At 66.1% G+C, this 113,206-nt stretch carries 101 protein-coding genes and 1 pseudogene (2 of these 102 only partly in view); 58 read left to right on the top strand and 44 right to left on the bottom strand.

The window, feature by feature from the left end; all coding sequences use genetic code 11:
* The 7 genes in view from ACQR1H_RS15675 to ACQR1H_RS15705 are tightly spaced (at most 39 nt apart) and all read left to right on the top strand, a layout consistent with a single transcriptional unit that may run on beyond the window.
* Window positions 1-778: the 3' portion of a xanthine dehydrogenase family protein molybdopterin-binding subunit gene (locus ACQR1H_RS15675; protein WP_434907805.1), read on the top strand. The gene continues 245 nt to the left of window position 1, outside the view; 778 of the gene's 1,023 nt are visible here — the last part of the coding sequence; its start codon lies off the left edge, out of view; the stop codon is at window positions 776-778.
* Between the two features lie 6 nt (window positions 779-784).
* Complete coding sequence (locus ACQR1H_RS15680) at window positions 785-1,666, top strand: AAA family ATPase (protein WP_434887623.1); 882 nt, start codon at window positions 785-787, stop codon at window positions 1,664-1,666.
* The gene (locus tag ACQR1H_RS15685) at window positions 1,663-2,781 is read left to right on the top strand and encodes a VWA domain-containing protein (RefSeq protein WP_434907806.1); all 1,119 of its coding nucleotides are present in this window, start codon (window positions 1,663-1,665) and stop codon (window positions 2,779-2,781) included. The genes ACQR1H_RS15680 and ACQR1H_RS15685 overlap by 4 nt, the downstream gene beginning before the upstream one ends.
* Complete coding sequence (locus ACQR1H_RS15690; protein ID WP_434907807.1) at window positions 2,778-3,665, top strand: amidohydrolase family protein; 888 nt, start codon at window positions 2,778-2,780, stop codon at window positions 3,663-3,665. The genes ACQR1H_RS15685 and ACQR1H_RS15690 overlap by 4 nt, the downstream gene beginning before the upstream one ends.
* Before the next feature lie 39 nt (window positions 3,666-3,704).
* Window positions 3,705-4,553 carry an MBL fold metallo-hydrolase gene (locus tag ACQR1H_RS15695; protein ID WP_315802962.1) on the top strand — a complete coding sequence of 283 codons (849 nt, stop codon included), beginning with the start codon at window positions 3,705-3,707 and terminating at the stop codon, window positions 4,551-4,553.
* Window positions 4,554-4,571: 18 nt separating this feature from the next.
* Complete coding sequence (locus ACQR1H_RS15700) at window positions 4,572-6,146, top strand: isochorismatase family protein (protein WP_434907808.1); 1,575 nt, start codon at window positions 4,572-4,574, stop codon at window positions 6,144-6,146.
* Window positions 6,147-6,149: 3 nt separating this feature from the next.
* Window positions 6,150-6,776 carry an FMN-dependent NADH-azoreductase gene (locus ACQR1H_RS15705; RefSeq protein WP_315802964.1) on the top strand — a complete coding sequence of 209 codons (627 nt, stop codon included), beginning with the start codon at window positions 6,150-6,152 and terminating at the stop codon, window positions 6,774-6,776.
* 46 nt (window positions 6,777-6,822) lie between these two features.
* On the opposite strand, the gene ACQR1H_RS15710 is transcribed toward ACQR1H_RS15705, so the two are convergent.
* The 7 genes from ACQR1H_RS15710 to ACQR1H_RS15740 are packed head-to-tail and all read right to left on the bottom strand — an operon-like array spanning window position 6,823 to window position 15,747.
* Window positions 6,823-7,821 (bottom strand): FAD:protein FMN transferase, encoded by a 999-nt coding sequence (locus ACQR1H_RS15710; RefSeq protein WP_434873049.1) that lies wholly within the window; start codon window positions 7,819-7,821, stop codon window positions 6,823-6,825.
* Window positions 7,818-8,375, bottom strand: a complete 558-nt coding sequence (locus ACQR1H_RS15715; RefSeq protein ID WP_434887627.1) for a nitrous oxide reductase accessory protein NosL — start codon at window positions 8,373-8,375, stop codon at window positions 7,818-7,820. The genes ACQR1H_RS15710 and ACQR1H_RS15715 overlap by 4 nt, the downstream gene beginning before the upstream one ends.
* Window positions 8,372-9,202: an ABC transporter permease subunit gene (locus ACQR1H_RS15720; RefSeq protein ID WP_315802967.1), complete on the bottom strand. Its 831-nt coding sequence runs from the start codon at window positions 9,200-9,202 to the stop codon at window positions 8,372-8,374. The genes ACQR1H_RS15715 and ACQR1H_RS15720 overlap by 4 nt, the downstream gene beginning before the upstream one ends.
* On the bottom strand, window positions 9,199-10,119 hold the full coding sequence (locus ACQR1H_RS15725; protein WP_434887628.1) for an ATP-binding cassette domain-containing protein: 921 nt from the start codon (window positions 10,117-10,119) through the stop codon (window positions 9,199-9,201). Before ACQR1H_RS15725 ends, ACQR1H_RS15720 begins: the two co-directional genes overlap by 4 nt.
* Window positions 10,116-11,507: a nitrous oxide reductase family maturation protein NosD gene (locus ACQR1H_RS15730; protein ID WP_316180586.1), complete on the bottom strand. Its 1,392-nt coding sequence runs from the start codon at window positions 11,505-11,507 to the stop codon at window positions 10,116-10,118. The genes ACQR1H_RS15725 and ACQR1H_RS15730 overlap by 4 nt, the downstream gene beginning before the upstream one ends.
* A gap of 3 nt (window positions 11,508-11,510) precedes the next feature.
* A complete protein-coding gene (gene nosZ, locus ACQR1H_RS15735; protein WP_316216182.1) occupies window positions 11,511-13,436 on the bottom strand; it encodes a TAT-dependent nitrous-oxide reductase in 1,926 nt (641 codons plus the stop codon).
* 10 nt (window positions 13,437-13,446) lie between these two features.
* Complete coding sequence (locus tag ACQR1H_RS15740) at window positions 13,447-15,747, bottom strand: 4Fe-4S binding protein (RefSeq protein WP_434907809.1); 2,301 nt, start codon at window positions 15,745-15,747, stop codon at window positions 13,447-13,449.
* Between the two features lie 205 nt (window positions 15,748-15,952).
* On the opposite strand from ACQR1H_RS15740, the gene ACQR1H_RS15745 reads away from it, so the two are divergent.
* Complete coding sequence (locus ACQR1H_RS15745; protein ID WP_434907810.1) at window positions 15,953-16,822, top strand: ferritin-like domain-containing protein; 870 nt, start codon at window positions 15,953-15,955, stop codon at window positions 16,820-16,822.
* 73 nt (window positions 16,823-16,895) lie between these two features.
* On the opposite strand, the gene ACQR1H_RS15750 is transcribed toward ACQR1H_RS15745, so the two are convergent.
* From ACQR1H_RS15750 to gspD, 4 genes are all read right to left on the bottom strand, one after another.
* Entirely contained in the window at window positions 16,896-18,014 is a 1,119-nt protein-coding gene (locus tag ACQR1H_RS15750; protein WP_434907811.1) for a hypothetical protein, read from the bottom strand.
* Between the two features lie 243 nt (window positions 18,015-18,257).
* Complete coding sequence (locus ACQR1H_RS15755; protein ID WP_434907812.1) at window positions 18,258-20,132, bottom strand: alkaline phosphatase family protein; 1,875 nt, start codon at window positions 20,130-20,132, stop codon at window positions 18,258-18,260.
* Between the two features lie 242 nt (window positions 20,133-20,374).
* The gene (locus ACQR1H_RS15760) at window positions 20,375-20,923 is read right to left on the bottom strand and encodes a tetratricopeptide repeat protein (RefSeq protein ID WP_434907813.1); all 549 of its coding nucleotides are present in this window, start codon (window positions 20,921-20,923) and stop codon (window positions 20,375-20,377) included.
* Window positions 20,895-23,198 carry a type II secretion system secretin GspD gene (gene gspD / locus ACQR1H_RS15765; protein WP_434907814.1) on the bottom strand — a complete coding sequence of 768 codons (2,304 nt, stop codon included), beginning with the start codon at window positions 23,196-23,198 and terminating at the stop codon, window positions 20,895-20,897. The genes ACQR1H_RS15760 and gspD overlap by 29 nt, the downstream gene beginning before the upstream one ends.
* Before the next feature lie 255 nt (window positions 23,199-23,453).
* On the opposite strand from gspD, the gene ACQR1H_RS15770 reads away from it, so the two are divergent.
* Genes ACQR1H_RS15770 through ACQR1H_RS15815 form a run of 10 tightly spaced genes read left to right on the top strand, consistent with a single transcriptional unit; the run spans window position 23,454 to window position 31,611 of the window.
* The gene (locus tag ACQR1H_RS15770) at window positions 23,454-25,109 is read left to right on the top strand and encodes a GspE/PulE family protein (protein ID WP_434907815.1); all 1,656 of its coding nucleotides are present in this window, start codon (window positions 23,454-23,456) and stop codon (window positions 25,107-25,109) included.
* A gap of 8 nt (window positions 25,110-25,117) precedes the next feature.
* Window positions 25,118-26,329 (top strand): type II secretion system F family protein, encoded by a 1,212-nt coding sequence (locus ACQR1H_RS15775; protein ID WP_434907816.1) that lies wholly within the window; start codon window positions 25,118-25,120, stop codon window positions 26,327-26,329.
* Window positions 26,330-26,349: 20 nt separating this feature from the next.
* Window positions 26,350-26,832: a type II secretion system major pseudopilin GspG gene (gene gspG, locus ACQR1H_RS15780; protein ID WP_316216190.1), complete on the top strand. Its 483-nt coding sequence runs from the start codon at window positions 26,350-26,352 to the stop codon at window positions 26,830-26,832.
* The gene (locus tag ACQR1H_RS15785; RefSeq protein ID WP_434881146.1) at window positions 26,825-27,289 is read left to right on the top strand and encodes a prepilin-type N-terminal cleavage/methylation domain-containing protein; all 465 of its coding nucleotides are present in this window, start codon (window positions 26,825-26,827) and stop codon (window positions 27,287-27,289) included. The genes gspG and ACQR1H_RS15785 overlap by 8 nt, the downstream gene beginning before the upstream one ends.
* On the top strand, window positions 27,282-27,680 hold the full coding sequence (locus ACQR1H_RS15790; RefSeq protein WP_434907817.1) for a PulJ/GspJ family protein: 399 nt from the start codon (window positions 27,282-27,284) through the stop codon (window positions 27,678-27,680). The genes ACQR1H_RS15785 and ACQR1H_RS15790 overlap by 8 nt, the downstream gene beginning before the upstream one ends.
* Entirely contained in the window at window positions 27,680-28,402 is a 723-nt protein-coding gene (locus ACQR1H_RS15795) for a PulJ/GspJ family protein (RefSeq protein ID WP_316180605.1), read from the top strand. Before ACQR1H_RS15790 ends, ACQR1H_RS15795 begins: the two co-directional genes overlap by 1 nt.
* On the top strand, window positions 28,402-29,346 hold the full coding sequence (locus ACQR1H_RS15800) for a general secretion pathway protein GspK (protein ID WP_315802983.1): 945 nt from the start codon (window positions 28,402-28,404) through the stop codon (window positions 29,344-29,346). The genes ACQR1H_RS15795 and ACQR1H_RS15800 overlap by 1 nt, the downstream gene beginning before the upstream one ends.
* Window positions 29,343-30,413, top strand: coding sequence for a PilN domain-containing protein (locus tag ACQR1H_RS15805; RefSeq protein WP_316216193.1), 1,071 nt, complete (start codon window positions 29,343-29,345; stop codon window positions 30,411-30,413). Before ACQR1H_RS15800 ends, ACQR1H_RS15805 begins: the two co-directional genes overlap by 4 nt.
* Complete coding sequence (gspM, locus tag ACQR1H_RS15810) at window positions 30,410-30,973, top strand: type II secretion system protein GspM (protein WP_434907818.1); 564 nt, start codon at window positions 30,410-30,412, stop codon at window positions 30,971-30,973. The genes ACQR1H_RS15805 and gspM overlap by 4 nt, the downstream gene beginning before the upstream one ends.
* Window positions 30,973-31,611: a hypothetical protein gene (locus tag ACQR1H_RS15815; RefSeq protein WP_315802986.1), complete on the top strand. Its 639-nt coding sequence runs from the start codon at window positions 30,973-30,975 to the stop codon at window positions 31,609-31,611. The genes gspM and ACQR1H_RS15815 overlap by 1 nt, the downstream gene beginning before the upstream one ends.
* A gap of 10 nt (window positions 31,612-31,621) precedes the next feature.
* Here ACQR1H_RS15815 and ACQR1H_RS15820 read toward each other — a convergent pair whose 3' ends face one another.
* The 5 genes from ACQR1H_RS15820 to ACQR1H_RS15840 are packed head-to-tail and all read right to left on the bottom strand — an operon-like array spanning window position 31,622 to window position 35,276.
* Window positions 31,622-32,122: a prepilin peptidase gene (locus ACQR1H_RS15820; protein ID WP_434907819.1), complete on the bottom strand. Its 501-nt coding sequence runs from the start codon at window positions 32,120-32,122 to the stop codon at window positions 31,622-31,624.
* 46 nt (window positions 32,123-32,168) lie between these two features.
* A complete protein-coding gene (locus ACQR1H_RS15825) occupies window positions 32,169-32,789 on the bottom strand; it encodes a HupE/UreJ family protein (RefSeq protein WP_315802988.1) in 621 nt (206 codons plus the stop codon).
* Window positions 32,786-33,397 carry a HupE/UreJ family protein gene (locus ACQR1H_RS15830; RefSeq protein ID WP_315802989.1) on the bottom strand — a complete coding sequence of 204 codons (612 nt, stop codon included), beginning with the start codon at window positions 33,395-33,397 and terminating at the stop codon, window positions 32,786-32,788. The genes ACQR1H_RS15825 and ACQR1H_RS15830 overlap by 4 nt, the downstream gene beginning before the upstream one ends.
* Window positions 33,398-33,414: 17 nt before the next feature.
* Entirely contained in the window at window positions 33,415-34,395 is a 981-nt protein-coding gene (locus ACQR1H_RS15835; RefSeq protein ID WP_434895533.1) for a HupE/UreJ family protein, read from the bottom strand.
* Entirely contained in the window at window positions 34,392-35,276 is an 885-nt protein-coding gene (locus ACQR1H_RS15840) for a peptidylprolyl isomerase (RefSeq protein WP_315803165.1), read from the bottom strand. The genes ACQR1H_RS15835 and ACQR1H_RS15840 overlap by 4 nt, the downstream gene beginning before the upstream one ends.
* A gap of 281 nt (window positions 35,277-35,557) precedes the next feature.
* On the opposite strand from ACQR1H_RS15840, the gene ACQR1H_RS15845 reads away from it, so the two are divergent.
* From ACQR1H_RS15845 to ACQR1H_RS15855, 3 genes are all read left to right on the top strand, one after another.
* Entirely contained in the window at window positions 35,558-37,582 is a 2,025-nt protein-coding gene (locus ACQR1H_RS15845; RefSeq protein WP_434907820.1) for a hypothetical protein, read from the top strand.
* Window positions 37,583-37,703: 121 nt separating this feature from the next.
* Complete coding sequence (locus ACQR1H_RS15850) at window positions 37,704-38,033, top strand: hypothetical protein (RefSeq protein WP_315802992.1); 330 nt, start codon at window positions 37,704-37,706, stop codon at window positions 38,031-38,033.
* A gap of 92 nt (window positions 38,034-38,125) precedes the next feature.
* Window positions 38,126-38,749: a 2OG-Fe(II) oxygenase family protein gene (locus ACQR1H_RS15855; RefSeq protein WP_315802993.1), complete on the top strand. Its 624-nt coding sequence runs from the start codon at window positions 38,126-38,128 to the stop codon at window positions 38,747-38,749.
* A gap of 4 nt (window positions 38,750-38,753) precedes the next feature.
* Here ACQR1H_RS15855 and ACQR1H_RS15860 read toward each other — a convergent pair whose 3' ends face one another.
* From ACQR1H_RS15860 to ACQR1H_RS15870, 3 genes are all read right to left on the bottom strand, one after another.
* Entirely contained in the window at window positions 38,754-41,171 is a 2,418-nt protein-coding gene (locus ACQR1H_RS15860; protein WP_434907821.1) for a spermidine synthase, read from the bottom strand.
* 456 nt (window positions 41,172-41,627) lie between these two features.
* Window positions 41,628-42,923 carry a transcriptional regulator CadC gene (locus ACQR1H_RS15865; protein ID WP_434873032.1) on the bottom strand — a complete coding sequence of 432 codons (1,296 nt, stop codon included), beginning with the start codon at window positions 42,921-42,923 and terminating at the stop codon, window positions 41,628-41,630.
* A 359-nt stretch (window positions 42,924-43,282) separates the two neighbouring features.
* On the bottom strand, window positions 43,283-44,185 hold the full coding sequence (locus tag ACQR1H_RS15870; RefSeq protein WP_316216200.1) for a LysR substrate-binding domain-containing protein: 903 nt from the start codon (window positions 44,183-44,185) through the stop codon (window positions 43,283-43,285).
* A gap of 108 nt (window positions 44,186-44,293) precedes the next feature.
* Here ACQR1H_RS15870 and ACQR1H_RS15875 point away from each other — a divergent pair, with 108 nt between their 5' ends.
* The 6 genes from ACQR1H_RS15875 to dusA all read left to right on the top strand — a co-directional run bounded on the left by ACQR1H_RS15875 (window position 44,294) and on the right by dusA (window position 51,186).
* Window positions 44,294-45,043, top strand: a complete 750-nt coding sequence (locus ACQR1H_RS15875; RefSeq protein WP_315802997.1) for an SDR family NAD(P)-dependent oxidoreductase — start codon at window positions 44,294-44,296, stop codon at window positions 45,041-45,043.
* A 15-nt stretch (window positions 45,044-45,058) separates the two neighbouring features.
* Window positions 45,059-45,907 carry a transketolase gene (locus ACQR1H_RS15880; protein WP_434873031.1) on the top strand — a complete coding sequence of 283 codons (849 nt, stop codon included), beginning with the start codon at window positions 45,059-45,061 and terminating at the stop codon, window positions 45,905-45,907.
* On the top strand, window positions 45,907-46,920 hold the full coding sequence (locus ACQR1H_RS15885; RefSeq protein WP_316237885.1) for a transketolase family protein: 1,014 nt from the start codon (window positions 45,907-45,909) through the stop codon (window positions 46,918-46,920). The genes ACQR1H_RS15880 and ACQR1H_RS15885 overlap by 1 nt, the downstream gene beginning before the upstream one ends.
* Window positions 46,921-46,998: 78 nt before the next feature.
* On the top strand, window positions 46,999-48,015 hold the full coding sequence (locus tag ACQR1H_RS15890) for a TRAP transporter substrate-binding protein (protein WP_434848323.1): 1,017 nt from the start codon (window positions 46,999-47,001) through the stop codon (window positions 48,013-48,015).
* Window positions 48,012-49,871 (top strand): TRAP transporter large permease, encoded by a 1,860-nt coding sequence (locus tag ACQR1H_RS15895; protein WP_434907822.1) that lies wholly within the window; start codon window positions 48,012-48,014, stop codon window positions 49,869-49,871. The genes ACQR1H_RS15890 and ACQR1H_RS15895 overlap by 4 nt, the downstream gene beginning before the upstream one ends.
* A gap of 295 nt (window positions 49,872-50,166) precedes the next feature.
* Window positions 50,167-51,186 (top strand): tRNA dihydrouridine(20/20a) synthase DusA, encoded by a 1,020-nt coding sequence (dusA, locus tag ACQR1H_RS15900; RefSeq protein WP_434838962.1) that lies wholly within the window; start codon window positions 50,167-50,169, stop codon window positions 51,184-51,186.
* A gap of 75 nt (window positions 51,187-51,261) precedes the next feature.
* Here the strand turns inward: dusA and ACQR1H_RS15905 are convergent, their stop codons facing one another.
* The 6 genes from ACQR1H_RS15905 to ACQR1H_RS15930 form a co-directional block, all read right to left on the bottom strand.
* Complete coding sequence (locus ACQR1H_RS15905) at window positions 51,262-51,798, bottom strand: TIGR02281 family clan AA aspartic protease (RefSeq protein ID WP_315717625.1); 537 nt, start codon at window positions 51,796-51,798, stop codon at window positions 51,262-51,264.
* Window positions 51,799-51,826: 28 nt separating this feature from the next.
* Window positions 51,827-52,024 (bottom strand): DUF1289 domain-containing protein, encoded by a 198-nt coding sequence (locus tag ACQR1H_RS15910; protein ID WP_315803053.1) that lies wholly within the window; start codon window positions 52,022-52,024, stop codon window positions 51,827-51,829.
* Between the two features lie 47 nt (window positions 52,025-52,071).
* Window positions 52,072-53,667, bottom strand: a complete 1,596-nt coding sequence (locus ACQR1H_RS15915; protein ID WP_434907823.1) for a sensor histidine kinase — start codon at window positions 53,665-53,667, stop codon at window positions 52,072-52,074.
* Window positions 53,668-53,804: 137 nt separating this feature from the next.
* The gene (locus tag ACQR1H_RS15920) at window positions 53,805-55,235 is read right to left on the bottom strand and encodes a PepSY domain-containing protein (protein ID WP_434907824.1); all 1,431 of its coding nucleotides are present in this window, start codon (window positions 55,233-55,235) and stop codon (window positions 53,805-53,807) included.
* Window positions 55,236-55,242: 7 nt separating this feature from the next.
* The gene (locus tag ACQR1H_RS15925) at window positions 55,243-57,633 is read right to left on the bottom strand and encodes a TonB-dependent receptor domain-containing protein (protein ID WP_434907825.1); all 2,391 of its coding nucleotides are present in this window, start codon (window positions 57,631-57,633) and stop codon (window positions 55,243-55,245) included.
* Between the two features lie 339 nt (window positions 57,634-57,972).
* On the bottom strand, window positions 57,973-58,842 hold the full coding sequence (locus ACQR1H_RS15930; protein ID WP_315803057.1) for an NAD(P)-dependent oxidoreductase: 870 nt from the start codon (window positions 58,840-58,842) through the stop codon (window positions 57,973-57,975).
* Between the two features lie 259 nt (window positions 58,843-59,101).
* Between ACQR1H_RS15930 and ACQR1H_RS15935 the strand changes: the two genes are divergently transcribed.
* From ACQR1H_RS15935 to ACQR1H_RS15950, 4 genes are all read left to right on the top strand, one after another.
* Window positions 59,102-59,548: a VOC family protein gene (locus ACQR1H_RS15935; RefSeq protein ID WP_315803058.1), complete on the top strand. Its 447-nt coding sequence runs from the start codon at window positions 59,102-59,104 to the stop codon at window positions 59,546-59,548.
* 132 nt (window positions 59,549-59,680) lie between these two features.
* Complete coding sequence (locus tag ACQR1H_RS15940; protein WP_316180639.1) at window positions 59,681-60,805, top strand: Mrp/NBP35 family ATP-binding protein; 1,125 nt, start codon at window positions 59,681-59,683, stop codon at window positions 60,803-60,805.
* Between the two features lie 179 nt (window positions 60,806-60,984).
* Window positions 60,985-62,079 (top strand): TRAP transporter substrate-binding protein, encoded by a 1,095-nt coding sequence (locus ACQR1H_RS15945; RefSeq protein WP_315803060.1) that lies wholly within the window; start codon window positions 60,985-60,987, stop codon window positions 62,077-62,079.
* 176 nt (window positions 62,080-62,255) lie between these two features.
* Window positions 62,256-63,344: a TRAP transporter substrate-binding protein gene (locus ACQR1H_RS15950; protein ID WP_434863912.1), complete on the top strand. Its 1,089-nt coding sequence runs from the start codon at window positions 62,256-62,258 to the stop codon at window positions 63,342-63,344.
* Between the two features lie 98 nt (window positions 63,345-63,442).
* Here ACQR1H_RS15950 and ACQR1H_RS15955 read toward each other — a convergent pair whose 3' ends face one another.
* The 4 genes from ACQR1H_RS15955 to ACQR1H_RS15970 form a co-directional block, all read right to left on the bottom strand.
* Window positions 63,443-65,119, bottom strand: coding sequence for a TRAP transporter large permease (locus tag ACQR1H_RS15955; protein WP_434863913.1), 1,677 nt, complete (start codon window positions 65,117-65,119; stop codon window positions 63,443-63,445).
* 23 nt (window positions 65,120-65,142) lie between these two features.
* Window positions 65,143-65,724 carry a TRAP transporter small permease subunit gene (locus ACQR1H_RS15960; RefSeq protein WP_315803063.1) on the bottom strand — a complete coding sequence of 194 codons (582 nt, stop codon included), beginning with the start codon at window positions 65,722-65,724 and terminating at the stop codon, window positions 65,143-65,145.
* Between the two features lie 318 nt (window positions 65,725-66,042).
* Window positions 66,043-66,933 (bottom strand): cation diffusion facilitator family transporter, encoded by an 891-nt coding sequence (locus tag ACQR1H_RS15965; protein WP_315803064.1) that lies wholly within the window; start codon window positions 66,931-66,933, stop codon window positions 66,043-66,045.
* Window positions 66,934-67,168: 235 nt separating this feature from the next.
* Window positions 67,169-67,441, bottom strand: a complete 273-nt coding sequence (locus ACQR1H_RS15970) for a hypothetical protein (protein ID WP_316180645.1) — start codon at window positions 67,439-67,441, stop codon at window positions 67,169-67,171.
* A 486-nt stretch (window positions 67,442-67,927) separates the two neighbouring features.
* Between ACQR1H_RS15970 and ACQR1H_RS15975 the strand changes: the two genes are divergently transcribed.
* Window positions 67,928-69,697 (top strand): tannase/feruloyl esterase family alpha/beta hydrolase, encoded by a 1,770-nt coding sequence (locus tag ACQR1H_RS15975; RefSeq protein ID WP_434863914.1) that lies wholly within the window; start codon window positions 67,928-67,930, stop codon window positions 69,695-69,697.
* 124 nt (window positions 69,698-69,821) lie between these two features.
* Here the strand turns inward: ACQR1H_RS15975 and ACQR1H_RS15980 are convergent, their stop codons facing one another.
* From ACQR1H_RS15980 to ACQR1H_RS16015, 8 genes are all read right to left on the bottom strand, one after another.
* Window positions 69,822-72,083 (bottom strand): DUF2235 domain-containing protein, encoded by a 2,262-nt coding sequence (locus ACQR1H_RS15980; protein WP_434863915.1) that lies wholly within the window; start codon window positions 72,081-72,083, stop codon window positions 69,822-69,824.
* A 218-nt stretch (window positions 72,084-72,301) separates the two neighbouring features.
* Complete coding sequence (locus ACQR1H_RS15985; protein ID WP_315803067.1) at window positions 72,302-72,688, bottom strand: nuclear transport factor 2 family protein; 387 nt, start codon at window positions 72,686-72,688, stop codon at window positions 72,302-72,304.
* 228 nt (window positions 72,689-72,916) lie between these two features.
* A complete protein-coding gene (locus ACQR1H_RS15990) occupies window positions 72,917-73,594 on the bottom strand; it encodes a spermidine synthase (protein WP_434907826.1) in 678 nt (225 codons plus the stop codon).
* Between the two features lie 136 nt (window positions 73,595-73,730).
* Entirely contained in the window at window positions 73,731-74,552 is an 822-nt protein-coding gene (locus ACQR1H_RS15995; protein ID WP_315803069.1) for a DUF2182 domain-containing protein, read from the bottom strand.
* 36 nt (window positions 74,553-74,588) lie between these two features.
* Window positions 74,589-75,221 (bottom strand): DUF1326 domain-containing protein, encoded by a 633-nt coding sequence (locus ACQR1H_RS16000; protein ID WP_315803070.1) that lies wholly within the window; start codon window positions 75,219-75,221, stop codon window positions 74,589-74,591.
* A 181-nt stretch (window positions 75,222-75,402) separates the two neighbouring features.
* Complete coding sequence (gene moaA / locus ACQR1H_RS16005) at window positions 75,403-76,434, bottom strand: GTP 3',8-cyclase MoaA (protein ID WP_434907827.1); 1,032 nt, start codon at window positions 76,432-76,434, stop codon at window positions 75,403-75,405.
* A gap of 198 nt (window positions 76,435-76,632) precedes the next feature.
* A complete protein-coding gene (locus ACQR1H_RS16010) occupies window positions 76,633-77,025 on the bottom strand; it encodes a hypothetical protein (protein ID WP_316237942.1) in 393 nt (130 codons plus the stop codon).
* 265 nt (window positions 77,026-77,290) lie between these two features.
* Window positions 77,291-77,977, bottom strand: a complete 687-nt coding sequence (locus ACQR1H_RS16015) for an HAD-IA family hydrolase (RefSeq protein ID WP_434907828.1) — start codon at window positions 77,975-77,977, stop codon at window positions 77,291-77,293.
* Between the two features lie 173 nt (window positions 77,978-78,150).
* Here ACQR1H_RS16015 and rpiA point away from each other — a divergent pair, with 173 nt between their 5' ends.
* From rpiA to ACQR1H_RS16040, 5 genes are all read left to right on the top strand, one after another.
* Window positions 78,151-78,843 (top strand): ribose-5-phosphate isomerase RpiA, encoded by a 693-nt coding sequence (gene rpiA / locus ACQR1H_RS16020; protein ID WP_434839087.1) that lies wholly within the window; start codon window positions 78,151-78,153, stop codon window positions 78,841-78,843.
* Between the two features lie 48 nt (window positions 78,844-78,891).
* Window positions 78,892-79,413, top strand: coding sequence for a DUF2059 domain-containing protein (locus ACQR1H_RS16025; protein ID WP_316216219.1), 522 nt, complete (start codon window positions 78,892-78,894; stop codon window positions 79,411-79,413).
* Window positions 79,414-79,460: 47 nt separating this feature from the next.
* Window positions 79,461-80,846, top strand: a complete 1,386-nt coding sequence (gorA, locus tag ACQR1H_RS16030; protein ID WP_434907829.1) for a glutathione-disulfide reductase — start codon at window positions 79,461-79,463, stop codon at window positions 80,844-80,846.
* 153 nt (window positions 80,847-80,999) lie between these two features.
* A complete protein-coding gene (locus tag ACQR1H_RS16035) occupies window positions 81,000-81,794 on the top strand; it encodes a DUF4336 domain-containing protein (RefSeq protein ID WP_316216221.1) in 795 nt (264 codons plus the stop codon).
* A gap of 68 nt (window positions 81,795-81,862) precedes the next feature.
* Window positions 81,863-83,086, top strand: a complete 1,224-nt coding sequence (locus ACQR1H_RS16040; protein ID WP_434907830.1) for a caspase family protein — start codon at window positions 81,863-81,865, stop codon at window positions 83,084-83,086.
* Between the two features lie 85 nt (window positions 83,087-83,171).
* Here ACQR1H_RS16040 and ACQR1H_RS16045 read toward each other — a convergent pair whose 3' ends face one another.
* From ACQR1H_RS16045 to ACQR1H_RS16060, 4 genes are all read right to left on the bottom strand, one after another.
* On the bottom strand, window positions 83,172-83,390 hold the full coding sequence (locus tag ACQR1H_RS16045; protein ID WP_316180663.1) for a hypothetical protein: 219 nt from the start codon (window positions 83,388-83,390) through the stop codon (window positions 83,172-83,174).
* A 40-nt stretch (window positions 83,391-83,430) separates the two neighbouring features.
* Window positions 83,431-83,841 carry an SRPBCC family protein gene (locus tag ACQR1H_RS16050; RefSeq protein WP_315803078.1) on the bottom strand — a complete coding sequence of 137 codons (411 nt, stop codon included), beginning with the start codon at window positions 83,839-83,841 and terminating at the stop codon, window positions 83,431-83,433.
* A complete protein-coding gene (locus tag ACQR1H_RS16055) occupies window positions 83,838-84,161 on the bottom strand; it encodes an ArsR/SmtB family transcription factor (RefSeq protein ID WP_434884380.1) in 324 nt (107 codons plus the stop codon). The genes ACQR1H_RS16050 and ACQR1H_RS16055 overlap by 4 nt, the downstream gene beginning before the upstream one ends.
* Before the next feature lie 194 nt (window positions 84,162-84,355).
* Window positions 84,356-86,068 carry a jacalin-like lectin gene (locus ACQR1H_RS16060; RefSeq protein ID WP_434907831.1) on the bottom strand — a complete coding sequence of 571 codons (1,713 nt, stop codon included), beginning with the start codon at window positions 86,066-86,068 and terminating at the stop codon, window positions 84,356-84,358.
* A gap of 328 nt (window positions 86,069-86,396) precedes the next feature.
* On the opposite strand from ACQR1H_RS16060, the gene ACQR1H_RS16065 reads away from it, so the two are divergent.
* The 5 genes from ACQR1H_RS16065 to ACQR1H_RS16085 all read left to right on the top strand — a co-directional run bounded on the left by ACQR1H_RS16065 (window position 86,397) and on the right by ACQR1H_RS16085 (window position 91,325).
* Window positions 86,397-86,588: a hypothetical protein gene (locus ACQR1H_RS16065; protein ID WP_316216225.1), complete on the top strand. Its 192-nt coding sequence runs from the start codon at window positions 86,397-86,399 to the stop codon at window positions 86,586-86,588.
* 42 nt (window positions 86,589-86,630) lie between these two features.
* Window positions 86,631-87,359: a sulfite exporter TauE/SafE family protein gene (locus tag ACQR1H_RS16070; RefSeq protein ID WP_316216226.1), complete on the top strand. Its 729-nt coding sequence runs from the start codon at window positions 86,631-86,633 to the stop codon at window positions 87,357-87,359.
* Between the two features lie 793 nt (window positions 87,360-88,152).
* Complete coding sequence (locus ACQR1H_RS16075) at window positions 88,153-89,541, top strand: class II 3-deoxy-7-phosphoheptulonate synthase (RefSeq protein WP_315803084.1); 1,389 nt, start codon at window positions 88,153-88,155, stop codon at window positions 89,539-89,541.
* Window positions 89,541-89,894: a diacylglycerol kinase gene (locus ACQR1H_RS16080; RefSeq protein ID WP_434881172.1), complete on the top strand. Its 354-nt coding sequence runs from the start codon at window positions 89,541-89,543 to the stop codon at window positions 89,892-89,894. Before ACQR1H_RS16075 ends, ACQR1H_RS16080 begins: the two co-directional genes overlap by 1 nt.
* A 12-nt stretch (window positions 89,895-89,906) precedes the next feature.
* A complete protein-coding gene (locus ACQR1H_RS16085; protein WP_434884383.1) occupies window positions 89,907-91,325 on the top strand; it encodes a nitrilase-related carbon-nitrogen hydrolase in 1,419 nt (472 codons plus the stop codon).
* 26 nt (window positions 91,326-91,351) lie between these two features.
* Here ACQR1H_RS16085 and ACQR1H_RS16090 read toward each other — a convergent pair whose 3' ends face one another.
* Entirely contained in the window at window positions 91,352-92,515 is a 1,164-nt protein-coding gene (locus ACQR1H_RS16090) for a DUF2865 domain-containing protein (RefSeq protein WP_315803087.1), read from the bottom strand.
* 153 nt (window positions 92,516-92,668) lie between these two features.
* A complete protein-coding gene (locus ACQR1H_RS16095) occupies window positions 92,669-92,977 on the bottom strand; it encodes a hypothetical protein (protein WP_316180680.1) in 309 nt (102 codons plus the stop codon).
* 390 nt (window positions 92,978-93,367) lie between these two features.
* Here ACQR1H_RS16095 and cysS point away from each other — a divergent pair, with 390 nt between their 5' ends.
* The 4 genes from cysS to ACQR1H_RS16115 all read left to right on the top strand — a co-directional run bounded on the left by cysS (window position 93,368) and on the right by ACQR1H_RS16115 (window position 97,497).
* Window positions 93,368-94,777: a cysteine--tRNA ligase gene (gene cysS, locus ACQR1H_RS16100; RefSeq protein WP_434907832.1), complete on the top strand. Its 1,410-nt coding sequence runs from the start codon at window positions 93,368-93,370 to the stop codon at window positions 94,775-94,777.
* A 113-nt stretch (window positions 94,778-94,890) separates the two neighbouring features.
* Entirely contained in the window at window positions 94,891-95,394 is a 504-nt protein-coding gene (locus tag ACQR1H_RS16105; protein ID WP_315803090.1) for a GNAT family N-acetyltransferase, read from the top strand.
* Window positions 95,391-97,004 carry a citramalate synthase gene (cimA, locus tag ACQR1H_RS16110; protein ID WP_434907833.1) on the top strand — a complete coding sequence of 538 codons (1,614 nt, stop codon included), beginning with the start codon at window positions 95,391-95,393 and terminating at the stop codon, window positions 97,002-97,004. The genes ACQR1H_RS16105 and cimA overlap by 4 nt, the downstream gene beginning before the upstream one ends.
* Window positions 97,005-97,119: 115 nt before the next feature.
* A complete protein-coding gene (locus ACQR1H_RS16115; RefSeq protein ID WP_315803092.1) occupies window positions 97,120-97,497 on the top strand; it encodes a VOC family protein in 378 nt (125 codons plus the stop codon).
* A 3-nt stretch (window positions 97,498-97,500) separates the two neighbouring features.
* On the opposite strand, the gene ACQR1H_RS16120 is transcribed toward ACQR1H_RS16115, so the two are convergent.
* A complete protein-coding gene (locus tag ACQR1H_RS16120; protein ID WP_434846597.1) occupies window positions 97,501-98,103 on the bottom strand; it encodes a TIGR00730 family Rossman fold protein in 603 nt (200 codons plus the stop codon).
* Between the two features lie 245 nt (window positions 98,104-98,348).
* Here ACQR1H_RS16120 and ACQR1H_RS16125 point away from each other — a divergent pair, with 245 nt between their 5' ends.
* From ACQR1H_RS16125 to ACQR1H_RS16180, 12 genes and pseudogenes are all read left to right on the top strand, one after another.
* Window positions 98,349-100,322 carry an ABCB family ABC transporter ATP-binding protein/permease gene (locus tag ACQR1H_RS16125; RefSeq protein WP_434881178.1) on the top strand — a complete coding sequence of 658 codons (1,974 nt, stop codon included), beginning with the start codon at window positions 98,349-98,351 and terminating at the stop codon, window positions 100,320-100,322.
* A 124-nt stretch (window positions 100,323-100,446) separates the two neighbouring features.
* A pseudogene (locus tag ACQR1H_RS16130) lies at window positions 100,447-101,151 on the top strand (phosphatidylserine decarboxylase); the annotation flags it as partial.
* A gap of 87 nt (window positions 101,152-101,238) precedes the next feature.
* Window positions 101,239-102,129 carry a CDP-alcohol phosphatidyltransferase family protein gene (locus tag ACQR1H_RS16135; RefSeq protein ID WP_315803095.1) on the top strand — a complete coding sequence of 297 codons (891 nt, stop codon included), beginning with the start codon at window positions 101,239-101,241 and terminating at the stop codon, window positions 102,127-102,129.
* Between the two features lie 110 nt (window positions 102,130-102,239).
* On the top strand, window positions 102,240-102,959 hold the full coding sequence (locus ACQR1H_RS16140; RefSeq protein ID WP_315803096.1) for an RraA family protein: 720 nt from the start codon (window positions 102,240-102,242) through the stop codon (window positions 102,957-102,959).
* A gap of 289 nt (window positions 102,960-103,248) precedes the next feature.
* A complete protein-coding gene (locus ACQR1H_RS16145; RefSeq protein ID WP_434907834.1) occupies window positions 103,249-105,438 on the top strand; it encodes an ATP-binding protein in 2,190 nt (729 codons plus the stop codon).
* Window positions 105,435-105,797 (top strand): Hpt domain-containing protein, encoded by a 363-nt coding sequence (locus tag ACQR1H_RS16150; RefSeq protein ID WP_315803098.1) that lies wholly within the window; start codon window positions 105,435-105,437, stop codon window positions 105,795-105,797. Before ACQR1H_RS16145 ends, ACQR1H_RS16150 begins: the two co-directional genes overlap by 4 nt.
* Window positions 105,798-105,961: 164 nt before the next feature.
* Window positions 105,962-106,735 carry a motility protein A gene (locus ACQR1H_RS16155; protein ID WP_315714499.1) on the top strand — a complete coding sequence of 258 codons (774 nt, stop codon included), beginning with the start codon at window positions 105,962-105,964 and terminating at the stop codon, window positions 106,733-106,735.
* A gap of 36 nt (window positions 106,736-106,771) precedes the next feature.
* Complete coding sequence (locus ACQR1H_RS16160; RefSeq protein WP_315803099.1) at window positions 106,772-107,602, top strand: flagellar motor protein MotB; 831 nt, start codon at window positions 106,772-106,774, stop codon at window positions 107,600-107,602.
* A 280-nt stretch (window positions 107,603-107,882) separates the two neighbouring features.
* Complete coding sequence (locus tag ACQR1H_RS16165; protein ID WP_315803100.1) at window positions 107,883-109,781, top strand: potassium transporter Kup; 1,899 nt, start codon at window positions 107,883-107,885, stop codon at window positions 109,779-109,781.
* Between the two features lie 151 nt (window positions 109,782-109,932).
* On the top strand, window positions 109,933-111,855 hold the full coding sequence (locus ACQR1H_RS16170; protein WP_434884387.1) for a potassium transporter Kup: 1,923 nt from the start codon (window positions 109,933-109,935) through the stop codon (window positions 111,853-111,855).
* 108 nt (window positions 111,856-111,963) lie between these two features.
* Window positions 111,964-112,293, top strand: a complete 330-nt coding sequence (locus tag ACQR1H_RS16175) for a rhodanese-like domain-containing protein (RefSeq protein WP_434907835.1) — start codon at window positions 111,964-111,966, stop codon at window positions 112,291-112,293.
* 9 nt (window positions 112,294-112,302) lie between these two features.
* A protein-coding gene (locus tag ACQR1H_RS16180; protein WP_434907836.1) for an aminotransferase crosses the window boundary here: on the top strand, window positions 112,303-113,206 show its 5' portion. It continues 260 nt past the right edge of the window; 904 of the gene's 1,164 nt are visible here — the first part of the coding sequence; the start codon lies at window positions 112,303-112,305; its stop codon lies beyond the right edge, outside the window.

A 113,206-nucleotide genomic window follows, 5' to 3' on the forward strand; every position in this document is an offset into this window, starting at 1 on the left:
CATGGGCTCGTTCGCCTCGCGCGGCACGCATCGCGTCGGCAATGCCGTGATGGCTGCCGCCAAGGAGGCGCGCGGCGTCATGATGGAGGCGGCGGCCGAGGAGCTCGAGGTCAACGCCAGCGATCTCGAGACCGATGGCCGCGGCAACATTCACGTCAAGGGCGCGCCGCATCGCTCGATCTCGGTGAAGGACGTCGCCATCGCCGCGCAGTTCCGTCAGGGCAAGACGATCTCCGGCCGTGGCATCTTCCTGGTGCCGCTGTCGGAGGTGGATCCCGAGACCGGCGAAATGTCCCCGGCGACCTGCTACGCGCATGCGTGTCTCGTTGCCGAGGTCGAGGTCGATGACGAGACCGGCGAGGTCGGTGTGGTCAGGATGGACAGTGCCTATGAGCTGGGACGCGCGCTCAATCCCCGCCTCGTCGAGCAGCAGCTGGTCGGCGGCGCCTGGATGGGCATGAGCCACGCGCTCTACGAGACGACGGAGCCGTATTACCCGGACCCGAAGCAAGGACCGCGCGACTTCGTCGAATACCTGATGCCGGGACCTGGCGACATCTGTCCGCACGACATCGCCGTGCTGGAGCGGCCGGCGCCCGACGGGCCGTTCGGCGGCAAGGGCCCTGGCGAAATGTGCGCCAATCCGGTGCTCCCTGCCATCGCGAATGCGATCTTCAACGCTGTCGGCGTGCGCATCGACGAGCTGCCGATCACGCCGGAGAAGGTGCTGCGCGCGATCAGGGCCCAGGGTGGCGCCCGGCCACAGACGCGGCGGTGACGCAGCATGGTGGTCCGCAGCAACATCGTCGGCATCGACTCGCCGCAGGCGCTGGAAAAGGCACTGCGGGCGGCCTACTATCTCGCCGATGACGGGCTCTCGACCGCGGCCTATCTCGCCCTCGCGCTGGGCAAGCCGCTGCTCTTGGAAGGCGCACCCGGCGTCGGAAAAACCGAGGCGGCGAAGGCGATCGCTGCAGTGCTCGGCCGCAAGCTGATCCGGCTGCAATGCTACGAAGGCATCGACGCCGCGGCGGCGCTCTACGAGTGGAACTATCCGCGCCAGATGCTCGCGATCCGCCAGGCCGGCGAGGAGAGCATCGACATCTATGGTGAGACGTTCCTGATCGAGCGGCCGATGCTGGCCTGCCTGCGTGCGCCCGACTCGACGGTGCTGCTGATCGATGAGATCGATCGCGCCGACCAGGAGTTCGAGGCGTTCCTGCTCGAATTCCTCTCCGACTTCCAGATCTCGATTCCAGAGCGCGGCACGATCCGTGCCGCCGAGCGGCCGATCGTGGTGCTGACCTCGAATCGGACTCGTGACCTGCACGAAGCGCTGCGCCGCCGCTGTGTCTATCATTGGATCGACTATCCCGATGCGGAGCGCGAGGCGCGGATCGTGATGATGCGGGCCTCCAGTGTTGCCGAGGCGACCGCGCGGGCCGTGGTGGCTGCAGTGGCGAAGCTCAGGCGCGAGCCGCTGAGCAAGGCGCCGGGGATCGCCGAGGCCGTCGACTGGGCCGAGGCCGCGACCTTGCTCAACCAGACCGGCGCGCGCTGGCCGGATGCGTTCAGGCGATCGATCGGCGTGGCGCTGAAGGACGAGGAGGATCTGTCCTTCATCGCGCCGCGGCTCGACGCGATGCTCGCGGAGGCGATGACATGAGCGAGTCCCGCCTGCCGCAGGCGACTGAGATCTTCGTGACGTTCGCTGCGCTGCTGCGGCGGAACGGCTTCGCGATCGCACCCGAGCAGACCACCGCCTTTCTCGCTGCGATCGAACTGCTGGGGCCGACCAGCCTCGACGATATCCGGCGGGCCGGGACGGCGACCCTGGCGCCGCCGCCCGAGCGGCTTGCGACCTACAATCTGCTGTTCGACATCCATTTCGGCGTTGCCGAGGCGACGGCCTTCGGCGAGAGCGACAGGCAGGATGATGTCGTGCGTCTCCAGGAGGAAGGGAGCGGCGCTGTCGATCCCGATATCGCCGAGGAGCAGAACGAGTCCGGTCTGGCGGCCACGCGTGCCGAGGCGCTGGTCGCGCGCCGCCTGGCTGCGACCACAGGCGGCAACGTCCTGCAGCGTCTCGCGCGCCAGGCGCGTGCCAAGCTGCCGAAGCGGCGCGGCCATCGGCGCATGCGCGCGCGGCGCGGCAGTTTCGTCGACCTGCGACGGACCCTGCGTGAGAGCGTAAGGCGCGAGGGTGAGGTGCTGTCGCTGCGGCGGCTGAAGCGACGGCCTCGATTGCGACGATTGCTGCTGTTGATCGACGTCTCCGGCTCGATGAAGGCGCGGACCGAGGACAACATGCGGCTCGCCCACGTGCTGGTGCAGGCCGTACCCCAGGCCGAGGTGTTCACGCTTGGGACACGGCTGACACGTGTGACGCGGCCCTTGCGGCTCAAGCGGCGCGAGCAGGCGCTGCTCGCTGCCTCTCATCTCGTCAGCGACTGGGACGGCGGCACGCGTATCGGCGAGGCGCTGCAGGCCTTCCTCGCGGTGCCGCGGTTCTCGACCTACGCGCGGGGCGCCGCCGTGCTGGTCATCTCGGATGGGCTCGAGCGTGGTGACCATCACGTGCTCCGTGACGCCGTGTGGAAGCTGTCGCTGCGCGCCTGGCGCCTGAGCTGGCTGACGCCGCTCGCGACGGGGCCAGGCTTCAAGCCTCAAACCGAGGCGCTGCAGGCGGTCGCGCCATTCGTCGACGACATCGCAGCCGGCGGGTCGGACGAGGCCATCGTCGCGCATGTGCTGTCGCTGGCACAGAGGAGGGCGGCATGACCGGATACGTCGATGCACATCATCACATCTGGCGGCAGGCCGATCTGCCATGGCTGGTCGGGCCGATGCAGCCGCGGATTTTTGGCCCCTACGAGCCGATCCGGCGCGACTACGCGATCGGGGAATATCTCGACGACACCGCCGGCAGCGGCGTCAGGAAGTCGGTCTATGTGCAGACCAACTGGACCAAGGACGGCTTCGAGGACGAGGCCGCCTGGGTGCAGCGAACTTCTGAGCAGCACGGCTTTCCGCATGCGATCGTCGCCTATGCCGATCTGAGCGTCGACGATGCGCGGCCGCAGTTCGACCGGTTGGCGCGCTACCCGCTGCTCCGCGGGGTCCGGATGCAGCTCCACTGGCATGAGAACCCGCTCTATCGTTTCGCTTCGTCCCCGGACCTTTGCAGCGATACCCATATCCGCGCCAACATCGCGCGGCTCGCCGACTACGGCTGGTCCTTCGACCTGCAGGTTTTCGCGCCGCAGATGGCTGGCGCCGCGGCGCTTGCCGAGAGCTGTCCGTCCGTGACTTTCATCCTTCAGCACGCCGGCATGCCGGAGGACCTGTCCGCACATGGTCGCGATCAATGGCGAGCCGGAATGCAGCGGCTGGCGAACTGCAGCAACGTCGTCAGCAAGCTCTCGGGCCTCGGCACCTTCATTCGCCGCAACGATCCGGCGCATGTTGTCGAGGTGGTGCGGGAGACGATCGGAATGTTCGGGCCCGAGCGCTGCCTGTTCGGTTCGAATTTTCCGATCGAGAAGCTCTGGACCGACTATCGCGCACTGGTGGGAGCCTATGAGGCTGCCATCCAAGACCTCGACGAGCATGCACGCGCGCAGGTCATGGGAGGGACGGCGCAGCGCGTCTATCGGCTGGGATGATACCGCCTGCAACGACAACAAAAGCAACAGGGAACGCTCATGGCGCTGGAAATCAAGATTCTCGACTATGGTGACATCGAGCTCGAATCGAGCTTCCTCGTGCTCGGTCGTGATTGCGGCCGCACCCGCCGGGTGCTGACGCTCGGCTTCCTGATCCTGGGCGGGCCGTATCCGGTCGTGGTCGATACCGGCTATCGCTCCAACCAGATCATGGAGACGCTGGGCATGCGCGGGCTGCAGTACCATGAGAACATGATCGAGAACCAATTGGCGCGCCACGGCGTCCGCATGGGCGACGTCCGCTATGTCTGCCACACCCATCTGCACATCGATCACGCCGGCAAGGACGACCTGTTCCCGATGAACACGACGGTCGTGCTCAACCGCCGCGAGCTCGAATACTCCGTCTCCGGCCTGATGCATCCGCAATATCCGGCGCCGGACATCAAGCATCTCATCGACCGGCTGCACACCAAGAGCGCGCTGCGCTTCCTCGACCTCGAGCTCACCGGCCCGGTCGAGCTGATGCCGGGCGTCTATTGCGATGCTGCGAACGCCCATACCGAGGGCTCGATGAACATCCACGTCCACACCGCCGACGGCATCGCCACCATCTGCGGCGACGTCATCTACGATTTCAACGACCAGATCGTGACGCCGTTCAACGAGATCCAGGATGGCGAGCCGCGCACCACCGGCAATCACGGCACCACCAAGCGTGCCGAGAAGGCGGCGATCAAGAAGCTGTTGTCGAGCTCGCGCTATCTGCTGCCGGTGCATGATCGTCCCGCCAAGATCGAAGGCGGCGTCGTAACGGGGCGGCTGCATGACCAGGTGCCGGGTCCGATCGTGCAGTCGCTGCCGCAGCGGCACTGGTTCCCGGCGTGATCCGCACGAGGCACAACGATGACACACGTGACCTTGCGCCCTGAGTTCGAGACCCTGGTCGACCCCTACGCGCCGGTGGCGCAGGTGGCGACCGGCTTCGAGTTCACGGAGGGGCCGATCTGGCATCCCGTCGAGCAGTTCCTGCTGTTCTCCGACATGCCGGCTGATGTCCGCCGCCGCTGGGATGCGAAGCGCGGCGTGGTCGAGATGCGGCGGCCCTCGAACAAGTGCAACGGCATGACCTATGATGCCGAGCTCAACCTGATCGTCTGCGAACACGCGACGTCGTCGCTGGTGCGCGAGCGTCCCGACGGCCGCCGCGAGATCCTGGCGTCGCATTTCGAGAACCAGGAACTCAACAGCCCCAACGACGTGTGCGTCCACTCGAGCGGGGCGATCTACTTCTCCGATCCGTGGTATGGCCGCATGCCGGTCTATGGCGTGGAACGGCAGCGCCAGCTCGGCTTCCAGGGCGTGTACCGGGTGGCGCCGGGCGGCGGGCCGCCGCGGCTGCTCGTTGACCGCCATCTGTTCGACCAGCCCAACGGGCTGTGCTTTTCGCCGGACGAGAAACTGCTTTACGTCAACGACACGGTGCAGGCGGTGATCCGCGTGTTCGACGTCGGCGGCGATGGTGCGCTGTCGAACGGACGCATCTTTGCAAGCGGCATCCGTTCCGAGCTCGAGCCCGGCGTGCCCGACGGCATGAAGTGCGATCAGCGCGGCAATGTCTGGGTCACCGCTCCCGGCGGCGTCTGGGTCTACGCGCCCGGCGGCGAGCTGCTCGGCAAGGTCCGCGTGCCGGAGCTCGTCGCCAACCTCGCCTGGGGCGGGGCTGATTTCCGCACGCTCTATCTGACCGCGACGCATTCGGTCTACGCGATCGCAACCAAGATCGGTCCGCGCCACGAGACGTATATGAGCGGGCGGACTGGCAGCAACGCCGCGCCGGCCACCGCGTCTTCGGCCCCGCAGCTCGCTGCTGGCGACATGCAGCTCGACCCGCGCCGCTGCGCCATGATCATCCAGGACCTGCAGAACGACGTCATCATGGACGGCGGCGCCTTTGCCGAGTCCGGAGCGCCGGGGCACGCCAGGCAGCAGCGTGTTATCGACAATGTCCGGCGGCTCGCTGAGGCCGCCCGCGCGCGCGGCGTCGTCATCATTCACGTCTGGTTCGTGGTCGAGCCCGGCGCCCCCGGCGTGACCCTGAACGCGCCGTTGTTCGAGGGTTTGGTCGACAGCAGGGCGATGGTGCGCGGCAGCTGGGGGGCCGCGCCGGTCGCGGGGCTGGAGCCGCGGAGCGGGGACTTCGTCGTCGAGAAGATGCGGATGAGCGCCTGGGAGGGCACGCGGCTCGAGACCATTCTCAAGGCCACCGGGCGCGACGTCATCATCAACACCGGCGCCTGGACCAACATGTCGGTCGAGCACACCGCGCGGACCGGGGCGGACAAGGGCTACTTCATGGTGGTGCCGGAGGATTGCTGCTCGACCATGAACGCGGACTGGCACAATGCGTCGATCAACTTCGCCATGCAGAATGTTGCTGTCGTGACCACGGCCGACGCGGTGATCAGGGCACTTGGGTGAGGCATGCCAAAGCTGTTGCATCTCGTCGCCTCGCCGCGGGCGGATTCGGAATCCAGCGCCGGCGCGCGCGCCTTCCTGGACCGCTTCAGGCAGGCGCGGCCGGGATGGGACGTCGACGAGATGAATCTGTGGCGCGAGAATCTGCCGGAGTTCGACGGTGAGATTTTGCAGGCGAAGTATGCCCGCATGGGCGGCCGCGCCTTCACCGACGGCCAGCGCGGGGCGTTCGCGGCGGCCGAACGCATGGCGGTGCGGCTCGATCTGGCCGAGCGCGTCGTGATCTCGACGCCGATGTGGAATTTCGGCATTCCCTACAAACTCAAGCACTGGCTCGACATCATCAATCAGCCGGGCCTCACCTTTCACTTCGATCCGTCGCGTGGCTACCTGCCGCTCCTGAAGGATCGTCCGACGCTGGTGATCCTCGCCAGCGGCGGCGACTTCACCACCGGCATCAGCCGGGGGCGGACCGACCTCGCGACGCCCTATTTGCGCGAGGCGCTGCGCTTCATGGGTCTTCGCGACCTCCACTTCGTGGCGATCGGGCCGACCAGCGGACCGGCCACGCACACCGCCGCCGCACGTGAGCGGGCGCACAGGCGGCTCGCCGAGATGGCCGCACGATTCTAGCTGATGCGACGTTCCCGATTGCGATCCGACGGCAGACGAGACGGACTCAGCCGACGAGGTCGACTGCGGCTCCAGCCGCGTCGATCAGGTGAACACGTTCGATCTCGGTGCGGGGCAGCAGTGCACGGATCTCGGGCTCCGACATCAGGCTGAACGCGGTCGAGAGCGCGTCCGCCGCCGTTGCATTGCCGGCGACCGTGGTCACGCTGCGATAGCGCTGCGCGCAGCCGCCGCTGTGCGGATCGAACAGATGATTGAAGCGGCCTTGTGGATCGAAGCGGAGGCCATAGGCGCCTGACGTCGATACGGCCCGATCGATGATCGGTAGCATCGCGGCGATCCGATCGGGATTGTCAGGGTCGGCGATCCCGACCTCCCAGGGCCGCGCGTCCGGCCGTGCGCCGATGGCGCGGGCTTCGCCCATGTCGACCAGGCTGTGCTGTACACCCTCGCCGCGCAGCAGCTCGACGATCCTGTCCGTGACATAGCCCTGCGCGATGCCATTGAGGGTGAGCGCCATGCCGCGCGGCATGACGATGCGATCGCGACTGACGCCGAGCCGCTGATGGCCGACCCGCGTCAGCGCCTCTTGCACGGCCGCCTGCGGCGGGCCGTCGGGATTGGCATCCGGGCGCGAAAAATGATCGGCGTAGAGCGTCCACAGCGGCTGCACGGTCGGGTCGAAGCGGCCGTCGGTCATCGCGGCGTAGCGCTGCGAGCGTGTGAGGATGTCGACCAGCTCGGGCGCGGGGTCCACCAGCACGCCGGTGCGGTTCAGCGTCACCAGCGCCGATTGCTCCAGATACAGGCTGAACAGGCGCTCGAGCCGCCGGGCTTCGCCGATCGAGACCGTGATCAGCCGTTCGGCTTCTTGCCGGTCGCGGTGATGAAGCTTGATCGTGGCGACGGCGCCGAGCAGCGTGCCGCGCCATTCGACCAGTCCGCTTGTGCTGTCGGCCGCATGCGCCCTGGAAGGAGCGACCGCGAGGCCCGCCAATGCGGCGCTGATGCGGATGAAGCGCCGACGCGAGAGCTGATTTGTCATCGTTGCACCTCAGGCGTGTCCTTGTGGCCCGGCTGGATCGTAACGGCGTTGTCGTCGGGCGAGCTCAGCACATAGTCGCGCGGCACCCCGGTGAAGCCGACGATGCGGCCGCCGTGCTCGGCAGCGAATCGCTCGGCCGCGCTCCGATCCGAGAACGGCACCGCCTCGTCGCTGCCCATGCCGCTCCTGACCCGGCTGCCGATCACGAACACCGCCTTGCGCGCCTCGACCCAATTGTCGGCGCCCGGATTGTCCCAGCTCGCGGCTTTGCCCATGTCGGAGACGTAGATCGCCTGGATTTCCTTGGGCTCGTCGGGCAGCATCGTGAAGGCGATGGCGTCGCGCGCGGAGGAGAACCACACCGGCTCGATCAGGCTGGCGGCGAAGATCTGTCCCTTGGGGCCGGAATGCTCGAGCAGGTTCATTCCGCAATAATGCCCGATCGCCTCCGCCGTCAGCTTGACCGGCGGCGGCGGCGCGGCGGCCTGCTTGTCGTTGCAGGCGGCGAGCGCAAAGGCGACGATGAGCGCGCCGGCGTAAGCGAGGCGTTTCATAGCTCTCTCCGGGAGAAGGCCAGCGCGGCGCCTGCGAGCGGCACCAACGTCCACAGCACCAACGCGGTGAGCAGCACCTCAACCGACAGCGTACTGCTGCCGGCGAGCCCGGCCATGCCGGAGAACAGGCTGACATTGGCGAAGCCGGTCAGGTTGAACAGCCGGTAGGCGTCGGTCGGGTTGAGCAGCAGCAGCGCGCTGAGCAGGCCGCCGGAGACGTTGCGGCCCTGGTCGATGACCAGAAGGCCGAGCAGCGCCATGTCGTAGATCAGGACGAGCGCGAGCCACAGGCCAATGCAGACACCCGCTGCGGTGCCGCGGTCGCGCACGACTGCGCTGACCAGATAGCCGATCGCGACGAACACCGCGCCAAGCAGAACGGAGGAGCCGATCATCGCGGCGAAGGCCGTGAGCCCGTCGCTGTCGAAGTGGCTGCCGGCGATCAGCAGCGCCACCGCGGCTGCGCTATAGCCGAGGCAGGTCGCGAAGGCGAGCACGGCAAGATGTCCGAGGAACTTCCCGAGCAGCACCTGCCAGCGCGCCACGGGATAGCTGAGCAGCAGCAGCATGGTGCCGCGCTCCATGTCGCCGACGATGGCGTCGTGCGAGATCAAAAGCGCGATCAACGGGATCAGGAAGATGGTCAGGCTCGACAGGCTGACGATGACGACGTCGAGTGCGCGCGCGCCCACGGTGCCAGTCGGTGCGCTGCCGAGAAAGGTCAGCGACAGCGCGAGCCCTGCCAGCAGCAGGGTCGACGCCAGCACCCAGCGGTTGCGGATCGCCTGCTGGATTTCCTTCGCGGCGATGGTGATCACGGCATTCATTGCGAACGCTCCGCGTGGCGCAGGAAATGCGCGTAGAGCTCGTCGAGATTGGGCGGGATGAGCTCGAGATCCTGCACGGCGGTGCCCTCGGCCGTCGCACGGCGCAGCAGAGCGATCTTCTCGTCCGGCGCCGCGTCGATCTCGACAATGTGGCCGTTGATCCGACGATAGGAGGTCGCCTCCGGCAGCCACGAGGGCCGGCCGGATAGCGGCAGGTCAGCGACCTTGACCCGGATCCGAGTCGGCAGTCGCGCGAGGCGGCGCAGTTCGTCGAGCGTGCCGTCGGCGACCTTGAGTCCCTTGTTCATGATGATGACACGGCCGGCCCTCTCCTCCAGCTCGGTCAGCGCATGCGATGACAGCAGCACCGTCGTGCCCTCGGCGGCGAGCTTCTGGATCACCTCGTAGAACGTCTGGCGCAGTTCGGGATCGAGACCGGTGGTCGGCTCGTCCAGCAGCAGCACGCGTGGCCGGCCGATCAGCGCCTGCGCCAGGCCAAGCCGCTGGCGCATGCCCTTCGAGTAGGTATTGACGCGGCGCCCGGCAGCGTCGCCCAGCCCGACGACATCGAGCAGCGCCAGTGCGCCGCTCGCCGGCTCGCGTTTGAGGCGGGCGTAGAAGGTTTGCGTCTCGCGGCCGGTGAGCGCGGCATCGAAGGCGACGTTCTCCGGCAGATAGCCGAGCCGACGCCGCGAGGAGAACTCGCCGGCGGCCGGGTTTTCGCCGAGCAGCGCGATCGTGCCCTTGGTCGGCCGGATCAGGCCGAGCATCATCTTCATCAGCGTGGTCTTGCCGGCGCCGTTGTGGCCGATCAGGGCCACCATCTCTCCGGCCGCGAGATCGAACGACACGCCCTTGACGGCTTCGACCTTGCCGTAATGCTTGATCACGTCGGCGATATGGACGGTCGCGCTCATCGGGCGCTGCTCCCGGCGGCAGTGCGGCGCGCCGGCGGTGGCGACATCAGCGGATGGCTATCGACCACCCCGCCGGGCAGGATCGCCGGAAACTGCGCCTGCGCCCAGCGGATGACCTGCACGGCCGGGCTGTTGATCAGGACTTTGGCGGCCGGCGCCGTCCACAGCACGCGGTCGATCAGATCGTTCGGCCGGTAGGCGGTGTCGGCAACGCCGTCGCCGTTGAGGTCGAAGCCGGGATTGTCGCTCCAGTAATTGCCGCGGCCGTTCTTCGACCAGTCGAGATGGCGGGTGCCGACATATTTGATCTGGCTGGCGTTGTTGACGAAGGCATTGCCCCGGATGTCGTTGCCTTCGGAGCCGGCGGTGAAGTGCACGCCGATCTCGCAGCCCTCGAACCAGTTATTGGTGATACGATTGTTGTTCGTGTTGTAGATGAACACGCATTTCTCGGGGCCGGGACGGACGCCGCCGCTCGGTGTGAACACGCTCTTGTCGGTCAGCGGCACGCCTTCGTCGGTGCCGCGGTTCTCGGCGGTCGCCCAGCGCTCCGCCGGCTGCAAGCCGCCGATCACGCTGTTGCCGGAGATTTGCGAGCCGTTGGTCGCGTTGAACAGCATGCCGCGATCGCGGTCGTGGTCTGAGACGTTGTCCTTCACGACCAGGTTCTTCGAGAACATCATCGCGTAGCCGATGATGTTGCCGACCGAGACGTTGCCGGTGATCTCGCCGTCATTGGCGTACATGTAGTGGACGGCAAAGCGCAGCTCGCTGAAGCGGTTGTGGCTGAACGTGTTGTTGCGGCTGGTAATGGCGAACACGCCATCGCGGCCATAGCGGATGTCGTTGTCGATCACCTTGGCGCCCGGCGCGTTCCAGACCGAAACGCCATTGCCGGTGCCGCCGGGCAGCGTCGCGCGCAGGCCGATGATGCTGTTGTGGCGGACCATGGCATTGGCTGATCCGTGCAGATAGACGCCGAACAGATTGCCTTCGATCCGGTTGTTCTCGATCAGCGTGTCGTGCGCGCCCTGGTCGACGAAGATGCCGGAATCCATCTTCTCGAGCGAGCGGCCGGATCCTTTGAGGACGAAGCCTCGAATGACGGTACCCGGTGCCGTGACGGTAATGACGCTCCCATGCCCATCGCCGGTGATCACCGCGCCGTGCGCGCCCGTCAGTGTCAGGCGATGGGTGATCCGCAGCGGCCCGCGATAGGTGCCTGCGGCCAGCGCGATCTCATCGCCGTCGGCGGCGCGATCGAGGACGCCCTGCAAGTCGGCAATATCGGCCGCGATCTGTCGTGTCGCCGCTGTTGCGCGGAAGGGCAGGCCGGCGACGACGAGCGCCGCCAGCCCCAGAGTCTTGATATGGCGCATGCGCCGCATCGCTCACGCGTTCTGCGGCGAGACCAGCATGCGTCCGCGCATTTCCATGTGCATGGCGTGACAGAACCATGTGCAGAAATACCAGTACACGCCGGGCTTGTCGGCGATGAACGTCACCGACGAGGTCTGCTGCGGATCGATCTCCATGTTGACGCCGTAGTTCACGATGCAGAAGCCGTGCACCAGATCCTCGACGTCGTCGATGTTGGTGACATAGACGGTCACCTCGTCACCCTGCTTGACCTCGAACTTCTCGAGCGCATAGGCGGGCGCGCTAGACCACATATAGACGCGCACCTTGTTGCCGTCGCGGATCACCTTGGCGTCGCTCTCCAGTGTGACGCCGTCGGCTGCGGCCTGCTTGCGGGCGTCGGCGAAGAACGGGTCGTCGCGCTTCCAGATCGAGGTCACGCGGCCCTCGAGCTTGGAGCGGTGCACGATGACGGCGTCGTGCGGCTCGGCGAAGCTCGGGCCGTCGTGCACCAGCTCCATCTTGTCGCCGGTGATGTCGATCAGCTGGTCGTTTTCCGGCTTCAGCGGCCCGACATTCAGGAAGCGGTCCTTGGAGAACTTGTTCAAGGACAGCAGCCATTTGCCGTCGGCTTCCTTGGTCTCGCCCATCGAGGCGTGGTTGTGGCCCGGCTGATAGTGGACGTCGAGCTTCTGGATGATGGGGTTGACCTTCTCGCCCTTGAAGGCTCGCTTGGCGAGATCGATGCTCCATTTGCAGACCTGGCTGTCGAGGAACAGCGTAGTGTAGGCATTGCCCCGGCCGTCGAAGGCGGTGTGCAGCGGCCCGAGGCCGAGCTCCGGCTCGGCCACGACGACGTCGCGCGGCTTGATCTTGTCGTCGAACAGGTTGTCGATCAGGCGGACGTCGATCACCGTGACCGTCGGCGCCAGCTTGCCATTGGCGACGACATGGATGCCGTCGGGGGCGGTGTTGAGGCCGTGCGGGCTGTTCGAGACCGGAACGTAGCGCGTGTAGGGCGAGCCCTTGCGGCCGTCGATGACGGGAACGCCGTTCATCTCCTTGAAGTCGCCCTTCTTGACGGCTTCCTCGATGCGCTTGATGTTGAATATCGTCACCCAGTCCTGCTCGCTTGCCGTCATCTCGGCCAAGGTAACGCCCTTTTCCGAGTTGTAGCAGGTGGAGAAGGCATATTTGCCCTGGTAGTCGCAATCGGTGTTGTCGAGATTGCCGTCGACGATCACCTGCCAGGCAACCTTCATGGTATCGCCGTCGACGGCCGAGAACATCGACCAGTATTTCGACTTGTCGTCGAGCACCTTGCCGTCATTCGGTAGCGGCACCTCATATTCGCCGTTGCAGAACACGTAGCCGGTGCGCGGGAACTTCTGCGGCCGCATGCCGTGGATGGTGTACTGGTTCGGCAGCTCGATGATCTTGTCGCATTTCATCACGTCGGTGCGAATGCGGGCGAGGCGGGTGTTGGCCTTGTCGTTGATAAAGATGTAGCGGCCGTCATATGTGCCATTGGTGAACGACATGTGCGGATGGTGGCAGTCGCCGTTCATCCAGATGCCGAGCCTGTCCTTGAGCCGCTCGCGCGTCTCCGGCAGCAGCCCCTCGGTCATGATCTTGCGGCTCTCGTTGGTCTGGCCCCAGCCGGTGGCGCTGCACCGGTTGAAGACGGGGATGCGCATCAGCTCGCGCATCGACGGCATGCCGATGATCCGCAGCTCGCCGGTCTGGCCGCTGGAGAAGAACACGTAGTATTCGTCGAGCTCGCCGGGGGCGACCTCCGCCTTGCCGGCGCCCTGGGCCGAACGTGGTTGCGCGGCGGCCGGCGCGGTCTCGACGCTCTTGCCAAGTCCAATGCTGCCGGCTACGCCGGCCGCGCCCAGTGCGGCGGTGCCGACGATCTGCCGGCGGCTGATTTTTGTCTGGTCGTCGTCTTGCGCCATCGTCGTCTCCTTATGATGGATGGGTGAGATCGTTGGAGGGGGCCGTCGCCGCCATCGGCTGGCCGGCATGGGTGATCACGGTCTTCGGACCGGATTTCGCGGCGCGCATCGACGGCGATGACATCGCCTCGAATTTCTCGCGCTTGAGCCGGACCTGGATCATGTGCGGGCAGCGCTGATCGTCGTAGTAGAGCTCCTGGCAATGCATGCAGTAGATGCATTCATTGACGTTGATGTGTCCCTCGGGATGGATCGACTGCACCGGGCATTCCTTGGCGCAGCGCTGGCAGGGCGAGCCGCACTCCTTCCAGCGACGCAGCCATTCGAAGGTGCGGATGCGTCCGGGAATCGCCAGTGCCGCGCCCAGCGGGCAGAGATAGCGGCAGAAGAAGCGTTCGATGAACAGGCCGATGCCCAGCAGCGCCGCGGCATACAGCACGAACGGCCAGCTGCGCGAGAATTTCAGGATGATCGCGGTCTTGAACGGCTCGACCTCCGCGACCTGTTCGGCGAGCGCGACCGAATAAAGCGACAGGCCGAACAGGCCGAGGAAGATGATGTATTTGATCGGCCAGAGACGCTCATGCAGACCCCAGGGCACCGTGATCTGCGGCACCTTGAGCCATTTTGCCACTGTGTTGGTGAGCTCCTGCAGCGCGCCGAACGGACAGAGCCAGCCGCAGAACGGCCCGCGGCCCCAGAACAGCAGTCCAGCCGCCGTTGCCGCCCACAGGATGAAGATCAAGGGCGCCGCGAGGAAGAACTCCCAATGGAAGCCGGTCAGCAGCGCGTTGACGAAGGTGACGACGTTGACGACCGAGAGCTGGGCGTTGGCGTACCAGCCGAGCCAGACCAGCACGAACAGGAGATAGGCGCGGCGGACCCAGGTGTAGAGCCGGGGACGGCGCACCAGAACGTTCTGGAAGAAGAAGATCCCCGTGAGCACGGCCAGCGCCAGCGCGGTGATGCCGATGGCGACCATCTGCGAGCGCCAGATGCGCATCCATAACGGCTCTTCGGTGTCGTCGGCGACCGGTTGCGCCGTGGCCGGGGCGGGACGTGCGGTCGTCGCCTTCGCTGCCGGCACAGCGGGGCGCGTCTGCTGCTTCAAGTAGGCGTCGGGCACCGTGTAGTCGATATCGAAAGTCAGGAACGCCTTGTCGTGGCTGCCTGTGCTTCGTTGCACCAGGAGCTGGAGCTGCCATGGCTCGGTCGGGTCGAGCGTGAATTCGGGCGGCGTGACGAACAGTCCGATCTCGCGCAGGGCAGGGGCGCCGGCCGCGGCCAGCGCACCGAGGCGCATGTGGTTCTTGTCGCGGAACCGTGTGCTTCCGCCCTCCTGCAGCACCTCGATGCGGTCGAAGATGCCGCCTCGGACATAAGCGGAGCCCTTGAACGAGTAGATGCCGTCGCCGGCGACGACGATCGCCTGCTGTCCGGGCTGCAATCGCTGCTTGAGTCGCTGATAGCCCTCATCGCCGAGCAGGCTGCGGCCGATGGTGGGCACGCTGACCATGGCCACATATAGATCGATGAAGGTGTCGCCGGCATCGCCGGGCTCCGGACTTTGCGCGGCCGCCGCATTGCCCGACTTGGCGAACGCGTCGTTGACGTCGCCGATGCTGAGATGCAGGCGCCGCACCGAGCCGTCGCCGAGCAGGCTGCTCCAGTCGCGGATCTCGCTCTTGTCGGGATCGACCATCCTGGCCACGCCCGGCTGTGCTGCGGCGGCGCTCGCCGCAGCGCCGGCACCGATGCGGCCGCTGCGGATCAGGCGCGTGGCCGCGCGCACGATGCTGTCGTGCATCACTAGCACGGTGACCGTGGCACCTGAGACGATGTCGGCCTGCGGCGCGTGTTCTGCGCCTTGCGCAATCGGCATCATGTCCTTGCCGAGCAGGCCGTTGAGTGCGGCAACGATGCGTGGCTCGGGAATGCCGATCAGCACGATCGGCTCCTTGTGATCGACCAGCTTCAGCCCGGTGATGACGCCCTTGGGATCGATGCCGACGAGGATGTGGATCGGCTTGCCCGAATAGCCGACGGAATTGGCGAAATCGGAGTTGAGATAGACGTAACCCTTGAGCTGATCGCCGCGATACACCGGCATGATCGGCGGCTCGCCTTGCGGCACGCCGAAACGGTCCGCATTGGGGAAGAGATCGCCCGGCGTGATCTTCGAGAGGTAGGTTGCGAGATCGCCGGCCGCATGTGCTGCGCGCGGGGCCGCGATGGCGCAGAGCCCGATGAGGATTGCTACCAAGATAGCAGGCATGCGCCACCGATTGGTGGCGACATCACTCGCAACCATGATCACCTCAAGCGGAACGGCCGGCCCACGAAGGAGCCGTATTCCAGTCAGGACTGTTTCGGGAAGGAAGGATCGTCGCCATTGACAATCCCTGAGATAGAGTCAGGCTAAATTGACTCCTTATCGTGCCGGTTGTCTAGTGGGTCGCAATCCGACGGACGTTGCGCTGGATCAAACAGGCCCGGACAATCAGGCGGACTATTATATGTTGTTGTCACGCACGCTCTCGCTCAAGTCGGAACCGGCCGGGAACCTGCATTCGATCGACGAGCTGTTCGCGCTCGCGAATGCGATGGAGCAGGAGGCGGCCGATCGCTACGACGAGCTGTCCGGAGAGATGCAGCGTCAAGGCCGGCTCGATCTGGCCGACGTCTTCGCGAGGCTGGCCGCGGCCGAGCGCGAGCATGTCGACAGTGTCGCGCAATGGTCGCAAGCGCGTACGGGGCGCGCCCCCGATGCGTCGCTGGTGCGCTGGCAGCCGCCGGAGACCTTTGAGCCCGGCGCGGCGCGCGAAATTCAGGATTCGCGGTTGATGACTCCTTACCGCGCGCTGTCGATGGCGGTGCGCAACGAGGAACGGGCCTTCGCGTTCTGGTCCTATCTCGCCGCATTTAACGATGTTCCCGAGGTCAAGAGGGCGTCCGAGGCCATGGCGCGGGAGGAGCTCGGTCATGTCGCGACGCTGCGCAAGGAGCGGCGCCGTGCCTATCATCTTGAGACCGACGCCAGGCGCGCGGCGTCAGTGGCGTCGGACGCCTGCACGATCGACGCCGGCCGGCTGGAGCGTCGACTCGCCGAGCTGCTCGACGCGATGGCGGCGCGCGCCGCAGGCCGCCCGGCAGATCGCGTGGGCGAGCTTGCGCGCGAAGCCGCGGCAATGGCATCGGACGTTGCGGGCCTGTTGCGCCTGCCGGCTGGGCTCGCGCAAGCCGATGCAGCCGTGCTGGCGGAAGCGTTCGCGGACGCGTATCTGGAGCATGCGGAGCGAGCGACCGAATCGGACCGGCTCGGTCTCATGCAGCGGCTGGCGTCGCAGGCGATCGCGCGGCTGGCCTGGCTGCGGTCGCTCGGTTGAGTCCGACTGCAGCGCTGCTCGGCGAAAGACAAGGGTCGCCCAGCCAGGCTGGACGACCCGGTCATCATGAGGCTCAGTTGCGGGTCGGCGCCGGCACGGCGGTGCGGTTCGCCGGCACCGTGACGGGCTGGAAGGAGAACACGTCGCGACTGCGCGGATCGACGGTCACCTTGAGCCAGCGCACGTCGTTGTTGCCATTGCCCTGATTGTCGCCGAACGTTTCGACGCGAACGAAGTTCTCAAGCCGCTGGCCGGCAGCGTTGAGGAACGGCTGGTCGATCCGGAAGTAGTGGGAATCGCCGTGGACGTAGGCGACCGGCTTGCGGAACGCCTCGACCTCGGTGCGCAGCGCAGTCAGGAAGCTGACGAAGCCATCGGGCTGCCCGTCGGTTTCGGCGAGCGTCTTGGGATCGCGCAGCGGCGCACGCGTCGGGTCGGCTTGGTCCCAGCCCGGGTTGCCCTGGGTGATGAACATCACCGCAGCGGAATTGCGCCTCTTGGCTTCAGCGAAGGTCTGCTGCATCCACAGAATCACGGCCGTATTGCGCGCATTGTATTCGTCCGGATCGGGGTTGGTGTCGCAGAGATTGTTGCAGGATCCCTGGATGTTGAGCGTCGCATAGGTCACGCGGCCGAGGGTCCAGCGGCGATTCTCGACGCAACCGACCTTGGTGCCATTGGCGCTGAGGCACAGCGGATCGGTCTGCACCTCCTGGCGCAGCTTGCGCTGGCCGAGCGAGAACGGTGTCGAGAAGAATATCTTGCGCTCGTAGTCGAGCCGGTCGCGCGAGTTGAAGCCGCCGTTCGACGGGCGATCGCAATCGACCCAGTCGTTGTCGCCCGGCGTGAACATGGCCGGTGCCTCCAGGCTGTTGAAGAAGGCGAGCGCCTGGGCGTAGAGGCCGGCATCGCAGGCGGAATTGGAGCCCTGCTTCAGGTCGCCGTCATGCGCCGTGAACTTCAGCCGGTGGGCGTTCATGTCCGCGATCAGGTTCGGGACGCCGACGGTGGCCTGCAGCGTGGAGTAGGGTAGGTCGCCCCAAAGGCCGATGGCGTAGCTGTCGTCATCGTCGTCGAAGCCGTGGTCGTGCGCGAGGCTTGGCGCGGCAGCGGCGAACGCGAGCAACGACACCGTGATCGACAATGTGAGCAGTTCGTGAAAGGCAGATTTGAATGATGATCGAAGTGACATTCTGCAAGATCCCCCAAGACCTCGGTTGTATCGCGCCGCTTCACTCAAGCGGCGGCGGGACGATGCGGAGGGTCGATAACGGGGGCGTGACGATCAGCTGACAATCCGCTGACGGATTCACGATGTTGCGGATCGGTGCGTCACTGAGAGATTGTCGCAGCTGGCGACGCAAAAAGGCCCGCCGCATCGTCTGCGGCGGGCTGTTTTTCACGGCAATGATGTCAGCCGTGGACGCTCGGTCGATCAGCGATCGTCGCCGGAGTGTCCGTCGTGGTCGTGGTGGTGCCAGCCGCCGTCATGATCGTGGTCACCATCGTCGTCGCTGAAGGCGAACAGGTTCATCAGGTCGCCGATCGCCGGACGGTTCTTCGGCACATAGCGGTGGTCATCCCGGTCATGGATCGGGTTGGGCAGCCGGTCGCGGCTGACGGCGGAGATCGTGGGCAGCCGCCAGTTGCGCTCGATGAATTTCAGCAGCGACACGTGATCGTAATAGGTGTGGTCGACATGGCCCTTCTTGGCCAGCGGCGAGACCAGGATGAAGGGGATCCGGGTGCCGTCGCCGAGAAAGTCGACCGGCTGGATATAGCCGGAGTCGTAGTAGCCGCCGCCTTCGTCGGTCGTGATGAAGATCGCAGTCTTGGCCCAGAGCTGAGGATTGGCCTTGACCCGATTGATCAGCGCCTCGAGGAATTTCTCGTAGAGATCCGCGGTCGAATCGGCGGGATGACCGGCGAGCGCCTCGAACGGACGCACGAACGACACCGCCGGCAGCGTGTTGTTCTGCACGTCCTTCACGAAGGCGCCGTAGTTCTGCAGCTTGGCTTCCTCCGCCGGGGTCTTCATGATCTTGTTGAAGCCGGTGAGCGGGTCGCAGATGCCGCAATAGGAGTGGAACAGCAGCGGCACGCCGTCGACGCTGCTGGCGAAGGTGGTGGTGTCGTCACCGCGGTCGGCGCTGTAGTACTTCCAAGAGACGCCTTTCGCCGTCATCACGTCGGCGATGGTCGGCGCGCTCTGCGGCGGCAGCACGAACTTGTCCGAGCCGAGCGCGTTCGGCTTGGCGCTGGTCTGGTTCCAGAACATGCTATAGTTGTTGACGAGGTAATAGTGGTTCGGCGCGCAGTTGTTGCTGGTGACGCCGTTCTTGAACAGCTGCTCGTTGACGGCGGCAACGCCGGGCGCGCTTGGGTCGGAGCAGTTGACGTAGGATCCGCCGCTGTATCCGTCCTGCTTGTAGTAGTTGTTGGTGCCGGGGACGGGATCGGGATTCTCGATCTGGTTGGCGTAGGGCACGGCGGGGGTGCCGTTCAGCGTCTCGGGATTGGTGAAGAACGCAGCGTGGCCGGTGACGAGGGCCTGGAAGTTGGCTCCGGTGCCGCCCATGATCGCTTGGTGATAGTTGTCGCTGATCGCGTACTCGTCGGCGAGCTGCTTGAAGAACGGCGCGTCACCCGGCTGGGCCTTGCCGGAGGCGTCGGTGAACGGGTTCATGTTGTAGAACCCCATCGAGATGGCGCCTTCCATCGGGTTGAACCCGCCGGACGGATAAGGCTGCCCGTTCGACCCGGTGCCGATGGTCTGTTCGACCCACACGAACTTGTCGTGCTTGCCGCCGTCGATGTCCTGCCACATCTGGAAGAAGCGGTGTACCGGATCTCCAGTATAAGCGGCGTATGAGACGTATTTCGAAATCTGGTACGGCCCATTGGGAAGATTGGCCGGGAAGCGGGTGTCGAGGACGTTCTGCGGCAGGCCGATTCCATAGGTGGTGTAGGGTTGCGGCAGCGTCGCATAGGCGCCCGTGGACGCGGTCTCGGCAGTATAGCGAACCTCGTCGCGGCCGATCCGCTGCTCTGCCTTCTTGAAGTGCCGGCCCGGCGTGCCGTCTTCGTTGACGATTCCCTTGCTGAGCAGATTGTCGATCGTCTGCCCCGGCATTGGCTTGTACGTGCCGAACAGATTGTCGAACGTGTGGTTCTCGCCGACGATGATGATGACGTGCTCGATCGGTGTGCTCGTCGCCGCTCCGGCGAAGGCTGGCGCGACGCTGGTCGCGGTGAATACGGCGGTGGTCGCAAGGGCGAGCGCCTTGGATCGTGTGACTGTTCTGGTCATGAGATCTCCAGACGGAGGAGGGTGGTGGCGCGCGCATGCTGATGGACGCTTGCCTGCGACGATCTATCGCGGCAACAAATTGCAACGTGGTGTCGGTCTTGCTTCGGTTTTGTGAAATGCGCCGAGCAGCGCGAATGCAGGAGACAATGCGCCCCACCGCGCCAGCCATCGCGTGCCGCGCCGTCTTCACTCCATTGCTGCAGGGAGCCCGCCTTCGCCGAGCCATGAACCGGCAATGCCGGTCAGAGCTGGCCCGGGACCCAGTCCAGCGCGAGGGCCTGGCCCTGGGCGATCTGGCTGGCCGACATCTTCGAGGCCACGGCGTTGCGAAGCCGCAGGAAGTAGCTGCGCTGTGTCGACTTGGCGTGCCCGGCGGCGAGGTTGAGCCATTTGTAGGCGAGCACGACGTCCTGTGGAACGCCATGTCCCTTGTCATACATCAGGCCAAGCATCGCTTGGCCGAATGGATTGCCGGCGGCGGCGGCCTGGCAATAGAGATCGCTGGCGACCTCATAGGCCTGCGGGGTCCCAAAGCCGTTCTCATACATGAAGCCGAGCATGGCCTGCGCGCGCGGATCGCCGCGCAGCGCCAGCGGCGTCAGCACGCGCACGGCGCGGACGAAGTCGCCGCGCGCATAGGCACTGCGTGCGGCACTAACCGAATCGGCGTGCGCGGGCGATGTGATTGCGCCGAGCAGCAGGCCGGCTGCGGTGCAGACGACGGCGAGGCACCGCATCGTCGGCCGGGTCATTGGGCGGGGATCAGCGGGTGGTGCGGACACGCAAATCATCCGTGATGCTGGCTCCAACCGATCCGCGGAGCTTGGAGCGGAGTTCTTCGGCCACCTGATGGGCATCGCTGCCGTCGCGAATGATCTGCGGCCGGATGAAGATGATCAGCTCTGTGCGCGTGCCCTTCTTGTCCTGATGCGAGAACGCGTCGCCAAGCACCGGGATCTCGTCGAAACCCGGAATGCCGTTGCGATTGCCGTTCTGCTGTTCGCTGATCAGGCCGGCCAGCAGCACGGTCTGGCCGTTGGCGACGGAGATCGCGCTCTTGACCTTGCGCTGCGACACCGTCGGCGTCAGGCTCGCTGCCGTCTGCGCGGCGACGTTGCTGATCTCCTGCTCGATCTCGAGCCGGACGTTGCCGTTGGCGGCGATCCGCGGCACGACGCGCAGGATGATGCCGGTGTTGCGATAGTCGATGGTGTTGACCACCGTGTTGCTCGACGACAGCACGGTGGCGCTGCCAGTCGAGACCGGCACGACGTCGCCGACCTGCAAGGTGGCGCTTTGGTTGTTGATCACGACCAGCGAGGGATTCGAGAGCACCTTCACGCTCGTCACGGTGTGAAGCGCATCGAGGATCATGTTGGGCGACGCTTCATTGCCGATCAGGAAGTTGAATCCGGGCAAAGCGCGGTTGATCAGCGCCGTCGTCGCGGCTGAGGCCGTGGCCGTCGCGACCGAAGTCGCCTGCGTGTTGCTGATGGAGCCCCGATCGGTGCCGAGCCCGAGGAATTTGCTCGAAAGATATGATTGCACGCCGTAGGAGAGTTCGTTGGTGAGCGTCACCTCGGCGATGGTCGCGTCGATGCCGACCTGCAACACCGGCTGATCGAGCTGCTGCAGCGTGCCGGAGATGATGCGGTAGCTCTCGCGGTCGGCGTAGATCAGCAGCGAGTTGTTCACCGTGTCCGGCGTGATGCGCACGTTCGGCATCAGGGACTGCCCGCCACTGCCGCCAGCGCGGGGTTCCAGTCCGGTCGAAGTCGGCGTGCTGCTGGATGATGACGTGCTCGACGCCTGCATGCCGGACAGGCCGCCTGCGCCCTGGGTCCGGCTCGACGGATTGGCACTGGCGCTCGAGGATCCCGTCGCATTGGCGTTGAAGGACAGCCGGTCGGCAACGGAGGTCGTGGTGCCGTCGGAGCCCGGCGCGGCCTGGCCGTCGGCGCTGTCGGTGGAGGACGAGCCGGCGCCGCCGAACATGTCGGTGAGCACCTTGGCGAGCTGGCGCGCGTCGCCGTAGCGGACCCGGTAGACGTGGACGCTGGTGCGCCCGGAGTCGGCCTGATCGAGCCGGCGGATCCAGGTCGCCGCGCTCTGCAGCAGCGCCGGCTTGCGCGTCACGACCATGATCGCGTTCAGGCGATTGACGACCTGCAGCTTGACGAGATTCTGGCTCAATCCGTTCTCACCAGAGTCCATGATCTTTTCCAGCTCCGCCATCAACGGCTCTGGCGCCGAATTGCTGACCGGGAAGATGCCGACGGACTGGCCGCGCATCCAGTCGACGTCGAAGCTCATCACGGTTTCGATCGCGGAGCGTCGCTCAGCTCCTGTGCCCTGGATCAGAAGCAGGTTCCGGGTGGTGTCGGCGCGCACGCTGCCGGCGCGGGTCGCGAAGCTGTCCATCAGCTTGAGGATCGTCTGCGCACCGACATATTGCAGCGGCACGACGGAGACGCCGTAGCCGGGCTCGGCGCGGCCGGCTTCGCCGTCGACGCGTCCGGCTCCGATGGCGTCGCCGAGCGGGGTCAGCTTGTAGCCACCGCCTTCGCGGACCAGCACGACGCCGGACAGGCGCAGCGCGCTCTCCAGCACGAACAGGATGTCTGATTTCGGCACCGGCCGCGCCGACACCAGGCTGACGCTGCCCTGCACGCGGGGATCGATCGCGTAGCCCGCGCCGAGGATGTCGCCGATCACGACCTTCGCGACCACTGCGATCGGCGTGTTCTCGAAATTGAGATCATAGCCCTTGCCGTCCGCCGCCGGCAGCGGTCTGACCTCGGCGACCTCCTGAACCGTGGTCCCTTGATAGGTCCGCGCGCTCGCGCGCTCGACCTCGGGGCGTCCCTGGATCGATGCGACCGGTGCATTGTCGCGCGGCAGGATGTCGAGCGAGCGCACCTTGTCGATGACATCGACATCGGCAGGCGCGCTGGCCAGGGAATTGAGCGTTGCCATGTTGCAGGAGGCGAGCAGCACCGCGATCGCCAGCAACGAGGCATGTCTGACAACCGCAGCGGACTGGCTTCGATTGCCGATACCAAACATGGACTTACCGATCTACTCGTGTTGACCGGCCGAAACGGGGCAGCGCCTCGGTTTGACCGCGCAGCCTGCATAACGGTCCAATATGACACTTATGTATAATTGGCGGCTGCCGTCCGACCTTTGCGCCGCGTGTGTGTCGGAAATGTCGGCGCCTCCGGCATTCGTACGGCCGTCATGTTCGCGATCAATAACGTGGGTCACCAGTAGCGGCGTGCCGAGACGATGGGCCGGCACGGGCGCCACCCGGATCACGCCATGAGCGGTACACTGTCGACCCAATTCCATGCCTATCTTCGCGAGCGCCATCCCCAGGCGGCGGGCGAAGGCGGAGCTGCGGCCGAAACGCAGATCGCGCTCTGGGACAGGTTCGGCCTGACCGCCGACGTTTTCGCGGAGGAGGTCGCCGGCTTCACCGGATTGGAGCGCGTCGCACTGCGCGAACTGCTGGCGGCACTGCCCGCGGTGAGCGAGTTCTCCGACCGCTTCCTCCGCGAGGTGCTCGGCTATCCCTACAAGGATTCTGACGGCGCCGCCGTGTTCGCGATGGCCGATCCGACCGATCAGGCCGTGCGCCGGGCCGCGGAGCTGGTGCTCGGCCCGCAGACTCTCTTCAAGGTCGCCTCGCATGAGGATATCGCCGTTGTCCTGGACCAGCGGTTAGAGGATTCCGGCGAGCCCGACATCTCGCCGGCGCAGGAGCTGCGCGACGACGACATCGAGAGTCTCCGCGATCTCGCCAGCGGCGCGCCGGTCGTCCGCGCGGTGAACGATCTGATCGAGAAGGCCGTGGAGATGCGCGCCAGCGACATCCACATCGAGCCGTTCTCGACCGGGCTCGTGGTCAGGCTGCGCGTCGACGGCCTGTTGCGTCCGATCGCGGCGCCCGCGGGCGTGTTGCCGCAGGCGGTGATCTCGCGCATCAAGATCGTTGCCGGCCTCAACATTGCCGAGCGGCGGCTGCCGCAGGACGGCGCCGCGCGCATCCGCGCCGGCCGCGCCGAGATCGACGTTCGCGTTGCGATCATGCCGACCCAGCACGGCGAATCGGCGGTGCTGCGCATCCTGCCGAAGGATCGCTCGCAGCTCGTCGCGAGCCGTCTCGGTCTCGCCACCCAGGACGACGCCGCACTCCGGCGCCTGATCACGCTACCCCACGGCATGATCGTGATCACGGGGCCGACCGGCAGCGGCAAGACCACGACCCTGGCGACGATCCTATCGCTGCTCAACACGCCGGAGCGCAAGATCCTCACCGTCGAGGATCCGGTGGAGTACGAGATTCCCGGCATCAACCAGTCGCAGATCAAGCCGGCGATCGGGCTGACTTTCGCGAGCGCGCTGCGTTCCTTCGTGCGTCAGGACCCCGACGTCATCATGGTCGGCGAGATCAGAGACAGCGAGACGGCGCATGTCGCGGTCCATGCCGCGCTGACCGGCCATCTCGTGTTGACCACGCTGCACACCGAAACCGCGGCCGCGGCGGTGCCGCGCCTGCTCGATCTTGGTGTCGAAGGCTTCTTGTTGCGCTCGACCTTGCGCGCGGTGATCGCGCAGCGGCTGGTGCGTCAGCTCTGCGATCATTGCAAGGCGCCGGAGGCGCTCGATGAAGAGACATGCCGCCAGGATCCTCGTCTTGGTCATCTCGGCCTCGTCCCCGGCGACATCACCTGGCACCCGAGGGGATGCGAGCGATGCGGCCAGAGCGGCTATCGCGGCCGGGTCGGCGTGTTCGAGCTGCTCGAGCTGACCAACAGCCTGCGCGAGCTGATCGCGGACAGTGCCGACGGCCTCGCGATCGATCGGCTGGCGATCCGGGAAGGCATGACGACGATGCTCGACGACGGCGTCGCCAAGTGCCGCGCCGGCGTCACCTCGGCCTCCGAGCTGCTTCGTGTCCTCGTGGCGCGGTGAGGTGGATCGTGCCGAGCTACCGCTATCGCGCTCTGACGCAGTCCGGTGAAATCGTCGTCGGATCTCTCGTCGCGCCGTCGCGCAGCGAGGTCGAACGGCGCATCTCGTATCTGCAACTTCTGCCGATCGAAACCGTGGAGGAGAAAAAGGAGCGGACCGGCGCTGCGTCCGGGCTCTCGTTCGGCGCTCCGTCCGCGACTGAAGTGACCACGTTCACGCGCGACCTGGCCCTGCTTCTCAAGGCCGGCGCGCGGCTCGACGACGCGCTCGATCTGTTGTCCGGCGATTCCGATATCGGCCGCCTCCGTCCCGTGGTGGCGCGGCTGCGTGCGGCGATCATGGCCGGTGAAAGCTTCGCCGATGCGGCGGCCGCCCAGCCGCAGTTGTTCTCGCCGATGTATGTCGCGCTGATGCGCGTCGGCGAATCGTCGGGAACACTCGATCACGTGCTGACCGCGCTGGCCGGCGAACGCGAGCGGTCGGAGGCGACGCGCCGCAAATTGACCGACGCGATGCAATATCCTGCCTTCGTGTTCCTCGCGGCGATCGGCGTGATGCTGTTCTTTCTCGTGGCCGTGCTGCCGAATTTCTCGGCCGTGCTGCGTGACTTCGGTGGCCGTGCCGATACGGCGCTCGGCTTCTTCATGACGCTGTCGGATCTGCTGCGCGCCAATGCAGCCGCGATCTCACTCGGCTGTGCGGCGCTGCTCGCGGCAGGCTGGTGGCTGTTGCGTCAGCCCGCGGTTCGCACCGGCCTGGCCAGCGTCGTGGCCGTCATGCCCGGCATCGGCAGCCTGCTGCTGTTCTATCGGACCAGCCTGTTCTGCCGCAATCTCGGCCTGCTGCTCGGCTGCGGCGTCAATCTGAGCGCGGCCCTTCGCATTCTCGTCGATGTGATGGCCGTGACGTCGTCGCGTGCGCCTTGGTCGGCAGCCGCGGATCGCGTCCGTCACGGCGGCAAGCTGTCCCAGGCATTGTCGGTCGACAACATGCTGCCGCCGATGGCGCTGCGCATGCTGCGGCTCGGCGAGGAGACCGGCCAGTTGCCGACGCTGTCGACACGGATCGCTGAGTTCTACGAAGCCAAGCTGCAGCGCGGCCTGGATCGCGTCGTCGGCATCGTCGGCCCCGCCGCCATTCTGCTCATCAGCGTGGTTGTCGGCGGCCTGATCGTCTCGATCATGACGGCTTTGCTTTCTGTGACGCAACTGGTCGGCTGATGGCTACCAAGGAGAATGACATGAGATCGGACACGCAGAGCAAGCCGGCCAAGAGTGCCGACCGTGAACACGAGCGCGGCTTCACGCTGGTCGAGATGCTGGTCGTGATCACGATCATCGGGCTGATCATGGGTCTCATCGGCCCGCGCGTGTTGAACTATCTCAGCGAGTCCAAGACCAAGGCGGCGCGGATCCAGTTGCAGAGCTTCTCGGCGGCGCTCGACCTGTTCTATCTCGATGCCGGCCGCTACCCCTCGACCTCGGAAGGCCTCGGGGCGCTGGCGCAACGGCCGGCCGGGTTGAGCGCCTGGAACGGCCCCTATCTCAAGGGCGGGGCGGTGCCGAAGGATCCGTGGAATACGGCCTATGTCTACCGCGCACCGGGCGATCACGGCCCGTACGACATCCTGTCCTACGGTGCCGATGGCCAGGAAGGCGGCAGCGGGACGGCGGCGGACATCGTGCTGGGAACGCCGACGCAGACGAGCGCGCGCAGTGAATGACGGCGGCCAGCGCGGCTTTACGCTGCTCGAGATGGTCTGCGTGCTCGCGATCGTCGCGCTGCTGGCGTCCGTCGCGCTGCCTTATCTGCCGCGGCAGACGTCGCGGCCGCGGCTGCAGGCCTACGCGTTGCAGGCGGCGACACTGCTGAAGTCGGACCGTGCCTCATCGATGCGGACCGGCGCGCGCGTCGACACGGAGATCGACACGTCGCGCCGCTTGATCCGCTCCGGCAGCAGCGCGGCTGCGCTGAAGCTGCCCGACGACGTCGCATTCCTGGCGACGTTGCCGCGTAGTTGCCAGCATCGGCCAGTGCTGGCGACGATTACCTTCTTTCCTGACGGCCTGTCCTGCGGGGGGGCGATCACCTTGTCGCGCGCCGATCTGAGCCTGGAGATCAGGGTGAACTGGCTGACGGGGAGGATCGACATTGTCTCGCGCGCGCTCGCCAATGGTTGAGATCGACCGCCGGAGTGAAGCCGGCTTCACGTTGATCGAGGTACTCGTCGCGCTTGCCATCGTGAGCGTGTCGATCATCGCCATCGGCGCCGTGGTGTCGCGCAACGCGGCCATCGTTCGCAAGCTCGAACAGCATGTCACTCTGGTCACCGACATGAGGCTGGCGTTGGCAACGATGCTGGCCGATCGCGGCCGGCTGCAGCCGGGCAGCATCGATCAGCGCTCCGGCTCCGGGTCGGTGGTGCTGCAGGTCAGGCCGCTCGGCGGCGATTGGAATGAGCCGGCGGGACAGACCGGCTGGATCCCGGAGGCGGTGACCTTGCGCGTCAAGACCGGCTCGGGCGCGGTCGCCGATGTGCAGACGGTTCGCCTGGCGCGAGGAGCGCGATGATGACCGCCCGATCCGATCGATCCCGAGAGCAGGGCTTCGCACTGATCGAGGCACTCGGCGCGCTCGCGATCGCCGGCATCGTGTTGTCGGCGCTTGCCGCGGTGACGTCGCAATGGCTGCCGGCGTGGAAGCGCGGATTGGATCGCGTCCAGCGCGCCGAGATGGTGGCCGCTGCGCTGCGGCGGGTCGGCGATGATCTCGCTGCCGTGCAGTTCGTCTCGGCCAATCGCGAGCAGAAGGGACCGTTGTTCGTGGGCGACGAGGTCTCGGCGATGTTCGTGCGCGCCGAACTCGGCCCCAATGCCGGACATGGTCTCGACATCGTGCGCATCGGCGAGGAAGGGAGCAGGGGCGAACGCGCTCTGCGGCGATCGCGTGCCATGTTCGAGCCCGTGCCGGTCGGCCAGCCCGTGACCGAGCATTTCCGGTTCCGCGATCCCGTGGTGCTGCTGTCGGCGCCGTTCCGGATGTCGTTCGCCTACGCCGACGGGACGATGGCGTGGACGTCGGAGTGGCGCGATGCGACCAAGCTACCATCCGCCGTGCGCATGACGGTTTATGACGACAGCCGTGGCGGTGCCGCCGTTCTCGTCAGCGCAGTCCGTATTCACGTCGATGCGCCGGGCGGCGGCTTTGCGGATCCCGGAGCGGCAGGTACCGCGAATCCGTCGGCGGGTGCGGGCGAGCCGCCGCAGCTGAACAAGAGCGAGCCGATCGACTAATGCTGGTTCGCTCCTTTACCAGAGGTTCTGCCCAGAGGCGCGGCGCGCAGGATGGCTTCATCCTGATCGCGGCGCTGTGGATGCTTGCGGCGTTGGCGGCCCTGGTCGTTGTCGTCTCGCAGCAACTCGGCAGCTCGGCGCGGTTGCTGCGGCTCGAGGACGAGGCGGTCGAGGCCGATGCGCTGGTCTCGGCGGCCATCGAACTGTCGGCGTATCGTCTGCTGCTGTCCAAGGACGAGGAGCGGCCGAGGCAGGGCGGTTTCCGCCTGGCGCTTGCAGGCAACGACATTGCGGTCTCGTTCGTCAACGAAGCGGCGCGGATCGATCTCAATACCGCGTCCAAGGACATGCTCGAAAATCTCTTCGTCACGCTGGGCGTCGAGCGCGATGCTGCCAAGGATCATGCCGAGCGGATCGTTGCGTGGCGCTCCAAGCCGTCCGACACCGCCAAGGCGCAGGCGGAGGAGGCGCGCTATGCGGCGGCCGGTCTCAAGCGGGTGCCGCGCCTGGCGCCATTCGCGCATGTCGGCGAGCTGTCGCTCGTCCTCGGCCTTCCCGCATCGCTGGTTGATCGGGTGCTTCCGCTGGTCACCGTCTTCAACGGTTCTCCGGGAATCGATCCGACGATCGCGGCGCCGGAGGTCGTTGCCGCATTGCCGGGAATGACGCCGCTGATCCTGAAGGATTTCCTCAACGCACGGGCGTCGTTGTCACAGGATGCCGATACGCTCGCCAAGATGTTGGGGCCTGCTGCGAAGGACGCCGCCAAGGGCAAAAGCAAGGCTTATCGGCTGCGCATCGTCGTTGGTCCGGCGGGCGGGCTTCGTCACACTGCGACGGCGGTGATCGTTCCCGGCGAAGGCGAGGAGCCCTATCGGCTGCTGGCGCGCCAGGACGAGGGACCGCAGCCGAGGGGAGCGCTTCAGGCGCGGAGGATGCCATGAAGCTGACCGAAGCGATCGAGCGCGGACTGACGGTGTGGACGGAAAGCGTCGCTACAGCGATCGAGGCCGTCGCCGATCGGCAGCTCAGACGCCCGCGAGTCGTGATCCGCTACGATCAGCCAGAAGCGATCGTCATGACGGTACAGACGCCGCCGAAGGCGAGACCGATGCTGGCGGCGGCACGGCTGAATCCGGCTTTGGGAGCGGCGCAGGTCGGGCTCTCGCCGGAGTGGCTGCGAACCTTGCGCGGTGCTGTCCTGGACATCCATCTGGCCGCCGAGAACGTTCTGATCCGGCCGCTCGACTTTCCCAAGCAGGCGGAGCCTTTTCTGGACGGCATGATCCGGACCCAGATCGGCAGGTTGACGCCGTGGAATCTCGGACAGGTCCTCTACGGCTACAGCGCCCCGCGCGCAGCCAGTGATCGGATCGCGTTGACGCTCGCGGCAACGCCGCGCGCTCTGGTCCAGCCCTTGCTCGCCTTTGCCGATCAGGTCGGCATTGCCAAGCTCGTCATCACCGCCGACGTCGGCCCAACCGATGGCGGTCCGATCCAGATCTTCAAGACGTCGCTGCGTTCGTCGCTTGCCGGCGGCCGTGATCTCGGGCGCGTGCTCAAGCTCAGCTGGCTGTCGGTCGCTGCGACCACGGCGGTGCTGCTGATCGCGACGACGCTGATCGGTGGATATCTCGATGGCGAGATCGAGGACGCACAGGCGCAGGTCACGCGGCTGCGTGCGGCGCTGCGGCCCGCGATGGGCGCCACCGCTGCCGACGGGCTGCTCGCCAAGCGCAAGCAGACCAGCCCCGCCAGCGTGATCGTGCTCGACACGTTGTCGAAGATCCTCCCCGACGGGACGTATGTCGTCGAGATGCATGTCGAGAACGATCGGCTGCAGATATCCGGCCTGACCCAGGATGCACCCGCGCTGATCCGGCTGATCGAGCAGTCGCCGCAGTTCAGCCGCGCCACCTTCTACGCGCCGACGACGCGCACCGCCGGCGAAGCGGGCGAGCGCTTCCACATCGAGGCGCGCATCAACGCCTATTTCGGAGACCGGGCATGAACTGGTCGACATCGCTGCGCCGCATGTTCGTGAACTCACCGGCCGTTTCTGCGATCCTCTATGCGGCGACCATTGTCGCACTGCTCTGGCTTGGTGCCGCTGGGGTCGTCGATCTCGTCGCCAGGCGCGACCAGCTCAATGACACCAACGCGCAACTGGCGCAGTTTTCCGGACGCAAACGGCCAGCCGGCAATTCCGCCGCAGGCAGCGCGACGGCTCCGGGTGGATCGGTGTTCGTGGAGGGACGAACGGTCACCATCGCGGGCGCGGCGCTGGTCCAGCGCCTCACGGAGGCGATCAGCAAGGTCGGCGGCAGCGTGCTGTCGACCCAGGTCGAGCTGCCGGCGGCGCGCGCCAACACCAACCTGATCAGCGTGGTGGCGAGCTGTGAGCTCGAACAGCCGGCGCTACAGCAACTGCTCTATGATCTCGAGGTTGGATTGCCGTTTATCTTCGTCGATCAGCTCCATGTGCAGCAGCCGCTGGCCGCCGCAGCCGGCGGCGTGGGACGATTGACCGTGCTGGTCACCGTGTCGGGTCAATGGCAAGGAAAATCGTGATGCGATCGTTCGTAGGCTCGGGCCTCGTCACCTTTGCCACCGTGTGCGTGCTTGCAGCTTCGCTCAGCCGTGCCTGGAGCGAGACGGCGGATGGTCTCGAGCCGGCCACGCCCGTCCAGGCCGCGCCCGCGCCCGGCGCCTCCGAACCGCCGGCCGCCATGTCAGAAGCTCCCAGCGCAGAAGCTCCGGGGGGCAGGAGTGCCAACCCGCTGTGGGATGTTCCGATCAGTACCCTTTCGGCGACACGTGATCGTCCGATCTTCTCGGCGTCGCGGCGGCCGCCGCCGGTTGCCGCACCCGTCACGGTGATGCGGGCGCCGCCGCCTGCGCCGCCGAGGGAGCCGGAACGGCCAAACCTGCAGCTCGTCGGCACGGTGATCGGCGACGAGGAGAGCTTCGGCATCTTCGTCGACGCGGCGTCGCAGGCATCGCTGCGCTTGCGGGTCGGCGCTTCGCATGAGGGATGGGTGCTGCAGTCGCTGCGACCGCGTGAAGCCTCGCTGCTGAAGGCGCCGGAGACCGTCACTCTGCAAATGCCGCAGCTCGGCACAGCCGGCAGCGGCGACGTGCAGGCGGGACCGATGACCCCGCCGGCGCCGCAGGCCGGACGCGAGCGGATGGCGCGGCGGGCGCGCTGAGGTCAGTGGCTTACGGCAATCCGAAGGTCACGAGCAATTCGCGGCCGGTGGCCTGCAGGGCGAGTACGGCCAGCAGGCCGAGGACGAGGAACGGGCCGAACGGCAGCGCCGTCTGGCCCGTCAGCCGTCGCCCCATGACGAAGAGAGCGAGCGCCGCAGCGAGTGCCGTCGTCGTGGCGATGAGCAGCAGGATCGGCAGATTTGGCAGGCCGGCCCAAAGCGTTGCAGCCATCAGAAACTTGACGTCGCCGAGGCCCAGTCCCTGGCGGCCGCGGGCCATTGCGTAGAGCAGCCGCAGCAGCAGCAGCGCCAAGCCGATCGCGAGGGCTGCGGCGCAATTCCACAGCGCCTCGGGCAGGTCGACGAGCGTCGCCAGTCTTGCGAAGCCGCTGGCGGCGACCAGCGCATTCATCCAGTCGGGCAGCAGCCCGCTGCGCAGATCCGTCCAGATCAGGCCGGCGCAGGTCAGGAGCAGCACGGCAATGGCTGCGATATTGATGGCGTCGGTCACGCGAGGCGGGGATTGGCGGTGTCGGATCGCCCGAGCATAGGCCTGCTCAGGACGCGAGCGATAGTCCCGCCATCATCAGGCCGATCGCGGCGACCCAGCCACCGACCGCGCGCACGGCGATTCCGCGCCAGCTCGATACCGGCTCGGTTTCAGGACGCCGGAAGGTGAGCGCGAGCGCCATCACGAGGGTGATGGCGACATAGCCTGCACTGGCGAGCCCGGCGGCGTACAGGAGACGGTCGGTCTGCGGCACGAGCTCGCCGGCATTCGCTGCGCCGCGCATCAGCCCGAGCATGAATGCGATCGCGCTCAGCAATGTCACGGGAATGCGCAAGGCCGCGGCCAGCAGCAGCCCGAGAATGAGAATGGTCGCGGCGTCGACGAGCGGGGAAGCCGGGGCGAGCCCCGACCCGGCGGCGAGCGCCAGCCCCGCGCACAGGCCGAGCGGAAACACCACGACCAGCCAGCGTCCGCTCGCCGCACCGAGCGAGCCGGCCAGCAATCCCAGCGCGACCCAGACCACGACGTCCTGCAGGGTGAGCAGCGGATGCAGGGCGCCGGCGTAGAAGTCACCGAGCCGGGCCGATACGATATGCGCATCGGCGAGCTGCGCTTGCGCCAGCAGCAGCACGGATGCGAGCAGGGCGGTCCGGTGGTACGTCCTCATGCCGCGACTCCGAGGCTCGCGATCAGGAAGTAGCCGCCGAGCGCGGCGATGGCTGCGCCGACGCCCTGGATGATACGCTCGCCGCCGGGCCAGCGCGCGAGCGCGCCGATGGTGATGCCGCAGGCGTGGAGAAGACCGGTCGCGACCACGAAGCCGCAGCCATAGGCCAGGGGATTCGCCGCCGTCGGGAGCTCGATGCCGTGCGCGTGGCCATGAAAGATGGCGAAGATCGCAACAATGATAGCCGCAATCGCGAACGGGACACGGACGCGCAGGGCGACAGCGAGGCCAAGGACCAGCGCTGACAGCGCGATGATGAGCTCCGGGACGGGCAGACCGATCTTGAGGATTCCCAGGACGGCTCCGAACGCCATCACCAACGGGAAGACGACCGGCAGGATCCAGATCGCCGCGCCGCCGAGCTGCGCGCCCCAGATGCCGACTGCGACCATTGCGACCAGATGATCCAGCCCGGTCAAGGGATGCAGCAGACCACTGGCGAGGCCGCCGCCGACGCCGGTCTGCTCATGGGCAAAGCCAGGATTCGCAGTCAGCAGCGAGAGCAAAGCCGCACCCAACACGGCGTGCAGGAGTTTGCGCGCGATCATGTTCGTCCCATTCATCATCATGCGGCCGCCAGAACCCGCACCAGGCGGCCCAGGAACCAGAACATCGAGACCGAGCCGATCGCATAGGCCGGCAGCTCGGCGCCCCAGCGCGGCAGCGCCGCGCCGAGCCGGCGATGCGCCCAGATCAGTGCCAGCACCAGCAGCACGAACAGGATCTGCCCGACTTCGACGCCGACATTGAAGAAGAGCAGCGCCGCGGGCAGGATTCGCCGCTCCAGGCCGAGGCCCGCGAGCGCGCTGGCGAAGCCGATGCCGTGGACGAGACCGAAGCTGAAGGCGACGGCCCAGGGGTAGCGGGCGGTCAGCCCGATCTCGCCGCGCTGCTGCTTGATGATCTCGACGCCGACGAACACGATGCTGAGCGCGATGCAGGCGTTGAGCGGGCCTTCGGGAACGCCGATCAAGCCGAACGCCGTTGCAGCCAGCGAGGCGCTGTGGCCGATCGTGAAGGCCGTGATCGTCTTGAGCAGGCGCCAGCCGCCCTGGACGATCCAGATCAGCCCGAGCACGAACAGCAGGTGATCGGCGCCGAGCAGGATGTGGTCGATGCCGAGGTTGACGTAGGTCTTGGCAAGCTCGAGCCAGGTCTCGAGCGTCGGCGCATCGGTGCCCAGCACCGTCACGACCGGATTGGCCGCTGAGATCGTGTAGCTGCGCGTCTCTCCAGCGAGCGACGTCACGCGGATGATGGCAGCCGACATGTCCTCGCCGAGATTGCCGATCGTCATCTGTCCGACGAGGCCCTTGTCGCCGCAATTGAGTTCCGGCAGGCGCAGGTAGCAATGCGGCGGCATCTTGAGCTCGATGCGGTTGACGCCATCCTTCGGCAAGGTCGTCCATCGCCCGATATACGCGCCGGGCCGCATCTCGCGAAATTCGAGCACGGCGATCGTCGCCTGATGCGCAGCCGCCGGCCGCCCAGGCAGCAGCGCTGCGAACGCGAGCACGATGGCGATCAGGGCGCGCGCGCCGGTCACGGCTCGTACCTGATCGTGTAGTTGGCCTTGAGCCGGCTCACCGCCTCCCAGGCCCGTTTCCGTGTCTCTTCAGTGTGCCAGATCTTGGCTGCCTCGGCGCGGATGTCCTCGAGTTTCGCAGGCGCGCCCGGCGTCCGGGCGTCGAGACGAACCACGTGCCACCCGTCTTTCGACTGCAGCAGGATCCATTCCTGGAGGGGCGCCTTGAGCAGGCCTTCGCTGAAGCCGTCGCCGAAGCCGGCGGCCAGGCTCGGCACCGGCCGGTCGAGAACCGCGCGCGTCTGATCGCGCAGCTCCTCCGATTCGCGCTGCTCGCGAATGTCGTCCAGATAGCGCCGCGCCGTCGGTTCGTCGCTGGGTGGCGTCATGAAGAAGCTGACACGCTCGGGCTCGTCGAACCGCGCATGATTGTCGGCGAACCAGGCGCGCAACTGCTCGTCGCTTGGCTGCGGCACGCGCACCTGATCGAAGATCAGATATTGCAGCTTGAACGCGACACGGTCGCGGATCATCTCGTCACCGCGGTCGACGCCGAGCGTCTTGCCTTCCCGATAGAGGATTTCGCTGGCGACCCAGGCCTCGACCATCTTCTGCAGCTCGGCCTCGCTCGGGGTCCGCTGCTTGTCCTCGTCGAACGTGTCGATGAAGGACTGGCGCAGCGCCTTGGTCACGGTGATGACCTTCTCGTCCTTCGCTGGCGGATGGATGATGGCGTCGGCCGCGAAGATCAGTCCGCCCAGAACAAGGAAGTGCAGGAGCGGCTCCCTGCCGAGCCCACGCAGGGCGGTCACGAATGATATTCGCGCTGGGGAAGAGCTGTTGCCATCTTGCTGATTGGAGCGTGCAGAGGCGCTCTCAAAGGTCTGCGCCGCATTCGACATGGCAGGGGCTGACATACGTTCTTTACAACTCGGGCTGCGCTCGTTGCGCGGCGCGTATATGCAACGGCACAGTTGCCGTTGTCACCGGGCAAACGTCAGTGTCACAAAAATTTCGCAACGATTGCGGATCGCGATGGCCGTGGAGATGGCACCAGCAAAAATAAATCCTTCAACAAACTGTCTCCGAGTTTTGGTTTGGTCGCGCCGCGAATGACGACGGCGCATCGGTCGCGTTGTCATCTCGGTTTGGAGATCGATCGAATTCTTTAGGGGCGACGATAATGGTTCCATCTACCAAGAAAATCCTGCTGACAGCGGCCTCGGTCTCGCTGGCTCTGTCACAAAGCGCCGACGCCGGGGAGCGTTGGGGGGAAACGAGCAAGAACAATCCGTATGTCGCGGGCGACATGCACAACCACAACACCTGCACCGACGGCTCGGTCGCAGCCGGCTATGCGATCGACCGCTCGGTCGGCAAGGGCACCGCGGCTGCTGGCGGCAATAATTTCGATCTCGACTGGTTCACGCTGGGCAACCACGGCGGTTCGGGTAACCGCGATTGCCGCTTCAGCGATGCGAGCGCCAACATCCCGGGCGACAACACCACGACGTATTGGAGCCAGACGCTCGGCAAGACCATCGACGGCATCACGATCACCAGCCTGAAGGGCACGCCGAACGGCACCGACACCAACGCCAAGATGTGGCGCTGGCAGTCGATCAAGGAAGTCGAGTATCCGACCATCGTCAATCGCACCGCGACCTACAACAAGGTGCTGGTCGAAGGCCTCGAGTGGATCCTGCCCGGTCACGAGCATGGCGACGTCGCCGTGATCGCCGGCCAGAACCCGCGTGGCTACGGCAATGCCGACAAGATGGCCGAGTTCGAATATCGTTTCGACCGCGGGGACACTGACGCGATCGGTCCGGTCGATGCCAGCAACAACTCGGTCTGGGCCGGCAAGGACAATGTCAACAATTCCGGCACGGCCGGTCACCAGAAGGCCGTTGCCGGCATCGCCTGGCTGCAGGCGAACCATCCGCTGCAATCCTACGCGGTGCCGACCCATACCGAGCGGCAGGGACCGTTCAACCCGAACGGCTCGGCCGGCTACAACATCGAGCACTTCCGTGACTTCAACAATGCCGGCCCGACGGTCGCGTTCGGTATCGAAGCCCCGGGTCACATGGCCGAGGGCGGCGTGAACGGCGGCTCGGGCTCCTATGGCTCGGGCGCGGTCGGCGGCGGCACCTACGGCATGCAGGGCGTCTACACCGCCAAGGTTGGCGGGCTCTGGGACGGTCTGCTCGGCGAAGGCCGCAACTTCTTCCTGTTCCAGAGTTCGGACTGGCACAGCCGCGGCGTCTATGGCGCGCGCGATCCGGGTACGACGGCGGACTTCATCCCCGGCGAGTACACCAGGCTGTACGTGCCGAACGAGCGGCGCTTCTCCCAGCAGTCCATCATCGACGGCATGCGCTCGGGCAACTCCTATTCGGTCAACGCCGACATCATCGACTCCGACATGGAGTTTCGTGCGAAGGGTGAATGGGACTACGACTGGAAGACGATGGGCGAGACGCTGGTCGTGCGTCCCGGCGAGAAGGTCACGCTCGAGATGGAGATGACCGTTCCGGCGTCCAACAACAGCCCGTACAGCTTCAACAATCCGCTGCTGCTGCCGGTCGGCATCAAGCAGCCGTTGAACAAGCCCTCGCTCGACCACGTCGATCTGATCACCGGTGACATCACCGGCCCGATCGCGCCGGGCGCCCCGGGCTATGCCGTGGCCAATGCGAGCGGCGTCGCCGGTGCGGCCATCGTCTACAACCCCTCGGCCAAGATCGCGAAGCAGATCCAGGCGACCAAGATGCAGAGCCGCAAGCTGCGCGACGGTTCGGTCCGGCTCAGCTTCAGGACCACCTTCATCGCGGGCAAGACTCCCTTCTACATCCGCGCCCGCGGCACCAACATCCCGCCGGCCACGCCGAACGTGTCCGACAGCGCCGGCAATCCGCTGCTCGATGCCAACAACGCCACCGTCAGCTGCACGGATCCGGCATGTCCGTCGCACCTCGGCACGGTCGGCGGCGTGAAGAAGGTGACCAACGACGTGCAGGCCTGGTCGAACGTCTGGTTCTATGCGAACCCGATCTTCGTCCGTCCGTACGGTGCGCCCGAACTGCTGGTCGAGAAGAACAAGGAGCTGGCACGCAAGCTGGCTCACGATCATCACCACTGGCACGACTGGGATCATTGGGGCCATTGGGGCCACTGGGGTCGCTGGGCCTTCAACCGCGACTGATTGATCGGCATCGATCCGGCGGGACGATAGAGTCCCGCCGGATCCAGCTTCCTCGGAGCGCCGGTTTGCGAACCGGCGCTTCGTCTTTGCAACCTGCTTTGCCCTGGGGTTCCTCGACGTGATGCCTCGCTTGTCCGCTGTGATTCTCGCCATCCTGGCTCTCACGACCGTTGTCGCATCGGCGCATGACGAGGAACCGACGCAGGAGGCATGCGATGCCGCGGTGGCCGAGGCACGCGCACAGGCGGCGACCTTGCCGGCGGACGACGTGTCGCGCTATTTCGCCGAGCGGGACATTCAGCAGGCGCTGGTCGAGGCCGGCAATGGCGAGTTCGATGACTGCGTCGAGAAGGCCGAGCGGGCCGTGCTGGAAGTACGCGACCGGCCCCACAGCCTGAAGCCCGGCGAGCGGCTCAATATTCTTCGTGCCGACGAAATGCCGACGCGCTGACGGGCGGCACCGCGTCTCGCCTCTCGTCATCCGGCTGTCATGCAAGTCGGCAATTTGTCGGTCCTGTTGCGGCGCATGCAAGGCCTTGAGACATGGACCAGATCGAAGCTCTTTTTCCGATACCGTTGTTGCGTTCGCCCGGGCTGTTGAGCGTCGAGCTCAAGGACGCGGCGGTGGCTGCCATCCGCAATTCGAAGATCGAGAACAATCTGCGATCCGGACAGCTGTTCCACACCGAGGTCGCCGATCCCCGCGCCAACAATCTGTTTCAGACCATCGCCGAGCTCGCGGTGCCCAAGCTGGTCGATTTCGGCGAGCTGCTGTTCGGCGAGAAGCTGCGCTGGACGGTCAAGGAGATGTGGACGAACATGCTGGAGACCGGCGGCAACCAGACCCTGCACGCCCACGCCAACAGCTTCATCTCCGGCATCTTCTATCTGACGCCGTCGCATCCTGGTAGCCGCACCGTGTTCGTGCGGCCGCCGGGCGGCAGCGACTTCTCGTTCCGCCACCATACCCGCAGTGCCGCCGTCGGCCCGTTCAATGCCGGCAAATATGTGCTGCCCGAGGCGGAGCCCGGCGATCTCGTGCTGTTCCCGAGCTATCTCTACCATGAGGTGCCGCGCAATCAGGGCGACCAGCGCATCACGATCGCCTTCAACGCGATTCCTGATCATCTGGATTGCTGGGGCTACCGCGTCAGCTTCGCGTCCTGACGCGCTATCGTTCGAACTCGCGCGACCGCAGGTCGCGCGCCTCGCGTCGCGACGGCGCGGCGGCATCGATCGCCCGAAGCAGGCGTTCTGCAGCCGCGCGATCCGATCCGAGCAGCGCTTTCACCATGCTCATCAGCGGCGCATAGGCCGGCTCGAACTCGGCGCTGGCGCGAATGGAATCCAGGAGGCCGGGCGCGGCGGCTGCAATGAGCGCCGGTCCGCGCGGTTCGCCGGTCAGCGCCGCGCCGGCCTGGATGAATCGGTTGCGAGCCTGCCAATAAGCGCCGAGCCGCTGCTCCCAGCTTCCACGCTTCGAGTCGCCCAGCAGTTCGCCCGCGTCCGTCTTTGTCTGATTGAGGACCGTCAGCAGCAACTGCCATGGGGCCGCGGACAGAGCGTGGACGTTGCTGCGCGCGTCGAACGTGACGAACGGGAAATCGTCGGTGTTGTGCGGTCCCGGACCGGCGAAGCTCGCGAGTGCTTTCGCGCCGGCGACATACTGGCCGAGAAGGTCGATCGGCTGATCGAAGCCGAGCGGTTGAATGATCGGGTGAAGCTTCCGGTCGGAAAACCGTGCGGCGAGGAGCTCGGGATCGATCGGGTCCGGGGCCGCTGATCCGATCAGGGCCAGCATCGGCGTGCGCACGCTGTAATGGTTCAGCCAGGCTGACCCGTGTGGGAAGACCGCGAGAAAGCTTCTGATGATCGCCCGCAGCGACGGTGCATCGAGCTGATAGAGCGGCAGCCACTGGCAGAACACGCCCTCGGCCGCCAGCCTCCGCTTGACGGCCGCGAAATGTTCGACCGTGTACAGCGCGCCGCTGCCATCCAGCGCCGGGTGGAACAGGTCGGCCACGATCACGTCGTAGCGTCCGTCGTCGGCGACGATGAAGCGCCGGGCGTCGGCAACGGCGATCGGCGGTCTTTCCTTCTCGGCCGCGGGGTTGTCGAACCAGGACAGCAGCGCGACGACCTCGGAGGAGAGTTCGACCGCGCGCACGTCGAGATCCGGCATCTGCGCTGCGCCGAGCACGGTCGCGCCGGTGCCGACACCGAGGAAGAGCGCGCTGCGCGGCGCCGGATGCAAGAGCAGCGGCAGCATGGCCTGGCGGAAATCGGACCGCACAGAGCTGGTACCGCCCATGCGGAAGTGGCCGTTCACTTCGAGATAGCGTGCCCCCGAGGCGTCGTCGACGACGCTTGCCGTCGCCATCGGTCCCTCGCGCACGGCGAGAAGCTTGCCGCCCGGCGGGACCTTGATGAGCAGGGGGGCGGGAAGGCACAACAGCGCGAGCGCAAGCAGAGCGGGCGCCGCGGCCCACCGCAGCACGACGCGTTGCGGCTGCAGCAACAGCAGATATCCGACGGCAACGAGGATCAATGCCCTCCAGATACCGAAAGCGGGAATCAGCAGCTGTGCTGCGGCCAGCGGTGCAATGGCTGCGCCGACGCTGTTGATGCCGACGGCCCAGCCGACCGATCCCCGGCCGTCACGGACCTCCTGCATGAGCTGGCCGAACAAGGCACCCATCGCCATCGCGGGCAGTAGCAGCAGCGCCAGCGCGATGCCGAGCTCGCCGGCGACGCCGAGGCTCGCCGCGCTATCGGCGAAGCCGCCAAGCAAGGGCGTCATGATCGCCGTGCCGAGGCCAACGAGTGCGGTGAGGCTGATCAGAACGGTTCTGCCGCGTGCAACCGTGGGCCCCAAACGCTGCCAGATCATGCCGCCGATCGCGGTGCCCAGCAGATAGGCCGCGAGCAGACAGGCGAAGCTATAGACCGTATCCTGCATCATCTGCGCGGCCAGGCGCACGACCAGCACTTCGAACACGATCCCGAGCAGGCCGGTGACGAACAGAGTTGCCGTCAGGCGGAGGCCGGTGACAGCATGCCTGCTATCGTCACGCGCGCGAGCGTCGGCCTGCACGGCTCGGCCGAGGCGAAGCGCTGCGAGCGCGCAGGCCGCGTTGACGGCTGCCAGGCAAAGCAGCGTCGTCGACAATCCAAGCGCGGGGATCAGCACGAAGGTGGACAGCAGCGTGCCGGCGACGGCGCCGGCGGTGTTCGCGCCATAGACGCCGGCGCTGACGGACCGCGTGCCGTGCGCTGCGGACGTCATGCGTTCCAGCGCGGTCAGCGTGCCGCCCATTGCCACCGTGGCCGGCAACAGCACCAGCGTCGGCAGCAGGAAGCTCGCGCTCCACAACAGGAGGGGGGAGGGAGCCGTGCCGAGCAGCGGCGCCAGGGCGCGCGCGCTCGCCGGAAGCAACCAGATCGCACATAGCCCCCACAGGCCGATGACCGCTTCGAGGACGGCATAGAGCCGGTGCGGATTGGCGACGCGGCGGATCCGGCCATCGAGGACGAAGGCGCCCACCGCGAGCCCAGCAAAAAATCCGGCGATGGCGCCGAGCACGGCCATCATCTCCGTGCCCAGGGCGAGGGCGAGCTGGCGCGTCCAGACGATCTCATAGCCGAGCCCGGCGAGGCCGGATGCCGCAATCAGCAGCTTCAGCGCCCCCAGCCGGGCCGTGCTCTGGCGGGCGACGAGATCGACGCCGGATGACCTGGCACCTTGCTTCTCCGCGACCAGATCATTGTCGCGCGGGTCTGCGTGGCGTGCCTCGGTCAAGGTTTGGTACCTGCAATTCCCGTGATCGGTCTTCGGATGCAGCGCGCCGTGCGGAGTACTGGTCCGAGCGCTGGATCAAGCTCGGCGGCACGGGCCGCCAAGGTCGAGATCGTTTCCTTGTGTTCGTGTTTCGTGACGGTGGTTTGACAGAGGCCGCGGGAGCACTAGCGTCGTCTGAACGATTCCAGGGGCAATGATTTTTGGTGAGACTGCCACGCGTGCGGATCGTGGATCGGGCTGGTCGCCCTATTGGGCCGGCAGGCCCGCGTCGACCATGAGCTGAACGATCCTGGCCGCGGCCTCGCGATACACCGGACTGGTGTTCTTCATCGGCGGCGCAACGTTGAGCGCGGTCGTGCCGGGCCGCAGCTTCAGTCCCTTCTGGATCGCGGCTCTCGCTTCATCGATCTGTCCGGCCCTCTGATAGGCGGCCGCCAGCAGCATATAAGGACGCCCGGACGCGGCCGTGATGGCGATCGAGCGCTGCAGCCACGGCAGGGCTTCCTCCGCGCGATCCATCATCATGTGCGCCCACCCGACGCCCAGGAGCCATGTCCAGCGTGAGACCGCCGGCGTGTCATAGCGGTCGGCCTGCTGGAAGGTCGCCAGCGCATCCTCGAAGCGGCCGAGATTGAGCTGCCCGAGGCCGACCAGATACAGCGCGAGGCCGTCCCATGGATCGAGACTCAGCGTTCTGGCGCAGATGACCAGGCTTTCGACGAAATGATTGGTTGCGCTGAGGAAGCGGCAATAGGTCTCGAGCACCGCGATCGAGTTCGGCTTGGCGCGCAGGGCGCGCTCCAGGTTCGCGGCCGCCTGAGCCTCGGCCGCCGCGGCGGCAGCCGGACTGTACCAGACCATCTGGATGCCGCGCATCTGCAGCGCCGCAAGCGCAACCGCCGCGTCGACATTGTCGGGCTGGTCGGCGAGCGCATTCTGCAACATCGTCTGCGCCATGCTGAAGCGCTCTTGCGTCACGCTGTTGATCGACGCGGTCGCCTGCTCGATGGCGGCGCGGGCGCCGCCGGCCGTGACGCCGCCGTCCGCGGAAGACGTTCCGGTTTCGATGAGCTCGTTGAGACGGCGTGCCAGCACGTCGCCCACGCCCGCGGCGAGACGCGTCTGTTGCAGCAGCGGATCGCGTTCATCGGCGTCGACGGAGACGGCTGCGACCGCTTCAACCTTGCCGGAGGTGGTCTGGATCAAGCGGGCACGCAATGTCCATGACGGTCCGCTGCGCTGCAGCTCACCGCGGATCTCGAAATCCGGCGGCGCAGCCAGCGACGCAGCCAGCTCCGGCTGCGGTGCCGTCGATCGCGGCGCGATCACGCTGATGGTGTTGATCCTGGCGAGCCCGTCGGTCAGGCGTCCCGCGATCTCCGTTGCCATCACCGCGCCAGGCGGATCACCGCTCGCGTCGGCCATCGCCATCACCGCGACCACAGGGGGCGAACGCTTGAAGATCAGGTTCGATCTCAACAGCGGCGCAGCCGCCGCAAGCCCGACGATGGCGCAAAGCGCTGCGGCGGCCGTGATCGCCATTGCGTCCGCCGAGGGCCGACAACCATGACGATCTCGCCGGCCCGGTCGTCGCCTCAGCGGCGGAGGCGGCGGCGACGTCGAGCACGGTGGTCGGGGCGGGGGAGGGAAGGTCCACCTCGGGCGAAGAGACCTTGATCTCTGCCTCCGACGCGATGTCCGCGGTAAAGACGTATCCCCCCATTGGCCGCGCAGGACACGCTGCCCGAACAGTTGATCAAACGACGGCCGAGTAATGATGTGAAAGATCAACCTGGGCTGCTTGGCCTGCCTCAAGGTGAGCGTTTCAGCCTCGGGACGCAATGCGTTCCGAGAGCCCCAATCAGCGAGCTCGGTCGAAAGAAAGCAGGGACGGCGCGAGATCAATCGAACGATCGTCGCCCTCCGCGTTCCGGACTGAGCTCGGATGTGATCCAGTCGGCAAAGGCGCGGACAGCCGTGCGTTGGTGAGCATTGCGGGGAAATACCAGGCGATGGCCGACGTAGCGGACGTCGGTCGCGCGGCCGGCTAGCGGCGCCACCAGCCGGCCGGATGCCAGCTCACGCTCGGCCAGCAGGGTGGATTCAAGGGCAACGCCGAGACCTTCGGTCGCGGTCGCAAGCGCCAGGAAGCTGCGGTCGAAGCGCATGCCATGAAGAGCGGGAGGCTCGAGACCGTTGGCGGCGAACCATTGATGCCACTGGATCTGCTTGACATCGGAGCGGATCAGCGTTCGTTCCAGCAGGTCGGCAGGCCGCTTGATCGTGGCCGCCAGTGCCGGCGAGCAGAGCGGCGTCACCGTTTCCTCGGCCAGCGGAACGATTTCGACACCTTCCGCATGCGGCTGGCCATAGACGATATCGATGTCGAAATCGTCGTTCTTGAATCGCGCATAGTCGGTGTTCGCCGCAAGCCGCACCTCGAGCTTGGGGTGGGCGGCGAGAAATCGCGCCAATCGCGGCGTCAGCCACTGCGCAGCGAAGCTCGGCGCCGAATGGACGCGGACCAATTGGGGACCGCGCGCGGCGACCTCCTCCAGGCCGCGGCGCAACTGGTCGAAGGCGGCGCCGGCATGGCGCATCAGGTTCTCGCCGGCAGGTGTCAGCCGCACCGAGCGGGCGGTGCGCTCGAACAGCACCGTGCGCAGGGTCGTCTCCAGCTTGCGGATGGCGTGGCTGACTGCGCTCGGGGTCAGGTGAAGCTCATTCGCTGCATCGCGAAACGAGCCAGTCCGTGCAGCGGCCTCAAACGCTTTGATTGACGAAATCGGGACGTTGGATAGCATCGGATGAGTGAACCAGATTCATCTATCCGTGACAACTGCGCGTTTGTCCCCGCCGGTCCGGCCCGCCATGGTCAAGCCCAACACAACGACACTTTGGGAGGACCAAGGATGCTGCTCAGCGGCAAGACGGCGATCATCTCGGGCGCAGCTTCCAGGCGCGGTATTGGGCTGGCCACTGCGCGACGGTTCGCCGCCGAAGGGGCGCGCGTCGCCATCCTCGACCTCGATGCGGCGGCGGCCGCCGACGCGGCGGCCACGCTCGGCCACCAGCATCTCGGGATCGGCTGCAACGTCGCCGACAACAACTCCTGCAACGACGCCGTCGCGCAAGTCATCGCCACATTCGGCGTCATCGACATCCTCATCAACAACGCCGGCATCACCCAGCCGGTCAAGCTGCTCGACATCACGCCCAACGACTGGGATCGCATCCAGGACGTCAATCTCAAGGGCGTGCTGTTCCTGTCGCAAGCGGTGATCCCCCACATGCGCGCGCGCAAGCAGGGCTCTATCGCCTGCATGTCGTCGGTTTCGGCGCAGCGCGGCGGCGGCATCTTCGGCGGGCCGCATTATTCCGCGGCCAAGGCCGGCGTTCTCGGTCTCGCCAAGGCGATGGCGCGCGAATTCGGCATCGACGGCATTCGCGTCAACTGCGTCACGCCGGGCTTGATCGGCACCGACATCACGGCCGGCAAGCTGACCGACGAGATGAAGGCCAAGATCCTTGAGGGCATTCCGCTCAACCGGCTCGGCACCGCCGACGACGTCGCCGGCATCTACACCTTTCTGGCGTCGGACCTCTCCGCCTATGTCACGGGCGCGGTCATCGACGTCAATGGCGGCATGCTGATCCACTAACCAAGGTCTCAAGAGATGGACACCGCAACCAGCCGGCTCGCCAACGCGCCGACATTGGCGCAGCGCGCCTACAACATCCGGCGCAACGCGCTTCGCATGGGCGAGGTGCAAGGGCAGGGCTACATCGCCCAGGCTCTCGACATCTCCGACTTGCTGGCAGTCGCCTACTTCCACGCCATGCGCTACCGGCCCGAGGATCCCAACTGGGAGGAGCGCGACCGTTTCCTGCTGTCGAATGGACACTATGCGATCGCCCTGTACGCCGCGCTGATCGAGGCCGGCATCGTTCCCGAGGCCGAGCTGGAAACCTATGGCAGCGACGACAGCCGGTTGCCGATGTCCGGCATGGCGTCCTACACGCCGGGCATGGAGATGTCGGGCGGCTCGCTCGGCCTCGGCCTCAGCATCGCCGTCGGCATGGGCCTCGGACTGAAGCGCAAGACGTCGAGCTCTCGCGTCTACACGCTGTTCTCCGACGGCGAGCTCGACGAGGGCTCGGTGTGGGAGGCGATCTCGTCCGCCAGCCACCACAAGCTCGACAACCTCATCGGCATCGTCGACGTCAACAATCAGCAGGCCGATGGCCCTTCGACCCAGGTCATGGGCTTCGAGCCTTTGGTGGATCGGCTGGAAGCGTTCGGCTGGTTCGTGCAGCGCGTCGACGGCAACGACCTCGACGCCGTGGTCGCCGCCTTCGATGCCGCCAAGACCCACGCGGCGCCGAAGCCGCGCATGATCGTGGCGGACACGCTGATGGGCAAGGGCGTGCCCTTCCTCGAACAGCGCGAGAAGAACCACTTCATTCGCGTCGAGCCGCACGAGTGGCAGCTCGCGATTGCCGCACTCGACGCCGGGAGGCCGTGATGAAATCGACGAGACCCGCACCGGATCTGAGCAAGCCGCGCCTGACGACCTCGGCGATGATCGCCTCGATCGCTTCCGAGGGCCAGCGCACCAGGCCGGCGCCGTTCGGCCACGCGCTGGTCGCGCTGGCGCGCAGCCGGCCGGAGGTGGTCGGCATGACCGCCGATCTCGGCAAGTACACCGACCTGCACATCTTCGCGAAGGAATTCCCCGAGCGCACCTACCAGATGGGCATGGCCGAGCAGCTGCTATTCGGCGCCGCATCCGGCATGGCGGCCGAAGGCTTCATGCCGTTCACCACGACCTATGCCGTGTTCGCCTCGCGCCGCGCCTACGACTTCATCCACCAGACCATCGCCGAGGAAGATCGCGACGTGAAGATCGCCTGCGCGCTGCCCGGCCTGACCTCCGGCTACGGCCCGAGCCACCAGGCGGCCGAGGATCTCGCGCTGATGCGCGCGATGCCGAACATGACGGTGATCGACCCCTGCGATGCGCATGAGATCGAGCAGGTCGTGCCGGCGATGGCCGCCCATCAAGGCCCGGTCTACATGCGGCTGCTGCGCGGTCAGGTGCCGCTGGTGCTCGACGAGTACGACTACACATTCGAGCTCGGCAAGGCCAAGCTGCTGCGCGACGGCCGGGACGTGCTGATGATCTCGTCCGGGCTGATGACGATGCGCGCGCTCGAGGCCGCCAAGGCGCTGTCCGATGATCGCGTCGACGTCGGCGTGCTGCACGTGCCGACGATCAAGCCGCTCGATGCCGAGACCATCGTGCGCGAATCCGGCCGCTCCGGCCGTCTCGTCGTCGTCGCCGAGAACCATACGGTGATCGGCGGACTGGGGGAGGCGGTCGCCGGGGTGCTGATGCGCGCAGGCGTGCACGTACCGTTCCGGCAGATCGGCTTGCCCGACGAATTCCTCGACGCCGGCGCGCTGCCGACCTTGCACGATCGCTACGGCATCTCGTTGTCGGAAGTCGTCAAGCAGGTCAAGGGCTGGCTCAAATAGCGGACCAGCCGCTGACATGACCCGCCGGCGCGCGGACGCGCCGGACCATAACAACAATTTCATACTGGAGGGACGGGAATGCGCAAGGCAATGACGCGTCGGCGATTCATGGCAGGAGCAATGGTGGGGGCTGCGGTGCTGCCGTTCACCGGGCGATTCGCCAAGGCAGCGGAGTTCACGATGAAGCTCGCGACCGGACAGGATCCGTCGCATCCGGTCAACAAGCGGGCGCAGCAGGCGGCCGATCGCATCAAGGAGGCGAGCGGCGGCCGGCTCGAGATCAATCTGTATCCAGCGAACCAGCTCGGCTCCGACACCGATCTGATCTCGCAGGTCCGCGTCGGCGCCGTCGATGCGATCAACATCGCGAGCTCCGTGCTTGCCACCCGCGTGCCGCTCGCCGGCATCGTCAACACCGGCTTCGCCTTCACGTCCTACGACCAGGTCTGGAAGGCGATGGACGGCAGCCTTGGTGATCACATCCGCAAGGACATCGAGAAGACCGGCGCCATCGCGCTCTCCAAGCCCTGGGACAACGGATTTCGCCAGGTCACGTCCTCGACCCGCGAGATCAAGACGCCGGACGATCTCAAGAGCTTCAAGATCCGCGTGCCGGCCGCGCCGATCCTGACCAGCCTGTTCCAGGCGCTCGGTGCCGGTCCGACACCGATCAACTTCAATGAGGTCTATACGTCGCTGCAGACCAAGGTGGTCGAGGGCCAGGAGAACCCGCTGCCGATCATCGCCACCGCCAAGCTCTACGAGGTCCAGAAATACTGCTCGCTGACCAGCCACGTCTGGGATGCCTACTGGATTCTTGGCAACCGCGCTGCATTTAGCAAACTGCCGTCCGACCTGCAGACGCTCGTCACGAAGGAATTCAACAAGTCGGCGGATGACGAGCGATCCGACATTGCCGCGCTCAGCCAGAGCCTGCGCGCCGATCTCGCCGCCAAGGGCTTCACCTTCGTGGATGTCGACAAGGAGGCGTTCCGTGGCGCGCTCGGCAAGAGCAGCTTCTACAAGGACTGGCGCGGCAAGTTCGGCGAGGAAGCCTGGAAGATTCTGCAGTCGAATGTGGGAGAGCTCGGATGAACTCGGTCGACGCGTCTCTGGCAGCCTCCACGAAGCACGGCGTCGTCGAAAGCCTCGAGCGGGCGCTGACGAAGCTGATCGAGATTCCCGCGATCGTCGCGCTGGTCGCGGAAGTCGGAATCCTCTTCACCGGTGTGACGGCGCGCTTCGCCTTCAACCGGCCGCTGACCTGGGCTGACGAGCTCGCGTCGATCACCTTTCTCTGGCTCGCGATGCTGGGCGCCGTGCTCGCGCTCAGCCGCGGCGAGCACATGCGGATGACCGCGCTGATCGACCGCGTCGCACCGCGCATCCGCGCGGTGCTGGAGAGCGCGGCGCTGATGGCGCCGGCGCTGTTCCTGGCGATCCTGCTGCATCCTGCGATCGACTATGCGAGCGGACAGGCGTTCGCGGAGACGCCGGCGCTCGGCCTGCCCGACAGCGTGCGGGCCGGCGCGGTGCCGGTCGGCATTGGCCTCATGCTGGCCACCGCCCTGCTGCGCATGGCGCGCCACGGCTCGCGCGACATCGCGATCACGCTGGTGATCCTGGCGGCCACGGCGCTCGTGTTGTGGGGCGCGGCGCCGGCGCTCAAGGCGCTCGGCAACTGGAATCTGATCGTCTTCTTCGCGATCCTGCTCGGCGCGGCCGTGCTCGCCGGCGTCCCGATCGCATTCTGCTTCGGGCTCGCCACGGTGGCTTATCTCCTCACGGTCACCTCGGCGCCGCTCGAAGTCGTCACCAGCCGCATTGACGAGGGCGTCTCATCCCTCGTTTTGCTCGCGATTCCCTTGTTCATTCTGCTCGGCCATCTCATCGTCATGACCGGCATGGCGGCAGCGATGGTCGGCTTCCTGGTGTCGCTGGTTGGCCATGTCAGAGGCGGCCTGTCCTACGTGCTGCTCGGCGCGATCCTGCTGGTCTCGGGCATTTCCGGCGCCAAGACGGCCGACATGGCGGCGGTCGCGCCGGTGCTGTTTCCGGACATGAAGCGCCGCGGCATTCATGACGGCGAGCTGGTGTCGCTGCTCGCAGCCTCGGGCGCGATGGCCGAGACCATTCCGCCCTCGATCGTGCTGATCATTATCGGCTCCGTCGCCGGCGTCTCGATTTCGGCCTTGTTCACCGGCGGCATCCTGCCCGGCCTGGTGCTGGCCGCCGCGCTGGCGGTGGTCGCCAAGCGCCGCATGGTCGAGCCGGAGGGCGTGATCCGACCGCGGCCGACCTGGGCCACCATTCGCTCGGCGCTCATCACGGCGCTGCCGGCACTGCTGCTGCCGGTGCTGATCCGCACCGCGGTCACCGAGGGCGTCGCCACCGCGACCGAAGTCTCGACCGTCGGCATCGCCTACACGATCCTGGTCGGACTGCTCGTCTATCGCCGCTTCGACTGGCGCAGGCTCTATCCGGCGCTGGTGCATACTGCCGCTTTGTCGGGGGCGATCCTGTTCATCATCGGTGCGGCCACCGCGATGGCCTGGGCGCTGACGCAGTCGAACTTCTCGCATGCGCTCGCGGCGATGATGGTTTCGGTGCCCGGTGGCAAATACGGCTTCCTGCTGATCTCGATCGCCGTGTTCATCCTGCTCGGCAGCATCCTCGAAGGCCTGCCGGCCATGGTGCTGTTCGGCCCGCTGCTGTTTCCGGCGGCCAAGCTGCTCGGCGTGCACGAGGTGCACTACGCGATGGTGATCATCCTCGCGATGGGCATCGGCCTGTTCGCGCCGCCCTTCGGCCTTGGGTACTACGCGGCGTGCTCGATCGGACAGATCCATCCCAACGCCGGACTGACCCGCATCTGGCCCTATCTCGGCGCGCTCGTGCTCGGCCTGCTGCTGGTTGCCTTCGTGCCGTGGCTGTCGATCGGCTTTCTCTGACCCCCCGGGTCGGCTGAAAACGTGAGGACCGAGATGCCAGTCGCGAGCTCGAGGCCCAGGACATCGAAAAGAGCTTCGGTGCACCCACGTCCTGCGCGGCGCCAACCTGCGGATTCGTTCCGGCGAGATCCACGCTCTGCTGGGCGGCAATGGATCTCCCGCAGCGGCACCAATCGACGGCTGCCTGATCGATCTCCGGTACAACATTGTTTTACCGGGAGACCAAAAATGGGTCGAAATCAGCGGAAATCGGCGTAAATGGACGCTGATGGGATGCTTCCGGCGCGACTTCTGAATGACTGATATCTCAAATAAAATTGCAAAATCAAACGCTTGGCGTTTCTCCGTCGCCCCCATGATGGACTGGACCGATCGGCACTGCCGGGTGTTCCATCGGCTGCTGTCGCGCCGGGCGTTGCTCTATACCGAGATGGTCACGACCGGCGCCGTCATTCATGGCGACCGGCAGCGGCTGCTCGGCTTCGATGCCAGCGAGCATCCGGTGGCGCTGCAGCTCGGCGGCTCCGACCCCGGCGATCTCGCGACGTCGGCCAGGATCGGCGAGGATTTCGGCTACGATGAGATCAACCTCAATGTCGGCTGTCCGTCGGACCGGGTGAAGGACGGCCGCTTCGGCGCCTGTTTGATGGCCGAGCCCGCGCTCGTGGCCGCCTGCGTCGCCGCGATGAAGCACGCCGTTCGCATTCCCGTCACCGTGAAGTGCCGCATCGGCATCGACGATCAGGATCCGGAGGTCGCGCTCGATGCGCTGGCGGACGCGGTCGTCGATAGCGGCGCCGACGCGTTGATCGTGCACGCGCGCAAGGCGTGGCTGAACGGCTTGTCGCCAAAGGAGAACCGTGACGTTCCGCCGCTCGACTACGACAGGGTGTACCGGTTGAAGGCGAGGCTGCCGCACGTGCCCGTCATCATCAATGGCGGCATCGGCAGCATCGAAGCTGCGCAAGGTCATCTCGCGCATGTCGATGGCGTGATGCTTGGGCGAGCGGCCTATCAGGAGCCGTGGCGGCTGCTCGATGTCGATCCCGTCCTGTTCGGCGAGGTCGCGCCGCATCGGACCATGAAGGATGCGTTGGCGGCGCTCGAGCCCTACATCGTGCGCCAGCTCGGGCAGGGCGCGCGGCTGCACGCGATCACGCGGCATCTCGTCGGCGCCTATCACGCGGTGCCCGGCGCACGCGCATTCCGCCGCCATCTCGCCGAGCGTGGCGTCAAGCCAGACGCCGGCATCGAGGTACTGCGCGAGGCGGTCGCGATGGTCGAGGAGCGCCCAGCGGTTGCTGCGCTGGCCTGAGCGGCTCAGGCCAGCGGCAGTTCGGCGACGGCCTGGCGCGCGATCTCTCTGCTGGCTGCGACGAGGCCCAGCTCCTCAGCTGCGGTCGGGAAAGCCGTGCAGCATCAGCCGGTCGGAGCGCACTTCCCAGCGCTCCAGCCGGTCGAGGAAGCTCATGCCGAGCAGGTTGGTCTTCATCTGGCCGTGCGGCACCACCAGCGCCGGCACCGAGCGCTCCACCAGTTTGCCGATCGCGAGCCGGTCCAACGTCAGCCGCGCCGCCTTGGTATGGCCACCGGCAGTTTCGACGTCGACGTCGTAGGCGAGCAGTTCGAGCGGCAGGCCTGCGGCCTTGGCGGTCTCGTAGGTCAGCACCACCGATGTGGCGCCGGTGTCGACCACCATCGGCGCGGTGACGCCGTTGATCTTGGCGCGCAATGCGAACTCGCCGCCTCTGGTGCGCTCGATCTCGACCGCGTTGGTCGGAGGGCTCGCCTTGGCGCGGAGCGCGCGGCTGCGCAGAACCTCCGACACGGTGTCGCTTGCGAGCGCTGCCTGCTCGGGGTCCTTGTAGACGATCACGGCGCCCGCGGTGAGCACCATGGTGACGAAAACGAGCACGACCTTGTTCATGCCGCGCCTCCCGTCGGCACCGAGGCGCTCAGTCGCGCCGACGCGCCAGCGCGGGCAGGCCGGCGTCGTGCATGCGGGACGGCAGCCCGTCCATCAGCGCCAGCCGCTCGTCGGTCGACATGCGGCCCCAGCGGGCGATCTCCGGCAGCGTGCGTCCGCAGCCGAAGCAGAGCTTCGTCTTCGGGTCGATCATGCAGACGGCGATGCAGGGCGTCTCCTGGCTCATGGCGCGAGTTTGAAAGGTTCTGCCACTGTCGTGCAAGTGCAATCATCTCACAGTCCCGTTCCGGCATTCATGATCGGCTTGCGGACCCGACGCTTCTCCTGAGCGGGGGCGATCGCGTATTCCGGCTGCAATGGCGGTGCCTCGTCCGACAGCGGAGCGAGCGCCGACATCACCCGCTCCGGCGGGAAGGTGACGATCACCTCGGTGCCGATGCGGACCTTCGATTTCAGCGTGAACGTGCCGCCATGCATCTCGATCAGGTTCTTGGCGATGGGCAGACCTAATCCTGCGCCCTGTTCGGCCGACTTGATCGAGTTGGAGCCCTGGCCGAACGAGGCGAGCACGATCGGAATCTCGTTCTCGGGGATGCCCGAGCCGGTGTCCTTGACGCTGAGATATTGTCCGCCCGAGGCCGTCCAGCCGGCCTTCAGCCAGATGTCGCCGCCCTGCGGCGTGAACTTGATGGCGTTGGACAGCAGGTTGAGCACCACCTGGCGGATCGCGCGCTCGTCGGCCCACAGCCGCGGCATCTTCTGCTCGAACACCTCGTGAATGGTGATGCCGCGGCTCGTGGCGCGCAGCTTCAGCAAATGGTGGCAGTCGGCGATCACGTGCACCAGCGCCACGGCTTCCTCGTTCAGCTCGTAGCGGCCGGCCTCGATGCGCGAGAGATCGAGGATCTCGTTGATGAGGTTGAGCAGGTGGACGCCCGAATTGTGGATGTCGGCCGAATATTCCTTGTAGACCGGCACCGCATGCACGCCGAAGATCTCGCTCTTCATCACCTCGGAAAAGCCGAGGATGGCGTTCAGCGGCGTTCGCAGCTCGTGGCTCATCTGCGCGAGGAATCGCGACTTCGCGACGTTGGCGGCCTCCGCACGGTAGCGCGCCTCGTCGGAGATCGCCTTCGCCTGCTCGAGCTCGCCGATCAGGGCGTCCTTCTCGGCGCGTGCTTCGAGCGTGGCGAGCGTCGTCGCGTGCAGCTGATGGGCGAGCAGCACGAAATAGCCTTCGGCCGCGACGGCGAACCCGGCGAGCAGGTAGTTGTCGAACGTGCCCGACAGCGCGAGGCTCAGCGTGATCGCGACCGTCACCGGCGCGGTGACGGCGACGGCTGCGATCGGCAGGTTGGCGGCGAGCATGCTGGAGACCGCGATCACCAGCAGCATCAGGAACATCATCAGCGTGCCCGACACCGCCGCGAGCGCCGGATGGATCAGGATCGCCATCCAGCACACGCCGTAGAGCAGGTCGAGCAGCACGAAGCGCGTGCGCCAGCGCCGCGTCGCCGCCAGCGACGGCTGGTCGGCGAGGAAGTTCGAGCAGTTGCGCACGATCGCCGCATGAATGCAGAGCACGCCGAGCGTCCAGGCGCCGGCCGCGATCGTATGCAGCCACACGCTGAGCATCAGGCCGGTTGCCACCACCAGCAGCACGACGATGTAGGAGGCGGAGATGCGGGTCTGCGCGTATTGGCGCAGCAGCTCGCGGTCGAAGGCCGGACGCGTTCCCGATGTCGACGTTAACCGGTCGCGCGCCTCGCGCACCCGCTGCTGCGCGGCCCGGCGCTGGCTTGCTGGTGCAAGCGCCGGCGGATCTGCCGGAAGCTCGACGACCTCAGGCTTTTCAGCGGGTTTACTCATCAAACAACACAAATCCTGCCCGCGAGGTACGGGCTGCTTTCTGCATTGTCTATAACTGGGCCCAAATCCTTAAGACGGATTATAGACAACGAAAAATTTGCGTTAACCGCGCGTTAAATTAACCATTGTGGCGAGGCTCAGCGGAGCTGCATGCGCAGGCGGCGCCAGCCGATCACCACGCCGGTGATGCTGAAGACGAGGCCGATCGCGCAGAGGCCGACGATGAGAAACGTGCGCAGCGCCGCCTGCGCAAGCAGGGCCGGAAAGTCGAGCGTGTGCAGCGCCTGATAGAGCCACCGATAGGCGCGCCGGGATGGGTCGAGCTTCTCGAGCACTGCGCCGGAGGCGGCGTCGACCTGATACCAGGTGTCGCCGCAGATCACGCGATGGACCGGCGCGCCCGGCACATCGGAAACAAACGGATAGTCGTCGCCCGGCTCGACTTCGGACGAGCGCGCGCAGTCGCCGCGCAGGCGGGACGCCGCGGCATTGACGTCGGCCGGCTGCAGGAAGCGGCCGACGATGCGTGCCGATGCGCCGTCCAGCAGCGAAATCTGCTGCTGACTCGGCGCGCGCCGGATGCGCTGATAGAGGCGGCCGCCGAAGGCGAACCACTCGATCTCGCGGACCCCGCCATGCACCGCCGCGAGCGCGCCCGCGGTCGCGTCGGTCCAATTCGGCGCGCCGACGAGAATGGCTTGCTCGGACGGCGTCAGACGGCCGGTCGCAAACAGCCTGCCATGGTCCATCGACAGCCAGCCGCTGACCATCCACGTCAGCACGAACTGCATGCAGATCAGGCCGGCCCAATGATGCCACAGGTGCCAGCCGCGGTAGCGCGAGCACAGCCGCGCCTCATGATATCTCAGCCGCATCGGGCCGAGCAGGGCGCCGCTCACGGCGGCGACGACCGCCGCGAGCGACAGCCACCACACGGCAGCGTTCCAGGCCGCCCAGTCCTTGCGCAGGATGGTCGGATAGATCCAATGAACGACGCTGCCGACGTAGTTCCAGGCGCGTTCGAACCGAGTCGTGTCGAGCACGACCTCGCCGGTGCGCGAGGAGACATAGAGCTCGGTGCCGACGGGATCGTTGAGCGCGATCCGGTGCAACGGACGATGCACGTCGAACCGGTTCGGCACCGTCCATTGGTCGTAGTCGTCCAGAGCTGCAACGGCGGCGCCGTCGGCTTCGAGCCCGCGCCGCTGCGCTGCCGCGCGTGCGATCGACAGGGCGATGTCGGGGGCGCTCACCTCGGCTGTGGCCAGCGTGTCGGCATGAATGGCCGTGCTGCGGCCGGCGGTCGAGATGACATAGACCGGGCCATCCATGCGCTGCACCAGGCGGATGCGGTCTGGATGGTCGATTCCAGCTTTGGCGAGGGCCTCCGCGGGACCGTGCAGCGACATGGCGACGTCGAGCACGGGCAGCGCGGCGAAGCGCTCGCTCTCGGTCTGCGCCGGGAATGGCACGTAGTGCATCACGATCCCAGTCGCGAACCACAGCACGAGCAGCGGACCGAGCGGGATGCTCAGCCAGCGGTGCGTGAGGATCAGCGCCCGGATCATGCGGCCATCAGAACTTGAACGAGGCTTCGACCTCGTAGGTGCGGGGCGCGCCGAGGAAGATCTGGTCGGGATAGAACGGATCGCTCCAGGCCGCGTAGCGCCGGTCGGTGACGTTGCGGACCCGGAAGGCGAGCCGCGTGCTGGTCGCGGTGGCGAACAGCGGCACCTTCGGCAGGTCGATGAAGGCGAACAGGTCGGCCGTGGTGTAGGCGAGCAGTTTCACCGTGTTGGCATCGGTGCTCCAGCGGTCGCCCACGTGGCGGACGGAGAAACCGAGCTCGACCGGCCACCAGCCGGGATTGAGGAAGCGGTAGGAGCCGCCGCCATTGACGATGACGGCGGGGATGTTGGGCGGCGTGTTGCCCGAGAACGAGCCGCCGCCGGCGAGATCATAATCGGCATAGCAGGCGCGGACATAGGCGAAATTGCCCCAGAGCCTGCTCTCCGGCGTCGGCCGCACCGCAGCCGACAGCTCGATGCCTTGCGATTTGACCTTGCCGGCAAGGTTGAGCTGCTGGCCGGCCTGGGCGCTGTAGACGTTGTTGCGCTCGATGTCGAAGGCCGAGAAGGTCCATTCCGCGCGGCCGTTCCATGCGAGCTGCTTGACGCCGGTCTCGTAGCTGCGCGAATCCGACAGCGTCAGGTTTTGCGTCGGAGTGAGGATGAAGATGCTGTCGGCCGAGATGTCGGTTGCCGTCGCATATTGGCTGTAGAACATCGTGCCCGGCAGCGCCTCCCAGGTATAGCCGATGCGTCCCGTGACCGGTTGCCAGCTCTTGGAATAGGGGAAGCCGGGCCGCTCGGCGCCATTGCGGATCCAATTGCGGTCGAGCGTGAACGGGTTGTAGCGCAGCCCTCCGACCAGCGCGAAGCTGTTGGTCAGCCTCAAGCGGTCTTCGAGATTGAGCGCGACGCTGTCGATCGTGGCGGTCTGAAGCTGTGTCCTCAGCTCACCATAGGTGCCGCGATCGAAGCCGATCAGCGGGACTGACTCGCCGGGAAAATTGGCCGCGCCGGGTCGCGTGAAGTCGGTATGCGAGCTCTCGACCGAGGTGACGAGCCGGTTGGCGAGACCGAAGATGCTGCCGTTCCATATCACGTCGGTGATGTTGCCGACCATGTTGTGGTTGTGATGGACGAAGAAGCGCTCGCGATCGACCAGATTGGTGTTCGCGTTGAAGGCCGAGACCTCGTTGTTGTACCAGTCGCGGCTGGCGTTGTAGTTGTAGATCTGGCTCCGCAGCGTGACTGCGTTGTTCAGGTCCCATTCGAAGCCGCTGCGGACCCAGGATTCCTTGATGGTCTTGTGGCCGTCGACCACGTTGTAGTTGGTCGACAGCGTGCGGCCGTCGATCGTGACGGCGCCGAGATCGCTGCCGTTGTAGGCGGAGATCTTGGAGCCCGAGACGATGCCGCTGGTTGCGTTCGCGCCGCTATAGGCCACCGGCACCAGCGGCGTGCCCTCATAGGGCTTGGCCTTGTAGTCCTTGAACTCGGCGGCAAAGAAGGTCTTGAAGCTCCCGGACAGCCGGTAGTCGAGCTGGCCCGAGACATGGACATTCTTGAACTCGGTGTCGTCGATGAAGCCGACCTCCTTGGTCCGGCTGATGTCGAAACGATAGTCCAGGCCCTTGACGGTCGTGCTGCCGCCGGAGCCGAAGCCGCTGCGGAATGTGCCGCGCTGGTCGAAGCCGACGAAGGCCTCGCTCTCGACCGGGCCGCTGTGCGGGGTCTTGGTGACGAAATTGATGGTGCCGCCGACCGCCCCCTGGCCTGAGATCAGCGAGGAGGGGCCCTTGAGAAACTCGACGCGGTCGAGGTTGAAGGTCTCCATCGTCAGCGCGGTGAATCCGGTCGGCCCGATGTTGATGCCGTTATAGAGGACGTTGACCTGGTTGCCCTGGAAGCCGCGCATCGCAAAGCCGACGTCGTTCGGCGCATCGCCGGCGCTGACGCCGGTGGCGCCTTTCACCGCGTCGACGGTCGTGTAGTAGCCCTGCTCGCGCAGCGTCTCGGCGCCGATCACCTCGACCGTCGCCGGCACCTCGCGCGCGGCCAGGCCGAGCCGGCTGCCGGCTGCCGGGATGGCGTTGCCGTTGAGCGGGGTCGCGGTCGCGTTGGTGGCCTGTGAGGGAACGGATGGCGCTGCCTGCGCTGGCGCGGTCCCGCGTTGCTGGATGGGACGGGTGGTCAGGTCCGCCGTTCGGCCACGCGATTGCGTCCGGTCGGACACTGGCCGCTGCCGCGGTGCGTCGACCGTTACATCCGGAAGCAACGTGTTGGCCGCCGGTGTTACGGCGGGGCTTGCCGTTTGCTGCGCGTGAGCCATGTGGCCGGCTGACCACCCGGCCACAAGTCCCGCCAACGATATCGACCCCCAGATCGTCCGCACGCTCATTCTGATCCCCACCGCAGGTCCGGACTGAGCCGGCGCCTGCGCCCGTAACGTTCACGATGCCCGGACGAGAGTTAGCTTAAACCTCCGGAAATGAAATGTTATAACATTTCAAACGGGCGATTCCGGCTGAAGGGCGTCTCGATCTGGCAACACATGCGAACGATTAGCGATTGCAACGGGTATCAGCGAGTCGCAGGGGGCGCAATGGAGCGTTCCGATGCCATTCAGAGCATCTGGCGTCGACGACAGGGCGGGTCCGGCTCGCATACCGAGTCCAATGCAAAACGGCCGCCCGTCGAACCGAGGGCGGCCGCTTGATGGTGTCGACAAGCCCCGGGACTACTTCTCCAGACGGGCCAGCAGGCTCGACGTGTCCCAGCGCTTGCCGCCGAGCTTCTCGACCTCGGAATAGAACTGGTCGACCAGCGCGGTCACCGGCAGATGGGCGCCGTTGCGGCGCGCTTCGCTGAGGCAGATCGACAGGTCCTTGCGCATCCATTCCACCGCAAAACCAAAGTCATATTTGCCATCGTTCATGGTCTTGTAGCGGTTCTCCATCTGCCACGACTGCGCGGCGCCCTTGGAGATGGTCTCGATGACAGCGGGAACGTCGAGGCCGGACTTCTTCGCGAAATGGATACCCTCGGACAGGCCCTGCACGAGGCCGGCGATGCAGATCTGGTTGACCATCTTGGTCAGCTGGCCGGAGCCCGCCGGCCCGAGCAGCTTGCACATCCGGGCATAGGCCGCGATCACCGGCTCGGCGCCGGCATAGGCGTCGGCGGTGCCGCCGCACATCACCGTCAGCACGCCGTTCTCGGCGCCGGCCTGGCCGCCGGACACCGGCGCATCGATGAATTTGAAGCCGGCCTTGGTGGCTGCGGCGTCGAGCTCACGTGCCACTTCAGCCGAGGCGGTGGTGTGGTCGACGAAGGTCGCGCCCTTGGCCATGCCGGCGAAGGCGCCGTCCGGGCCGATCGTGACCGAGCGCAGGTCGTTATCATTGCCGACGCAGCACATCACGAACTCCTGGCCTTCGGCGGCCTGCTTCGGCGTCGGTGCTGCCTTGCCGCCGAACCTGTCGGCCCATTCCTTCGCCTTGGCCGCGGTGCGGTTGTAGACCGTGACCTCGTGACCGCCCTTCTTCACGAGGTGTCCTGCCATGGGGAAACCCATGACGCCGAGACCGATGAAAGCGACTTTAGCCATATGAGCTACCTTGACCTTGGGGTTCTGCCGGCGGCCTTGAGAGGGCCGGGCTGTTCTTGAAAGGAACACATCAGCACCCGGCGCGGTCGCGGCGGTGCTGGACGCCGCACCATACCGGCTTGCGAGGCGGGGGCAACGGCTTCGTGACGGATGCGAAAGCGCCGCCGCGTGCTAAAGAGGCATCATCATGACGGCTTGCAAAGCCGCCATCCGGCAACGAAATCCAGTCAACCAACGAACCAGCCAGGGAGTGTCTCGCATGGGCGTCAGCGTCGGCGTGCTCGATCATTTCAACATCCGGACCCGCAACCTCGCCGAGACCGTGCGCTTCTATGAAGACGTGCTCGGGCTCGAGAACGGCGCCCGTCCGGACTTCGCCTTTCCCGGCGCCTGGATGTACAGCGAGGGCCGCCCGGTGGTGCACCTGGTCGACATCTCGCCGACCTCCGAGGCACAGAAGCCGGACTCCGGCGTCGTCCACCATGTCGCCTTCGTCAGCCGCGGCTTCGCCGGCATGAAGGCCCGGCTCGCCGAGAAGGGCATGCCGTTCGAAGCGCGGCAGGTGCCGGGCGGGGAGCTGTGGCAGATCTTCGTGCGCGACCCCAACGGCGTGATGATCGAGCTCAATTACGAGGCAGCGAAAGAGCGGGCTGAGGATGCGCCGGTGGAGACCGCCTCCGACATCGGAACCATGGTGGCGTTTTGAGCCGGTCGGCTTTATGAAGCGGCGCAACGCAGGGCCGGAGCGGTGCCGTCGCAGACGACGGAAGATCATGTCCGGCCAACAGGATAGGGCGCGACGATGTGGCGCGTTCTGAGCTATTTCAGGAGACGCGCCGTGAGCGTGACGCAGCAGCAGGTTATCGAGGCACTCAAGCGGGTCCGCTCGCCACGTGGCGTGGCGCTGCCGGACGCCGGCGTGCTGTCGCCGATCACGGCCAATGACGGCAAGGTGTTCTTCTCGATCAATGTCGAGGCCAGCGAGGCTCGCGCCTGGGAAGACACCCGGGCGCAAGCCGAAGCCGCCGTGCGCGCCATTCCCGGCGTGACCATGGCGATGATCGCGCTGACCGCCGAGCGCAAGGCGGGCGCTGCCGCCCCGCCGCCGCGGCAAGGCGGGGTGCAGCCGGTCTCGGCGCATCGTCCGCACCAGCATCCGGCGGACTCGCCGATGTCCCGGCAGGCCGCGATTCCGGGTATCGCGGCCGTCATCGCCGTGGCCTCGGGCAAGGGCGGTGTCGGCAAGTCGACCACCGCGATCAATCTCGCGCTGGGCTTGCGCGATCTCGGCCTCAAGGTCGGGCTGCTCGACGCCGACATCTACGGCCCGTCGGTGCCGCGGCTGACCGGGCTGCAGGAAAAGCCCAAGCTCACCGACGACAAGAAGATGATTCCGCTGTCGCGCTTCGGCCTGTCGATCATGTCCATCGGCTTTCTCGTCGACGAGGACAGCCCGATGATCTGGCGCGGCCCGATGGTGATGTCGGCGATCAACCAGATGCTGCGCGACGTCGCGTGGGGCACGCTCGACGTGCTCGTCGTCGACATGCCGCCGGGCACCGGCGATGCCCAGCTGACGCTGGCGCAGAACGTGCCGCTGAAGGGCGCGGTGATCGTGTCGACGCCGCAGGACCTGTCGCTGATCGACGCCCGCCGCGGGCTTGCGATGTTCCGCAAGGTCAACGTGCCCGTGCTCGGCATCATCGAGAACATGAGCTACTTCCAGTGCCCGCAATGCGGCACCCGGTCCGACATCTTCGGTCATGGCGGCGCGCGCCACGAGGCCGAGCGGCTCGGCGTGCCGTTCCTCGGCGAAATCCCGCTGCACATGGACATCCGCTCGACGTCGGACGCCGGCAACCCGGTGGTCGAGAGCGAGCCGAAGGGTCCGCATGCCGCGATCTACAGGACCATCGCCGCGTCGGTGCGGGATCAGCTCAAGGACGCCATCGCCGCTGCTTGATGCACTGCAGCGAAGCGCGTGCGACTATTGGACCGTTTGTCATTCCAACGTCGCGTTTTCGCTTAACCGGTTCCGTGCTAAAGCCCGGCCCGGATCGCCTTCGACCGTGTGCGGCCAATCGCATCGGCGGATAAATGCTTTTTCAACGGGAAACGCCCCCAACAAGGAGATGCCTTAATATGAAGCGTCGTGATTTTCTGAAGGTTTCGGCCGCCGGTGCCGCGGCGACGGCTGCGGTGGCCTCGCCGGCGATCGCGCAGTCGATGCCGGAAATCAAGTGGCGGTTGACCTCGAGCTTCCCGAAGTCGCTCGACACGATCTATGGCGGCGCCGAGTACCTGGCGAAGCAGGTCGCCGAGATGACCGACAACAAGTTCCAGATCCAGGTCTTCCAGGCCGGTGAGCTGGTTCCGGGTCTGCAGGCGCTCGACGCGACCTCCAAGAACACCGTCGAGATGTGCCATACGGTGTCGTATTATTACGTCGGCAAGGACCCGACCTTCGCGATCTTCGCGTCGGTGCCGTTCGGCCTCAACGCCCGGCAGCAGAACTCCTGGCTGTATCAGGGCGGCGGCAACGAGCTCGCCAACGAGTTCTTCAAGAAGTCGGCCAACGTGATCGGCTTCCCCTGCGGCAATACCGGCACCCAGATGGGCGGCTGGTTCCGCAAGGAGATCAAGACCGTCGCCGACCTCTCGGGCCTGAAGTTCCGCATCGGCGGCATCGCCGGCCAGGTGCTGCAGAAGCTCGGCGTCGTGCCGCAGCAGCTCGCGGGTGGCGACATCTACCCGTCACTGGAGAAGGGCACCATCGACGCGGCCGAGTGGGTCGGTCCGTATGACGACGAGAAGCTCGGCTTCCAGAAGGTCGCCAAGTACTACTACTATCCGGGCTTCTGGGAAGGCGGTCCGACCGTCCACGCATTCGCCAACCTCGACAAGTATAACGAGCTGCCGAAGCACTATCAGTCGATCCTCGCCAACGCGACGGTCAACGCCAATACCTGGATGGCCGCGCGCTACGACCAGGTGAACCCGGCGGCGCTGAAGCGCCTGGTCGCCGGGGGCACGCAGCTGCGTCCGTTCACCAACGAGGTGCTCGAAGCCTGTCTCAAGGCGACCAACGAGCTGTGGGGCGAGATCTCGGCCAAGAACGCCGACTTCAAGAAGGTCATCGACGCGATGCAGGCCTACCGCTCGGACGAGTATCTGTGGTGGCAGGTCGCCGAGTACACCTATGACAGCTTCATGATCCGCTCGCGTACCCGCGGCTGATCGTAGCTTCAATCGGCGGATCGACTTGAGCCCGGCCTCGTGAGAGGCCGGGCTTTTGCGTTGCGGCAACGTTTCGCAATGGCACTCCGACGCACTTTGATCCACACTGGAACTGAAGCCTCACAAAGAAGGCTGCTCAGGAAACGAACACAATGACCCCCAGGGAGGGAAGAACTATGAAGCGGAGAGACTTCATCAAGGTGACTGGGCTTGGCGCCGCTGGCGCGGCCGCGATCGCGGCGCCGGCCATCGCGCAATCGATGCCGGAGCTTAAATGGCGCATGCCGACGAGCTGGCCGAAATCGCTCGACACCTTGTATGGCGGCGCCGAGATCATGGCCAAGGTGGTCGGCGAGGCCACCGACAACAAATTCCAGATCCAGCCGTTCGCGGCCGGCGAAATCGTGCCCGGCCTGCAGGTCCTCGACGCCGTGCAGAACGGCACCGTCGAAATCGGCCACACCGCGTCGTACTACTACTTCGGCAAGGATCCGACGTTCACCTTCGGCTCGTCGGTCCCGTTCGGGCCGAACATGCGCATCAACCAGGCCTGGTACATGCTCGGCGGAGGACGCGAGATCCTCAACGAGTTCTACACGAAGTACAATGTCGTCTCGCTGCTTGCCGGCAACACCGGTTGTCAGATGGGCGGCTGGTTCCGCAAGGAGCTCACCGGCGTCAACGATCTCAAGGGACTGAAATTCCGCGTCGGTGGCTTTGCCGGCCGCGTGCTGCAGAAGCTCGGCGCGGTGCCGCAGCAGATCGCCGGCGGCGACATCTATCCTGCGCTGGAGAAGGGCACGATCGACGCGGCCGAGTGGGTCGGTCCGTATGACGACGAGAAGCTCGGCTTCGTCAAGGTCGCGCCGCACTACTACTATCCGGGGTGGTGGGAGGGCGGGCCGATGCTGCTCTCCTTCGTCAACCAGGATCGCTGGAATGCGTTGCCCAAGAACTATCAGAAGATCCTCGAGCACGCCGGCCATTATGCCAACAACTGGATGATGGCGAAGTACGACCAGAGCAATCCGGCGGCGCTGCGCCGGCTGCTCGCCGCCGGTGCCAAGCTGCATGCGTTCTCGCCGGAGATCATGCAGGCCTGCCTGAAGGCCGCCCGCGAGCTGCACAGCGAGGTCGCGGCCACCAACCCCGACTTCAAGAAGACCTATGAGTCGCTGACGGCCTTCGCCGGCAATGGCTACTCCTGGTTCCAGGTCGCCGAGATCGGCTACGACGCCTTCATGGCGCGCAACTCGCAGAGCTGAGGCCGGCGCCGTATCGCGTCAGGAGGCAGCGACAAAACAAAACCCCGGCGCGTTGCGCCGGGGTTTTTCGTGGGCGGAGCGATTGCGCGCCGCGGCTATCACTGCTTCGGCGGTCCGACATCGATCTGCGGCGGGCCGAAGTCGAGCGGCGGCGCATCGATCTGCGGAATCTCGATCTTGATCGAGTTCGGATCGACGGTCGAGGCCGCGCCCTTGTAGTGCATGACCATCGAGGGGAACAGGATCACCAGCATCACCATGACCAACTGAATCACGACGAACGGCACGGCGCCCCAGTAGATCTGGCCGGTCGTCACCGGCTCCATCCGCTTGCCGGTGACGCGGTCGAGATAGGACTCCTTCGGCGCCACCGAGCGCAGATAGAACAGCGCGAAGCCGAACGGCGGATGCATGAACGAGGTCTGCATGTTGACGCCGAGGATGACGCCGAACCAGATCAGGTCGATGCCGAGCTTTTCGGCCGCGGGCCCCAGCAGCGGAATGATGATGAAGGCCAGCTCGAAGAAGTCGAGGAAGAACGCCAGCACGAACACGAAGGCGTTGACGAAGATCAGGAAGCCGATCTGGCCGCCGGGCAGTGACGTCAATAGGTGCTCGACCCAGACATGGCCGTTGACGCCGTAGAAGGTCAGCGAGAACACGCGCGCACCGACCAGGATGAAGACCACGAAGGCCGACAGTTTTGCGGTGGACTCGACGGCCTGGCGGACCAGGTCGAAGCTGAGCCGCCGCTTGATCGCGCCGAGGATGATCGCGCCGGCAGCGCCCATCGCGCCGCCCTCGGTCGGCGTCGCGAGCCCGATGAAGATCGTGCCGAGCACCAGGAAGATCAGGAACAGCGGCGGCACCATCACGAAGGTGGTCTGCTGCGCCATGCGGGACAGGAAGCGGTATCCGGTGGTGCGCTCCAGCACCCAGTTCACGACTGCGACGGCGAAGGCAAACACGATGCCGTAGAACATGCTCAGCACGACGAAGTCGGCGCCGTGATATTCCGAGCCGCGCATCATGAACCAGCCGAACACGCAGCTCGCCAGAAACAGCACGCCCAGCGATTTCAGGCCGCGGTCGCCCGAGTCCTCGCGAAAGCCGATCGCATCGGCCGGCAGGCCGGGCGCCGATTTCGGAAAGATCATGCTGGTCAGGAAGGCGTAGAGCGCATAGATCGCGGACAGCACGAGGCCGGGGATGAAGGCGCCCTCGTACATGTCGCCGACGGACTTGCCGAGCTGGTCGGCCATGACGATCAGGACCAGCGACGGCGGGATGATCTGCGCCAAGGTCCCGGAGGCGGCGATGATGCCGCTGGCAAGCCGGCGGTCGTAGCCGTAGCGCAGCATGATCGGCAGCGAGATCAGGCCCATCGAGATCACGGAGGCGGCGACCACGCCAGTGGTGGCCGCGAGCAGCGCGCCGACGAACACGACCGCATAGGCGAGGCCGCCGCGGATGGTGCCGAACAGCTGGCCGATGGTGTCCAGCAGGTCCTCGGCCATGCCGGATCTTTCCAGCACCAGGCCCATGAAAGTGAAGAACGGAATCGCCAGCAGCGTGTCGTTGTTCATCACGCCGTAGACGCGTTCCGGTAGCGCCTGCAGGAAGTCCGGCCGGAATTCGCCGAGCTCGATACCGACGAGGGCGTAGAACAGGCCGACGGCGCCGAGCGAGAAGGCTGCCGGATAGCCGAGCAGCAGCATCACGACCAGCGAGCCGAACATGATCGGCGCCATGTTGGCGATCAGAAAAGCTGTCATTGAAGTATCCCCCAGCCCGCCGCTTACTTCTTTTCGATCGCTTCGACGAGGTGCTCGACCTCGGCCTCGATCCCGTGGGATTTCGCAGCGTGGGGATCAGGGATGAGCCCGCGCATCACGGCGATGCGCTTGATCAGCTCGGAGATGGCCTGCGCCAGCAGGAACACGAAGCCGATCATGATGAGCGATTTCGCCGGCCATTGCGGCAGGCCGCCGGCATTGCTCGACTGTTCGTTGATTTCGAACGAGCGCAGGAAGAACGGCACGCTGGTGATGATCATCACGACGCAGAGCGGAATCAGGAAGAGCACGTGGCCGACGACGTCGATGGTGTCACGCAGCCATTTGGGCATCATGGCGTTGACGATGTCGATGCGGATGTGCTCGTTGTCGAGCAGCGTCCACGGCGAGCACAGCAGGAAGACCGCTGAGAACAGCACCCACTGTAGCTCGAGCCAGGAGTTCGACGAGGTGTCGAGCGTCTTGCGGACGATGGCGTTGATCGTGGAAATGATGACGGCGAGCAGGATCAGCCACGCCAGCCGCTTGCCGGTCCAGGTCGTGAACGCATCGATCCCACGGCTCAATTTCAGCAACGCTTGCAACGCAATCCTCCCCCAAATGTCTTGCGACGTCCCATGGCCCGTTCTGGCTGCGCAGCACATGGCGCAACGGCCTATCCGGCCCGGCAGGCTCAAAAAACGAGGGCACCATTTCAGCGCCTCGTGTTGCCGTCAATCGGAAAAATGGGCAAAAAGGGGCGTTGCCGCAACATGTTGCGGGAGTGGCGACGCCGCGCCACAGCCGTCTCCGGTTGCCGGAGCCGGGCGATCGGCGGCCGGTGCCGGGAGCTGAACGGGCGGCGTCCGAGGGCGGAGGGCGCGCGAATGCGGCCGACCGAGCGCGTCCTGCGCGAGGCGGTCTTACAGCACCACCACGCCGGAATGCTTGGCTTTGTTTTCGGGTTCGACGTGGATGGTGATCCAGCTGTGCTCGTCGTCCTCGCGCAAGGCCGCCTCGATCCGGTCGCAGATCTCGTGCGCCTGGTTGACCGACATCTCTCCGGGCACCACGAGGTGGAACTCGATGAAGGTCAGCTTGCCGGCATGGCGGGTCCGGACGTCGTGCGCCTCCAGCGCCCCGTCGGCATGCGCGCTGATGATCTGGCGGATGCGCGCAAGCGTGGTGTCGGAGACCGCCTCATCCATCAGCCCGCTGGTGGATTCCTTCAGCACCTGCCATCCCGACCACAGGATGTTCACCGCGACCAGCACCGCCAGCGCCGGATCGAGGATCGGCAACTGCAACATCACCGCGAGGCCGAGGCCGACCACGACGCCGCCCGAGGACACGACGTCCGTCAGCAGGTGCCGGCCGTCCGCCACCAGCGCCGGCGATCGCAGCCGCTTGCCGCGCGTGATCAACAGCCAGCACCAGACCGCATTGATCGCGCTCGCCAGCGCGTTCACCGCGAGGCCTTCCGCAGGCGCCGAAAACGCGCGCGCATTGAAGAAATTCCCGTAGGCCTCATGGATGATGAGCAGCGCCGCCACGACGATCATGACGCCCTCGATCACCGCGCTGAAGTACTCGACCTTGTGGTGGCCGAACGGATGGTTGGCATCCGCGGGCTTGGCGGCGATGCGCACCGCGCCGAGCGCGACCACGGCGGTGACGACGTTGACGATGCTCTCGACGGCATCGGAGTAGAGCGCGACCGAGCCGGTGATCCAATAGGCAAGATATTTCAGGCCGAGCACGATCGTTCCGACCACGAGGCTGCCGATGGCGAGCTTGAGCGATTGCGAGGCCATGATGTCCTGATCCGATCCCGCGCTGGGGTACTCAACGCTGCGGCGGAACGCAACCAGGGTGGAAGCGGTTCGGTGTCGGGAAGGAGCTGATGCCCCCGGTTTTTATGGCCGTCGAGACCGCCTATAGCGGCGGTGTCGCTCCGATGGAGAAGTGATCTGTGGAAAACAGAAAGGTCGCGCCCACGGACATGGGCGCGACCTTGTCGGCAAACGCCAACAAGAATGACGCCGCCGACTACTTCTCTTTGATGACCGTGGTGGTGCTGGTGGAGCTGCCGACCGTGCCCTCGTCCTCGCAGACCTTGGTCTGGCGGATGCGGTCCTCGGCTTCCACGCGGCTGGTGAACGCCATCGGTCCGATCTGCGTGACGACCTCGCGGTCGGCGGGGCGTGTGGTGGTGATGGTGCAGCGATGGCTCGGTCCCTGCACGATGTAGTATTCGTCAGCAAGCGCCGGAGCGACCGATCCGATGATCACTGCGCCGGCAAGAAGAAGGGGTGCTTTCATCGTCGCCTCTCTTTTCCAAGAACAGCCAAAAGGGGAGCGAGGGGGCGATGAGGAGATCTTGTCCTCTTCGTTCGACGCTCTCCGCGTTTGCAACTCGGTCGACTGGTCGGGGTTCCGGCACGCCAGACGCAGCCTGTGTTGATGCGATGCAGTGTCGGCAACGATGGACGCGAGATTTCGTCAGGGCGCAGCGACGCCAGCGCAGGCCCGCGGTGGCTCGCTGGTCGATGTCGGCTGCGACGCGGACGATCGCGCAAAGTCTCCGCGGCGGGATCCCTGACATGCCGGTGGCGAAGCTGAGCGAACGGTCTGTGCTCGGCCGATCCGCACATCGTTTCCCAAAACGCGGGCACGCGACGCGAAGATATTTGCAGACCGGCTCGGCTTGCGGTGACGTTCTTCCGGGCTTCACATTCTGATGCGACCTTATGTTGTGGGGCGGCCCACATGCGCCGTCGGCTCAGACGGGGAAGCGGGGACTCGGACATGCTTGGGTTGCGTCTTTTCGGCTTGATCCTGGGAGGCCTGACCGCGATCGCGGCGATCGCGACGCCGTGTGCGGCAACACCGTGCAGCAACCTGCAGACGCTCGCGCTCGAGCATACCACCATCACGCTGGCGACCGACATCACGAGCGGCGTCTTCACCGTTCCCGGGAGCAATCCGGCGCAAGACATCACGGGCCTGCCGGCGTTCTGCCGCGTCGCCGCGACGATCGCGCCGACCGTGGATTCGGCGATCAAGATCGAGGTCTGGCTGCCGGCGTCGACGTGGAGCGGGCGGTTTCTCGGCCTCGGCAGTGGCGGATTCGGCGGCTACTACGACTATGGCGGCCTCGCGTTCCGCCTCAAGGCCGGTTACGCTGTTGCCTACACCGGTCTGGGAACCGGGACCTCCGGATGCACCGTTCACTACTGCGGATCGGACGGCAACAAGGGCAACGCGCTCGCGATCGCTCTCGGCGACAAGGCGACCCCGAGCCTCGGGCTCTACGGGCATCCCGAGCGGATCACGGATTTCGGCCATCGCGCGGTCCACCTGATGACGCTGCGGGCCAAGGAGATCGTACAAGCATACTATCAGCAGAGCGCGACCAGGGCCTATTTCTTCGGCTGCTCCACCGGAGGCCACAGCGGACTGATGGAGGCGCAACGCTATCCCGAGGACTATGACGGCATCCTGGTCGGCGCGCCGGCCTACAATCGCACACACCTGTATGCGACGACGCCGCTCGGATGGCGCAACACGCATGCGACGCCGGGGCGGCAGATGCAAGCCGGTCAGATGTCGCTGATCAACAAGGCCGTCCTGGCGCAATGCGCTGGGCGGGATGGCGGAGTCGCAACGGACCAGTTCCTGAACAATCCGCGGCGCTGCCGGTTCGATCCTAAAGTCCTGCAATGCACCGGCGGCGACGTGCCACCGGCATGCCTGACCGAGGAACAGGTCACGACGATGCAGAACTATTATGCCGGCACGGTCGACCCGGTGACCGGTGAAAGGATCGTTCCGGGCTTTGCACCGGGCAGCGAGACCGAGGATCTCTCGGTGAAGGGGATTATGCTCAAGCAGCAGCTTCCGGAGCCGCTGTTTGATGGTCCCCTGTATTGGGTCTACGGTCCGACCTTCGGTCAGCCCAGCAGCGCCGTCAACTACACGAATTTCGAGATTCACCGTGACCTGCCGGCCGTGGAGGCCTTGCTGGCCGAGCCGCTGAACGCCACCAGCCCGGATCTCACGGCCTTCCGGGAACGCGGCGGCCGGCTCATCATGTATCAGGGGTGGGCCGATGAGCTTGTGATGCCGCAGAACACGATCGACTACTTCAACTCGCTTGTGAAATTCGACAGCCCGTCCTTCGCGACGCGGCGAGGAGACGAAGCGCAGGTCGGCGCTGACGTCGCGGAAGATCGGTTCGGCGGCGATCACGTGCGAGCCGGGCTGCAGCGAACCCTGAGCTACGCCCGCCTGTACATGGTGCCGGGCATGTATCACTGCGGCGGCGGACCTGGCCCCAACGCGTTCGTCTTCCTTCCGGCGCTCCAAGACTGGGTCGAGAACGGCACGCCGCCGGGGTCCGTCGTCGCGACCAAGTACGTCAACGACACGGCGCCCGATGTGCAGATGACGCGGCCGCTCTGTGTGTTCCCGAAGATCGCGCGATACAACGGCCGCGGCAGCACCGACGACGCGGCGAGCTTCTCTTGCGTCGAGGGTGGGCACCGTCATGACCACGGTCCGCACGACGAGCAGTGAGGCAGGTGTTTGAACACAGCGAAGCGGCTCGCCGACAATCGATGATGACCTCGTCCCTGCATCAGAGAACCGCGATCGACGTCGCGATGTCGATACGCCGGTCCACACCGTCGGCGATGGTGATTCACAGCAGCCTGACGCTCACCTTCGCCTTGCCGGTGTTGTTCGGATAGAATGCATCGTACATCCAGGGCAGCCCGATCACCGCGTCGTTGACATAGAGGAACAGCTCGCCGCCGCGGTCGGCCTTGAACCTCGCCTTGTAGGCTTGAGGTGTCGTGTTGGGCGCGGGAACGGGGTCGAGGAAATATTCGTCGACGCCGGTCTCGCCGACCCTGGCGATCAGCCGATACCACGGCCGGAACAGAACGCGGCGCAGCAGGATGCCTGCGTAGAACTTCAAGCGGGCGTAGCCCTGGACCGTCGAGGTGCGATAGCCGGCGGGCGTGACCGGCCGCCCGGCGTCCTCCCACGGATCGGTCATTGTGACGATGATCTCGTAGGAGAAGCCGGGACGGACGCTCAAGCCGGTGGGCGCGCAGACCGCGTCGGTCGAGAAATCCCGGGCATCCTGCGGAATGCCCTTGTCGACCGCGACGAGCTCGCGCGCGGGCGTACCATGGCAGAAGGCGCCCATCGAGTCCGCGGCGTTGAACAGGAAATGGCTGATCAGCGTGGCCGCAAGCCAGACGGTGCCGACAGCGAGGAAGAACGGGCCGACATGCCGCTTGCCGTTCCTGATGACGAACTGATAGGCGCGATTGGTCCGGAGCGCGTAGATGGTCCGATGCACCAGGCCGGACGGCATCGGGGGTGATGCCCGTTCGCGCCAGATTACGCGCATCCGGTCGCCGATGCGGTCGCTGAGGCCTGTCCCGAGCGCGGTCAGCACGACCAGGATGATGATCCCGAGGGCGAACCATTCGGGATTGGCGGCGTACCAGTCCGTCCACCAGTGCAGGGAGTTCGGCAGGAACGATTCGACCAGCCGGACCGCTTCGGAGACCATCCTGATGGGAGAGTCGTATTCGTGCGTGCGATTGAGGTCGTGGAACAGCCAGAAGGCCGCGAGGTGGAGGGAGGCCGCCAGCGTTGCGAAATAGGCGAGGCGCCTGAACCACACCAGATTCCACAGCTTCTCCTGGGCCGCGAACCGGGCGGCCGCGCCGGCCGGCGTCTCGAACGTGGTCGGCCCGAGCGGCGTCAGCGTGCCGTCGTAGCGGACGATCAGGTAGTTGTCGGGCAGCCCGATGGGCGCGTAGGCGTTGCAGCCGCTGTCGATGCGGTCGAAGACGCTTTCGTGAATCTTCGGCATCGGCACCTGCACGCCCGCGGCTGGGTCGTTGCAGAGGTCCGACACCTTGCGCGGGCCGTAGCGATAGTAGGAGCCGAGCCCGGAGCGCGAGTTGTACAGGCGTCCGTCCTTGTCCTGGGACGTGACGATCGACCTGATCGCATCCGGATCGGCCTCGGGCGCGGTCTTGAAGATCAGGCCGCGCTTGATGGCCTCGCCGACCAGCCAGGTCAGCGGGACGTAGGAGACGGAATCGTCCGGATAGCCGCCGCCGACATTGCCGTGCATGCCGACGAACCAGACCTGAACCAGCCGTTCGTCATCGATCGTCCTGGCATCCTGCGGCTTGGTCTCGCCGGCCTCGGTCCAGAGCACCGGATGGAATGTCGTTCTCTCGTCGTCGAGCGCGAGCGCGTGGCGCGCGCATGTCACCCGCGGGTTGAGCACGCGATTGGGCAGCTCGAGCGGCCACACCCAGTTGGAGATGCCTCGCGTCATCTCGTCGATCGGCAGTCCGTAGGCGGCGACGGTGTCCCACAGCCCGATGAACTCGATCGCCGGGAGGCGTTTTCGCTCGAGGAGGTCGAGAGATTTGCGGCCCATGATGCGGTCGATCACCGGCACCAGCACATGATCGCGAAGCCAGCGGAACGGCACCTCGATCCGCCAGATCGAATGGTAGCCCTTGGCGCGATAGGCGCGATAGGCCTTCACGGCGCCATCGTGCAGCTCGGCCTCGGTGCCGGCAACGATCAGGCCCTGGTCGAGCATCAGCGCGGCCAGCACCCGCACGGTGAAGGCGCCGCGGCTGAAGCCGAACAGATAGATCTTCGAGCCATGCTCGTGGTCGTAGTTGCGACAGACGAACTTGTAGGCGTCGAGGATGTTGCGCTTGAGACCGAAGCCGAACGCGCCGCCGAGCAGGGCGAGAGGGACGAACGACGATGTGCCGACGCCGTCGTCGTACTTGGCCGCCTGGGCATTGCTCTGCAGGTCGAGCGCCTGGAACATGCGCCAGACGTTGGTCCGCCACACGCTCGACGCGGCGTTGCCGGTCCCGTCGGACAGGATGATGATCTTGGGACTCGCCATGCAAAGGACCCCGCTCGACATTCCCCCGGTCGAGAGCCGGGAGCGTAATACGGACGATCGGGAAAGCAACCTGAGATGGTGTGAGGCTTTCGGCGGCGTGGCCGGAGGATGCGGGACGCCGCTGCAGCGACGCGGCGACCCGAGGACGAAAATGCACTGCGCTGCCACCGAAATGCCGACATCACCGAAATGCGGTTGCCGTCGCCGTTCATCGCCCTTCAGGCGGGGTTGATGTGCTCGACGAGATGTGCGCGCGAGGGCGCTCGGTCGAAGGGATCGCTGAAATATTGCGTCTCATGCACCACTTTGCCGTCGCGGAATTCCATGATGCTCACCACGTAGGAGGGCACGCCGTCATAGGTCAGGACCAGTTCAGTGACCCAGAGATCGCCGCCGCCGATGATCCGCTGCACTGTGAAGCGCTTGTGGTTGGGCTGGACGAAGCGGCTTTCCTGAATGTTGCGCCGGCTGCGGATACGCTCGCCCGATTGCGGATAATCGAGCACGGCATCGTCGCGATAGATGGCGTGCTCGGCGTCGAAATCGTTGGCGTCCGATGCATCCCAATGGTGCTGCAGGGCAGCGCGCGTGGCGCGGTCGTCCATGGCAATCTCCCATTCAGGCACGCGCTCTCGTTGCAGAGCGTCCGTCGACACGCCAGAGAACGGCGCATCCTCGCGGCGTTCGCGCGTTGATGCGGGCATCCGCCGGCTTCGCAGCCGTGATGCATCATAGGACGATGGCTGGCGCCTCACCACTCCGATGCGAACGGCGGGAGATGCGAAGGAACGAGCTCTCCGCCTGAGTGGCTCCCCGCAACAACGCTGCCGCCGTCACGCCGGCCGCGTCGCGATCCAGATCACGTGGCGGGCGCCGCCGCCGCGGCCGGTGGCGCGGATGTTGATCTCCTCGGCGGCAAAGCCTGCTTTGCGCAGCCGCGGCGTAAAGCGCTCGTCCGGGTGTGACGACCACACCGCCAGCACGCCGCCGCGGCGCAGGGCGGTGAAGGCGGTGCGCAAGCCCGAGGAATCATACAGCGCGTCGTTGGATTGCCGCGTCAGGCCCTGGGGGCCGTTGTCGACATCGAGCAGGATCGCATCATAGGCGCTGCGCCCCGCGGTGATCAGCTTCACGACGTCGCCCTCGTGGATGTCGACGCGCGGATCGGCGAGGCTCGCGCCGGACAACTCGGCCATCGGGCCGCGGGCCCAGGCGATCACCGCGGGCACCAGCTCGGCGACGGTGACGCGGGCCTGCGGACCCAGCACCTTCAGCGCGGCCCGCAAGGTGAAGCCCATGCCGAGGCCGCCGATCAGCAGCCGCGGAGCGGGCTCGGCCTTGATGCGGGCGCAGCTCAGGGTCGCCAGCGCCTCTTCGGATCCGTGCAGCCGGCTGTTCATCAGCTCGTTCGCGCCGAGCTTGATCGAGAACTCCTTGCCGCGCTGCATCAGCCGCAGCGGCTCGCCGCCGCCGGGGACGTCAGCGGTGTCGATCAGCTTCCAGGGAATCACGGGCGTCTCGCGTCATTTGGATTACGCTATGTCAGGCGGCAGAGTCGCCGCGCTGGGCCGCTGCTTACCACATTGCCTGCATCCAGCACCAAGGGCGACGCCACTGTTGCGACGGCCTGCATGGCGCCGTCGCGCATCATTGCGGTGGCGACACCAGCATCCAGACGCCCGCGGCACTGAAGGCGATCCCGGCCGCGCGCGCGACCCATCGTCCGAACGGAGCGACTTTCTCAAACAGCACGAGCAGGGTCAGGAGGGCGATCCACGTTACGTTCATGACGCCACCGACGAATAGCAGCGCCATCAGAGCCCAGCAGCAGCCGACGCAATAGCCGCCGTGCCGGAGGCCCAATAGCAGGCACCCGCGCAGGTCGCCGCGAAAGCCGCCGTGGCGCATCAGGAACAGGAGCGGCGACTGGCATTGGACGAGGCAGGCGCCCTTCAGCGGTGTCCACTGATAGACGCCCGCGGCGATCAGCACGGTGGCGCCGAGCACGTGGCTGTCGATCGCCATCCGCGAATCCAGCAGGGCCGTCCGCTCCACACCCCATTGCAGCACGGTCGCCAGCAGCGAAAAGCCGCTCCAGGCGAGCAGATAGCCGGCCGCAAACCAGCCGGTCGCAGCGAACGGCTGGCCCTGCGCGCGGCCCTGTCGACCGACACGGGCGTACATCAGGATCATCGGCGCGGCCGACGGCGCCATCATCCCGACCATCATCACCACCCACATCAGGAACACATAGGCAAACTCGATTGCGCGCCACGACTCGCTGGCCGGCAACATGATGCCGATGCCGGCCGGGATCATGCGGAAGCCGGTCATGTCCATGCCGCCCATGTCCATGTCGTTGGCGAGCCAGACAACATAGGCCCATGACAGGGCGACCATGATTGCGATCGCGCCGCCGACGATCCAGCGATCGCGCCGCAGCACGGCTTCCAGGGCGCTGCCGGTCATCTGCAAGGCGGGTTGCCGGCCTTGCGCCACGTCGAATTAGGCCTGGTTGGACCAGCTGATCGACGCGTACAGGCCGTTCTTGCCGGAATTGTCCCAGCGCATGCCGTGATCATTGTAGGTGTTGCCCGCCGCGCCGACGGCCAGCGCCATCCTGTCCGGGCTGACGGGGTGGCCGATGTTCACCCACATCTCGCCGCTCGGATGCATGGTCGGCAGCGGGTCGACGGACATGTGCAGGATGTCGGCGATCTCGGCGGATCGCGTCTTGCCGGCGATCCGGAAGGTGATGGCGGCTTTGCGCACGCCGAGATTGGTGCTGATCAGCGGCGTGAACGCAGCCATCGGGCCGCCGGCGGCGCCGGTGAAGATCGCGGCCATCGCCTCGGTCTGCGGATCGTCGGCGCGCTGATCGACGTATGCGGCGATCGACCAGTCTCCCTCCGCCATCACGCCGGGCGCATGGAGCATCACCGCCGCGTTGAGGCCGTCAAGCGCGACATCGCCATACCGGCCGGTGTCGATGTGGAACAGCAGCGGCACGTTGCAGAACCCCTCGGTCGGCTGCGCGGTCAGGGGAGGCGCGGCCGACATCAGGCACGGACACAGCAGGCTGCAGCTGCAATTCTCGAAATAGTCACCGGACAGGTGCCAAGCGACTGGGTCTGCCATCGCCGCCTCCCGCTAGGTCTCACCGACAACGTGCTCTGGAACGCACGATCTCAGGTTGAAAGCTACGCCGCGTCGGGACGTGCCGCAAGCCGGTCATTTGTTCCTCTCCACGTCAGGGGGCCGGCCCACTGACTGGCTCCGGCCGCGATCGGTCGCAGGCCGCGGTGGTCGAGGACTCCGGTCAGCCGCCCGTCACGCTCATGTGCCGGCTGACGCTCGGGCGGTTGTGGCGGCGGTCGATGATGAAGTCGTGGCCCTTCGGCTTCAGGCCGATGGCGCGGTCGATCGCGTCGCTCAGCTGCTCGTCGCTGGCCGAGGCGCGCAGCGGCTTGCGCAGGTCGGAGGCGTCCTCGTGGCCGAGGCAGGTGTGCAATGTGCCGGTGCAGGTGACGCGGACGCGGTTGCAGCTCTCGCAGAAATTATGCGTCATCGGCGTGATGAAGCCGATCGTGCCGCCGGTCTCCGCGACGCGGACGTAGCGGGCGGGGCCGCCGGTGGTCTCGTCGAGATCGGTCATGGTGTAGGTCTGGGCAAGACGCCCGCGCAGCAGCGACAGCGGCAGATACTGGTCGATGCGGCCTTCGCCGATCTCGCCCATCGGCATCACCTCGATCAAGGTCAGCGCCATGCCCTTGCCGTGCGCCCAGTCGATCAGCGCGGGGATCTCGTCCTCGTTCATGTTCTTCAGCGCGACCGCGTTGATCTTCACGGCGAGACCCGCAGCGCGCGCCGCCTCGATGCCGGCCAGCACGCGGTCGAGGTCGCCCCAGCGGGTGATGGCGCGGAATTTGTCCGGGTCCAGCGTGTCGAGCGAGACGTTGATGCGGCGGACGCCGCAATCGGCGAGCTCGGCGGCGTATTTGGCGAGCTGCGTCGCATTGGTCGTCATCGTCAGCTCGCTGAGCGCGCCGCTCTTCAGGTGCCGCGACAACGAGCGTACCAGACCCATCACGTTGCGCCGGACCAGCGGCTCGCCGCCGGTGAGCCGGAGCTTCTTGACGCCCTTGTGGATGAACGCCGAGCACAGCCGGTCGAGCTCTTCGAGCGTCAGCAGGTCGGCCTTCGGCAGGAAGGTCATGTCCTCGGACATGCAGTAGAAGCAGCGCAGGTCGCAGCGGTCGGTCACCGAGACGCGCAGATAGCTGATGCGGCGGCCGAACGGGTCGGTCATCGGGCGCGTCAGGGCGGAGTCACTCAACGTCTCTGCGGTCATGGAAAGCCTTGATGAAAGCCTTGACGGAAAACCTTAGCTGGTGGCGGCGATGCCACGCGGCGGCCGCGCAAGCGCGGCCGGATGTCGGTCTCACGACAATCTAATCATGATCGCCGCGCCTCACAATCATCGACGTCGAAACGTCGATGCTGCAATGCAGCTTCGCCTTGGCAAGGGGACGCGCGGGACGATGGCCCGTTATTGCCGTCCCGGCGCGGGGGCGGGGAAGGCGGACCCGGTGGTCGCCGGTGCTTCCGGCGCAGCGGCGGATTTCGGCGGCTTCGGCTTCTTCGGCCGCATGTGCTTGACGGCCTTGGGCGGCGCACCCGGCATCGGCTGCAGCTCGGCGACGACCGGGCTCGGATCCATCACCACCGGCGGCGAGGTGTTGAAATCGCCGGAGTTTCGGAGCACCTGCACCGGGATGGTCGCGGGCTGGTACTTGTCCATCGTGAAGGTGACGCTGAAGCCCGCATCGGGCGCCGGCACCGAGACGGTGCAGGGCGTCTTGCAGCCCGGTCCGAGCGAGGTCTTGGCGTCGGCGCCCGGCGGCACGGAGTCGAGCTGCACGGGTACCTCGGGCGCGGCCATCTTGAAGCTGTCCATGGAGAAGGACGAGCAACCGGCCAAGCCGGCTCCCGCAACCGCAATTGCGATGACACGCCGCATCATGATGTCCGCCCCACAACCCTGCGGCCATCGGCCGCAATCCCAAGGCGACCATAGGAGCGTCAGAACAGCGGCGCAACTGCGGTCAACCCTATTCTCAACAGAACGTTAACGCACCCCAACGTGCGGATTCAGGTCGATCGGGCAGGGAGTTAGGGCGCGATGCGGCAGTCGAATCGCAAGTTGGCTAGGCGATCCTGAGCGAGGGGCTGAGGGCCGTGACGGCTGCCGGCAGCTCGCGCATGTGGTCAATCAGGTGGTCCGGATTGAGCTCCGCGATCGGTACGTCGGTATAGCCGAAGGTGCAGCCGATCACCGGCACGCCGGCGCGGCGGGCGGCGCCGACGTCGGTGCCGGCATCGCCGACCATGATCGCGGCCCCGACCTCGCCGCCGGCCTGCGCGATGGTCTGGCGCAGGATCGTCGGATCCGGCTTGGCAACGCCGAACGTGTCGGCGCCGCAGATCGCGGCGAAGCGGGAGGACAGGCCGAGCTGGTCGAGCAGCCGCTTGGACAGCCATTCCAGCTTGTTGGTGCACACCGCGAACTGGCAGCCGCGGCCGGCGAGCTCGTCGAGCGCCGCCTCCAGCCCGTCGAACGGGCGCGATTCGATGGCGATGTTCTCGGCGTAGAAATCGATGAAGTCGACCGTGAGCCGCTCCATGTCGGACGGACTGGCGAAGCGGCCTTCCGCCTCCAGCCCGCGCTCGAGCAGCTTGCGCGCGCCGTGCCCGATCATCTTGCGGGCCGAGGCCAATGGCACCGGCCGCAGCCCTTCGCGCTGCAAGATGTGGTTCAGCGCGTTGATGAGGTCCGGCGCCGTGTCGACCAGGGTGCCGTCGAGATCGAAGACGATGGTGCTGGAGATGGCCATCGGTATCCGCTAGCGGCCGGCTCGCGTCCGTGCAAGAGCCTCGCAATGGCTTTTTGTCCGATTTCGTGGCCGGCGAGAGCTAGGCCCCGCGTCAAAACATCGCTAGATATGCGCCGGCTTTCGGCCCCGGCTTGTGGGGGCCCTGGGTGCGAAGGGCGGGTTCCTTGGTCGACATGGATGCATTGAAGCGGCAGGCGGCGGCGCGTGCGCTGGAGGAGGTCGAGAGCGGCATGAAGCTCGGTCTCGGCACCGGTTCGACCGCGAAGCATTTCGTCGATCTGCTCGGGGAAAAGGTGCGCGCCGGCCTCAAGATCGTGGGCGTGCCGACCTCGGAGGCGACGCGCGCGCAGGCGCAAGCGTGCGGCGTGCCGCTGACCACGCTCGACGAGATCGACCGGCTGGACATCACCATCGACGGCGCCGACGAGATCGATCCGGCGCTCGATATGATCAAGGGCGGCGGCGGCGCGCTGCTGCGCGAGAAGATCGTCGCCAGCGCCTCGGATCGCATGATCGTGATCGCCGACGACAGCAAATGGGTGGCGCAACTCGGCCGCTACCCGCTGCCGGTCGAGGTGGTTCCGTTCGGCCTCGCCGCGACCCAGCGCGAGATGCGTGACGCCTTCGCCACGGCCGGCGTGTCCGGGCCGATGAGCCTGCGCAAGTCCGCAGACGGCCACGTTTTCGTCACCGATGGCGGCCACTGGATTATCGACGTCCGCCTTGGGGAGATCGTGGATCCCCCGCGCCTGGCGGACCTTTTGAGCGCAATTCCGGGCGTGGTCGAGCATGGGCTGTTCATCGGCCTCGGCAGCACGGCGATCCTGGCAGGCGCACAGGGAATTCGCGTTATCCAGCGGCCCTGAGCGCGGCACGAGGCTGCGCTCAGGGCGGCAACTCACAGGAGACTTGGAATGAAGAGCGTGTTCAGAATCTTGCCGGCCGCCGGACTCGTGCTGGCCCTGGCCTCGGCAAGCCCGGTTGCGGCGCAGGGCCAGGCACCGGCGCTGAAGCCGGCCTCGCCCGCCTGCATGGCCGGCGCGCGCGAGATTCTGGGGATGAAGAACGCGGCTGCGATGTACGCCAATGCCGTCCCCGGCATCGTGCAGCAGACCAAGCAGGCGCTGCTGCAGTCCAATCTCAACTACCAGAAGGACCTCGACGAGGTCGCCGTGGTGGTCGCGCAGACCTATGCCGGCAAGGAGAAGGAGATCGGCGAGAAGATGGCGCAGATCTACTGCAACGAGTTCTCCGACCAGGAGATCGCCAACCTCGTCGCTTTCTACAAGTCAGCCATCGGCCAGAAGCTGCTTGCGGCGGAGCCGAAGGCGATCCAGATGAGCATGCAGGCGATGAACCTGTGGGCGGCGGAGTTCTCCGACACCGTCACCGCACAGTTCCGCGCCGAGATGCGCAAGCGCAACAAGCCGATCTGAGGCTTGCGGCCGAAAGGCCAAGTCGACGGAGACGGGTCGGGGGAGAGATGGCTGAATTCGACGTCGACCTGTTCGTGATCGGTGGCGGCTCGGGCGGCGTGCGCGCCGCCCGCATCGCGAGCGGCTATGGCGCTCGCGTTGTTGTCGCCGAGGAATACCGCATGGGCGGCACCTGCGTGATCCGCGGCTGCGTGCCCAAGAAGCTGTTCGTGATCGGCTCGCATGTCCGCCAGGAGATCGCCGACGCCGCGGGCTTCGGCTGGACGATCCCGACCGCGACCTTCGACTGGCCGACGCTGATCAGGAACAAGGACAAGGAGATCGCGCGGCTCGAGGCGGCCTACACCAGCAACGTCGAGAAGTCCGGCGCCAGGATCGTCAAGACCCGCGCGGTGCTCGAGGACGCCCACACCGTGCGGCTGACGACCGGCGAGACCATCCGCGCCAAGTACATTCTCATCGCGACCGGCGGCGCGCCCAACCACGGCACGCCGATTCCCGGCATCGAGCACGTCATCTCGTCCAACGAGGCGTTTCATCTCGACGAGCTGCCGCGCCGGATCGTGATCCAGGGCGGCGGCTACATCGCGCTCGAGTTCGCCTGCATCTTCGCCAATTTCGGCTCCGACGTGACCGTGGTCTATCGCGGCGACAACATCCTGCGCGGCTTCGACGAGGACGTCCGCAAGCATGTCCGCTCGGAGATGGAGAAGGAAGGCATCACCATCCTTACCGGATGCACCGTCACCAGCGTCGACAAGCACGGCCAGGACTACACCACCCATCTGTCGAACGGCTCCAGCATCGCCTCCGACAAGGTGATGTTCGCGATCGGCCGCCATCCCGCGGTGGCCAATCTCGGCCTGGAGAAGGCCGGCGTCGCCATCAATCCCCGCAACGGCGGCATCGCGGTCGACGCGTTCTCGCAGAGCTCGGTGCCGAGCATCTACGCGATCGGCGACGTCACCCATCGCTTCAACCTGACGCCGGTCGCGATCCGCGAGGGCCACGCCTTTGCCGACACCGTGTTCGGCGGCAAGACCGTGCGCGTCGATCACGCGGACATTCCGACCGCCGTGTTCTGCCAGCCCGAGGTCGGCACCGTCGGCCTGACGGAAACCCAGGCGCGCGAGCTGTACGACCGCGTCGACATCTACAAGACGAATTTCCGCCCGATCAAGGGGACGATGTCCGGCCGAGACACCCGCGTGCTGATGAAGCTCGTCGTCGACGGCACCAGCGACCGCGTGCTCGGCTGCCACATCGTCGGCGACATGGCTGCGGAGATCACCCAGGCCGTCGCCATCGCCATCAAGATGAAGGCGACCAAGGCCGATTTCGACGCCACCATCGCGCTGCATCCCTCGGCTGCCGAGGAGCTGGTGACGATGCGCACGGTGACCGAGCGCCACGTGCGGCAGGCGGCGGAGTAGGACGCCGTCTGCTTCTTGGGGCTCGTGCGCGGCCGGCGTCCGTCGCGATTGCGGTGGGTCAGTGCTTACGGTCTGACGACGGTCCACACCATGGCCGATCGGGCTTGCCATCTTGGAGCCGTTCAGTGAACGGGCGGTTGGAGAGCGACCAGCATGTCCCAGGATGATTGCCTTGCGACCTATCCGCCGCTCAACACCCTGAAGCCCGTTGCCGAAAACATCTGGATCGTCGACGGGCCCGTGATCCGCTTCGGCATTCCCGGGCTGAAATTTCCGTTTCCCACCCGCATGACCGTGGTGCGCTGCGCCTCCGGCGATCTGTTCATCCACTCGCCCACGCCGTTGACGCCAGCGCTGCGGGCCGAGATCGACCGGGAAGGCCGCGTGCGCGACATCATCGGTCCGAATCGCATCCACTATTGGTGGATCCCCGACTGGCAGGCGGCGTTTCCCGACGCGGCGATCTATCTGGCACCTGGCATTCGCGCGCAGGCGAAGGGCCGCATCGACTTCGAGGGCAGGCCGCTGGATCGCAGTACTGGCTATCCGTGGGATGATGAGATCGCGACCTTGCCCGTCCTCGGCAGCTATATGACGGAGGTCGTGTTCTTCCATCGGCCGTCGCGCACGCTGATCCTGACCGATCTGATGGAGAATTTCGAGCCGGCCAAGATCGGCGCCGGCCTGGCGCGCTACCTGAGCTGGATCGGGGGCGTCGGTCCGCCGCATGGCGGCCTGCCGCGCGATCTCCGGCTGACATTTACCTGGCGGCACCGACGCGAGTTGCGGGCGGCGGTCGAGACCATGCTGGCGTGGCACCCCGAGCGGATCGTGATCGCCCATGGCGCCTGGCACCCGGCTGACGGCACCGAGATCCTGCGCGAGGCATTCTGCTGGTTGCTGCGGCCTCGAACGGCCGGCATGGCCTCACGAGACCGGCCGTCGTGAAGCCGTGCTTTTCTCCTCCCGCGACGGACGTATAAGCTCGTGCCATCGAGGTTGGCGAGGGCGGACGGATGCGGCAATGGATGAGGCTGGTGCTGGCCGGATGCAGCGTGCTGTTCCTATGCAGGCCGGCGCTCGCCGACACCCGCATCGCGCTCGTCATCGGCAATTCGGCCTATCGCGCCGTCAGCCGGCTCGACAATCCCAGACATGATGCCGCGCTGATGGCGCAGACGCTGGCCGGGCTCGGCTTCACCCTGGTCGGCGGCGGCGCCCAGCTCGATCTCGACGAAACCGCGATGCGCAGGGCCGTGCAGGAGTTCGGCGCCAACGCGCGCGGCGCCGACGTCGCGCTGGTCTACTATGCCGGCCATGGCGTGCAGGTGCGCGGCGCCAACTATCTGGTGCCGATCGACGCCAATCCGACGCGGGAGGCCGACGTCGATTTCCAGATGCTCGACGTCAATGTCGTGCTGCGGCAGATGGAGAGCGCGGGCACCAAGCTCAACCTCGTGATCCTCGATGCCTGCCGCAACAATCCGTTCGGCGGCCGCGGCCTGCGCGACGCCGGCAGCGGCCTTGCGCAGATGCGCGCGCCGGAGGGCACGCTGATCTCGTTCGCGACCCAGCCCGGCAACGTCGCGCTCGACGGCCGCGACGGCAACAGCCCGTTCACGAAGGCGTTGGCTGAGACGATCAAGCAGCCGGGTCTCGACATCTTCAAGACCTTCAACCAGGTCGGGCTGGAGGTGAAGCGGGCGACCGCTGGAAGCCAGCAGCCCTGGGTGTCGAGCTCGCCGGTCGACGGCGACTTCTACTTCGCGGGCCAAGCGTTCGCGCCGGCCTCGACCGCGCAGCCGGCGCCGTCGTCATCCGATCCGGCCGAGCGGGCCTGGGCGGTGACGCAGAACACCACCAGCATCGCCGTGCTCGAGGATTTCGTGCGCCAGTTCGGCAGCACGCCATACGGCTCGATGGCGCGCGCCCGCATCGAGGAGCTGAAGAAGACCCAGACCGCGGCGCGTCCAACCGACTCTCCGACGGAGCGCGCGCAAGCCATTCTGCCCAATCCGCATCTCGTGCCGCGCGTGGTCAAGCGCAACGTCTCGCAGGGCTATCTCAACCTGCGCAGCGAGCCCGGGCAGAAATCCAGCATCCTGACCCGCATTCCGGCCGGCGAGACCGCGATGGTCGGCGGCTGCGTGATGCCGGGCGACGGCATCAGCCGGTTTCCGTCGTGCCGGGCGGTGTGGAACGGCGTCGTCGGCTGGGTGTCGTCGAACGGGCTGGAGTGAGCAGTCCCGCACCCTCAGCGCATCGCCGCTCAGATCGCGCTTGTACACCACCCCGCTCGCAATGACGGGCCAAGCTGCTGTCTCGTCAACCGGCCTGCCGCGCGTTGCGCGGTCGTGCGAGATAGGGCAGCGCGAACATGTAAAGCCCCGTGCAGAGCAGCACGATCAGCGGGACAAGCGCGAGCAGGCCGATCCAGAAGGCCGGCTGCGTCTGCGTCATCGCCGCGATGTTGACGATGACGCCGAGCGTGAAGGCGATGGACACCCAGCGATGCACCTGCCGGATCGTGTTGCTCCAATTCATCTGTTTCTTTCCTTGATGATGAGTTTTCGTCCGGTTCGGCTCAGTCGAGCCGCGCCAGAGTCTGCTCCAGGCCGTCGAAGAACTTCGGCCAGCCGTAGCTTGCGCCCTGATAGGCGCGGGTCTGATCCGGTCCGAAGCCGGTCTGCTCCATGCGCAGATGCGTGCCCGCCGCCGTCGGCGTCAGCGTCCAGGTCACGACGCTGTCGAGGCCGAGGGCGGCCCAGCTGTAGGACAGCGTCCTGTGCGGCTCGACAGTCGTGACCTGGCAATCAACCACGCCCCAGTCGGCCTTCAGCTTGAAGCGATGACCGGCCGCCGGCACGAAATCATTCGCCATCAGCCACTCCGCGATCAGATGCGGCTGCGTCAGCGCGCGCCAGAGCTTTTCCGGTGGATGCGCGAACTCGCGTTCGACGACGACGGTGCGGGTTTCCGGCGCGGCTTTCGTCATTGATCCATCCTGTTGAGAAGATTTTCCAGGTCATCGAACCGGCTCTCCCAGAACGCGGCCATGCGGCTGGTCCAGTCGAGCAGGGGGGCGAGCGCCTTCGGCTGCGCGCGATAATGCGTCTGGCGGCCTTCGTGGCGCTCGCGCACAAGGCCGGCTTGCTTGAGCACGCCGAGATGTTTCGACACGGCTGGTTGCGACACGCCGGCCTTGGCCGTCAGCGCGCCGACGGTCTGCTCGCCATGCCGGCACAGGCCCTCGAAAATGGCCCGCCGGGTCGGGTCGGCAAGTGATCTGAACAGGAGGTCGGGCGATCGCGCCATTTTATCCATAACCCGTTGGTTATGAATAAACTCATAACCGCAAAGTTATGAATAGGTCAAGCATGAATTCTCGTTGGAGCGATCGGTCCGCAAGTTCGACGGGTGGGGCGCGGACGGCTTCGGTGGACTTCCGGGACCACCGCAGCATGATCCGGCCGGCGCGACCGCCCGGATCATCTGCGTTCATGGTCGGCTCAAGGCGTCAGCGTCCATTGCTGCGATCCCGCCGCCGAGGCCGAGGTGGTCAGCAGCTGGTTGCCCACGGAGGTGGCGTTCTGGCTCGTGACCTCGACCGGATAGCTGCGCACCGCGATCGTGCCGGCCGCGGCGTCGTAGCGGAAACGCTGGTTGTTGTTGCCGGTGCAGGTCCAGATGAAGAGTTGCGCGCCGTCGCCATAGCTGCCGTTGTTGTCGAGGCAGTAGTGCGGGTCCTGCATGCTGCGGATCATGCCGCTGGCATCGTCGTAGCTCCAGGTCTGGTTGGCGGCGCCGGTGCAGTACCACTGGATCACGGCGGTGCCGTCGGCCATCGCGCCGCCGCTGGCGTCCATGCACAGCGCCGACGTGCGATTGACGATGCGGACCGGCTGGCGCGCTGGCGCTGTGGCGGTGGGGACCGGCGCGTAGACGACGCCGAGCTTGTCGATCTCGTCGCCGGACCGGCCGTGGAAGCCGGTGATCTGCCAGCCGCTCGGTGCGGTGTAGCTGGTGCAGCTCGACGTCGTCGTGCCGCCCGACAAAGTGCGGCCCGCGCTGGTGCCGAACGCGACCCGGAAGATGCGCGTGTGGCCCTGATACTGATCACTGCACAGATTGACCGAGGTGAGATATTCGCCGCTGCCGAGCGCCAGGCTCTGCGCCGTGCCGCCGGTGCCGCCATGGCTGTAGACATAGCCGTTGGACAGCGTCAGCTCGACCTGGTCGACCCGGGCTCCGGTGCGGATGGTCAGCTTGCTGACCACCGGATTGGCCGGCAGCGCGGAGACGTCGTTGTAGCTCGTGCCGTGCGGGCCGCCGAACTGGTCGCTCAGCCTGCGGCTCGCGGCCGTGGCGAAGCTCCAGTCGACCTCGACCGGATGATGATCGGAGAGCTGCGCGCCGTTCGAGTCCAGCGCGTCCTGGCGGTCGGCATAGTTGGACGCCTGCAGGTTCAGGAAGCCGTTGTTCCGCCACAGCACCTTGTCGACGATCTCGCAATCCGGCCGCGCCGTCTGGGTGCCGCCGCAGACCAGCGGGTCGCCGATCGGCGGCACGCTGCCGCCGCGCACCGTCTCGATCCACGCATCGCTGAAGCCGTGATGCAGGAATTCCCACATGTTCTGGCCGGCCCGGGTGTAGCGCGTGTTGGTGTCGCCCATCACCATGACGGCGTTGCCGGCCGAATTCGCCTCGATGTAGCTCAGGATCTGCGCCACGTCGGACTCGCTGTAGGCGAGATCGGTGGAGGACGTGCCGGACTGGGCGTGCAGGTTGTAGAAGTCGAGATAGACGCCTTCGGCCAGCCGCGTGCGGACCAGCGAGAAGCCCTTCGGCGTCAGCGCGTCCGAATCGGCGCGCTTGGTCCAGGTCACGCGATCGAGATCGTCGAACGAATAGGTGCTGAGCGTATTCATGCCGTCGCCGATGCCGGCCGTGCCCGAGGTCGGCGTGCGATAGGGATGGTTGTCGCAGGTGTCATAGAGCGCCGCGTGCCAGAGAAAATCTTCCTGCACGTTGACGATGCCGAACTGGCGCAGATAGCAGCTGATCACGCGCGAATGCGCGTCGCTGCCGCCATTGTAGGCGGTCGGCGTTTCCGCCACGTTGTAGGTCAGCGTGCTGAACGTTCCGTCTGCGGCGTGCAGCGCGCTGCCGAGTAGGCTGGTGCATCCAAGCGCGATTGCGCCCGCCCATAGGCGAAGTGTCATTGGTCGATTCCCCTCGATGATGCCGGATAGCGGGGCGCGCGATATCACCTGCCGCGTGTCGGCCTGATGACGGATCGATGCATGTTCTGCGCGCGGCGTGTCGGGATGGCAGATGCGAGCGGGGGTTGCGTCGTGTGCGCACGACCGATCCGCCTGCGCTCTGCGATCGACCGCGGCCATGGCAGCGGTTGCGAATGACGAGCGCCGAGGAACTGACCGACGCCGACTCCTCCTCGCCCTGCACGGAAACACGCCGCACGCCATACTCTGCTCGGGGGACGCTGAGGGGACGCTGAACTGCTAGCAAGCCCGGCATCAGGTGATGGAGATGACGGACATGCAGCCAAACGAGGCTCGGCCGCGGCGCAAGCTGCCGATGATCCCCCGCGCGGTGTTGGCCGCGAGCGTCCTCGCCGTCTTCCTGTTCCTGCACGTCGTCGCAGCCACGATGCTGCGGGGCGATGCCACGCGAAGCGGAGCGCAGGCCGATGGGACTGCAACGCTCCAGCCCTACGATTGACGATCCCCGCTCATTTTCAACTTCATCAGCCGGAGCTATTTCATGGCCGGATCAGGATCATTTCTGCTGCTCAGCGCCGCCGTTTTCTTTGGTGCCTTCGTTTCCGGCCTGGCCGGGTTCGCCTTTTCCGCCGTGGCCGGCGCGATCCTGCTGCACAGTCTGCAGCCTTTGGAGGCCGTGCCGTTGATGATGGCGTGCAGCGTCGGCGTGCAGGCGACGAACCTCTGGGCGCTTCGCAGCAGCATCCGCTGGAAGGACAGCTTCGTCCTGATCCTGGGCGGCCTGCTGGGCGTCCCCCTCGCGCTTTGGCTGCTGCACAATGCGGACGCGCGCGTGTTTCAGCAGGTGTTTGGCGCGACGATCGCGATCTACGCCGGCTACATGCTGTTCAAGCCGGCGCTGGGCAGCCTTCAACCGATGAACCGAGGCCGCACCGCGATCGTCGGCTTCGGCGGCGGTCTCATCGGCGGCCTCACGGCGATGCCGGGTGCGCTGCCGACGATCTGGTGCGAGATGCACGGCCTGCCGAAGACCGAGCAGCGCGGCGTCGTCCAGCCGTTCATTGCCGCGATTCAGCTCGCCTCGCTGGCGACGATGCTGGCCCGGCAGGATCTGTCGTCCAAGGTGATCATCGATCTCGCCTTGAGCATCCCGGCGCTGTTCGCCGGCACTGCGCTCGGCATCCTCGCCTTCCGCAGGATCAACGACGCGCTGTTCAGGAAGATGATCCTGGGCATCCTGCTGCTGTCGGGTCTGTTGCTGGTCGTATGACGGAGAGGCGTCGTCCCCTTCGCGCGCAGCCAAGCTATCGTTGCTGCATTCCGGGACGTGCCGCGAAGCGGTGCGGGTCCGGACTACTCCCGATCGCGGTCATGGACAAAAGATTTCTCTTTACGAATATCAGAAATCATGCTTTAGTGTCGCCATCCCGCCTCACTCGGAAGGGGCGTTGCGCGCGATCGTCACGACACGCGGGGCGGGGAGCGATGGCCGCGAGGGAGCCGCAGCATGTCTTCGGGCGTGCGGACGAACGGCTCGGCGCGGACGTGAAGTCGCAGCGTGCTGACACCCCGACGCTGGTGTCACGTTACGCGGAGCCTCGCTTCGCGTGGCAATGGTGGCCAACAAGCCCGGCGCACCAGGCAGACTGCGTATAAGCGTGAAGACCGTCGCGCAGGGAATGCCGGAGGACCGGCTGAACCTGTGGTACCTGCCGCCTGCACTTTCTTCCGCAGGCGGGCCATGGGCGAGGCCATCGTCCGGCATTCCCTGCGCCCTCCGACTATTGGAGGGCGAACGAGGTCCAGCATAGCTCGGGCGCAGCCGCGTCGCGGGAGCGTGTTGCATGTCTTCACCGCCGGCGGCTTGGGGCTCGCGGACACGGGAGCAGGCATGCGGCTCCGGGATCACCCGGAATCTCAACCCGGTCAGAATCCTTTCGCTGCCGCAATGGCTTGGCCGGACGACTTAAATTCCAGATGGCAGTCCGGGGACAGGCTGTGTATAAGGCGCGCGCCGCCGTGCGGGGAACAAGTGTGCGGCCGTCCAGAGGGAGTAGAAAGCCATGACGGAGCGCTGGAGCCCGGAGAGCTGGCGGTCCAAGCCGGTGCAGCAGGTGCCCGACTATCCCGACCAGAAGGCGCTGGCCGAGGTCGAGGCGCAGCTTGCGACCTTTCCGCCGCTGGTGTTCGCCGGCGAGGCGCGCAACCTGAAGAAGGCATTGGCGCGGGTGGCGGCGGGCGAGGCGTTCCTGCTCCAGGGCGGCGATTGCGCCGAGAGCTTTGCCGAGCACGGCGCCAACAACATCCGCGACTTCTTCCGCGTGCTGCTGCAGATGGCGGTGGTCATGACCTATGCCGGCGCGGTGCCGGTGGTGAAGGTCGGCCGCATCGCCGGCCAGTTCGCCAAGCCGCGCTCCTCGCCCACCGAAAAGATCGATGGCGTCGAGCTGCCGAGCTATCGCGGCGACATCGTCAACGACACCGCCTTCACCGCCGAGGCGCGTATCCCCAATCCGCAGCGTCAGCTCGACGCCTACCGGCAGTCGGCGGCGACGTTGAACCTGCTGCGGGCGTTCGCCACCGGCGGCTTCGCCAATCTCGGCAGCGTGCATCAGTGGATGCTCGGCTTCGTCAAGGATTCACCGCAGTCGCGCCGCTACAAGGAGCTCGCCGACCGCATCTCGGAGGCGCTCAACTTCATGCGCGCCTGCGGCCTCGACCTCGAAAGCCATCCGGAGCTGCGCGCCACCGACTTCTACACCAGCCACGAGGCGCTGCTGCTCGGCTACGAGCAGGCCTTCACCCGTGTCGATTCCACCACCGGCGACTGGTACGCGACCTCTGGCCATTTCATCTGGATCGGCGACCGCACCCGCCAGCTCGATCACGGCCATGTCGAATATTTCCGCGGCATCAAGAACCCGATCGGCCTGAAATGCGGCCCATCGCTGAAGCCGGACGAACTGCTCAAGCTGATCGACATCCTCAACCCCGACAACGAGCCGGGACGGCTGACGCTGATCAACCGCTTCGGCGCCGACAAGGTCGGCGATCATCTGCCGGGACTGATCCGCGCGGTCCAGCGGGAAGGGCGCAAGGTGGTGTGGTCGTGCGATCCGATGCACGGCAACACCATCACCTCGACCTCGGGCTACAAGACGCGGCCGTTCGACCGCATCGTGTCCGAGGTGCGCGCGTTCTTCGCGGTGCATGCCGCGGAGGGCACCCATGCCGGCGGCATCCATCTCGAGATGACCGGCAAGGATGTCACCGAGTGCATCGGCGGCGCGCGGGCGATCACCGACGAGGATCTCAACGACCGCTATCACACGGTGTGCGATCCCAGGCTGAACGCCGAGCAGTCGATCGACATGGCGTTCCTGATCGCCGAGCTGCTCAAGCAGCAGCGCGGCGGCAAGTCCGCACCGATGCCGGCGGTCGCGGGCTTCTGATGCTGCGCATCTGGCGCGCGACGCTCAACTCGCGCAATGGCCTGGCCTTCGCGCTCCGCTCCGAGCAGGCGGTGCGCGAGGAGGTCGTCGCATTCCTGCTGGCGCTGCCGCTGGCCTATGTCATCGGCGTCACGCCGATGCGCAGCGTCGAGCTGGTCTGCGCGGTGGTGCTGGTGCTGGTCGTCGAGCTGCTGAACACCGCGATCGAGAAGCTCGCCGACCGCCTGACCACCGAGCACGATCTGCAGATCGGCCGGGTCAAGGATCTCGGCTCGGCCGCAGTCGGCGTCGCGCTGCTGATGTCGGGCTGCTTCTGGCTGTTCGCGATCGCCGAGCGGCTCGGGCTGCTGTGAATGAGTTGAGCGATGGCCGCTGACTTCTTCAGGATCACGCTGGCCCAGCTCAACCCGACGGCCGGCGACATCGCGGGAAATGCCGCGAAGGCGCGCGAGGCGCGGGCGAGGGCGGCGGCCGACGGCGCCGATCTCGTGGTGCTGCCGGAGCTGTTCCTGGCGGGGCATCCATCCCGGGACCCGGTGCTGAAGCCGGCATTTCAGGCCGCGTGCCGGGCCGCGATCGAGGCGCTCGCGCGCGAGACCGCCGATGGCGGGCCGGCGGTGCTGATCGGCACGCCCTGGACCGAGGACGGCAAGCTCTACAATGCCTGCGTGCTGCTCGACGCCGGCCGCATCGCCGCGACGCGCTTCAAGGCCAACCTGGCCGATGGTGATCAGAAGCGCGTGTTCACGCGCGGCCCGGCGGCCGGCCCGCTCAGCGTGCGGGGCGTCCGCATCGGGGTCGCGATCGGCGAGGACATCTCGCTCGAAGACTCCTCGAACTACGAAAACGTCGTCGAGACGCTGGCGGAAACCGGGGCCGAGCTCATCGTCGTGCCGAGCCGCTCATGCTACGTGCGCAGCGGCGGCGACCGGCGCCTGTCGGCCGCCGTGGCCCGCGTCACCGAAAGCGATCTGCCGCTCGTCTGGCTCAACCAGGTCGGCGGTCAGGACGGCGAGGTGTTCGACGGCGCGTCCTTCGCGCTGAACGCCGATCTCTCGGTGGCGGCACAGCTCCCGGGCTTCGTCGCTGAAGTCGCGACCTTGGCATGGAGCAGGGGAGACGATGGCTGGCAGTGCCGGGGACCGGTCACCACGCTGATCGAGGGCGACGAGGCGGACTACGCGGCCCGCATGCTCGGCCTGCGCGACCACGTCGAGAAGCACGGCTTCACCGGCATCGTGCTCGGCCTGACCGGAGCCATCGAGTCGGCGCTGGCCGCAGCCCTGGCGGTCGATGCGCTCGGGTCCGGCAAAGTCCGCGGCGTGATGCTGTCCGGACCCGGCACGTCGCAGGCGTCGCTGGATCAGGCCATGGCGGTCGCGGCGCGACTCGGCTTCGCCGCCGAGCGGGTACCGATCGCGGCCGCCGTCGAAGGCTTCGAGCGCGCGCTGCCCGGGCCGCTTGCGGGAAGCGCCCGTCATCAATTGCTGGCCCGCGTCCGCGCGACGCTGCTGATGGCACTGGCGAGCCTGTCCGGCGCGCTGGCCGTTGTCGTCGGCGCCACGGCCGAGATCGGCGACGTGGCTGGCGGGTTTGCGCCGCTCGAAGGCATCGGCCCGGCACAGTTGCGTCGTCTCGCAGCATTGCGAAACCGCTGGCGGTTCGCTGACGCGCTGGGACCGTCGGGCGAGGTCATCTCGCCCGCTCTGATCACGAGTCCGCTGGAGGCGCGCGACGACCGGGCGCTTGCCGACCGCGCGTCATCAGACGCGTTCGAGGGATGACGCCCATGGCCCGGCGACTGACTCGATCAGCGCTGCGGGATGAAAGTCGGTCCGACCGTGCGGATCTGCTTGTCGCCGCCAGCGCTGGTCGTGATGTCCGCGGTCGCTGGCGCTGCGGCCTCGGCCGGCGCGGCACCCTTCCTGGCGGCGTTCGCCGGCGCCCTGCCGGTCTGGCGCTGCTGCATGCGCTTGGCGCTCTCCTCGGTGACGATGATGTCGCCCTGCTCGGCGGCGGTGGCTCGGTCGTCGATCGACTTCAGTGCCTCCGCCCAGGTCTGGCCCGGCGCCTTGCAGGAACAGCTCGGGTTGAACTCGGTGCGGAACTTGAAGGCATTCGGCAGCGCGGTGTAGGGCTGACCGTTGACCGAGACCGCCTGGTTCATGTCTTCGCCGGGATTGCGATAGGTGAACAGCGTCGCGTCGGCGGCAGGGCATTGCGCCTTGCAGGCGCGCTCGTCGTCGGCGAAGCGGCCGGGAACGGTGGCAAACGAGATCGGGAAATAGGCGCCGTCGCAGCTGCGCACGCACACGGTCCGAAAGGTGCCCTGCGGCGCCGCGAGATCGGCGCTCGGCGGCGGCAGCGATGCGGCGGGATTGCTGTCGGCCCCGCCGCCGAACAGGCTGGTCAGGAAGTTGCCGCCGCCGCTGCGATTGGCGTTTGCATTGGCATATTGCTGGTACTGCGGGCCGCAATTGTTCTGGCCGAGGGCTACCAGCACCGAGCGGCGCTGGTTGTCGCGCTCACCGCCGAACCCACCGCTGCGCAGACGCTCCAGGCTGCCCATGATCTGGTCGAGGTTGGAGCGCATCTGCTGGATCTGGTTGTTCACCGGCTGGCATTCGGCCGCGCGGCCGTTGAAGATCGAAAAGAAGCCGGGGCTGTCGCAACCCATGCGCTTGGCCTGCATGCTGACGCGGTCGAGCTCGCCTTGCTGCTTGGCGGCCGCGTCCTGATAACGCCGGATCTGGTCCTCACGCGCGGGATCGCCGCCACCGCCGCGATCGATCGAGGCGAGCTGCGCTTCCAGACGTGGGCAGATCGGATTGACGCCGGCCTGCGGCCCGGGCGGGCCCGGCGGCATCTGCGCATAGGAATCGGAGCTGGATTGCGCCAGGGCGTGCGAGCCGGTCAGGGTCAGTCCGAGCAGCGCAGAGAGGGCCAACAGGCGCGGAGACAGGGATGCGATCAAGATGCGGTATTCCGGTCCATGGGTGCAGCCGCGGGACTAGCACAGAATTCGGAAAAATCGCGGCAGCGGCGGGCATCCCATAGCCGCTTTGTCGGGCATCGTCACGTCGTTTCCGGGGCGCCGGGGTGGCGGGAACAGCCGTTCCCGGCCGTCTCAGCGCTGGCAGGTGATCGCGACAAAGTCGCTGCAGCCGCCATGGGCGCAGTTTGCGCCGGCTTTCGGCACCGATCCGGTGATTTCATCGGGGTCGACGCGGCGATAGGAGGAGGCCTGTGCAAAATCCCGTGATTGGCAGTACGAGCGCGCAGCCGAGGCGCCGCAGCGGTCGCCCTTGGCGAGGCACTGGTCGACGCCGTAGCCGTCGGCTTCGTTGGCGATGATGAAGATGCGGCTCTCCGCCGTGGCGGTGGTCGCGGCGGCGAGGAGAACACAGCAGGCGAGCAGCGCCGGGGAGATTCGCATGGTGCACCGGTGGGTGTAGGAGACAACTCATGGTTAGGCCCAAAAGGTTAAAAATGATTAACCATGAGGCGGGGCGCGAGCATTTGGGCAGTGAAAGCGGCCGTTTTGCGGCTCTTGACGGAGACAGCCTGCTGCATCATGGTGAGTTTCATGAACGGTTTCCTCGCCATCTGCTGCATTTGCCGCGAGATTACGCGCTAGCGATTCGCTGGCTGAGGCCGTCTTTTCTCAACAGAGATGATCAGGACGCCCGGCCGGCAGGTCGGGAGCGTGATTCGTGCCGTTGCCGTCCGCTCGCGGTCGGTCGTTCGGCGTAGGACACCCGTTGCGCCTCGTCATGGACCTGTCGGTCCGGCGAGGCGGTGAGCACAGGGCATTCGGGGACGGACCATGGACTTGCGTTTGTACGACACCGCATCGCGGGAGAAGCGCCCCTTCGTGCCGCTCGATCCCAACAACGTCCGCATGTATGTCTGCGGACCGACGGTCTACGACTTCGCCCATATCGGCAATGCGCGCCCGGTGATCGTCTTCGACGTGCTGTTCCGGCTGCTGCGGCATCTCTATGGCGAAAAGCACGTCACCTATGTCCGCAACATCACGGATGTCGACGACAAGATCAACGCCCGCGCCGCGCGTGACTTTCCCGGGCTGCCGCTGAACGAGGCGATCCGGAAGGTTACCGAGGTGACGGCCAATCAGTTCCGCAGCGACGCGGCTGCGCTCGGCAGCCTGCCTCCGACCTTCGAGCCACGCGCCACCGAGTTCGTGCTGCCGCGCCCCGATGGCAAGGCGGATATGGTGACCCTGATCAAGCAACTGATCGCGCGTGGCCACGCCTATGAGGCGGGCGGCGAGGTGTTGTTCGACACCCGATCAATGCCGGACTATGGCGCGCTGTCGGGTCGCAAGCTCGACGAGCAGCTTGCCGGCGCGCGCGTGGCCGTCGACGCACACAAGAAGAACCCTGCCGACTTCGTGCTGTGGAAGCAGTCGTCGGAGGACGAGCCGGGCTGGGACAGCCCGTGGGGCCGCGGCCGCCCGGGCTGGCACATCGAGTGCTCGGCGATGAGCGCGGCCTATCTCGGTGAGGTCTTCGACATCCATGGCGGCGGGCTCGACCTGATCTTCCCGCATCATGAGAACGAGATCGCGCAGTCGCGTTGCGCCCATGGCACCTCAGTGATGGCGAACTACTGGCTGCACAACGAGTTCGTCCAGGTCGAGGGCGCGAAGATGTCGAAGAGCCTCGGCAATTTCGTCACCATTCGCGACCTGCTGGCGGACTGGCCCGGCGAGGTGCTGCGCCTCAACATGCTCAAGATGCATTATCGCTCGCCGGCGGACTGGACGGTCAAGGGCCTGGAGGAGAGCGCCAAGACGCTCGACGACTGGTATCGCGTCGCGGCCGATGCGCCGGGCGAGCAGCCGGAGCCTGAGATCATCGCGGCGCTCGTCGACGATCTCAACACGCCGCTGATGATCGCAGAGCTGCACGCGTTGCGGAGCCGTGCGGCGTCCGGCGGCGAGTCGGATCGCGCTGCCTTTGCCGGCTCGCTTCGCTTTGCGGGTTTCCTGTCGGAGACCGCCGTGCAATGGGAAGCGCGAAAGCAGCAGGCCAAGGGCGTGGACGCCGCCGAGGTCGAAGGCCTGATCGCCGAGCGTACCGCGGCCCGCGCGCGGAAGGACTTCAAGGAGTCCGATCGCCTGCGCGACGCGCTCGCGGCGATGGGCGTTGTATTGAAGGATGGCAAAGGCGCCGACGGCAAGCCGGTCACGACCTGGGAGATTGCGCGATGAGCAAGCCCGACACCCCGTTTCCGCGGCACTGGCTGTACTACATCCTGCTCAAACTGGTGCTGATCGCGGGCGCGGTGGCGCTGGTCACGAAACTCTACGGCATGTGGTGACACATGGGACAGGCTCTCCCGAGGCCCGCACTGCGGCCGTTTCTTCCGGCTGATACGCCGCTGCTCGCCGCGATCTTCGTCGCAAGCATCCAGGGGCTGACAGGTGACGACTACAGCGAGGAGCAGCAGGAGGCCTGGGCGTCCGCTGCGGAGGATGAGACGGGCTTCGGCAAGAGGCTGGCATCCGAGCTCACCTTGATTGCGACCCTTCAGGGATCGCCGGTCGGCTTTGCCGCGCTGAAGGGCAACGATCACATCGACATGCTCTACGTCCATCCGAACGCGGCCGGGCAGGGCGTCGGCGCCCTGCTATGCGACGCACTGGAAAAGCTGGCGGGCGCGCGCGGCACGACCGGTCTGTCGGTCGACGCCAGCGACACGGCGGTCGAATTCTTCCGCAAGCGCGGCTATGTCGCGCAGCAGCGCAACAGCGTCTCCATCAATGGCGAGTGGCTCGCCAACACCACGATGAAGAAGACGCTCGGCTCCGGAGGAGCGCAGGCATGAGCAGGGCAGGCACAAGCAGAGAACGACTTTATCTGTTCGACACCACCTTGCGCGACGGTGCGCAGACCAACGGTGTCGATTTCACGCTGGCCGACAAGCAGGCCATCGCGCGCATGCTCGACGATCTCGGCATCGACTATGTCGAGGGCGGCTATCCCGGCGCCAACCCGCTCGACACCGAGTTCTTCGCCGCCAAGCCCAAGCTCGGCCATGCCCGCTTCACTGCCTTCGGGATGACGCGCCGGGCGGGACGCTCGGTGTCCAACGATCCGGGCGTCGCCGCACTGCTGGAGGCCAAGGCGGACACGATCTGCTTCGTCGCGAAGTCATCCGCCTATCAGGTGCGCGTCGCGCTGGAGACCACCAACGAGGAGAACCTCGCCTCGATCCGCGACAGCGTGACGGCCGCAAAGGCAGCAGGGCGCGAGGTGATGCTCGATTGCGAGCATTTCTTCGACGGCTACAAGGAGAACGCGGCGTTCGCGCTGGCCTGCGCGCGCACGGCCTATGAGGCCGGGGCGCGCTGGGTCGTGCTGTGCGACACCAATGGCGGCACCATGCCGCACGAGATCGAAGCGATTGTCGGCGAGGTCGTCAAGCACGTGCCGGGCGATCACCTCGGCATCCACGCCCATAACGACACCGAGCAGGCAGTCGCGAATTCGCTGGCCGCGGTCCGCGCCGGCGCGCGCCAGATCCAGGGCACCTTGAACGGGCTCGGCGAGCGCTGCGGCAACGCCAATCTGTGCTCGCTGATACCGACATTGAAGCTGAAGGCCGAGTTCTCGGAGCGCTTCGAGATCGCCGTCTCCGACGAGCAGCTCAGTGGCCTCATGAAGGTCTCGCGGACGCTCGACGACATGCTGAACCGCGCCCCGAACCGGCACGCGCCTTATGTCGGCGAGAGCGCCTTCGTGACCAAGACCGGCATTCATGCCTCGGCCGTGCTGAAGGATCCGCAGACCTATGAGCACGTGCTGCCCGAGAGCGTCGGCAATCGCCGCAAGGTGCTGGTATCGGACCAGGCCGGCCGCTCCAACGTGATCGCAGCACTGGAGCGCGGCGGCGTTCCCTTCAGCAAGAGCGATCCGAAGCTCACGCGCCTGGTCGAGGAGCTGAAGGAGCGCGAGGCCGCGGGCTATGCCTACGAATCCGCCAACGCCTCGTTCGAGCTGCTGGCGCGGCGTACGCTGGGCTCGGTCCCGGAGTATTTTCGCGTCGAGCAGTTCGACGTCAATGTCGAGCAGCGCTACAACGCCGTCGGCGAGCGCGTCACGGTGGCGCTGGCCGTCGTCAAGGTCGACGTCGCCGGCGAGCGGCTGATCTCCGCGGCCGAAGGCAACGGTCCGGTCAATGCGCTCGACGTCGCGCTGCGCAAGGATCTTGGAAAATACCAGGGCTACATCGACGGCCTCAAGCTGATCGACTATCGCGTCCGCATCCTCAATGGCGGCACCGAGGCGGTCACGCGCGTGCTGATCGAAAGCGAGGACGAAAAGGGCGAGCGCTGGACCACGGTCGGCGTCTCGCCCAACATCATCGACGCCTCGTTCCAGGCGCTGATGGATTCGGTATTCTACAAGCTGGTGAAGTCCGGCGCGCCGGGTTGAGGTGATGCATCCGTCATGGCGAGCGAAGCGAAGCAATCCAGGGCTGAATGCACGACTCTGGATTGCTTCGTCGCTTCGCTCCTCGCAATGACGCGGAGAGGGCAGGAGCAAACGCATGATCGACCACGTCTCAGTCGGTGTCAGCGATCTCGCCCGCAGCGCGCGGTTCTACGAGCGCACGTTGGCGCCGCTTGGTTTGACGCGCCTGGTCGAACGTCCCAGCACGATCGGCTTCGGCAAGAGTTATCCGGAATTCTGGATCAATCTGCGCGCCGGCATGGCGCGGGTATCCGCCGAGACGGGCTCGCACCTTTGCTTCCGTGCCAGGAGCTCCGACGACGTCGATGCATTCCACGCCGCGGCGCTGGAGGCAGGCGGTGTCTCGGACGGCGCACCGGGGCTGCGGCCGCATGACCGCGTGCGCTATTACGCGGCGTTCGTGCTCGATCCCGACGGCAATCGGATCGAGGCGGTGACGTTTCCGGCCGAATAGGGATCAGAGCCGCTTGGCGATCTCCGGCGCCATCTCGGTCTCTTCCTTGGCGACGCGGGCGGCGGCCTCGCGCAGGCGCGGCAGGATGTCCTCGACGCGTTCGGCCTTGAGCAGCTCGATCTGGAAGCCGGGGCGGATGAACTCGGTCTCGCGCATGTGGGCCAGCAGCGCGAACAGCGGTTCCCAGAAGCCGTCGATATTGGCCATCAGCACCGGCTTGGCGTGGCGTCCGAGCTGCTTCCAGGTCAACTGCTCGACCAGCTCTTCGAGCGTGCCGATGCCGCCGGGCAGCGCCACGAACGCGTCCGAATGCTCGAACATCAGCCGCTTGCGCTCGTGCATGTCCGGCGTGACGATGAGATCCTTCAGTGGCATCATGACCTCCTTCTTCACCAGGAAGTCGGGGATGATGCCGGTGACGTCACCGCCATGGTCCAGCACGGCCTTGGCGACCGCGCCCATCATGCCGATGGAGCCGCCGCCATAGACGAGCCTGACGCCGTTCTCGGCAAGCGCCTTGCCGAGTGCCTTCGCCGATTCGATGAAGCTGGGATTCGTCCCCGGGCCGGAGCCGCAATAGACGCAAACGGTGCGGATTTCAGTCATTGGAGCGGTGTGACACTGCAGTTGAAAGGCGTCAAGACGAGGGCGGAGGACGTGGATTCGCGGGCTTTCACGGGATGATGCAGGCTGAATGGGTCCATTTGTCCGAAAACGAGTATGCAAATACTGCGCCGCGGTAACGGATTCCGTCGACGTACCGGTGCATCCGGCGCCCGGACACTCTATATGACGCAGGCAACGCCCCGGCATCACAACATGCCAAAACACTCGCTGTTCCAGAACGTTTGATGCCGCCCGATTCCTCCTCCGAAGCAGCCGCCAACCAGCCGTCATCGTCCCTCGAGCAGGGAACGCTGGCCGGTACGCTGCGCCATTTGTGGCCCTTCATCTGGCCGAGCGATCGCGCCGATCTGAAGATGCGCGTGCTGTGGTCCGTGGTGCTGCTGCTCGCGGCCAAGGTGGCGACGCTGGTTCTGCCTTTCACCTTCAAGTGGGCGACCGACGCGTTGACCGGCGCCAACACCGCGCCGATCGCGCCCGATAACTGGGCGTTCTGGCTGGTGGCCTCGCCGATCGTCATGACGGCAAGCTACGGCGGGATTCGGGTGCTGATGGCGGTGCTGACGCAGTGGCGCGACGGTATTTTTGCCCGTGTCGCCATGCATGCGGTGCGCAAGCTCGCGACCATCACCTTCGTCCACATGCACGAATTGTCGCTGCGCTTCCATCTGGAGCGCAAGACTGGCGGCCTGACCCGCGTGCTCGAGCGCGGCCGCAACGCGATCGAGACCATCGTGCGCATGGTGATCCTGCAGCTGATCCCGACCATCGTCGAGGTCTCGCTGCTGACCGCGGTGCTGCTGTGGCAGTTCGACTGGCGCTACGTGCTGGTCACGCTGACCATGGTCGCGGCGTATCTCTATTACACCTACATCGCGACCGAGTGGCGCATCGAGATCCGGCGCCGCATGAACGACTCGGATACGGACGCCAACACCAAGGCGATCGACTCGCTGCTCAACTACGAGACGGTGAAATATTTCGGCGCCGAGGCGCGCGAGGCGGAGCGCTACGACCGTTCGATGGAGCGCTACGAGCGGGCCAGCGTGAAGACCTATACCTCGCTGGCGGTGCTCAACGCCGGGCAGGCCGTGATCTTCACGGTCGGGTTGACGGTGGCCATGCTGATGTGCGCCCAGGGCGTGCGCCAGGGACGCAACACCGTCGGCGACTTCGTCATGATCAACAGCATGATGATCCAGCTCTATCAGCCGCTGAACTTCATGGGCATGGTCTATCGCGAGATCAAGCAGGCCATCATCGATATCGAGAAGATGTTCGGCGTGCTCACGCGCGATGCCGAGGTGAACGACGCGCCCGGAGCGGCGCCTTTGGTGGTGACCTCCGGCAACGTCCGCTTCGAGGATGTCCGCTTCGCCTATGAGCTGGAGCGGCCGATCCTGCAGGGGCTCAGCTTCGAGGTGCCGGCGGGCAAGACGGTCGCGATCGTGGGGCCGTCCGGTGCTGGCAAGTCGACCATCTCGCGGCTGCTGTTTCGGCTCTACGACGTCTCCGGCGGCCGCATTCTGATCGATGGCCAGGACATCCGCGATGTTACCCAGGTGTCGCTGCGCGCCCAGATCGGGATGGTGCCGCAGGATACCGTGCTGTTCAATGACACCATCCGCTACAACATCCGCTACGGACGCTGGGATGCGGACGACGCCGCTGTTGAGGAGGCGGCGAGGCTGGCCCAGATCGACGGTCTGATCCGGATGGCGCCGAAGGGCTACGAGACCCAGGTGGGAGAGCGCGGCCTCAAGCTCTCCGGTGGCGAGAAGCAGCGCGTCGCGATTGCCCGCACCATCCTGAAGGGGCCGCCGATCCTCGTGCTGGACGAGGCGACCTCGGCGCTGGACAGCCATACCGAGCACGAGATCCAGGAGGCGCTCGATGGCGTGTCGCGCAACCGCACCTCGCTCGTGATCGCGCACCGGCTTTCGACCATCGTAGCGGCCGATGAGATCATCGTGCTCGACCGGGGTCGCATCGCCGAGCGCGGCACCCACGCCGAGCTGCTGGCCAAAAGCGGGCTGTATGCCGGCATGTGGAACCGGCAGCGCGAGGCCGAGGAGGCGCGCGAAAAACTGGCGCAGATCGGCGATGAGGCCACGGCGCCGAACCGCAATCCGCCTGATCGGGGCGAACCGGATGTCGCCGGGCCGGATCTGGCGGGACGGGTAGCCAGCGCCGCCGAATGATGCTGCGGACCGCCCTGATCTGAACTCAAGACTGCATTAAGGATTCATTTTGACCTTCGCCGGCCATCGACCTAGTCAAGGCGGCGGTCCGCTCTGAGGGTCAGAGCGACAACACTCAACGAAGCAGGCCATGTCGATCAGCAATTCCATCCGCGCTCAGATCCCGCCGATCCACCCGGAAGGCTACCCCTTCATCGGGGGATTTGCCCTCGTCAGCCTGATCCTGTTCTGGATATTCACCCCGCTCGGCTGGATCGGCACGCTGCTCACCGTCTGGTGCGCGCTGTTCTTCCGCGACCCGATCCGGGTCACGCCGCAGCGGGAAGGGCTGGTGGTGGCGCCGGCCGACGGACGCATCTCCATGATCACGCGCGCCCTGCCGCCGGCCGAGCTCGGCCTCGGCGACCGGCCGCTGCTGCGGGTCTCGATCTTCATGAGCGTGTTCAACGTCCATGTGAACCGCAGCCCGGTGGCCGGCCGGATCGAGAAGATCTCCTACCGTCCGGGTGCCTTCATCAATGCCGAGCTCGACAAGGCGAGCGAGGACAACGAGCGCAACTCGCTCGCGATCTCGACGCCGCATGGCCGCATCGGCGTGGTCCAGATCGCAGGCCTCGTGGCGCGCCGGATCGTGTCGTTCGTGCGCGAGGGGCAGACCATTGGCGCGGGCGAGCGCTTCGGCCTGATCCGCTTCGGCTCGCGGCTCGACGTCTATCTTCCTGACGGCACTGAGGTTCTGGTCTCGGAGGGGCAGACCGCCATCGCCGGCGAGACGATCCTGGCCGATTTCGACGTGCCCGTGCCCGGCCTGACGTTCCGGAGCCAGTGAACCGTCGCTGCCCGCTGGTGACCCATTAAGGAGACCTTGAGCCGTGTTCAGGCACAAGGTCCCGGACAAACCACACGTGGTGTGATCATGAGCTTCGATCTGAACTCTCCCGAACTGCGCCGCCGCCGTTTCCGCCCGATCCCGGTGCGGCTGCTGGTGCCGAACATGATCACCTTGCTGGCGATCTGCGCCGGCCTCACCGCAATCCGGCTGTCGACCGAGGGGCGGATGGAGCTCGCCGTCGGCGCCATCGTCTTCGCCGCCTTCCTGGACGGCATCGACGGCCGCATCGCCCGCATGATCAAGGGCCAGTCGAAGTTCGGCGCCGAGCTCGACAGCCTGGCCGACTTCGTCAATTTCGGCGTGGCGCCCGGCCTGATCCTGTACTTCTGGCAGCTCCATGAGCTGCACGACGGCGGCTGGATCGCCGCCATGATGTACGCCATCAGCGGCGGGCTGCGGCTGGCGCGCTTCAACGCCAGCATCGACGATCCCAACAAGCCGCCCTTCGCCGCCAATTTCTTCACCGGCGTGCCGGCCCCGCTCGGCGCCATCACCGTGCTGCTGCCCGTCTATCTGGCTTTCCTGGACCTGCCGAGGCCGCCGGCGCTGCTGACGGCGTTCTACACGCTGCTGATCGCCTTCCTGATGGTGTCGCGGCTGCCGGTGTTCTCCGGCAAGACCGCGCGGATGCGCGTCTCGCCCGAACTCGTGCTGCCGGTGTTCGCCGCGGTGGTGTTCTTCGTCGCGCTGCTGGTGGTCTATCCCTGGCACATCCTGTCGGCCGGATCGATCCTCTACATCCTGAGCCTTCCGTTCGGCTGGCGGCTGTATCGGCAGCAGGCGGCGCGGCACGCCGCGGTCCTTGGTGCCGCGGCTGCAGCGTCGCACGCCTCGTCTTCATCCACGACGGCTTTTGCGCCGACCGGCGTGCCGGCGGCGGAGCAGGGGCAGCGGCCGCCGGAACGGCTGCACTGAGCGCAGGGCGCCCCGACCGAGCCCGCGCTTTGCCGGCTTCGGCGCCTCAGTTATACCGGATGGCCAAGGACGGCCCGCGAATGCCGTCCGCATCATCCGGAGAAACGCCCGTGACAAGCACTGCCGCCGCGCCCCTCGCTGCTTCCGTCCTCGAGGCGCTCGCGCGCTATGACACGCCGACCATCTGCAACGCGATGGAGATCGTGGCGCCCGAGCGCCGCCTGATCGGCTACACGACCAAGCCGCTGGTGTGCCCGTTCCCGGACCTGCCGCCCATGGTCGGCTACGCGCGGACGGCGACGATCCGGTCCGTCGTCAAGTCGGGCCTGCCGGCGGACGAGCAGGCGAGGCGGCGCACCGACTACTACGAATATGTCGGCACCGGTCATGGTCCGCGCATCGTCGTGATCCAGGATATCGATGGCCCCGACATCGGCTACGGCGCGTTCTGGGGCGAGGTGCAGAGCAACGTCCACAAGGCGCTCGGCTGCCTCGGCGTGATCACGGATGGATCGATCCGCGACATTCCGCAATGGGCTGCCGGCTTCCAGGCTCTGGCGGGCTCGATCGGTCCGTCGCACGCGTGGGTGCATGCCGAGAGCTTCGGCGGCGAGGTCCGCGTCGCCGGGATGACCGTGCGCTCGGACGACCTGATCCACTCCGATCGCCATGGTGCGATCGTCATCCCCGCCGACATCGCCGCGAAGCTTCCCGAGGCGGCCGAGCTGTGCGCGCGCCGTGAAACGCCGATCCTGGACATCGCGCGGTCTGCGGATTTCTCGCTCGAGAAGCTCAAGGCCGCCTTGAAGCGGTCGGCGGAGATTCATTGAGCGTCGCTTCGCTCCGGTCCAAATGAGCGAGCCGTGCCGCTCGACGGTGCGGCTCGCCGCCCTTGCGCGGGGCGCTCGCCGAACTGCGACGCTGCAACCGCATCCGGATGACTACGGGGTGACGACTGAGCTTCGGCCGAAAATGTCGAACGCGGTGACGAATTACCCGCAAACAGGCCGGGACTCGCCGAAGGTTAAGCGGCCGTCGCTCGTTGAGAAGATTTTATCCATCAAGCTTTACCTGATGGCTAGCCCGTCCCGATAGGCATGTCGCCCGAGGGCGAAGGACATGCGCAGGCTGATATCGAAATCGAGGCCGTTGTTCGGGCGGGTCGACCGGACCGTCGACAGGGTGGTTCGGCTGATCGGACATTTCGGCAGTGCCGCGATCGGCCTCTCGGCGATCGCGCTGGTGTGGGCCGGCATCTTCTACACGATCTCCGAAGAGTATACGCGCACCGAGCAGTCGGCGCTGAAGAACGGCGCCAATCTGGCCCGCGCGTTCGAGGAGCAGATCATCCGCTCGATCCGCGCGGCAGATCAGACCTTGCTCTACGTCCGCGACTCCTATGCCAGGGACCCGCACAACTTCGACATGTCGCTATGGTCGAAGAACAGCCAGTTCCTGTCCGACTTCTCGTTTCAGGTCGTCGTGATCGGCAAGGACGGCATCATGCTGTCTAGCAACATCGATCCGAAGATGCGCGGCCTCGACCTGCGCGACCGCGAGCACTTCCGCGTTCATGCCGACGGCAAGGATGATTTTCTCTTCATCAGCAAGCCGATCTTCGGCCGTGTCTCCAACAAATGGTCGATCCAGTTGACCCGCCGCATCATCATGCCGGACGGTTCGTTCGGCGGCGTGGTGGTGGTCTCGCTCGACCCCGAATATCTGTCGAGCTTCTACAATTCGGTCGATCTCGGCAAGAAGGGCAATGTCACACTCCTCGGTCTCGACGGCATCGTGCGCGCACGGGCCTCGGCCGGTCCGGGGGGCGTGGGATCCTCGCTCGCCGGCAGCCCGGTGATGAGCGCCATTCAGCACAGAAGCAGCGGCTTCTACACCTTCAAAAGTCTGATCGACGGCGTCACGCGCATCTACTCGTTCCAGCGCATCAAGGATCTGCCGCTGGTGGTCATCGTCGGTCAGGCCTCCGAGGAGATCTTCAGCGCCTTCAAGCTCAACCGCGATCGTGATCTGCTGGTCGGGGCGTTGCTGACGGTGGTGATCGGCATCATCACGATCCTGATTGCGCGCTATCAGGCGGGACTTGCCGCCTCACGCGATGCCGCCGAGGCAGGCACGCGGGCGCGCTCCGAATTCCTGGCGATGATGAGCCATGAGATCCGCACGCCGATGAACGGCGTCATCGGCCTTGCCGATCTCTTGCTGTCGGCGGACCTCGCGCCGGAGCAGCGCAAGATCGCGACCACCTTGCGCGAGTCGGCTGACTACCTGCTGCAGCTGCTCAATGATGTCCTCGATTTCTCCAAGCTCGATGCCGATCGCCTGGAGATCGAGCACATCGAGTTCGACCTGCACCGGTCGGTGACGGCGACCGCCGAGCTGCTGGTGTCCCGCGCCAGGGAAAAGGGCCTGCAGCTGACGACCTCGATCGCGCCGGACGTGCCGAACTACGTGGTCGGCGATCCCGCGCGGCTGCGCCAGGTGCTGTTCAACCTGGTCGGCAATGCGCTCAAATTCACCGAATCGGGCGGCGTCCATATCGATGTGCGTGCCGAGAACCTTGCCGGGCCCAACCTGACGCTGGTGTTCTCGGTCGCCGATACCGGCGTCGGCATTCCCGCAGACGCTGTCAGCCGGCTGTTCAAGCAGTTCTCGCAGGTCGATAATTCCATCTCGCGCCGCTTCGGCGGCACCGGTCTGGGGCTCGCGATCTGCAAGCGCCTCGTCACTTGCATGGGCGGCGACATCAAGGTGCAGAGCAGGGTGGGCGAGGGCAGCACTTTCACCTTCTCGATCGAGGTCCAGCCGCAGCCAGACGTCGAGCAGGTGAGCGCGCCCGAGGCTACCATCGTGCCGGTCGGCGAGACGATCGCCGAGGAACGTCCGGGCAGCCTCGCGCCGCTGAAGATCCTCGTTGCCGAGGACAATCTGACCAATCAGTTCGTCATCAAAAAGCTCCTGGACAAGCTTGGTCACGGCTACGACATCGTCGAGAACGGCACGCAGGCGATCGCAGCCGTGCAGAAGCAGCCTTACGACCTCGTGCTCATGGACATGATGATGCCCGAGATGGACGGGCTCACGGCGACGCGGATGATCCGTTCGCTGCCGCCGCCCGCGCAGGACATCTACATCGTCGCTCTGACGGCCAACGCCACCAGCCAGGATCATCTGGCGTGCACCGACGCCGGCATGAACGACTTCGTGACCAAGCCGGTCACGCGCGATCGACTGAATGCCGCTCTGCTTCGCGCGGCCGCTGCTACACACAAGGAAAGGCTTGTCGCATGACCGACTGGGTGCAATTCGACGAATCCGTCTATCAGATCCTGGTCTCCGAGCTCGGCGAGGAGGATGCGCTGGAGGTCCTGCGCACGTTCCTCGACGACACGTCCGGAAAGTTCGGCACGCTTGCGGCCAAGTTCGAGGATCGCCTCGAACTCAGGCGCGAGGCGCATTCGATCAAGAGCTCGTCGGCGACGTTCGGTTTCTCGGCGCTGTCGCGCCTGTCGCGCGAACTCGAGGTGGGATCGGCGACGATGGAGCCGGCGCAGATGCTGGAGATGGTCCACAAGATGCAGCGATCATTCGATCAGTCAGCCGTCTTCGCCGCGGCGAACCTGCTCAAGTCCGGATCGTCGGTCGCTTGAGCGAGGTCGGCGTCGTCTGCGGCGCTGCTGTTTACCTTTCATTATGCCTACCGAATTCAGTAACTCGTCCTTAATGGCGGACATTTAGTGTCGTGACATGCGGTCCAGAAGCACCGCGTCGGTCCGGCAGGGTCCGTGGTTTGCGTACGCGGTGGAGTTGACTCATGGATATTATGACGAGTGCGGGGCTCGTGGCTGGCGTGATCGTCATCGCGACGATGATGCTGCTGGGCGGCGATCTCGAGATGTTCGTCAGCGAGCACGCCGCAATCATCATCTTCGGCGGTTCGATCGCAGCCACCATGATTCGCTTCCCGCTGGGCGTCATGCTGCACGGTGTTCCGCTTGGAATGAAGTACGCTTTCACCATGAGCCGCCTGTCGGCCCGCGAGCTCGTCGACGAGCTCGCCCGCATCGCCGAGATCGCGCGCAAGCAGGGCCCGGTCGGCCTGGAAAAGGTCGAGACCGACGAGCCGTTCCTCGCCAAGGGAATCCGATACGTGGCCGACGGCTACGACCTCGAATTCATCCGCGACAATCTCGAGCGTGACCGCGACAATTTCCTGATGCATCTGGACGAAGGCAGCAAGATCTATCGCGCCATCGGCGACTGCGCCCCGGCGTTCGGCATGGTCGGCACGCTGATCGGCATGGTGCAGATGTTCGCCAACATGACCGACCCCTCGAAGCTCGGCCCGTTCATGGCGACCGCGCTGCTCGCGACCCTGTACGGCGCGCTGGTGTCGAACCTGATCTGTCTGCCGATCGCCGACAAGCTGCATGGCAAGCTGCTGGACGAGGAAACCAACCGGACGCTGATCATCGACGGAATCCTGATGATCCGCGACTCCAAGAGTCCCGCCCTGGTCCGCGAAATGCTCCTGGCCTATCTGCCGGAGAAGCATCGCCACGCCGAAGGCGAGCCCGTGCCGGCCTGATCGGCTGCGGCGGGGCGATCCGGGGTGGGGTAGGCAATGGCCAAGAAGAAGAGGGGCGATGCGCATGGCGGCGGTCACGGCTGGTTCGTGACCTTTGCCGACCTGATGGGACTTCTGGTCAGCTTCTTCGTGATGCTGGTCGCGTTCTCGACCATGGACAACGCCAAGCTGAAGGTCGTCGCAGGCTCGATGCGCGACGCCTTCGGCGTGCAGACCGAGTCGCGCTATTCGGGCATCGTGGAATCCGACGGCCTGCCGACCCGGCCGAAGCTCAAGAACGCCGCCCACATCTCGCCGGAGGAGACCGCGCGCGAGCCGAGCCCCGAGCAGGAGGAGCGCCAGCATACCAATGGCGCCAAGCTGAAGATCGATCGCCAGTTCGCGCTGGCGTCCGCCTCGCTGCGCCAGGCGCTGCAGGACATGCCGGAGATGACCGAGATCTCCAAGCACATCATGTTCGAAGAGACCAAGCAGGGTCTCAACTTGGAGATCGTCGACCAGGACGGGCGGTCGATGTTCGCTGATGGCTCGAAGGTGCCGTTCGACCGCACGCGACGCCTGATAGAGAAGCTGGCTGCCCCGCTCAAGGCGACCCCGCTTCGGGTCCAGATCACCGGGCACACGGCCGCCGGCTTCGTTCCCGCCCGCAGCGACTATGGCGGCTTCGACCTGTCGGCGGACCGCGCCAATGCGGTGCGCCAGATCCTGGAGCGGGAAGGGCTGCCGGCGAGCCACATCTATGCCGTCTCCGGCAAGGCGGACACCCAGCCGCTGTTTCCCGACGACCCGTCGCTGGCAGCCAACCGCCGCGTGACGATCACCCTGATGCGGGAAGACCCGCCATTGCCGCCCGATCTGAAGCCGTAGCCGGGATGCTTCGCTTGCCGCATCATAATGCCGCATGGCGGCTTGCGAACGGCAACGAAGAGCATCAGCGGGCACTTGATTCGCCGGGGGTAGATCCGACATCTGCCTCAGGATGCCTGGGCTAAAGGCACTTGCCGCGATGCGGCATGCGACATCCGTGTCAGCCATGCCGTTTGGTTGCGACCTGGGAACAGCGGTCTGCTTACGCTAGAGACTTGACCTGCGAACGGTCTACGTTCACACGCGCCGGGCCAAACAGGGAAGATGCGTTCCGAGCAACATGACGGCCAGCGCGACATCGACCGAAGGACAGGACACCGCGAGCACGTCGGGGTTCTGGGGGCTGACGCTAGGCAGCATCGGCGTGGTGTTCGGAGACATCGGCACCTCGCCCCTCTACGCCTTTCGCGAGGCCGCGCACGGCGCCGCTCAGGGGCAGCCGGTGTCGCGGATCATCGTGCTCGGGGTGCTCTCGCTGATCCTCTGGTCGCTGTTCATCGTGGTGACGGCCAAATACGTCCTGCTGCTGCTCCGCGCCGACAACAACGGCGAGGGCGGAACGCTGTCGCTGATGGCGCTCGGACAGCGGGCCTTGGGTCGGCGCAGCCTGTTCCTGATGTCGCTGGGCGTGATCGGCGCTTCGATGTTCATCGGAGACTCGATGATTACGCCGGCGATTTCGGTGTTGTCGGCGGTCGAAGGCCTCAAGCTCGCGGCGCCCGCGCTCGAGCACTACGTCGTGCCGCTGACCGTGTTCATCCTGGTCGTACTGTTCGCGGTCCAGAGCAAGGGGACGGCGCGCGTCGCCTCCGCCTTCGGCCCGGTCATGGTCACATGGTTCACCACCCTCGCCGTGATGGGACTCGTCCACATCCGCGACGACCCCTCCGTGCTCGCGGCGATCAATCCCTATTATGCGGTGCAGTTCCTGCTCTCGCACGGCACGATCGGCCTGGTCACCCTGGGCGCGGTGTTCCTCGCGGTCACCGGCGGCGAGGCACTCTATGCGGATCTCGGTCATTTCGGCCGCAAGCCGATCCAGTCGGCCTGGCTGTTCTTCGTGCTTCCGGCGCTGCTGATCAACTATTTCGGGCAGGGCGCACTGGTGCTGTCCGATCCCGCCGCGATCGAGAATTCGTTCTACCGGATGGTGCCCGAACTGCTGCTGCTGCCGCTGGTGGTGCTGGCCACCGCCGCGACCGTCATCGCGAGCCAGGCCGTGATCACGGGCGCCTATTCGCTGGTCAGCCAGGCGGTCCAGCTCGGCCTGCTGCCGCGTTTCGAGGTGCGCTATACGTCCGAGAGCCATGCCGGCCAGATCTATCTGCCGCGGGTCAACCGGTTGCTGCTGATCGGCGTGCTGCTGCTGGTGCTGCTGTTCCGGACCTCGAGCAATCTCGCCTCCGCCTATGGCATCGCAGTGTCCACCACCATGGTCGCCGACGGCATCATGGGCTTCGTGGTGATCTGGAAGCTGTGGAACTTGCGCGCGGCCGTGGCGGCCGCCGTGATCGCTCCCTTCGTCATCGTCGACATGACCTTCTTCAGCGCCAACCTGCTGAAGCTGCTCGAAGGAGCCTGGGTTCCGCTGCTGTTCGGTGCCGCGATGGTCGTGACGATCTGGACCTGGCGGCGTGGTTCGGCGATCCTGGTGCTCAAGACGCGCAAGATCGAGGTTCCGCTGGATGACCTGATCACCAGCCTGGAGAAGAGGCCTCCTCACATCGTCAAGGGCACGGCGGTGTTTCTCACCAGCGACCCGACCTCGGTGCCGACCGCATTGCTGCACAATCTCAAGCACAACAAGGTGCTGCACGAGCACAACGTGATCCTGACCATCGAGACCGCGCAGACGCCGCGGGTCGATGTCTCGGAGCGCGTGCGCATGGAGAAGATCAGCGAGAAGTTTTCCAAGGTGCGGCTGCGCTTCGGATTCATGGAATCCCCGAACGTGCCGCGCGCGCTCGCGGTGGCGCGCAAGCTCGGCTGGCAGTTCGACATCATGTCGACGTCGTTCTTCGTCTCGCGCCGCTCGTTGAAGCCATCGTCCCAGTCGGGCATGCCGACCTGGCAGGACCATCTCTTCATCGGTCTGAGCCGGTCGGCCAACGACGCCACGGACTATTTCCAGATTCCCACGGGCAGGGTCGTCGAAGTAGGTACCCAGGTAACGATTTGATCGGCTGGACTTCCCTGACGGCTCGTGCATGCTTAAATGCATGGCTGAGGCGCATTCCCGACGGGTCCGTCGTAACGCGCTGCCGCTATAAGCCGCGCGCTCTGCCGCGTTGTGCAGTGAAGCATTAACGAGTCCTCGAGGGGGCTACCCCATGACAGTCGACGTCGCAGCTACGCCCGCGGAAGCGCCGGCGACCAACGGGCATGGCAACGCCCATTCCACGGCGAGCTTCGCGGCGCTGACACTGGGAAGCATCGGTGTCGTCTATGGCGACATCGGCACCAGCCCGCTGTACGCGTTGCGTGAAGCGGTCTTGGCTGCGAGCAGCAGCGGCGAGCCTGCGCCTCACGCCGTGATGGGGGTGATCTCGCTCATCCTGTGGGCTCTCATCGTCGTCGTGACCCTCAAATACGTCGTGATCCTGCTGCGCGCCGACAACCACGGCGAGGGCGGCACGCTGGCGCTGATGGCGCTCGCCCAGCGCGGAGTCGCGCGCGGTGCCAGCGTCATCGTCCTGCTTGGCATCATCTCGGGCGCGCTGTTCTACGGTGATGCGGTGATCACGCCGGCTCTGTCCGTGCTGTCGGCGATCGAGGGCATCAAGCTGGTCACGGCAGCGTTCGAGCCCTACGTCGTGCCGCTGACCGTCGTGATTCTGGTCGCGCTGTTCGCTGTCCAGGCGCGCGGAACGGCCAAGGTTGCGGCGTTCTTCGGCCCGATCATGCTGATCTGGTTCCTGGTGATCGGCATTGCGGCGTTGCCGCCGATCCTGCGCCATCCCGAGGTGCTGTGGGCGATCAACCCGCTGAATGCCGTGACCTTCATGCTGCATCATGGGATCATCGGCTTCATTACGCTCGGCGCAGTGTTTCTGGCCGTCACCGGCGCCGAGGCGCTGTATGCCGACCTCGGCCATTTCGGCAAGCGGCCGATCCAGACTGCCTGGCTGTTCATCGTGCTGCCGTCGCTGGCGCTGAACTATCTGGGGCAGGGGGCGCTGGTGATCGCCGACGCGAAGGCGATCGAGAACCCGTTCTTCCTGATGTTCCCGGACTGGGCGCTGATCCCGATGGTCGCGCTCGCCACCATGGCGACCGTCATCGCGAGCCAGGCCGTCATCACCGGTGCCTATTCGCTGACGCGGCAGGCGATTCAGCTCGGCCTGCTGCCACGCTTCGAGATCCGCCACACCTCCGAGGCGCATTCGGGCCAGATCTACATTCCGCGCATCAACAAGCTGCTGCTGATCTCGGTCATGCTGCTGGTGCTGATGTTCAAGTCATCGAGCGCGCTCGCCTCGGCCTACGGCATCTCGGTCACCGGCACCATGGTCGTCACCGCCATGATGGGCTTCGTCGTGATCTGGAAGGTCTGGCGATGGTCGCCGATTGCGGCGGCCGCGCTGATCGCGCCGTTCCTGTTCCTGGATCTGACCTTCCTGGCGGCGAACCTCCTGAAGGTGTTCGAGGGCGGCTGGGTGCCGCTGGCGCTGGGCGGCTTCGTGATGACGCTGATGTACACGTGGCGGCGCGGCAGCCGGCTGTTGTTCGACAAGTCGCGCAAGCTCGAATTCCCGCTCGCCGATCTCGTGACCATGCTTGAGAAGCGTCCGCCGCAGCGGGTGGCCGGCACGGCCGTGTTCCTGACCAGCGATCCCTTGAGCGCGCCGACCGCGCTGATGCACAGCCTCAAGCACTACAAGGTGCTGCACGAAAAGAACGTCATCCTGACGATCGAGACCGCGCCGACGCCGCGCATCGAGCCGTCCGAACGCGTTCGCCTCGAGCAGATCAGCCCGACGTTTTCCAAGGTGACGTTGCGCTTCGGCTTCATGGAATCGCCCAACGTGCCGCGGGCCCTGGCGATCGCGCGCAAGCTCGGCTGGCAGTTCGACATCATGTCGACCTCGTTCTTCCTGTCGCGCCGTGCGCTGAAGCCGGCTGCGCATTCAGGCATGCCGCGCTGGCAGGATCACCTGTTCATCTCGATGAGCCGCTCCGCCAACGACGCGACCGACTATTTCCAGATCCCGAGCGGACGGGTGGTGGAGGTCGGCACCCAGGTGACGATCTGAGCCCGAGACCCGTCTCGTCAGCGTGCCGAAGCGCTTGATTTTCGGTGCGTCTGGGGTGAGTTTGGCGGCCGGATCAGGGCCGGTACGGCTCTGCTGAAGGCTTGGAGGATGGGCGTGGCTGTTGTGCACGATTTGACCCCGCAGGACGTGGCCCAGGGGATCGCGGAAGGGCGAATTCTTCTGGTTGACGTGCGCGAGCCGAATGAAGTTTCCGCGGAAGCCTATCCCGACGGCGTCGTCGTTCCGCTGTCGGGCTTCGACCCGAAGCTGATCCCGGATCCCCAAGGAAAGGACGTCGTGTTCGCCTGCCGCTCCGGCAAGCGCTCGGTGACGGCTTCGCTGGCCGCGCAGGCCGCCGGTCTGCCCTACGACAAGCATCTCCGGGGCGGCATGCTCGGCTGGAAGGCGGCCGGCCTGCCGACCAGGACTGGCGGCTGACAGGCGATCATGATCTCGCAGAACAAGGTCTTCGCCGACCTGCCCGTCACCATTTTCGAGCAGATGTCGCAGCTCGCGCGCGACAACGACGCGATCAATCTGGGGCAGGGCTTCCCCGACGATCCCGGTCCGGAGGATATCCGCCGTGCCGCGGCCGACGCGGTCCTCAATGGTTACAACCAGTATCCGTCGATGATGGGCCTGCCGGAGCTGCGCCAGGCCATCGCCGCGCACTACAAGCACTGGCACAAGCTCGATCTCGATCCGATGAGCGAGGTCATGGTCACCTCTGGCGGCACTGAGGCGCTGACGTCGGCGATCCTGTCGGTGGTCGAGCCGGGAGACGAGGTGATCTGCTTCCAGCCGGTCTACGATTCCTATCTGCCGATCATCCGCCAGGCCGGCGGCATTCCGCGCCTCGTCCGTCTGGAGCCGCCGCACTGGCGGCTTTCGGAGGAGATGCTGCGGCAGGCGTTCTCGCCAAAGACCAAGGCGGTGCTGTTCAACAACCCGCTCAACCCGGCTGCGGTAGTCTACCCGCGCGAGGACCTCGAGCTGCTGGCGCGCTTCTGCCAGGAGTTCGACGCGGTGGCGATCTGCGACGAGGTCTGGGAGCACGTCGTGTTCGACGGCCGCGCGCACATCCCGCTGATCAGCATTCCCGGCATGCGCGACCGCACCATCAAGGTCGGCTCGGCGGGCAAGATCTTCTCGCTGACGGGCTGGAAGATCGGCTTCGTCTGCGCCGCGCCGCATCTGCTGCGCGTCGCCGCCAAGGTGCATCAATTCCTGACCTTCACGACGGCGCCGAATCTTCAGGTCGCGGTCGCCTACGGCCTCGGCAAGTCGGACGACTACTTCATCAACATGCGCAGCGAGCTCGCGCGCAGCCGCGATCGGCTCACGGCCGGTC

Origin of the sequence: Bradyrhizobium sp. HKCCYLRH2015, from assembly GCF_051168215.1 — a bacterium.
Classification (GTDB): domain Bacteria; phylum Pseudomonadota; class Alphaproteobacteria; order Rhizobiales; family Xanthobacteraceae; genus Bradyrhizobium.

What these genes read in the sequence shown, in the direction of transcription:
- ACQR1H_RS15680 (WP_434887623.1), top strand. Translation starts at nt 785, where the DNA reads ATGGTGGTCCGCAGCAACATCGTCGGCATCGACTCGCCGCAGGCGCTG.
- ACQR1H_RS15685 (WP_434907806.1), top strand. Translation starts at nt 1,663, where the DNA reads ATGAGCGAGTCCCGCCTGCCGCAGGCGACTGAGATCTTCGTGACGTTC.
- ACQR1H_RS15690 (WP_434907807.1), top strand. Translation starts at nt 2,778, where the DNA reads ATGACCGGATACGTCGATGCACATCATCACATCTGGCGGCAGGCCGAT.
- ACQR1H_RS15695 (WP_315802962.1), top strand. Translation starts at nt 3,705, where the DNA reads ATGGCGCTGGAAATCAAGATTCTCGACTATGGTGACATCGAGCTCGAA.
- ACQR1H_RS15700 (WP_434907808.1), top strand. Translation starts at nt 4,572, where the DNA reads ATGACACACGTGACCTTGCGCCCTGAGTTCGAGACCCTGGTCGACCCC.
- ACQR1H_RS15705 (WP_315802964.1), top strand. Translation starts at nt 6,150, where the DNA reads ATGCCAAAGCTGTTGCATCTCGTCGCCTCGCCGCGGGCGGATTCGGAA.
- ACQR1H_RS15710 (WP_434873049.1), bottom strand. Translation starts at nt 7,821, where the DNA reads ATGACAAATCAGCTCTCGCGTCGGCGCTTCATCCGCATCAGCGCCGCA.
- ACQR1H_RS15715 (WP_434887627.1), bottom strand. Translation starts at nt 8,375, where the DNA reads ATGAAACGCCTCGCTTACGCCGGCGCGCTCATCGTCGCCTTTGCGCTC.
- ACQR1H_RS15720 (WP_315802967.1), bottom strand. Translation starts at nt 9,202, where the DNA reads ATGAATGCCGTGATCACCATCGCCGCGAAGGAAATCCAGCAGGCGATC.
- ACQR1H_RS15725 (WP_434887628.1), bottom strand. Translation starts at nt 10,119, where the DNA reads ATGAGCGCGACCGTCCATATCGCCGACGTGATCAAGCATTACGGCAAG.
- ACQR1H_RS15730 (WP_316180586.1), bottom strand. Translation starts at nt 11,507, where the DNA reads ATGCGGCGCATGCGCCATATCAAGACTCTGGGGCTGGCGGCGCTCGTC.
- nosZ (WP_316216182.1), bottom strand. Translation starts at nt 13,436, where the DNA reads ATGGCGCAAGACGACGACCAGACAAAAATCAGCCGCCGGCAGATCGTC.
- ACQR1H_RS15740 (WP_434907809.1), bottom strand. Translation starts at nt 15,747, where the DNA reads ATGGTTGCGAGTGATGTCGCCACCAATCGGTGGCGCATGCCTGCTATC.
- ACQR1H_RS15745 (WP_434907810.1), top strand. Translation starts at nt 15,953, where the DNA reads ATGTTGTTGTCACGCACGCTCTCGCTCAAGTCGGAACCGGCCGGGAAC.
- ACQR1H_RS15750 (WP_434907811.1), bottom strand. Translation starts at nt 18,014, where the DNA reads ATGTCACTTCGATCATCATTCAAATCTGCCTTTCACGAACTGCTCACA.
- ACQR1H_RS15755 (WP_434907812.1), bottom strand. Translation starts at nt 20,132, where the DNA reads ATGACCAGAACAGTCACACGATCCAAGGCGCTCGCCCTTGCGACCACC.
- ACQR1H_RS15760 (WP_434907813.1), bottom strand. Translation starts at nt 20,923, where the DNA reads ATGATTTGCGTGTCCGCACCACCCGCTGATCCCCGCCCAATGACCCGG.
- gspD (WP_434907814.1), bottom strand. Translation starts at nt 23,198, where the DNA reads ATGTTTGGTATCGGCAATCGAAGCCAGTCCGCTGCGGTTGTCAGACAT.
- ACQR1H_RS15770 (WP_434907815.1), top strand. Translation starts at nt 23,454, where the DNA reads ATGAGCGGTACACTGTCGACCCAATTCCATGCCTATCTTCGCGAGCGC.
- gspG (WP_316216190.1), top strand. Translation starts at nt 26,350, where the DNA reads ATGAGATCGGACACGCAGAGCAAGCCGGCCAAGAGTGCCGACCGTGAA.
- ACQR1H_RS15790 (WP_434907817.1), top strand. Translation starts at nt 27,282, where the DNA reads ATGGTTGAGATCGACCGCCGGAGTGAAGCCGGCTTCACGTTGATCGAG.
- ACQR1H_RS15795 (WP_316180605.1), top strand. Translation starts at nt 27,680, where the DNA reads ATGACCGCCCGATCCGATCGATCCCGAGAGCAGGGCTTCGCACTGATC.
- ACQR1H_RS15800 (WP_315802983.1), top strand. Translation starts at nt 28,402, where the DNA reads ATGCTGGTTCGCTCCTTTACCAGAGGTTCTGCCCAGAGGCGCGGCGCG.
- ACQR1H_RS15805 (WP_316216193.1), top strand. Translation starts at nt 29,343, where the DNA reads ATGAAGCTGACCGAAGCGATCGAGCGCGGACTGACGGTGTGGACGGAA.
- gspM (WP_434907818.1), top strand. Translation starts at nt 30,410, where the DNA reads ATGAACTGGTCGACATCGCTGCGCCGCATGTTCGTGAACTCACCGGCC.
- ACQR1H_RS15815 (WP_315802986.1), top strand. Translation starts at nt 30,973, where the DNA reads ATGCGATCGTTCGTAGGCTCGGGCCTCGTCACCTTTGCCACCGTGTGC.
- ACQR1H_RS15825 (WP_315802988.1), bottom strand. Translation starts at nt 32,789, where the DNA reads ATGAGGACGTACCACCGGACCGCCCTGCTCGCATCCGTGCTGCTGCTG.
- ACQR1H_RS15830 (WP_315802989.1), bottom strand. Translation starts at nt 33,397, where the DNA reads ATGATCGCGCGCAAACTCCTGCACGCCGTGTTGGGTGCGGCTTTGCTC.
- ACQR1H_RS15840 (WP_315803165.1), bottom strand. Translation starts at nt 35,276, where the DNA reads ATGTCGAATGCGGCGCAGACCTTTGAGAGCGCCTCTGCACGCTCCAAT.
- ACQR1H_RS15845 (WP_434907820.1), top strand. Translation starts at nt 35,558, where the DNA reads ATGGTTCCATCTACCAAGAAAATCCTGCTGACAGCGGCCTCGGTCTCG.
- ACQR1H_RS15850 (WP_315802992.1), top strand. Translation starts at nt 37,704, where the DNA reads ATGCCTCGCTTGTCCGCTGTGATTCTCGCCATCCTGGCTCTCACGACC.
- ACQR1H_RS15855 (WP_315802993.1), top strand. Translation starts at nt 38,126, where the DNA reads ATGGACCAGATCGAAGCTCTTTTTCCGATACCGTTGTTGCGTTCGCCC.
- ACQR1H_RS15860 (WP_434907821.1), bottom strand. Translation starts at nt 41,171, where the DNA reads ATGGCCGTGCTCGGCGCCATCGCCGGATTTTTTGCTGGGCTCGCGGTG.
- ACQR1H_RS15865 (WP_434873032.1), bottom strand. Translation starts at nt 42,923, where the DNA reads ATGGCGATCACGGCCGCCGCAGCGCTTTGCGCCATCGTCGGGCTTGCG.
- ACQR1H_RS15870 (WP_316216200.1), bottom strand. Translation starts at nt 44,185, where the DNA reads ATGCTATCCAACGTCCCGATTTCGTCAATCAAAGCGTTTGAGGCCGCT.
- ACQR1H_RS15875 (WP_315802997.1), top strand. Translation starts at nt 44,294, where the DNA reads ATGCTGCTCAGCGGCAAGACGGCGATCATCTCGGGCGCAGCTTCCAGG.
- ACQR1H_RS15880 (WP_434873031.1), top strand. Translation starts at nt 45,059, where the DNA reads ATGGACACCGCAACCAGCCGGCTCGCCAACGCGCCGACATTGGCGCAG.
- ACQR1H_RS15885 (WP_316237885.1), top strand. Translation starts at nt 45,907, where the DNA reads ATGAAATCGACGAGACCCGCACCGGATCTGAGCAAGCCGCGCCTGACG.
- ACQR1H_RS15890 (WP_434848323.1), top strand. Translation starts at nt 46,999, where the DNA reads ATGCGCAAGGCAATGACGCGTCGGCGATTCATGGCAGGAGCAATGGTG.
- ACQR1H_RS15895 (WP_434907822.1), top strand. Translation starts at nt 48,012, where the DNA reads ATGAACTCGGTCGACGCGTCTCTGGCAGCCTCCACGAAGCACGGCGTC.
- dusA (WP_434838962.1), top strand. Translation starts at nt 50,167, where the DNA reads ATGACTGATATCTCAAATAAAATTGCAAAATCAAACGCTTGGCGTTTC.
- ACQR1H_RS15905 (WP_315717625.1), bottom strand. Translation starts at nt 51,798, where the DNA reads ATGAACAAGGTCGTGCTCGTTTTCGTCACCATGGTGCTCACCGCGGGC.
- ACQR1H_RS15910 (WP_315803053.1), bottom strand. Translation starts at nt 52,024, where the DNA reads ATGAGCCAGGAGACGCCCTGCATCGCCGTCTGCATGATCGACCCGAAG.
- ACQR1H_RS15915 (WP_434907823.1), bottom strand. Translation starts at nt 53,667, where the DNA reads ATGAGTAAACCCGCTGAAAAGCCTGAGGTCGTCGAGCTTCCGGCAGAT.
- ACQR1H_RS15920 (WP_434907824.1), bottom strand. Translation starts at nt 55,235, where the DNA reads ATGATCCGGGCGCTGATCCTCACGCACCGCTGGCTGAGCATCCCGCTC.
- ACQR1H_RS15925 (WP_434907825.1), bottom strand. Translation starts at nt 57,633, where the DNA reads ATGAGCGTGCGGACGATCTGGGGGTCGATATCGTTGGCGGGACTTGTG.
- ACQR1H_RS15930 (WP_315803057.1), bottom strand. Translation starts at nt 58,842, where the DNA reads ATGGCTAAAGTCGCTTTCATCGGTCTCGGCGTCATGGGTTTCCCCATG.
- ACQR1H_RS15935 (WP_315803058.1), top strand. Translation starts at nt 59,102, where the DNA reads ATGGGCGTCAGCGTCGGCGTGCTCGATCATTTCAACATCCGGACCCGC.
- ACQR1H_RS15945 (WP_315803060.1), top strand. Translation starts at nt 60,985, where the DNA reads ATGAAGCGTCGTGATTTTCTGAAGGTTTCGGCCGCCGGTGCCGCGGCG.
- ACQR1H_RS15950 (WP_434863912.1), top strand. Translation starts at nt 62,256, where the DNA reads ATGAAGCGGAGAGACTTCATCAAGGTGACTGGGCTTGGCGCCGCTGGC.
- ACQR1H_RS15955 (WP_434863913.1), bottom strand. Translation starts at nt 65,119, where the DNA reads ATGACAGCTTTTCTGATCGCCAACATGGCGCCGATCATGTTCGGCTCG.
- ACQR1H_RS15965 (WP_315803064.1), bottom strand. Translation starts at nt 66,933, where the DNA reads ATGGCCTCGCAATCGCTCAAGCTCGCCATCGGCAGCCTCGTGGTCGGA.
- ACQR1H_RS15970 (WP_316180645.1), bottom strand. Translation starts at nt 67,441, where the DNA reads ATGAAAGCACCCCTTCTTCTTGCCGGCGCAGTGATCATCGGATCGGTC.
- ACQR1H_RS15975 (WP_434863914.1), top strand. Translation starts at nt 67,928, where the DNA reads ATGCTTGGGTTGCGTCTTTTCGGCTTGATCCTGGGAGGCCTGACCGCG.
- ACQR1H_RS15980 (WP_434863915.1), bottom strand. Translation starts at nt 72,083, where the DNA reads ATGGCGAGTCCCAAGATCATCATCCTGTCCGACGGGACCGGCAACGCC.
- ACQR1H_RS15985 (WP_315803067.1), bottom strand. Translation starts at nt 72,688, where the DNA reads ATGGACGACCGCGCCACGCGCGCTGCCCTGCAGCACCATTGGGATGCA.
- ACQR1H_RS15995 (WP_315803069.1), bottom strand. Translation starts at nt 74,552, where the DNA reads ATGACCGGCAGCGCCCTGGAAGCCGTGCTGCGGCGCGATCGCTGGATC.
- ACQR1H_RS16000 (WP_315803070.1), bottom strand. Translation starts at nt 75,221, where the DNA reads ATGGCAGACCCAGTCGCTTGGCACCTGTCCGGTGACTATTTCGAGAAT.
- moaA (WP_434907827.1), bottom strand. Translation starts at nt 76,434, where the DNA reads ATGACCGCAGAGACGTTGAGTGACTCCGCCCTGACGCGCCCGATGACC.
- ACQR1H_RS16010 (WP_316237942.1), bottom strand. Translation starts at nt 77,025, where the DNA reads ATGGCCGCGCCCGAGGTACCCGTGCAGCTCGACTCCGTGCCGCCGGGC.
- ACQR1H_RS16015 (WP_434907828.1), bottom strand. Translation starts at nt 77,977, where the DNA reads ATGGCCATCTCCAGCACCATCGTCTTCGATCTCGACGGCACCCTGGTC.
- rpiA (WP_434839087.1), top strand. Translation starts at nt 78,151, where the DNA reads ATGGATGCATTGAAGCGGCAGGCGGCGGCGCGTGCGCTGGAGGAGGTC.
- ACQR1H_RS16025 (WP_316216219.1), top strand. Translation starts at nt 78,892, where the DNA reads ATGAAGAGCGTGTTCAGAATCTTGCCGGCCGCCGGACTCGTGCTGGCC.
- gorA (WP_434907829.1), top strand. Translation starts at nt 79,461, where the DNA reads ATGGCTGAATTCGACGTCGACCTGTTCGTGATCGGTGGCGGCTCGGGC.
- ACQR1H_RS16035 (WP_316216221.1), top strand. Translation starts at nt 81,000, where the DNA reads ATGTCCCAGGATGATTGCCTTGCGACCTATCCGCCGCTCAACACCCTG.
- ACQR1H_RS16040 (WP_434907830.1), top strand. Translation starts at nt 81,863, where the DNA reads ATGCGGCAATGGATGAGGCTGGTGCTGGCCGGATGCAGCGTGCTGTTC.
- ACQR1H_RS16045 (WP_316180663.1), bottom strand. Translation starts at nt 83,390, where the DNA reads ATGAATTGGAGCAACACGATCCGGCAGGTGCATCGCTGGGTGTCCATC.
- ACQR1H_RS16050 (WP_315803078.1), bottom strand. Translation starts at nt 83,841, where the DNA reads ATGACGAAAGCCGCGCCGGAAACCCGCACCGTCGTCGTCGAACGCGAG.
- ACQR1H_RS16055 (WP_434884380.1), bottom strand. Translation starts at nt 84,161, where the DNA reads ATGGCGCGATCGCCCGACCTCCTGTTCAGATCACTTGCCGACCCGACC.
- ACQR1H_RS16060 (WP_434907831.1), bottom strand. Translation starts at nt 86,068, where the DNA reads ATGACACTTCGCCTATGGGCGGGCGCAATCGCGCTTGGATGCACCAGC.
- ACQR1H_RS16065 (WP_316216225.1), top strand. Translation starts at nt 86,397, where the DNA reads ATGACGGACATGCAGCCAAACGAGGCTCGGCCGCGGCGCAAGCTGCCG.
- ACQR1H_RS16070 (WP_316216226.1), top strand. Translation starts at nt 86,631, where the DNA reads ATGGCCGGATCAGGATCATTTCTGCTGCTCAGCGCCGCCGTTTTCTTT.
- ACQR1H_RS16075 (WP_315803084.1), top strand. Translation starts at nt 88,153, where the DNA reads ATGACGGAGCGCTGGAGCCCGGAGAGCTGGCGGTCCAAGCCGGTGCAG.
- ACQR1H_RS16080 (WP_434881172.1), top strand. Translation starts at nt 89,541, where the DNA reads ATGCTGCGCATCTGGCGCGCGACGCTCAACTCGCGCAATGGCCTGGCC.
- ACQR1H_RS16085 (WP_434884383.1), top strand. Translation starts at nt 89,907, where the DNA reads ATGGCCGCTGACTTCTTCAGGATCACGCTGGCCCAGCTCAACCCGACG.
- ACQR1H_RS16095 (WP_316180680.1), bottom strand. Translation starts at nt 92,977, where the DNA reads ATGCGAATCTCCCCGGCGCTGCTCGCCTGCTGTGTTCTCCTCGCCGCC.
- cysS (WP_434907832.1), top strand. Translation starts at nt 93,368, where the DNA reads ATGGACTTGCGTTTGTACGACACCGCATCGCGGGAGAAGCGCCCCTTC.
- ACQR1H_RS16105 (WP_315803090.1), top strand. Translation starts at nt 94,891, where the DNA reads ATGGGACAGGCTCTCCCGAGGCCCGCACTGCGGCCGTTTCTTCCGGCT.
- cimA (WP_434907833.1), top strand. Translation starts at nt 95,391, where the DNA reads ATGAGCAGGGCAGGCACAAGCAGAGAACGACTTTATCTGTTCGACACC.
- ACQR1H_RS16115 (WP_315803092.1), top strand. Translation starts at nt 97,120, where the DNA reads ATGATCGACCACGTCTCAGTCGGTGTCAGCGATCTCGCCCGCAGCGCG.
- ACQR1H_RS16120 (WP_434846597.1), bottom strand. Translation starts at nt 98,103, where the DNA reads ATGACTGAAATCCGCACCGTTTGCGTCTATTGCGGCTCCGGCCCGGGG.
- ACQR1H_RS16125 (WP_434881178.1), top strand. Translation starts at nt 98,349, where the DNA reads ATGCCGCCCGATTCCTCCTCCGAAGCAGCCGCCAACCAGCCGTCATCG.
- ACQR1H_RS16135 (WP_315803095.1), top strand. Translation starts at nt 101,239, where the DNA reads ATGAGCTTCGATCTGAACTCTCCCGAACTGCGCCGCCGCCGTTTCCGC.
- ACQR1H_RS16145 (WP_434907834.1), top strand. Translation starts at nt 103,249, where the DNA reads ATGCGCAGGCTGATATCGAAATCGAGGCCGTTGTTCGGGCGGGTCGAC.
- ACQR1H_RS16150 (WP_315803098.1), top strand. Translation starts at nt 105,435, where the DNA reads ATGACCGACTGGGTGCAATTCGACGAATCCGTCTATCAGATCCTGGTC.
- ACQR1H_RS16155 (WP_315714499.1), top strand. Translation starts at nt 105,962, where the DNA reads ATGGATATTATGACGAGTGCGGGGCTCGTGGCTGGCGTGATCGTCATC.
- ACQR1H_RS16160 (WP_315803099.1), top strand. Translation starts at nt 106,772, where the DNA reads ATGGCCAAGAAGAAGAGGGGCGATGCGCATGGCGGCGGTCACGGCTGG.
- ACQR1H_RS16165 (WP_315803100.1), top strand. Translation starts at nt 107,883, where the DNA reads ATGACGGCCAGCGCGACATCGACCGAAGGACAGGACACCGCGAGCACG.
- ACQR1H_RS16170 (WP_434884387.1), top strand. Translation starts at nt 109,933, where the DNA reads ATGACAGTCGACGTCGCAGCTACGCCCGCGGAAGCGCCGGCGACCAAC.
- ACQR1H_RS16175 (WP_434907835.1), top strand. Translation starts at nt 111,964, where the DNA reads ATGGGCGTGGCTGTTGTGCACGATTTGACCCCGCAGGACGTGGCCCAG.